The 111,447-nt window shown below is 31.8% G+C and carries 134 protein-coding genes and 4 tRNA genes (1 of these 138 only partly in view); 90 read left to right on the forward strand and 48 right to left on the reverse strand.

Annotated elements, in window-relative coordinates:
* The 18 genes from LW133_RS00005 to gltX all read right to left on the reverse strand — a co-directional run.
* A partial coding sequence (locus tag LW133_RS00005) for a hypothetical protein (RefSeq protein WP_233075347.1) occupies window positions 1-1,568 on the reverse strand: 1,568 nt, incomplete at its 3' end.
* 254 nt (window positions 1,569-1,822) lie between these two features.
* The gene (fliY, locus tag LW133_RS00010; protein ID WP_233075348.1) at window positions 1,823-2,659 is read right to left on the reverse strand and encodes a flagellar motor switch protein FliY; all 837 of its coding nucleotides are present in this window, start codon (window positions 2,657-2,659) and stop codon (window positions 1,823-1,825) included.
* Window positions 2,652-3,728 carry a flagellar motor switch protein FliM gene (fliM, locus tag LW133_RS00015; protein ID WP_233075350.1) on the reverse strand — a complete coding sequence of 359 codons (1,077 nt, stop codon included), beginning with the start codon at window positions 3,726-3,728 and terminating at the stop codon, window positions 2,652-2,654. The genes fliY and fliM overlap by 8 nt, the downstream gene beginning before the upstream one ends.
* The gene (locus LW133_RS00020; protein WP_233075352.1) at window positions 3,721-4,416 is read right to left on the reverse strand and encodes an RNA polymerase sigma factor FliA; all 696 of its coding nucleotides are present in this window, start codon (window positions 4,414-4,416) and stop codon (window positions 3,721-3,723) included. Before LW133_RS00020 ends, fliM begins: the two co-directional genes overlap by 8 nt.
* Window positions 4,413-4,730 carry a hypothetical protein gene (locus tag LW133_RS00025; protein ID WP_233075354.1) on the reverse strand — a complete coding sequence of 106 codons (318 nt, stop codon included), beginning with the start codon at window positions 4,728-4,730 and terminating at the stop codon, window positions 4,413-4,415. Before LW133_RS00025 ends, LW133_RS00020 begins: the two co-directional genes overlap by 4 nt.
* Before the next feature lie 12 nt (window positions 4,731-4,742).
* Complete coding sequence (locus LW133_RS00030; protein WP_233075356.1) at window positions 4,743-5,609, reverse strand: P-loop NTPase; 867 nt, start codon at window positions 5,607-5,609, stop codon at window positions 4,743-4,745.
* Entirely contained in the window at window positions 5,606-6,964 is a 1,359-nt protein-coding gene (flhF, locus tag LW133_RS00035; RefSeq protein WP_233075357.1) for a flagellar biosynthesis protein FlhF, read from the reverse strand. Before flhF ends, LW133_RS00030 begins: the two co-directional genes overlap by 4 nt.
* A gap of 6 nt (window positions 6,965-6,970) precedes the next feature.
* Window positions 6,971-7,450, reverse strand: coding sequence for a 2-amino-4-hydroxy-6-hydroxymethyldihydropteridine diphosphokinase (gene folK / locus LW133_RS00040; RefSeq protein ID WP_233075359.1), 480 nt, complete (start codon window positions 7,448-7,450; stop codon window positions 6,971-6,973).
* Window positions 7,450-8,475 carry a M24 family metallopeptidase gene (locus LW133_RS00045; protein ID WP_233075360.1) on the reverse strand — a complete coding sequence of 342 codons (1,026 nt, stop codon included), beginning with the start codon at window positions 8,473-8,475 and terminating at the stop codon, window positions 7,450-7,452. The genes folK and LW133_RS00045 overlap by 1 nt, the downstream gene beginning before the upstream one ends.
* Window positions 8,468-8,953 carry a type II 3-dehydroquinate dehydratase gene (gene aroQ / locus LW133_RS00050; protein WP_233037080.1) on the reverse strand — a complete coding sequence of 162 codons (486 nt, stop codon included), beginning with the start codon at window positions 8,951-8,953 and terminating at the stop codon, window positions 8,468-8,470. Before aroQ ends, LW133_RS00045 begins: the two co-directional genes overlap by 8 nt.
* Window positions 8,954-9,005: 52 nt before the next feature.
* Window positions 9,006-9,599, reverse strand: a complete 594-nt coding sequence (locus LW133_RS00055; protein ID WP_233075361.1) for a MotE family protein — start codon at window positions 9,597-9,599, stop codon at window positions 9,006-9,008.
* Window positions 9,596-10,018 carry a flagellar export protein FliJ gene (locus LW133_RS00060; protein WP_233075362.1) on the reverse strand — a complete coding sequence of 141 codons (423 nt, stop codon included), beginning with the start codon at window positions 10,016-10,018 and terminating at the stop codon, window positions 9,596-9,598. The genes LW133_RS00055 and LW133_RS00060 overlap by 4 nt, the downstream gene beginning before the upstream one ends.
* Window positions 10,015-11,256: an adenylosuccinate synthase gene (locus LW133_RS00065; protein ID WP_233075367.1), complete on the reverse strand. Its 1,242-nt coding sequence runs from the start codon at window positions 11,254-11,256 to the stop codon at window positions 10,015-10,017. Before LW133_RS00065 ends, LW133_RS00060 begins: the two co-directional genes overlap by 4 nt.
* Entirely contained in the window at window positions 11,249-12,106 is an 858-nt protein-coding gene (locus tag LW133_RS00070) for an ATP phosphoribosyltransferase regulatory subunit (protein ID WP_233075369.1), read from the reverse strand. Before LW133_RS00070 ends, LW133_RS00065 begins: the two co-directional genes overlap by 8 nt.
* Before the next feature lie 8 nt (window positions 12,107-12,114).
* A complete protein-coding gene (locus tag LW133_RS00075; RefSeq protein ID WP_233075371.1) occupies window positions 12,115-13,044 on the reverse strand; it encodes a ribose-phosphate pyrophosphokinase in 930 nt (309 codons plus the stop codon).
* A gap of 49 nt (window positions 13,045-13,093) precedes the next feature.
* Window positions 13,094-14,290 (reverse strand): hypothetical protein, encoded by a 1,197-nt coding sequence (locus tag LW133_RS00080; RefSeq protein ID WP_233075373.1) that lies wholly within the window; start codon window positions 14,288-14,290, stop codon window positions 13,094-13,096.
* Window positions 14,291-14,318: 28 nt separating this feature from the next.
* On the reverse strand, window positions 14,319-14,867 hold the full coding sequence (locus LW133_RS00085; RefSeq protein ID WP_233075375.1) for a YceI family protein: 549 nt from the start codon (window positions 14,865-14,867) through the stop codon (window positions 14,319-14,321).
* Between the two features lie 232 nt (window positions 14,868-15,099).
* Window positions 15,100-16,479, reverse strand: coding sequence for a glutamate--tRNA ligase (gltX, locus tag LW133_RS00090; RefSeq protein WP_233075377.1), 1,380 nt, complete (start codon window positions 16,477-16,479; stop codon window positions 15,100-15,102).
* A gap of 106 nt (window positions 16,480-16,585) precedes the next feature.
* Here gltX and LW133_RS00095 point away from each other — a divergent pair, with 106 nt between their 5' ends.
* From LW133_RS00095 to LW133_RS00180, 18 genes are all read left to right on the forward strand, one after another.
* Window positions 16,586-17,284 (forward strand): hypothetical protein, encoded by a 699-nt coding sequence (locus LW133_RS00095; protein WP_233075379.1) that lies wholly within the window; start codon window positions 16,586-16,588, stop codon window positions 17,282-17,284.
* On the forward strand, window positions 17,268-17,546 hold the full coding sequence (locus LW133_RS00100; protein WP_233075381.1) for a TrbC/VirB2 family protein: 279 nt from the start codon (window positions 17,268-17,270) through the stop codon (window positions 17,544-17,546). The genes LW133_RS00095 and LW133_RS00100 overlap by 17 nt, the downstream gene beginning before the upstream one ends.
* On the forward strand, window positions 17,546-17,824 hold the full coding sequence (locus LW133_RS00105) for a hypothetical protein (RefSeq protein ID WP_233075382.1): 279 nt from the start codon (window positions 17,546-17,548) through the stop codon (window positions 17,822-17,824). The genes LW133_RS00100 and LW133_RS00105 overlap by 1 nt, the downstream gene beginning before the upstream one ends.
* A gap of 11 nt (window positions 17,825-17,835) precedes the next feature.
* Window positions 17,836-20,175: a VirB4 family type IV secretion/conjugal transfer ATPase gene (locus LW133_RS00110; protein WP_233075383.1), complete on the forward strand. Its 2,340-nt coding sequence runs from the start codon at window positions 17,836-17,838 to the stop codon at window positions 20,173-20,175.
* Window positions 20,168-21,349 carry a hypothetical protein gene (locus LW133_RS00115; protein ID WP_233075384.1) on the forward strand — a complete coding sequence of 394 codons (1,182 nt, stop codon included), beginning with the start codon at window positions 20,168-20,170 and terminating at the stop codon, window positions 21,347-21,349. The genes LW133_RS00110 and LW133_RS00115 overlap by 8 nt, the downstream gene beginning before the upstream one ends.
* Before the next feature lie 99 nt (window positions 21,350-21,448).
* The gene (locus LW133_RS00120) at window positions 21,449-22,393 is read left to right on the forward strand and encodes a VirB8/TrbF family protein (RefSeq protein ID WP_233075389.1); all 945 of its coding nucleotides are present in this window, start codon (window positions 21,449-21,451) and stop codon (window positions 22,391-22,393) included.
* Window positions 22,393-23,409 (forward strand): TrbG/VirB9 family P-type conjugative transfer protein, encoded by a 1,017-nt coding sequence (locus LW133_RS00125; RefSeq protein WP_233075390.1) that lies wholly within the window; start codon window positions 22,393-22,395, stop codon window positions 23,407-23,409. The genes LW133_RS00120 and LW133_RS00125 overlap by 1 nt, the downstream gene beginning before the upstream one ends.
* Window positions 23,406-24,755 carry a DNA type IV secretion system protein ComB10 gene (locus LW133_RS00130; protein ID WP_233075393.1) on the forward strand — a complete coding sequence of 450 codons (1,350 nt, stop codon included), beginning with the start codon at window positions 23,406-23,408 and terminating at the stop codon, window positions 24,753-24,755. The genes LW133_RS00125 and LW133_RS00130 overlap by 4 nt, the downstream gene beginning before the upstream one ends.
* Window positions 24,756-24,805: 50 nt before the next feature.
* Window positions 24,806-25,018, forward strand: coding sequence for an aminoacyltransferase (locus tag LW133_RS00135; protein WP_233075395.1), 213 nt, complete (start codon window positions 24,806-24,808; stop codon window positions 25,016-25,018).
* Window positions 25,005-25,940: an ATPase, T2SS/T4P/T4SS family gene (locus LW133_RS00140; protein ID WP_233075397.1), complete on the forward strand. Its 936-nt coding sequence runs from the start codon at window positions 25,005-25,007 to the stop codon at window positions 25,938-25,940. Before LW133_RS00135 ends, LW133_RS00140 begins: the two co-directional genes overlap by 14 nt.
* Entirely contained in the window at window positions 25,924-26,487 is a 564-nt protein-coding gene (locus LW133_RS00145; protein WP_233075399.1) for a ribbon-helix-helix domain-containing protein, read from the forward strand. The genes LW133_RS00140 and LW133_RS00145 overlap by 17 nt, the downstream gene beginning before the upstream one ends.
* A gap of 143 nt (window positions 26,488-26,630) precedes the next feature.
* Complete coding sequence (locus tag LW133_RS00150) at window positions 26,631-28,619, forward strand: type IV secretory system conjugative DNA transfer family protein (RefSeq protein WP_332908886.1); 1,989 nt, start codon at window positions 26,631-26,633, stop codon at window positions 28,617-28,619.
* 9 nt (window positions 28,620-28,628) lie between these two features.
* Window positions 28,629-29,591 (forward strand): tyrosine-type recombinase/integrase, encoded by a 963-nt coding sequence (locus tag LW133_RS00155; RefSeq protein ID WP_233075407.1) that lies wholly within the window; start codon window positions 28,629-28,631, stop codon window positions 29,589-29,591.
* Window positions 29,592-29,602: 11 nt separating this feature from the next.
* Window positions 29,603-30,850: a hypothetical protein gene (locus LW133_RS00160; RefSeq protein ID WP_233075409.1), complete on the forward strand. Its 1,248-nt coding sequence runs from the start codon at window positions 29,603-29,605 to the stop codon at window positions 30,848-30,850.
* A 669-nt stretch (window positions 30,851-31,519) separates the two neighbouring features.
* Window positions 31,520-32,794 carry a hypothetical protein gene (locus LW133_RS00165; RefSeq protein ID WP_233075411.1) on the forward strand — a complete coding sequence of 425 codons (1,275 nt, stop codon included), beginning with the start codon at window positions 31,520-31,522 and terminating at the stop codon, window positions 32,792-32,794.
* Between the two features lies 1 nt (window position 32,795).
* Entirely contained in the window at window positions 32,796-33,986 is a 1,191-nt protein-coding gene (locus tag LW133_RS00170) for a toprim domain-containing protein (protein WP_233075413.1), read from the forward strand.
* A gap of 11 nt (window positions 33,987-33,997) precedes the next feature.
* Window positions 33,998-35,953 carry a hypothetical protein gene (locus tag LW133_RS00175; RefSeq protein ID WP_233075415.1) on the forward strand — a complete coding sequence of 652 codons (1,956 nt, stop codon included), beginning with the start codon at window positions 33,998-34,000 and terminating at the stop codon, window positions 35,951-35,953.
* A gap of 418 nt (window positions 35,954-36,371) precedes the next feature.
* A complete protein-coding gene (locus tag LW133_RS00180) occupies window positions 36,372-37,253 on the forward strand; it encodes an outer membrane beta-barrel protein (protein WP_233075417.1) in 882 nt (293 codons plus the stop codon).
* A 297-nt stretch (window positions 37,254-37,550) separates the two neighbouring features.
* Here LW133_RS00180 and LW133_RS00185 read toward each other — a convergent pair whose 3' ends face one another.
* Window positions 37,551-39,077 (reverse strand): relaxase/mobilization nuclease domain-containing protein, encoded by a 1,527-nt coding sequence (locus LW133_RS00185; RefSeq protein WP_233075419.1) that lies wholly within the window; start codon window positions 39,075-39,077, stop codon window positions 37,551-37,553.
* A gap of 989 nt (window positions 39,078-40,066) precedes the next feature.
* Here LW133_RS00185 and LW133_RS00190 point away from each other — a divergent pair.
* Window positions 40,067-40,702 (forward strand): trimeric intracellular cation channel family protein, encoded by a 636-nt coding sequence (locus tag LW133_RS00190; RefSeq protein WP_233075420.1) that lies wholly within the window; start codon window positions 40,067-40,069, stop codon window positions 40,700-40,702.
* 13 nt (window positions 40,703-40,715) lie between these two features.
* On the opposite strand, the gene uvrC is transcribed toward LW133_RS00190, so the two are convergent.
* Both uvrC and LW133_RS00200 read right to left on the reverse strand, forming a co-directional pair.
* Window positions 40,716-42,503: an excinuclease ABC subunit UvrC gene (gene uvrC / locus LW133_RS00195; protein ID WP_233075423.1), complete on the reverse strand. Its 1,788-nt coding sequence runs from the start codon at window positions 42,501-42,503 to the stop codon at window positions 40,716-40,718.
* Entirely contained in the window at window positions 42,478-42,948 is a 471-nt protein-coding gene (locus LW133_RS00200; protein WP_233075425.1) for a hypothetical protein, read from the reverse strand. The genes uvrC and LW133_RS00200 overlap by 26 nt, the downstream gene beginning before the upstream one ends.
* A 108-nt stretch (window positions 42,949-43,056) precedes the next feature.
* On the opposite strand from LW133_RS00200, the gene LW133_RS00205 reads away from it, so the two are divergent.
* The 4 genes from LW133_RS00205 (at window position 43,057) to trmA (ending at window position 48,842) form a co-directional block, all read left to right on the forward strand.
* Window positions 43,057-45,081 carry an FUSC family protein gene (locus LW133_RS00205; RefSeq protein WP_233075427.1) on the forward strand — a complete coding sequence of 675 codons (2,025 nt, stop codon included), beginning with the start codon at window positions 43,057-43,059 and terminating at the stop codon, window positions 45,079-45,081.
* Complete coding sequence (locus tag LW133_RS00210) at window positions 45,081-45,791, forward strand: NYN domain-containing protein (protein WP_233075429.1); 711 nt, start codon at window positions 45,081-45,083, stop codon at window positions 45,789-45,791. The genes LW133_RS00205 and LW133_RS00210 overlap by 1 nt, the downstream gene beginning before the upstream one ends.
* Before the next feature lie 91 nt (window positions 45,792-45,882).
* Window positions 45,883-47,727 carry an arginine decarboxylase gene (gene speA / locus LW133_RS00215; RefSeq protein WP_233075431.1) on the forward strand — a complete coding sequence of 615 codons (1,845 nt, stop codon included), beginning with the start codon at window positions 45,883-45,885 and terminating at the stop codon, window positions 47,725-47,727.
* Entirely contained in the window at window positions 47,724-48,842 is a 1,119-nt protein-coding gene (gene trmA, locus LW133_RS00220; RefSeq protein ID WP_233075433.1) for a tRNA (uridine(54)-C5)-methyltransferase TrmA, read from the forward strand. Before speA ends, trmA begins: the two co-directional genes overlap by 4 nt.
* Before the next feature lie 205 nt (window positions 48,843-49,047).
* On the opposite strand, the gene LW133_RS00225 is transcribed toward trmA, so the two are convergent.
* The 6 genes from LW133_RS00225 to LW133_RS00250 all read right to left on the reverse strand — a co-directional run bounded on the left by LW133_RS00225 (window position 49,048) and on the right by LW133_RS00250 (window position 54,990).
* Window positions 49,048-50,322, reverse strand: a complete 1,275-nt coding sequence (locus tag LW133_RS00225) for an RNA polymerase factor sigma-54 (protein ID WP_233075435.1) — start codon at window positions 50,320-50,322, stop codon at window positions 49,048-49,050.
* Window position 50,323: 1 nt separating this feature from the next.
* A complete protein-coding gene (gene lptB / locus LW133_RS00230) occupies window positions 50,324-51,046 on the reverse strand; it encodes an LPS export ABC transporter ATP-binding protein (protein WP_233037057.1) in 723 nt (240 codons plus the stop codon).
* A complete protein-coding gene (tsaE, locus tag LW133_RS00235) occupies window positions 51,039-51,455 on the reverse strand; it encodes a tRNA (adenosine(37)-N6)-threonylcarbamoyltransferase complex ATPase subunit type 1 TsaE (protein WP_233075437.1) in 417 nt (138 codons plus the stop codon). The genes lptB and tsaE overlap by 8 nt, the downstream gene beginning before the upstream one ends.
* Window positions 51,448-53,283 (reverse strand): DNA polymerase III subunit gamma/tau, encoded by a 1,836-nt coding sequence (locus tag LW133_RS00240; protein ID WP_233075438.1) that lies wholly within the window; start codon window positions 53,281-53,283, stop codon window positions 51,448-51,450. The genes tsaE and LW133_RS00240 overlap by 8 nt, the downstream gene beginning before the upstream one ends.
* Window positions 53,284-53,356: 73 nt before the next feature.
* Window positions 53,357-53,950 (reverse strand): ribonuclease HII, encoded by a 594-nt coding sequence (locus tag LW133_RS00245; RefSeq protein ID WP_233075439.1) that lies wholly within the window; start codon window positions 53,948-53,950, stop codon window positions 53,357-53,359.
* Window positions 53,947-54,990, reverse strand: coding sequence for an ATP-binding protein (locus LW133_RS00250; RefSeq protein ID WP_233075440.1), 1,044 nt, complete (start codon window positions 54,988-54,990; stop codon window positions 53,947-53,949). The genes LW133_RS00245 and LW133_RS00250 overlap by 4 nt, the downstream gene beginning before the upstream one ends.
* A gap of 197 nt (window positions 54,991-55,187) precedes the next feature.
* Between LW133_RS00250 and rpsJ the strand changes: the two genes are divergently transcribed.
* The 29 genes from rpsJ to rplQ all read left to right on the forward strand — a co-directional run bounded on the left by rpsJ (window position 55,188) and on the right by rplQ (window position 68,916).
* Complete coding sequence (gene rpsJ, locus LW133_RS00255) at window positions 55,188-55,499, forward strand: 30S ribosomal protein S10 (protein ID WP_233037052.1); 312 nt, start codon at window positions 55,188-55,190, stop codon at window positions 55,497-55,499.
* A 9-nt stretch (window positions 55,500-55,508) separates the two neighbouring features.
* Complete coding sequence (rplC, locus tag LW133_RS00260) at window positions 55,509-56,087, forward strand: 50S ribosomal protein L3 (protein ID WP_233075441.1); 579 nt, start codon at window positions 55,509-55,511, stop codon at window positions 56,085-56,087.
* Window positions 56,088-56,097: 10 nt separating this feature from the next.
* Entirely contained in the window at window positions 56,098-56,715 is a 618-nt protein-coding gene (gene rplD, locus LW133_RS00265) for a 50S ribosomal protein L4 (RefSeq protein ID WP_233075442.1), read from the forward strand.
* Window positions 56,716-56,725: 10 nt separating this feature from the next.
* Window positions 56,726-57,007: a 50S ribosomal protein L23 gene (locus LW133_RS00270; RefSeq protein WP_233037048.1), complete on the forward strand. Its 282-nt coding sequence runs from the start codon at window positions 56,726-56,728 to the stop codon at window positions 57,005-57,007.
* Window positions 57,008-57,017: 10 nt separating this feature from the next.
* Entirely contained in the window at window positions 57,018-57,845 is an 828-nt protein-coding gene (gene rplB / locus LW133_RS00275; RefSeq protein ID WP_233075443.1) for a 50S ribosomal protein L2, read from the forward strand.
* Between the two features lie 9 nt (window positions 57,846-57,854).
* Window positions 57,855-58,136: a 30S ribosomal protein S19 gene (gene rpsS / locus LW133_RS00280; protein ID WP_233037044.1), complete on the forward strand. Its 282-nt coding sequence runs from the start codon at window positions 57,855-57,857 to the stop codon at window positions 58,134-58,136.
* A gap of 11 nt (window positions 58,137-58,147) precedes the next feature.
* Window positions 58,148-58,564 (forward strand): 50S ribosomal protein L22, encoded by a 417-nt coding sequence (gene rplV, locus LW133_RS00285; RefSeq protein ID WP_233075444.1) that lies wholly within the window; start codon window positions 58,148-58,150, stop codon window positions 58,562-58,564.
* 2 nt (window positions 58,565-58,566) lie between these two features.
* A complete protein-coding gene (rpsC, locus tag LW133_RS00290; protein WP_233037040.1) occupies window positions 58,567-59,268 on the forward strand; it encodes a 30S ribosomal protein S3 in 702 nt (233 codons plus the stop codon).
* A 2-nt stretch (window positions 59,269-59,270) separates the two neighbouring features.
* Window positions 59,271-59,696 (forward strand): 50S ribosomal protein L16, encoded by a 426-nt coding sequence (gene rplP / locus LW133_RS00295; RefSeq protein WP_233037038.1) that lies wholly within the window; start codon window positions 59,271-59,273, stop codon window positions 59,694-59,696.
* Window positions 59,683-59,871: a 50S ribosomal protein L29 gene (gene rpmC / locus LW133_RS00300; protein WP_233075445.1), complete on the forward strand. Its 189-nt coding sequence runs from the start codon at window positions 59,683-59,685 to the stop codon at window positions 59,869-59,871. The genes rplP and rpmC overlap by 14 nt, the downstream gene beginning before the upstream one ends.
* 15 nt (window positions 59,872-59,886) lie before the next feature.
* A complete protein-coding gene (rpsQ, locus tag LW133_RS00305) occupies window positions 59,887-60,147 on the forward strand; it encodes a 30S ribosomal protein S17 (protein WP_233037034.1) in 261 nt (86 codons plus the stop codon).
* A gap of 1 nt (window position 60,148) precedes the next feature.
* Window positions 60,149-60,517, forward strand: coding sequence for a 50S ribosomal protein L14 (gene rplN, locus LW133_RS00310; protein ID WP_233037032.1), 369 nt, complete (start codon window positions 60,149-60,151; stop codon window positions 60,515-60,517).
* Window positions 60,517-60,750, forward strand: coding sequence for a 50S ribosomal protein L24 (rplX, locus tag LW133_RS00315; RefSeq protein ID WP_233075446.1), 234 nt, complete (start codon window positions 60,517-60,519; stop codon window positions 60,748-60,750). The genes rplN and rplX overlap by 1 nt, the downstream gene beginning before the upstream one ends.
* A 3-nt stretch (window positions 60,751-60,753) precedes the next feature.
* The gene (rplE, locus tag LW133_RS00320; RefSeq protein WP_233037028.1) at window positions 60,754-61,299 is read left to right on the forward strand and encodes a 50S ribosomal protein L5; all 546 of its coding nucleotides are present in this window, start codon (window positions 60,754-60,756) and stop codon (window positions 61,297-61,299) included.
* A 1-nt stretch (window position 61,300) separates the two neighbouring features.
* Entirely contained in the window at window positions 61,301-61,486 is a 186-nt protein-coding gene (locus LW133_RS00325) for a type Z 30S ribosomal protein S14 (RefSeq protein WP_233037026.1), read from the forward strand.
* Window positions 61,487-61,495: 9 nt separating this feature from the next.
* A complete protein-coding gene (gene rpsH / locus LW133_RS00330; protein ID WP_233075447.1) occupies window positions 61,496-61,891 on the forward strand; it encodes a 30S ribosomal protein S8 in 396 nt (131 codons plus the stop codon).
* Between the two features lie 11 nt (window positions 61,892-61,902).
* On the forward strand, window positions 61,903-62,439 hold the full coding sequence (gene rplF / locus LW133_RS00335) for a 50S ribosomal protein L6 (RefSeq protein ID WP_233075448.1): 537 nt from the start codon (window positions 61,903-61,905) through the stop codon (window positions 62,437-62,439).
* A gap of 15 nt (window positions 62,440-62,454) precedes the next feature.
* Entirely contained in the window at window positions 62,455-62,811 is a 357-nt protein-coding gene (gene rplR / locus LW133_RS00340) for a 50S ribosomal protein L18 (protein ID WP_233075449.1), read from the forward strand.
* 9 nt (window positions 62,812-62,820) lie between these two features.
* Window positions 62,821-63,261: a 30S ribosomal protein S5 gene (gene rpsE, locus LW133_RS00345; protein WP_233037018.1), complete on the forward strand. Its 441-nt coding sequence runs from the start codon at window positions 62,821-62,823 to the stop codon at window positions 63,259-63,261.
* Between the two features lie 9 nt (window positions 63,262-63,270).
* A complete protein-coding gene (gene rplO / locus LW133_RS00350; RefSeq protein ID WP_233075450.1) occupies window positions 63,271-63,669 on the forward strand; it encodes a 50S ribosomal protein L15 in 399 nt (132 codons plus the stop codon).
* A gap of 2 nt (window positions 63,670-63,671) precedes the next feature.
* Window positions 63,672-64,937, forward strand: a complete 1,266-nt coding sequence (gene secY / locus LW133_RS00355) for a preprotein translocase subunit SecY (RefSeq protein ID WP_233075451.1) — start codon at window positions 63,672-63,674, stop codon at window positions 64,935-64,937.
* Window positions 64,937-65,695 (forward strand): type I methionyl aminopeptidase, encoded by a 759-nt coding sequence (map, locus tag LW133_RS00360; RefSeq protein WP_233075452.1) that lies wholly within the window; start codon window positions 64,937-64,939, stop codon window positions 65,693-65,695. The genes secY and map overlap by 1 nt, the downstream gene beginning before the upstream one ends.
* Window positions 65,696-65,914: a translation initiation factor IF-1 gene (infA, locus tag LW133_RS00365; protein WP_104697941.1), complete on the forward strand. Its 219-nt coding sequence runs from the start codon at window positions 65,696-65,698 to the stop codon at window positions 65,912-65,914.
* Between the two features lie 99 nt (window positions 65,915-66,013).
* Window positions 66,014-66,127: a 50S ribosomal protein L36 gene (gene rpmJ / locus LW133_RS00370; RefSeq protein ID WP_027326678.1), complete on the forward strand. Its 114-nt coding sequence runs from the start codon at window positions 66,014-66,016 to the stop codon at window positions 66,125-66,127.
* A gap of 3 nt (window positions 66,128-66,130) precedes the next feature.
* Window positions 66,131-66,493: a 30S ribosomal protein S13 gene (gene rpsM / locus LW133_RS00375; protein WP_233037010.1), complete on the forward strand. Its 363-nt coding sequence runs from the start codon at window positions 66,131-66,133 to the stop codon at window positions 66,491-66,493.
* A gap of 11 nt (window positions 66,494-66,504) precedes the next feature.
* Window positions 66,505-66,900, forward strand: coding sequence for a 30S ribosomal protein S11 (gene rpsK / locus LW133_RS00380; protein ID WP_233075453.1), 396 nt, complete (start codon window positions 66,505-66,507; stop codon window positions 66,898-66,900).
* Between the two features lie 9 nt (window positions 66,901-66,909).
* On the forward strand, window positions 66,910-67,536 hold the full coding sequence (rpsD, locus tag LW133_RS00385) for a 30S ribosomal protein S4 (protein WP_233075454.1): 627 nt from the start codon (window positions 66,910-66,912) through the stop codon (window positions 67,534-67,536).
* A 12-nt stretch (window positions 67,537-67,548) separates the two neighbouring features.
* Window positions 67,549-68,556: a DNA-directed RNA polymerase subunit alpha gene (locus LW133_RS00390; protein WP_233075455.1), complete on the forward strand. Its 1,008-nt coding sequence runs from the start codon at window positions 67,549-67,551 to the stop codon at window positions 68,554-68,556.
* Window positions 68,557-68,565: 9 nt separating this feature from the next.
* The gene (rplQ, locus tag LW133_RS00395) at window positions 68,566-68,916 is read left to right on the forward strand and encodes a 50S ribosomal protein L17 (protein ID WP_233075456.1); all 351 of its coding nucleotides are present in this window, start codon (window positions 68,566-68,568) and stop codon (window positions 68,914-68,916) included.
* Between the two features lie 26 nt (window positions 68,917-68,942).
* Here rplQ and LW133_RS00400 read toward each other — a convergent pair whose 3' ends face one another.
* Window positions 68,943-69,203 carry an EscU/YscU/HrcU family type III secretion system export apparatus switch protein gene (locus LW133_RS00400; protein ID WP_233075457.1) on the reverse strand — a complete coding sequence of 87 codons (261 nt, stop codon included), beginning with the start codon at window positions 69,201-69,203 and terminating at the stop codon, window positions 68,943-68,945.
* Complete coding sequence (gene ribE, locus LW133_RS00405) at window positions 69,203-69,811, reverse strand: riboflavin synthase (protein WP_233075458.1); 609 nt, start codon at window positions 69,809-69,811, stop codon at window positions 69,203-69,205. The genes LW133_RS00400 and ribE overlap by 1 nt, the downstream gene beginning before the upstream one ends.
* A gap of 58 nt (window positions 69,812-69,869) precedes the next feature.
* On the opposite strand from ribE, the gene LW133_RS00410 reads away from it, so the two are divergent.
* Genes LW133_RS00410 through mrdA form a run of 11 tightly spaced genes read left to right on the forward strand, consistent with a single transcriptional unit; the run spans window position 69,870 to window position 78,079 of the window.
* Window positions 69,870-70,628, forward strand: a complete 759-nt coding sequence (locus LW133_RS00410) for a TatD family hydrolase (RefSeq protein WP_233075459.1) — start codon at window positions 69,870-69,872, stop codon at window positions 70,626-70,628.
* Between the two features lie 56 nt (window positions 70,629-70,684).
* Window positions 70,685-71,794: a lytic transglycosylase domain-containing protein gene (locus LW133_RS00415; RefSeq protein WP_233075460.1), complete on the forward strand. Its 1,110-nt coding sequence runs from the start codon at window positions 70,685-70,687 to the stop codon at window positions 71,792-71,794.
* Window positions 71,794-72,750: a septal ring lytic transglycosylase RlpA family protein gene (locus tag LW133_RS07350; protein ID WP_269843695.1), complete on the forward strand. Its 957-nt coding sequence runs from the start codon at window positions 71,794-71,796 to the stop codon at window positions 72,748-72,750. The genes LW133_RS00415 and LW133_RS07350 overlap by 1 nt, the downstream gene beginning before the upstream one ends.
* 1 nt (window position 72,751) lies before the next feature.
* Entirely contained in the window at window positions 72,752-73,348 is a 597-nt protein-coding gene (gene hisB, locus LW133_RS00425) for an imidazoleglycerol-phosphate dehydratase HisB (RefSeq protein WP_233075461.1), read from the forward strand.
* A complete protein-coding gene (locus LW133_RS00430; RefSeq protein ID WP_233075462.1) occupies window positions 73,345-73,842 on the forward strand; it encodes a KdsC family phosphatase in 498 nt (165 codons plus the stop codon). The genes hisB and LW133_RS00430 overlap by 4 nt, the downstream gene beginning before the upstream one ends.
* A 43-nt stretch (window positions 73,843-73,885) precedes the next feature.
* A complete protein-coding gene (locus LW133_RS00435; protein WP_233075463.1) occupies window positions 73,886-74,359 on the forward strand; it encodes a hypothetical protein in 474 nt (157 codons plus the stop codon).
* A 3-nt stretch (window positions 74,360-74,362) separates the two neighbouring features.
* Window positions 74,363-74,842: a lipopolysaccharide transport periplasmic protein LptA gene (lptA, locus tag LW133_RS00440; protein ID WP_233075464.1), complete on the forward strand. Its 480-nt coding sequence runs from the start codon at window positions 74,363-74,365 to the stop codon at window positions 74,840-74,842.
* Window positions 74,820-75,431, forward strand: coding sequence for a ribosome biogenesis GTP-binding protein YihA/YsxC (yihA, locus tag LW133_RS00445; protein WP_233075465.1), 612 nt, complete (start codon window positions 74,820-74,822; stop codon window positions 75,429-75,431). Before lptA ends, yihA begins: the two co-directional genes overlap by 23 nt.
* Window positions 75,421-75,882 carry an N-acetyltransferase gene (locus LW133_RS00450; protein WP_233075466.1) on the forward strand — a complete coding sequence of 154 codons (462 nt, stop codon included), beginning with the start codon at window positions 75,421-75,423 and terminating at the stop codon, window positions 75,880-75,882. Before yihA ends, LW133_RS00450 begins: the two co-directional genes overlap by 11 nt.
* Window positions 75,831-76,304 carry a hypothetical protein gene (locus LW133_RS00455; RefSeq protein ID WP_233075467.1) on the forward strand — a complete coding sequence of 158 codons (474 nt, stop codon included), beginning with the start codon at window positions 75,831-75,833 and terminating at the stop codon, window positions 76,302-76,304. The genes LW133_RS00450 and LW133_RS00455 overlap by 52 nt, the downstream gene beginning before the upstream one ends.
* Window positions 76,301-78,079 carry a penicillin-binding protein 2 gene (gene mrdA, locus LW133_RS00460; RefSeq protein WP_233075468.1) on the forward strand — a complete coding sequence of 593 codons (1,779 nt, stop codon included), beginning with the start codon at window positions 76,301-76,303 and terminating at the stop codon, window positions 78,077-78,079. The genes LW133_RS00455 and mrdA overlap by 4 nt, the downstream gene beginning before the upstream one ends.
* A 10-nt stretch (window positions 78,080-78,089) precedes the next feature.
* On the opposite strand, the gene murJ is transcribed toward mrdA, so the two are convergent.
* Window positions 78,090-79,523, reverse strand: coding sequence for a murein biosynthesis integral membrane protein MurJ (murJ, locus tag LW133_RS00465; protein WP_233075469.1), 1,434 nt, complete (start codon window positions 79,521-79,523; stop codon window positions 78,090-78,092).
* Between the two features lie 90 nt (window positions 79,524-79,613).
* On the opposite strand from murJ, the gene LW133_RS00470 reads away from it, so the two are divergent.
* Both LW133_RS00470 and ruvA read left to right on the forward strand, forming a co-directional pair.
* A complete protein-coding gene (locus LW133_RS00470) occupies window positions 79,614-81,416 on the forward strand; it encodes a FapA family protein (RefSeq protein ID WP_233075470.1) in 1,803 nt (600 codons plus the stop codon).
* 7 nt (window positions 81,417-81,423) lie between these two features.
* Window positions 81,424-81,993, forward strand: coding sequence for a Holliday junction branch migration protein RuvA (ruvA, locus tag LW133_RS00475; RefSeq protein ID WP_233075471.1), 570 nt, complete (start codon window positions 81,424-81,426; stop codon window positions 81,991-81,993).
* On the opposite strand, the gene ruvX is transcribed toward ruvA, so the two are convergent.
* The 9 genes from ruvX to LW133_RS00520 are packed head-to-tail and all read right to left on the reverse strand — an operon-like array spanning window position 81,954 to window position 90,327.
* On the reverse strand, window positions 81,954-82,376 hold the full coding sequence (gene ruvX, locus LW133_RS00480; protein ID WP_233075472.1) for a Holliday junction resolvase RuvX: 423 nt from the start codon (window positions 82,374-82,376) through the stop codon (window positions 81,954-81,956). The genes ruvA and ruvX overlap by 40 nt on opposite strands.
* A complete protein-coding gene (locus tag LW133_RS00485) occupies window positions 82,373-83,158 on the reverse strand; it encodes a DNA-processing protein DprA (protein WP_233075473.1) in 786 nt (261 codons plus the stop codon). Before LW133_RS00485 ends, ruvX begins: the two co-directional genes overlap by 4 nt.
* A gap of 3 nt (window positions 83,159-83,161) precedes the next feature.
* Window positions 83,162-83,392: a cell division topological specificity factor MinE gene (minE, locus tag LW133_RS00490; protein ID WP_233036976.1), complete on the reverse strand. Its 231-nt coding sequence runs from the start codon at window positions 83,390-83,392 to the stop codon at window positions 83,162-83,164.
* The gene (gene minD / locus LW133_RS00495; RefSeq protein ID WP_233075474.1) at window positions 83,389-84,183 is read right to left on the reverse strand and encodes a septum site-determining protein MinD; all 795 of its coding nucleotides are present in this window, start codon (window positions 84,181-84,183) and stop codon (window positions 83,389-83,391) included. The genes minE and minD overlap by 4 nt, the downstream gene beginning before the upstream one ends.
* Window positions 84,184-84,198: 15 nt before the next feature.
* A complete protein-coding gene (gene ilvC / locus LW133_RS00500; RefSeq protein WP_233075475.1) occupies window positions 84,199-85,191 on the reverse strand; it encodes a ketol-acid reductoisomerase in 993 nt (330 codons plus the stop codon).
* A gap of 43 nt (window positions 85,192-85,234) precedes the next feature.
* On the reverse strand, window positions 85,235-87,451 hold the full coding sequence (locus LW133_RS00505; protein ID WP_233075476.1) for an endonuclease MutS2: 2,217 nt from the start codon (window positions 87,449-87,451) through the stop codon (window positions 85,235-85,237).
* Window position 87,452: 1 nt separating this feature from the next.
* Window positions 87,453-87,860 carry a hypothetical protein gene (locus LW133_RS00510; protein WP_233075477.1) on the reverse strand — a complete coding sequence of 136 codons (408 nt, stop codon included), beginning with the start codon at window positions 87,858-87,860 and terminating at the stop codon, window positions 87,453-87,455.
* Window positions 87,860-89,185: a UDP-N-acetylmuramate--L-alanine ligase gene (gene murC / locus LW133_RS00515; protein ID WP_233075478.1), complete on the reverse strand. Its 1,326-nt coding sequence runs from the start codon at window positions 89,183-89,185 to the stop codon at window positions 87,860-87,862. The genes LW133_RS00510 and murC overlap by 1 nt, the downstream gene beginning before the upstream one ends.
* Entirely contained in the window at window positions 89,182-90,327 is a 1,146-nt protein-coding gene (locus tag LW133_RS00520) for a succinyldiaminopimelate transaminase (RefSeq protein WP_233075479.1), read from the reverse strand. Before LW133_RS00520 ends, murC begins: the two co-directional genes overlap by 4 nt.
* A gap of 135 nt (window positions 90,328-90,462) precedes the next feature.
* On the opposite strand from LW133_RS00520, the gene LW133_RS00525 reads away from it, so the two are divergent.
* The 11 genes from LW133_RS00525 to LW133_RS00575 all read left to right on the forward strand — a co-directional run bounded on the left by LW133_RS00525 (window position 90,463) and on the right by LW133_RS00575 (window position 94,000).
* Window positions 90,463-90,537: transfer RNA gene (locus tag LW133_RS00525), tRNA-Gly, on the forward strand.
* 38 nt (window positions 90,538-90,575) lie between these two features.
* A tRNA-Leu gene (locus tag LW133_RS00530) sits at window positions 90,576-90,663 on the forward strand.
* A gap of 13 nt (window positions 90,664-90,676) precedes the next feature.
* Window positions 90,677-90,750, forward strand: a tRNA-Cys gene (locus LW133_RS00535).
* A gap of 22 nt (window positions 90,751-90,772) precedes the next feature.
* Window positions 90,773-90,860, forward strand: a tRNA-Ser gene (locus LW133_RS00540).
* A 105-nt stretch (window positions 90,861-90,965) separates the two neighbouring features.
* Window positions 90,966-91,229 carry a S24 family peptidase gene (locus tag LW133_RS00545; RefSeq protein WP_332908887.1) on the forward strand — a complete coding sequence of 88 codons (264 nt, stop codon included), beginning with the start codon at window positions 90,966-90,968 and terminating at the stop codon, window positions 91,227-91,229.
* Window positions 91,230-91,239: 10 nt separating this feature from the next.
* Window positions 91,240-91,398: a hypothetical protein gene (locus tag LW133_RS00550; protein ID WP_233075481.1), complete on the forward strand. Its 159-nt coding sequence runs from the start codon at window positions 91,240-91,242 to the stop codon at window positions 91,396-91,398.
* Between the two features lie 25 nt (window positions 91,399-91,423).
* Window positions 91,424-91,777, forward strand: coding sequence for a dATP/dGTP diphosphohydrolase domain-containing protein (locus tag LW133_RS00555; protein ID WP_233075482.1), 354 nt, complete (start codon window positions 91,424-91,426; stop codon window positions 91,775-91,777).
* Window positions 91,774-92,292, forward strand: a complete 519-nt coding sequence (locus LW133_RS00560) for a hypothetical protein (protein ID WP_233075483.1) — start codon at window positions 91,774-91,776, stop codon at window positions 92,290-92,292. Before LW133_RS00555 ends, LW133_RS00560 begins: the two co-directional genes overlap by 4 nt.
* A gap of 36 nt (window positions 92,293-92,328) precedes the next feature.
* Window positions 92,329-92,586 carry a transcriptional regulator gene (locus LW133_RS00565; protein ID WP_233075484.1) on the forward strand — a complete coding sequence of 86 codons (258 nt, stop codon included), beginning with the start codon at window positions 92,329-92,331 and terminating at the stop codon, window positions 92,584-92,586.
* A 426-nt stretch (window positions 92,587-93,012) separates the two neighbouring features.
* Window positions 93,013-93,729 (forward strand): Rha family transcriptional regulator, encoded by a 717-nt coding sequence (locus LW133_RS00570; RefSeq protein ID WP_233075485.1) that lies wholly within the window; start codon window positions 93,013-93,015, stop codon window positions 93,727-93,729.
* Window positions 93,730-93,739: 10 nt separating this feature from the next.
* Entirely contained in the window at window positions 93,740-94,000 is a 261-nt protein-coding gene (locus LW133_RS00575) for a transcriptional regulator (protein WP_233075486.1), read from the forward strand.
* Between the two features lie 166 nt (window positions 94,001-94,166).
* Here LW133_RS00575 and LW133_RS07355 read toward each other — a convergent pair whose 3' ends face one another.
* Entirely contained in the window at window positions 94,167-94,298 is a 132-nt protein-coding gene (locus LW133_RS07355) for a hypothetical protein (RefSeq protein ID WP_269843696.1), read from the reverse strand.
* Window positions 94,299-94,578: 280 nt separating this feature from the next.
* Here LW133_RS07355 and LW133_RS00580 point away from each other — a divergent pair, with 280 nt between their 5' ends.
* Together LW133_RS00580 and LW133_RS00585 are read left to right on the forward strand one after the other, a co-directional pair.
* Window positions 94,579-95,346 carry a DNA adenine methylase gene (locus tag LW133_RS00580; protein ID WP_233075487.1) on the forward strand — a complete coding sequence of 256 codons (768 nt, stop codon included), beginning with the start codon at window positions 94,579-94,581 and terminating at the stop codon, window positions 95,344-95,346.
* Window positions 95,347-95,412: 66 nt separating this feature from the next.
* Window positions 95,413-97,116, forward strand: a complete 1,704-nt coding sequence (locus LW133_RS00585) for a phage terminase large subunit family protein (protein ID WP_233075488.1) — start codon at window positions 95,413-95,415, stop codon at window positions 97,114-97,116.
* 21 nt (window positions 97,117-97,137) lie between these two features.
* On the opposite strand, the gene LW133_RS00590 is transcribed toward LW133_RS00585, so the two are convergent.
* Window positions 97,138-97,404, reverse strand: coding sequence for an XRE family transcriptional regulator (locus LW133_RS00590; protein WP_233075489.1), 267 nt, complete (start codon window positions 97,402-97,404; stop codon window positions 97,138-97,140).
* Window positions 97,405-97,837: 433 nt separating this feature from the next.
* On the opposite strand from LW133_RS00590, the gene LW133_RS00595 reads away from it, so the two are divergent.
* Window positions 97,838-97,996, forward strand: a complete 159-nt coding sequence (locus LW133_RS00595) for a hypothetical protein (RefSeq protein ID WP_233075490.1) — start codon at window positions 97,838-97,840, stop codon at window positions 97,994-97,996.
* 562 nt (window positions 97,997-98,558) lie between these two features.
* Here LW133_RS00595 and rplS read toward each other — a convergent pair.
* The 6 genes from rplS to ffh form a co-directional block, all read right to left on the reverse strand.
* On the reverse strand, window positions 98,559-98,915 hold the full coding sequence (gene rplS / locus LW133_RS00600) for a 50S ribosomal protein L19 (protein ID WP_233075491.1): 357 nt from the start codon (window positions 98,913-98,915) through the stop codon (window positions 98,559-98,561).
* The gene (gene trmD / locus LW133_RS00605) at window positions 98,912-99,619 is read right to left on the reverse strand and encodes a tRNA (guanosine(37)-N1)-methyltransferase TrmD (protein WP_233075492.1); all 708 of its coding nucleotides are present in this window, start codon (window positions 99,617-99,619) and stop codon (window positions 98,912-98,914) included. The genes rplS and trmD overlap by 4 nt, the downstream gene beginning before the upstream one ends.
* Window positions 99,619-100,191, reverse strand: coding sequence for a ribosome maturation factor RimM (gene rimM / locus LW133_RS00610; RefSeq protein WP_233075493.1), 573 nt, complete (start codon window positions 100,189-100,191; stop codon window positions 99,619-99,621). The genes trmD and rimM overlap by 1 nt, the downstream gene beginning before the upstream one ends.
* Window positions 100,169-100,426, reverse strand: coding sequence for a KH domain-containing protein (locus LW133_RS00615; protein WP_233075494.1), 258 nt, complete (start codon window positions 100,424-100,426; stop codon window positions 100,169-100,171). The genes rimM and LW133_RS00615 overlap by 23 nt, the downstream gene beginning before the upstream one ends.
* A 25-nt stretch (window positions 100,427-100,451) precedes the next feature.
* Window positions 100,452-100,682: a 30S ribosomal protein S16 gene (gene rpsP / locus LW133_RS00620; protein ID WP_233036959.1), complete on the reverse strand. Its 231-nt coding sequence runs from the start codon at window positions 100,680-100,682 to the stop codon at window positions 100,452-100,454.
* Between the two features lie 72 nt (window positions 100,683-100,754).
* Window positions 100,755-102,092, reverse strand: a complete 1,338-nt coding sequence (gene ffh, locus LW133_RS00625) for a signal recognition particle protein (protein ID WP_233075495.1) — start codon at window positions 102,090-102,092, stop codon at window positions 100,755-100,757.
* A 270-nt stretch (window positions 102,093-102,362) separates the two neighbouring features.
* Between ffh and LW133_RS00630 the strand changes: the two genes are divergently transcribed.
* On the forward strand, window positions 102,363-102,767 hold the full coding sequence (locus tag LW133_RS00630) for a Fur family transcriptional regulator (protein ID WP_233075496.1): 405 nt from the start codon (window positions 102,363-102,365) through the stop codon (window positions 102,765-102,767).
* Here the strand turns inward: LW133_RS00630 and LW133_RS00635 are convergent.
* The gene (locus LW133_RS00635; protein WP_269843697.1) at window positions 102,764-103,345 is read right to left on the reverse strand and encodes a phosphatase PAP2 family protein; all 582 of its coding nucleotides are present in this window, start codon (window positions 103,343-103,345) and stop codon (window positions 102,764-102,766) included. The two genes, LW133_RS00630 and LW133_RS00635, sit on opposite strands and share 4 nt — an antisense overlap.
* A gap of 130 nt (window positions 103,346-103,475) precedes the next feature.
* Between LW133_RS00635 and LW133_RS00640 the strand changes: the two genes are divergently transcribed.
* From LW133_RS00640 to LW133_RS00685, 10 genes are all read left to right on the forward strand, one after another.
* A complete protein-coding gene (locus LW133_RS00640; protein ID WP_233075497.1) occupies window positions 103,476-104,492 on the forward strand; it encodes a flagellar basal body P-ring protein FlgI in 1,017 nt (338 codons plus the stop codon).
* 26 nt (window positions 104,493-104,518) lie between these two features.
* A complete protein-coding gene (locus LW133_RS00645) occupies window positions 104,519-104,791 on the forward strand; it encodes a Rod binding protein (protein ID WP_233076163.1) in 273 nt (90 codons plus the stop codon).
* Window positions 104,788-105,813 (forward strand): sensor histidine kinase, encoded by a 1,026-nt coding sequence (locus LW133_RS00650; protein WP_332908881.1) that lies wholly within the window; start codon window positions 104,788-104,790, stop codon window positions 105,811-105,813. The genes LW133_RS00645 and LW133_RS00650 overlap by 4 nt, the downstream gene beginning before the upstream one ends.
* A gap of 70 nt (window positions 105,814-105,883) precedes the next feature.
* Window positions 105,884-107,239, forward strand: coding sequence for an NADP-specific glutamate dehydrogenase (gene gdhA, locus LW133_RS00655; protein WP_233075498.1), 1,356 nt, complete (start codon window positions 105,884-105,886; stop codon window positions 107,237-107,239).
* 4 nt (window positions 107,240-107,243) lie between these two features.
* Complete coding sequence (locus LW133_RS00660) at window positions 107,244-107,894, forward strand: amino acid ABC transporter permease (RefSeq protein ID WP_233075499.1); 651 nt, start codon at window positions 107,244-107,246, stop codon at window positions 107,892-107,894.
* Window positions 107,894-108,550 (forward strand): amino acid ABC transporter permease, encoded by a 657-nt coding sequence (locus LW133_RS00665; RefSeq protein WP_233075500.1) that lies wholly within the window; start codon window positions 107,894-107,896, stop codon window positions 108,548-108,550. Before LW133_RS00660 ends, LW133_RS00665 begins: the two co-directional genes overlap by 1 nt.
* 9 nt (window positions 108,551-108,559) lie before the next feature.
* Window positions 108,560-109,297 (forward strand): amino acid ABC transporter ATP-binding protein, encoded by a 738-nt coding sequence (locus LW133_RS00670; protein ID WP_233075501.1) that lies wholly within the window; start codon window positions 108,560-108,562, stop codon window positions 109,295-109,297.
* Between the two features lie 48 nt (window positions 109,298-109,345).
* Window positions 109,346-110,167, forward strand: a complete 822-nt coding sequence (locus LW133_RS00675) for a cysteine ABC transporter substrate-binding protein (protein ID WP_233075502.1) — start codon at window positions 109,346-109,348, stop codon at window positions 110,165-110,167.
* A gap of 45 nt (window positions 110,168-110,212) precedes the next feature.
* Entirely contained in the window at window positions 110,213-110,698 is a 486-nt protein-coding gene (locus LW133_RS00680) for a hypothetical protein (RefSeq protein ID WP_233075503.1), read from the forward strand.
* Window positions 110,698-111,447 carry the 5' end (the start) of a menaquinone biosynthesis decarboxylase gene (locus tag LW133_RS00685; protein WP_233075504.1) on the forward strand. It continues 1,101 nt past the right edge of the window, so only the first 750 of its 1,851 coding nucleotides appear in the window; it begins with the start codon at window positions 110,698-110,700; its stop codon lies off the right edge, out of view. Before LW133_RS00680 ends, LW133_RS00685 begins: the two co-directional genes overlap by 1 nt.

Here is a 111,447-nt window from a genome sequence, read left to right on the forward strand (position 1 = left end):
CTACTAGTTAAAATATTTTTACCTATGTAATTTCTACCACCAGTGGAAGTGATATTAACGATTCTAAGGGTATTAGGAGTGGTATTACCACCTTCAGACATCATAGACTTAGTAGATTCTAAAGAGATAACATTTCTAGCTTTATCTCTGTTAGTTTCCCCTTCTGCTAAGGCACTAAGGTCTTTGAGATTGATCTCATTAGTCTTGCTTTCTAATTTTAAAAAATTGTGTATATCTGTAGTACTCTTGTCTTTTTTATTGGCAATGATTGAAGTAGTTATTGCTTTGGTTTCATCTGTGATTTCATTATTGCCTATTGTAGTTTTTTCTCCAGAAAAATAAAGATAGTTTATTCCTTGATTTCCATACGAATCAGCAGTAGCAGTAATAATTCCAGCGATGGTATTACTTCCACTCGTAGGGATCATAGAGATTTTATTAATCCCATCATTGGCTGTGATAGATCCTATGATAGTATTAGAAGTCTTTCCTTTGAAAATAATGTTATTTTCTGATACACTACTTACTTTTGCAGCAATACTTCCTTTGATGGTATTAGTTGCAGTTTTTTCACTAAAGGTAATTTCGTTAATACCCTTACGATCATGATTGAGATTTGCTATTGCAAGAATTGCACCTTCGATTGTATTTGTGGAGTTATCCCCTTCAAATTTAAGAATATTTTTTGCATTTTTATTGGGACCTGAATTGGTATGTGCTCGGATTGCTATTCCTTGTGGATTTCCTGTGTTTTTGATTAAATTTGTTGTTCCTTTGAAAGTAAAAGTAGCTTCAGCGACTCCTTTTTTTTCCCATGTTCCTGTACTAATTGCTTCACCAGAAGATTGTATTGTGGCATTTTTTTCAAAGGTAATTGCACTTTTTCCTTGAATTGTTGAGATTTTTTGTGTTTTAAAATCTTCTTTAAAGGTGATGGTATTGTTACTTGCATCTGCAGCATAAATTGTAATATTTCCTTTAAGTTCTTTAGGAGAGTTTTGTGTATTAGCTTCATTTGTTGGAGTGTCTCCAAAAGTAAGAGTAGTATTAGCATTAGAGAGATTTTTATCAGCTCCAATATTGATGTTTCCAGTCATGCCGTGTTTGAAAGTTCCAGTAAATTTTGGAGTTGAACTGCTACTTGTATCATTAATTACTAAATTGGCATTAAAAATTGTATTTTCTGCTAGAAGATTAAAGGTTTTTCCCGAATCTAGGGTCACTGTCATGGTATGATTACCATTATCAGTGAAGATTTTTTTATCCATAAAGGCAGAATCTTTAAAATTCACTGTATCTATTTTTCCTGTGGAGGTGCTATCTCCCGTCCCACTTTTATTAAAAATAATTGTGGTGGTATTATCAGAAGTGCTAGTTTCAAAATTAGCATTATTAGATGTGTCACCCCATTTAATTACGACATCGCCTGTTATAGAATTACAATTATTGTTTGTTCCACAATTTGTCGTAATACTACCTTGTCCATACAAAGAGCCACTAAGTAAAAAAGCTAGTGAACTTGCTATGATAGGATTAAAAAAGTTTTTATTTGTTTTTATTTGTTTCACGATCATTTCTCCTAAAAAAATATATCATTAATTTTTAATAAAAAATATCATTACTTATTTGCGTATATTACAGCATTTAAATAAATATCTAGGAGGAGTATATCTTATAGAAATTTTTACTTTTTTAAAAAATATATTAAAAAGTAACACTGATTTTAAAAACCGGTAGTATTAAAATAATAAAAACTATCTTAATAAAATTACAGGTTGCTAAAAATCTCAAAAATCGCGTAATATGTGTATTTTTGTGACTTTTAGTTGCGGAGTTGCTCTAGTCTTTGGCGTTTTGTACCTATTTCAGTGACTTGGATTCCAAAGTTTCCATCTACAATTACCACCTCACCTTTTGCGATGACTTTATCATCAATAAGAATTTCTAAGGGCTCGTTGGCAAGTTGGTTGAGTTCGATAACGCTACCAATATCCATGGAAATCACATCTTTTAAGAGCATTTTTTTTTGCCCGATTCTTACTTTTACATTAAGTTTTACATCAAGTAACATGCTGATATTTTTCATTTCTTCAGCACTTAGGTTTTGATTTATTTCTTGAGGTGTTTCTTGCATAGCAGGAGATTTTTGTGCTTGGGGGTTAGAAAAATTATTTTCAAATTCTTGCGAGGTGAGTAGGAAAAGTGGTGCATCGATGGTATTTAGTGTAAAGTTGAAATGATAATTTTGTGCATAAGATGTTAGTGGTGTATCATTTGTAATAAAATTGATATCTGTGCAAGAAAAACTAAGCTTTGGTAGGGTCTTTTGTGATCCTAGATTGGTGGAGAGGGCACCAAAAATATTGGAATTGATTTCTTTGATAGCATCTAAATCGTCATCATCCATATTTTCTTTACTATTGCCTTCTCCTCCTACCATAGTATCTGCTAGTGCAGTAGCAAGATTTGCAGGGGTAAGGATGGCTAGTGTAGCTTCAAAATCACCTTTTGCTTGTATAGTGGTGATAGCATAGGGTGCACGAATCTCATTGTTTGGGAGTTTGCTTTGGCTTACAAAATCAAGTGTTGGCGTGGTGCCCATAAGGCCTTCGATAGTGGTGACAAGCTCTTGTGAAAAAAGTTTTATAAAATCATTCATAGTTTTCTTCCTCTTCTGCTTCAATTTCATTGATTTTGTTTTTGCGTTGGATTTCTAGCATTTCTAAAATATCTTTAACTTGATCTTTTTCAGTGCGGATTGTTTCTTTTATTTGAATGGTTTTGCGATAGCGTTGTAATCCTATGTCTGCTAAAAATTTATCCTTACCATTGACTGCAACTACTACAGAATCATCAGCGACTCTATCAAGACGGATAATATCACCATTTTGTAATTCTAGTATTTCTTTTAGAGAGAGGTTTGCATTGCCTAAAAATGCACTGACATTAATTCCTGCACCACCAATTAGGGCTTGGAGTTCTTTGTTGCGACTTTTTTTAGAACTAGTTGTCTCTGAAAGGACAAGATCTCTACTTCCGAGGCGTGAGAGAACAGTCTCAAGTGAGATTACTGGGTAACAAAGATTAAGCATACCACTGCTGTGCCCAATGATGATTTCCATTACTACCATGATAACTACTTCATTTTGTGCGACAATTTGCACAACATTAGGGCTAGATTCTTTGGCATCTACACTTGGAAAAATCTCTGCTACCGGTCCCCAAGCATCTTTTAGTGTTTGCATAATTTGACGCAAGATTGTATCAAGTAGATTAAGTTCAATATCGCTAAATTCTCTTTGATTGTTATAAACTTCACCCTTACCTCCTAAAAGTCTATCAATCATGGAAAATACAATGCTAGGATTAATTTCTAAGACACCAGTGCCATCCATGGGTTTCATAGAAAAAACATTGAAACTTGTTGGACTTGGTAAGCTCATCAAAAATTCCCCATAAGTCATTTGATCGACGCTGTGAAGTTGGATTTCTACAATACTACGCATAATCGCAGAGATTTGGCTGGAGAGATTTCTCGCCATTTTATCGTGAATACCGCGAAATGCGCGTAATTGCTCTTTGCTAACGCGGTTTGGGCGTTTAAAGTCATAGAGTGTTATTTGCTTTTTATATTGAGAATCTTGTTCATTTAGTGAGTTGTCTGTATCGTTATTATCTACGACTTCTAACAACGCATCGATTTCTTCTTGACTTAAAATATCAGCCATTTTTTACTCCTATTGTGCGTCTGATTTTCTTGATTACTTCCTTAGTAATTTGCGATATTCTTGATTCTGTAATTTCTAAAACTTCTTTAATCTCGCTAAGATTCATTTCTTCAAAAAAATACATTTGAATAATGAGCTGTTCTCTTTGACTTAGGGTTTCTAAAACACTTTTAATTTTTTCAATAAGTTCTTCTTTTTCAAGCTTTTCTACAATATTGTCATTTTCAATAGCGTTATATTGCTCATCAATTGGCACAAGAGAATAAATATCAGAAGCAATGCGCGCTTCTTTGATTTTTTCTTGCGTTTCTCCAAGTTTTTTTGCAAGATAAGAATCTGTAGGTTCTTCTTGATGTTCATTGTAATAAAGTGTGATTTCATGATCAATGCTTTTAATAAGCTTTCTATTGGCACGAGAGATAATATCTAAAGAGCGCAGATAATCAAATAATGCTCCATTTACACGAGTTTTTGCATAGCCCCAAAAAGAGTCATTAAGATTACTATCATATTTTCTTGCGAGTTTGATTAATTCTTCAGTACCAATGGAAATGAGATCATTGACATCAACAGAGCTTGGTACCCTTTCTTTGATTCTATAGGCTAGGGCTTTGACTGCAGGGAGATATTGGATTGCCAACTCATCTTGTGAATATTTTAAATTTTGATTATAAATATTTTTTTTCATTTTCCACTACCATTAAAGTCAAAACTTTGTAAATAATGTTTAATGTTTTGCGCTTCTTTTTCCCTGTTGTCAAATTCTTTGTCGAAAAACTCTAAACGTTTTTCAAGATTGTTTTTATCAAAAATTGTATGGTCAAACTCTAAAGACCAAGTGTATATAGAAATAATTAGCATTGCGATGAGGTAAAAGCTTATTGTAGAAACAATTGTCCAAAACAATATTACTTCTGGCTCATCGAATTTGGCGATTGAAAATGCCAAACCTAGAAAAAATCCCATAGCAACAGAAAGATTGAGATAATTTAAGGGCTTCATTTCTCATCCTAATTAAAGATAACTAAGCAACCTTTTGAAAAAACTACCAAGGCTTGCTTTTGGAGAATTAAGCACATTGTGTTCCATTTTTGAAATAAGTTGTCTAGCAATATCTTCCATTGCGATACTAAAAGCGTTATATGGTTCTGTTTTACAGAGAAGTTCGCGGTATTTTGTGGAGTTTTTGACATTGTTGCTATTTGAAAAATGTCCAAGATAAAATAATTTTAAATGTGGCATATTTTTAGATGAAACGCTTTGGATTTTATTGAAAATATTGAGTGCTTCTTGGGAGCGTGTAGCCATATTGATGGCAAGGAGAATTTCATCGCGGTATTTAGAATTGATTTTGATAGTAGCATAGGCATCTGTGATGGCAGATGGATCTGGGGTGGTGATGATTATTACATAATCTGACGCATTTAAAAATGCCTGTGTTGTGGCACTAATTCCTGCACCAGTATCTACGATTACATAATCAAAGGCTTCAAAAATCATACTTTCTGATGCAAAATTCTCAAGAATATTATTTTTTTCTGCATATTTTAAGATTTCTTCACCACTATCTCCTGGGATAAGATAGAGATTTTTTTCCACGGGGTAAATAATATCATCAAAAGTTGCTTCACCTTTAAAAACATGTAAAATGTTTTTTTGCGTTCGCACACCTAGAATCAAATCAAGATTTGCTAGACCAATATCTGCATCAAAGATTCCGATTTTATACCCCATTTTGGCAAGAGTATAGGCAAGGTTTGCGCTGATTGTAGATTTGCCTACACCACCTTTACCGCTTGTAATGGCAATAAATTTTGTGGAATGGAGTTTTTTGTTTCCATCAAGGAGTTGTTCGAGTTTGCTTGCTTGATTTTCGTTCATTGTCTACCTTTGTTTGGATTATAGAAACCATCGAGGAGGCAGTCTGCAAGGTAGTCGTTAGAAGCTACATTGAGATCTGTGGGAACTTCTTGACCGATGGAGAGATAGCTAATAGGTTTTTTGGTTTCATAGGCAAGAGAGAAAAGATTGCCAAGTCCTTTGCTTTCATCGAGTTTGCTAAAAATAAAAGAATCAATGTCTAGCGCATTAAAAGCGTTGTAAATATCTTTGAGATCTTCAAATTTCGTAGTTGCAGAAAGCACCAAAGTAATGTCAATTTTATAATCATTTTGCACAAATCGTTTGAGTTGTGTGATTTTTTGTTTGTCGTGTTGTGAATGTCCAGCGGTATCTACTAAGATAATATCACAATAGCGTAGTGCATCGATAGCTTTTAAAAAATCTTCGGGTTCAATCACGGTTTCAATGCTTAATTTCATTTTTCTAGCATACCACGTTAGCTGCTCAATTGCTGCAATTCTATAAGTATCAAGAGCAATGATTCCTACGCGGTAATGTTTGTCTAAAAGCTTAGAGTATCTTGCGGCAAGTTTTGCAAGAGTGGTGGTTTTGCCAACACCTGTGGGACCTACTAGCATCATGATTTTTTTGGTACTCATGTCAAGATTTTCGTTGCGACAATAAAGCATTTTACGCAAAACCTCACGGAAATATCGTTTAATGGTAACAGAGCTTTCTCGCATTTTTAGAGGCATGAGTTCAAGGCTTAATTTCATGATTTCATCTAAGTGGGCATGGAAGATTCCACTATTTTTGGTGATGCGATAGATTTCTGCAAATTCTTGAGGAATTTGTAAATTATTGGGAGATTTTTCTTCCCAAAACATGTTTTGAATTAGTTTGATTTTGTCATTAATCTTGTCAAGTTCTGTTTTGATGATTTTAAATTCTTTGATTTCAGCTTGTTCTTTTTTAAAGCGTTCTTCCTCTTTTTGGTGGATTTTATTTTCAAAACGCAAATCAAAATTAGTAGGTTTTGATTCTTTTTTAGGAATGGTAGAAGTGGCGAGTGTGTGGTTGATTTCTTTGATTGCATCAGAGAGTTGGAGACTTACAGCATCTTCTTCTTCATGAGATTCTAAGGCAGGGAAATAGGTATTTTGCATCTTTTTGTGATTAATTTCTTCGAGGCGTTTTTGGATACTATTTTTGGGCGTTGGAGGTGTTTGAATCTCATCTTCTACCGCTACGATTATTTCATAAAGCCCTGCCTCTGTGAGTGATTTTTTTCTCACTTCTCTAGTTTTTACAACAAGTGCATCTTCGCCATGTTTTTCTTGTGCGATTTTAAGTGCTTCTGCAGCTGTTTCGCCACCATAGGTATAAAGTTTCATCTACCCTTACTCCTTGTAGTTCAAGTTTTGTAGCAATAGTGGTATTATAACAGATTCGCGTTGATTCCAATAAGGATGTGGGAGTTTTAAATGAGGATATTTAATTTTTTTGTCATTAAAAAATAAAAGATCAATATCTAGGGTGCGTGGTGAGTTTTTGAAAGGTCTTTTTCTGGGGCGTTTGAATTTTCTCTCAAGATAAAAAATAAGATGGAAAACAAAATTAAGACTTTCTTTTGTAGCGATGAGTAATGTGGCATTATAAAAATCAGGTTGCTTTTCAAAACCAAAAGCAGGGTTTTGGTAAATTGGGCTTGTGGAGATGAGCAAAAAGCGAGGATTTTTTTCAAACCATAATACAAGATTTTTGAAAGTGCGGAAACAATCTCCCATATTTCCGCCAATTCCTAGGCAAAAAATATTTTGATGTATTTTTTTTATAGAATGATGTTTGGGAAAATGTGGAGTGAAAAATAATGCGCGCATTAAAGAATAATTGCTTGATTATCTTTAATGACGACGAGATCTTCAATGCGTATCCCAAAAGAATCGGGGAGATAGATTCCTGGCTCAATAGAAAATACCATTCCCTCTTCAATAATCGCTTCGCTTCTTGGTGAAATAAAGGGCAGTTCATGAATATCAAGCCCTATACCATGTCCTGTGCTATGAGTGAAATATTTACCATAACCTGCATCTTCTATAATATTTCTAGCAATTTTATCAACTTCTTTTGCACTCATTCCTACACGGATTTTTTTGATGGTGGTTTCTTGTGCCTTTAAGACAATATCATAAATTTTCTGCCTTTCTTTATCTGGAAAATTTTGTTTTTTATCAAAATTAATTTCTTCATGAAAATATGTTGTTCTAGTTCTATCAGAACAGTAGCGTTCGTATTTTATTCCTGCATCAAAAAGGAGTAGATCTCCTTTTTTTAGTAGTGTATTAGAGGGTAGGGCATGTGGCTTGGCAGCATTGTGATTGATTCCTAAAATAGGATCAAAGCTTAAATCATATTTTCCAAAGTCTTGGAGAAAAATTTTTGACTGAAAATGCAATTGTTTTTCATTTAAATTTTCTTTACAATTGCGTAAAAAATCTGCAAATTTTTCATAAGCTTGTGTATTTAAAGCTTGGGAGTGTTTGATTTTTGTAATTTCATCTTGATTTTTTTTGATGCGTAAATTTTGGTGAAAATTAGGTTTTGGTTCTAAAGTTGTGCGAAGTTGTGAGGAAAGTTTATTAAAAATATCAAGACTAACTTGCAGGGAATCAAAAACAAGTGTGGTGATTGCAAGAGAATTGATAAGATCAATAAGAGATTGTGTAATATTTGAACTTTCAATAATCTGAGTATTTTTATTGGCAAGTTCTTTTGCTTCTAGGGTATATCTAGAATCAGTGATGAAATAGCAATCCTGACTAACTTTTAGTAGCCAGGCATTATCACAGCTATAACCACATTCATAAAATTGTGCATTTTCATTTTGTGTAATAAAATCAAACATTTGCTTTTTGTGCTTTTTCTTGTGCGTCTTTTAGAGCTTTGATTTCGTTAATAATCTGCAAAATAGAGATAAGTGCAAGATGGTATCCCATTGCTCCAAATCCAGAGATTACACCACCACAAACCGCACCTGTGTAGCTTGTTTTCCTAAAATCTTCGCGTGCAAAAAGATTGCTAAGATGCACTTCTACTGCTGGTACTCCTGCGGAAGCTAGGGCGTCAGCAATTGCGATTGAGGTGTGTGAATATGCACCTGGATTAATGATAATTCCTTGATATTCTCCACCAATGCACTCTTGGATTTTATCGATGATTTCACCTTCGAAATTGCTTTGGAAAAAGTCAATTGCAAAGTTGTTTTGCTTTGCAAATTCTTGCATATTTGCATGGATTTGATCTAAAGTCATTGGACCATATATTCTTGGATCTCTGTGGCCTAAAATATTGAGATTTGGTCCTTGGATTACTAAGATTTTCATGGTATTCCTTTTAATTTTTCTCTACTATATAATATTTTCCCTGATTTTTTTATTAAATTAGAGGTTTGTTTTCTTCATTTTGCATATTGCTTTTGTCAAATGGAGGACCTTCTTTGAGAAGTTCTGTGAGTTTTGCAGCTTTTTGTGGATCCATTTTGGCTAAAATTTTTCCTATTTCTTGAGGTTTAAGATGGAACAAAATATTTGCTGCTTGGCTTGGGGTAAGGTCATTTAAAATCATAGCAGCTTTAGAATCTTTCATTTTGGCATAAGTTTGTGCAATTTTATTATCAGATTCATCGCGAATTTGCCTTAAAATCTCTTCATTTTGTTTTAGGATTTTTTTAACTCTTTCTTCTGATTCTTTTTGAGATTGTTGTAAAGCAATTTCTTTTTTTTCAATTTCTTTTTTTGACTCTTCTAGTTTTTGCTCTTGATCTTTTAGTTTTTTTTCTCGTTCGGCAAAAAGTTCATCTCCTGCTTTTTGTAAAGTTTCTAGGGATTGTTTTTTTTCTTCTAGTTCTTGGAGTTGTGCCAAAATCTCATCTTTACGCGCGTTAAAAATGGCATTGCATTGGATAACGTTTGTAGTTTCTTCTTGCGCATAAATGAGGCAAAAGCATAGTAAAAAAAGTATTTTTTTCATGCATTCTCCTTTTTTTTAAATAAAATCGTAGCAACTTCATCAAGATTTTTTTCTTCTTGTTTTTTAATTTTCATAAGATATTTTTTAATTTCTTCATTATGAATATAATTGATTTTTTCATATTCTTTATAAAGTTGTTGGTAGAGATTTTGGGCTTGTTTCCTTTGTGCCTTAAGACTTGAGATTTGTTCATGTAAAAAATCAATTTGAAATAAAAAAGTTGCTCTTTGTTCTTGAAGGATTTTAAAATCTTGAATTGTTCCTGTTTGTGGAGTAAAAAAGCTATGCATTTCAGATTGCAAAAGAGAAATTTCATCAAATTTTTGATGAATTTCTTGATTGATTTTGGAGATAAGTACTTCTTGTTTGTCAAGATCATTTTTTTTGGCTTTCAAGACAGGACTAAGACTTGTTTTCATAAAAATATTACATCATCTCTTTCAGGCGAGGTGGAAATAATTGAGATTTTTACCCCGATGATTTTTTCTAGAGTAGTAATATAGTTTTGCGCTTCTATGGGGAGCTGTTTAAAATCACGGATACCAAATGTATGATTCCAACCTTTAAAACTTTCATAAATTGGAGTGACATTTTCCAAATCACTAGGAATATAATCAATAATTTGACCATGGTATTGGTATTTTGTGCAGATTTTAACCTCAGAGAATCCATCTAATACATCAAGCTTCATAAGCGCTAATTGATTGCAACCATTGATTTTGCAAGCATATTTCAAAGCAATTGCATCAATCCATCCACAGCGTCTTTTTCTACCTGTTGTTGTGCCAAATTCAAAACCTTTTTGTCCGATAAGCTCTCCTGTTTGGTTGTTTTCTTCTGTGGGGAAGGGGCCATTGCCTACTCTAGTGCAATAAGCTTTTGCAATCCCAATAATGTTTTGTAATTCTTTGGGGGCAATTCCTGTTCCGCTACTAGCACCAGCCGCAGTAGTAGTAGAGCTAGTGACAAAAGGATAGGTGCCATGATCAATATCTAACATGCTTCCTTGTGCACCTTCAAGTAGTATTTTTTGTTTAGAATCAAGCGCTTCCCAAAGTAGTCTTGTTGTATCTGTGATAAAAGGCAAGAAATGGGGTTGTAAATTTTTAATATTTGCAAAAATTTCTTGTGGTGTGGGGAAGGTGATGTTGTAAAGAGTTTCTAAGGGCTTTAGCTCTTCATAATAATTTTGTAATTTATTAGAAAATGCATCAAGGTTTTTTAGCTCTCCCATTCTAAACCCCACTCTTGAAATTTTATCACTATAAGCAGGGCCAATGCCTTTTTTTGTGGTACCAATAGCACTTTTAGAATGGTTTTCTTTTAAGGAATCTAAGATTTGATGATAGGGAGTGATAATATGTGCGCGATCACTAATAAAGAGACGTTTTTCTAGATTTGGAAATTGTTGCATTTCCTCATAGAGTGCCTCAAGTGAAATTACAACACCATTGCCAATTATATTTTTGCAATTTGGATAGAGAATGCCAGAAGGCATGAGATGCAAGGCATATTTTTTATTTTCTACAACAATGGTATGACCGGCATTGTGACCACCTTGATAGCGCACTACATATTGATAATTTTTTGCAAGATTATCAACAATTTTTCCCTTGCCTTCATCGCCCCATTGGACTCCTACAATTAAATCAGCCATGATTTTCCTTATTATGTAAAATTATCAAGACATTGTCTGTATAAATTCCAAATCCACATGATGGAGTATTGTGAATGGTGTAATTGCCCCCTAGCATCAATGTAATATTTTGTAAAAATGCTCTAAAGGTGATATCACAATAATAATTTACAGGCACATCTTGAATAATTGAAATGATAATATTATCATATTTAATACTTTTTGCACTCTCTAATAATTTTTGTAACTCATTTTTTAGGAATGCGGGGGCTTTTTCTTGTATGAAATTTTGTAAATCTTGTGGGGTTTGGATTTTTAAAAGTTGAGCTAAAAGTGGGTTTTTTAAGAGATGATCAACTTGGGTATTTAAAATCTCTGTGGGGTTTAAATTGAGCTCTTGTGAGCAAAGTTGCATGATATTTGTATTGGAAAGCTGTATATGAGGTTGAATTCCCCAAATTTTAAAAAGCTGTGTACTTATTTCTAAAAGAAGATTGAAAGATTCTTTTTCTAGGCATTCTGCACCAATTTGATGAATTTCATTGCTAGGATAGCTAAAAACAGGTTGGATATAAAACCACTTTTTAGCTCCTGTACTTCGCATGAGGCGCTTAGTGATGATTCTAATGGTATCAATAGTGTTATCATAGCGTAGGGATATTTGTTGATTATTTTCAGAGCTAAGGCGTAAAATCTCACGATCGCTAAAAAGTTGTTGATGTTGCAAAAAAGAAAAAGAAGGGGTGAGAATCTCTTCAAATCCATTGTTGTAAAAAACTTCACTCGCACTTCTTTCGATATTGCGTTTGAGTTTTGCACTTTTACTGAAATAAAGTTTTCCACCTTGAGGAATTTCGTGTTGCAAGATCATGTTATTCCTTAGATAAAAAGGGAATTTACGCTTTCGTTATAATGGATTCTGCGGATAACTTCTGCAAATAATGGTGCCACACTTAAAACTGTGATTTTAGAACATGGTGTTTTTAGAGGGATAGAGTTACTCACTACAACTTCATCAAGTGCACTATCTTGGATTCTTTGGATGGCAGGACCACTTAAAACAGGATGTGTTCCTAGAGCCATTACGGAGTTTGCTCCTTTTGCTTTTAAAACATCTGCTGCTTTACACATCGTTCCGGCAGTATCAATCATATCATCAACCAAAATTACATCTTTTCCTGTGACATCTCCTATAATATTCATTACTTCACTAACGTTAGCTTTTTCTCTTTTTTTATCTACAATAACAAGATCAAGATGTAATTGATCGGCAAAATATCTAGCTCTTGAAACTCCACCGATATCAGGGCTTGCAATGATAGGATTTTTGAGATTTTTGGAGCGTACATAATCCCTAAAAATAATGGAGCCATAAAGATTGTCTACAGGAATATCAAAAAATCCCTGGATTTGTCCAGCATGTAAATCCATTGTGATAATACGATTAATTCCTGCACTTTGGATGAGATTTGCTACAAGTTTGGCGGTAATGGGTACTCTTGGTGCTGCTTTTCTATCTTGGCGTGCATAGCCAAAATATGGGATAACTGCATTAATGGAGTTTGCTGAGCTTCTTCTAAAGGCATCAGCCATGATAAGTAATTCCATGAGATTATCATTTGTAGGGGCACAGGTAGGTTGGATAATAAAAATATCTTTACCTCTTACAGATTCTGAAATTTGAACGCTAATCTCCCCATCACTAAATCGGCTAATGCTAGCTTTGGAGACGATTCCATCAAGATGCTTTGCTAGATCTTTGCTAAACTCAACATGTGCCGTTCCACTAAAAATTTTAAAACCCTTCATCATTTCTTGTTGTTCCTGAATAATAATTTTTTATCATTTTACCAAAAATTTATTTGCGTAACAATAATCTAAAAAGTTTATGCGTATCAAGGCTAAGGGATAGCATTTGTTGATAAGCAAGAGCATCTTGAGTGAAATGTAAAATAAAACTAAATCTACCTGTTAAATAATCATTTTTGTATTCATAATAAATTTCTGCACGATCAAAGAGTGGAGATTGATAAAAAGGGAGACCAGCATAAAAATCTTCCCCGTAGGTTGAAAAATACTTGTATTGATTTTTACCAAAATAGAGACTATTTTCAAAGCCAAAACCTTTGTATTGAGCTTGAAAATCAAACTGCCAACCAAGGAGATTGCTAAAGGGGTCAAGGCCTGTAGATAATCGTCTTTTTCGCTCAAGTGAAGAGAGATTGCTAAACTTAAAAAGAAGTTTATCCATAGATGGAGTGAGAGATTGGAGATTGGAGCCAATAAAAAGTTCATAATAAAATCGATCTAGCAAATAAGTATCAAAATTTCCACCATCAAGGTTTAAAAATTCATCATTTTTAAAATGATAAAGTAAAAATGAACCACCGAAAAATAATTTTTTATTAAAAAAGGATTTTTTTAAAAAACCTTGTGTTAAAAACTCATCAATTCGTTTTGTGATATCTCCGCCATACCAATCAAAAATAAATTCTGCTTGAAGGTCGTATTTTTGGGAATCATATTGAAATAAAACTCCATTGATTAGAGGATTGTAAAATAAAAAATCTTTGCGATAAAAAAGTTGGGAATATTCACCAATCCATTGTTTTTTGTGAAAAATACCAAAAAAAGCCTTAATATCTTTATATGTAAAATCATAAGAGAAGGTAAGGAGATTTTTTGCAGGATATTTTTCTCCTAAATTTTGAATAAAATGCCCACCTACACGTAAATTTTGATTTTTAAAAGAAATGCCAATCTCTGGAGCAATACTTCCTGTAAATAGTGTTCTAGTAGGCCAATACTTTTGAGATTCTTCGGTATTGTCCAAAAGAAAATCAAAATCAATACCATAGATAAATTTTAGATTTTTAAGATGTAGAGAATCTTGTGGACTTGTAGGTAGAGGTGGAGTTTCTAAGGTATTTTCTTCTGTGTTTTGTAAAAAGATTTGCGTATTTTCCTGTGGAGTCGCAGGAGATGTTGTTTGTGTTGTGGTGTGTATATTATCTTGTGCGACTAGTGGATAAAAAGAGCAAAAAAAACAAGCCAAAGAAGTATAAAAATACTTCTTTATAAAATTATTGTGCATAAACTTCAAGTTGAATGCTAAACTTCACTTCATCGCTTAAAACTACATTTGCAAAGCTAAGGCCAATTTCAAAATCTTTTCTATTAACCTTCCCTTCAATTTCAAGAGCGATAAATTCTTGTTTATTCATAGGATTGATAGCAGGGCCATTAATTTGTGCCTCCCATACTACTTGCTTTGTAATACCACGGAAAGTAAGATCCCCATATATTTTTCCATTTTCAAATTTTGTCATTTTAAATTTTGCTTTTGGGAATTTTGCTACATCAAAAAAATCAGAAGCTTTAAGATGATTATCTCTTTTTTGATCTTTTGTGTCGATAGAAGCAATATCTAAAGTCCCTGCAAAAGAGTTAATAATTTTTGTTTTAGGATCAATATCAATTTTACCTTCAAAATTTGCAAAACTTCCTTTTACTTTTGTAAGTGATAAGTGCTTGATTTCAAAATCTACGCTAGAGTGTGACTTATCTATATTGTAAGGTTTTGCAAAACTAAGCGCAGCGCCAACCATGAAGAGATAGAATAACTTTTTCATATTTTTCCTTTCAAAAATAAAATATCGCGAATGTATTTTTTGTAGATATAAGAGCACTGTATGCCATTCTCCTGAGAGAATTAAATCACAAAAATAACGAAAAAGTATAACTTTTTAGATTAAAAAAATCAAACTGATTGCATAAAAAATAGGAGATATGGAGGCACTGAATTTTAAAAAATAGATAGCAAAAGGGTATAGCAAGGAATGCATTACCCTTTATATGCTTAAGCTAGTGGGTTTTTGTGGTTAATTGTTGGATTCTTTGCAAACTTATTTGCTTGCCCAAGATAAATATACCCTCAGCAATTCCTATTCCACCGGGTTTTCCAAAGAGTGCAAGGCGTAGATTTGGCATTAATGTGCCAGCTTTTATTTGCATTGTTTCACAAAATTCATGTAAAGATTCTTGTATTTGAATGAGAGAAGAAAATTCCCTTTCTTGCAAAAATATTATAAATTTTTCAAGGAGATCTTTAATTTCTGGGGTATATTTTTTGAGCATTTTTTCTTCATAATTTTGTGGATTTGTGAAGATTTCTGTACATTGGTTTTGAAATTCTATAAGTGTTTGGGAGCGATTTTTTAGCTCTTGAAATAAGACTTCTTTTTGTGCATTTTGTAAGGGAGGTAGAATATTTAATAAGGATTCTAATTTTTGTGTAGGAGTTTCTTTGAGATAATGTTGGTTGAGCCAGAGGAATTTTTCTTGATTAAAACAGCTTGGTGAGGTGTTGAGATCTTTAGCATCAAATTTTTCTAACATATCTTTGAGGCTAAAAATCTCATCATTTTGATAGCTCCATCCAAGTCTTACTAAAAAATTTAGTAATGCTTCAGGGAGATAGCCTAATTCTTTGTATTCCATAACACTCATTGCACCATGTCTTTTACTAAGTTTTGCACCATCGCTACCCAAAATCATAGGCACATGATAAAATTTTGGAATTTCAAAACCTAATGCTTGATATACAACAATTTGTTTAGGGGTATTGCTAAGATGATCATCTCCGCGAATAACATCTGTAATGCCCATTAATGCATCATCAATTGCTACTACAAAATTATAAGTTGGGGTGCCATCACTTCTTGCAATAATAAAATCATCTACCTCGCTTGCTTGAAATTGCATAAAGCCTTTTACGCCATCTTCAAAAGTGATTACACCACTTAGTGGGGCTTTGATTCTCACAACAGGTTGCACATTGCTAGGAGGGGTGCCTGTAAAGTCACGATAACGATTGTCATAGCGTGGGGTTTGTTTATTTCTTTCTTGCTCTTGTCTTAGTGCATCTAATTCTTCTTTGCTCATGTAGCAGTAATATGCCTTGCCCTCATTAATGAGTTTTTGGATATATTCTTGGTAAAGTTCTAGACGCTTTGATTGATAAATTACTTCTTTATCATATTGTAATCCTACCCAGTTAAATGCTTGCAAAATTGCTTTTGTCGCGGCTTCGGAATTTCTTGCTTGATCAGTGTCTTCAATACGCAGCCTAAATTCCCCGCCATGTGCTTTAGCATGGAGATAATTAAAAAGTGCGGTTCTCAGACCTCCTATGTGTAAATGTCCAGTAGGGGAAGGTGCAAATCTTGTAATGACTTTTTTCATGATTAACCTTTGTTGTAGATATAGGAATTTTTTTTTAATTTTACTACATTTAAATTGATTTTTTCCTTGGTTTAAAGAAAGCTGAGACATCAAGCAGGGAGCAAGAATGTTATTCAAGGATTTAGAGATTAATGAGATTTTGGCACTTAAAGAATTAGGCTCAAGTATCGTATTATTGGATATTTTACTTAAAAAGGCAAAGCCCATGGATAAGGACAAAAAGAAGTATTTTATTAGCTTGAGTGAGTTTTCTTTACTTTTGGATATCTGTGAGAAAACCCTTAAAAACTGGTTAGAGAACCTAGAAGGCTATGGATTTTTAAAACATTACAGAAAGTGTGGAAAAGTCATTGTTGAACTCCTTTCATTCAGAGAAACAAGGGAATGGAAGATTAAGACACAAGATAAAGAAAAAAGAAATACACAATCTCGTCTATACCGCAATGTGGCGTTGATTTTCAAAACCATTGCAATTGGGTTTAAAAATTACAAACTTCGATTAAAAAACAATGCAAATCTTCTAAGAAAAAATCTCTTAGAAGAGCAGGAATGGGATCTCTTATCACCCATAAAATACGATAAGAAATATAGGATACAAGAACTAAATAGTGCAATGCTAGAGTTTGGAGGTGATAATGAAATTGTTTCATTTAAATATGAAGACTTGACAGGAAGAAGGCTGCCAAAAACAACATGTAAATTCTATAGAGGAATTATTAAAAAAAGAGTTTCAGATTCAATTTTGAATTATTTTGAAATAAAAGAAAAACCAAATAAAGGATATTTTCATGCAAACTATTTTTAAAAGAATAATTATTTGTTTATTAGTGACTTTTAGTACATCTTATGCGGATTTTAAAAGTCTTGTAGATAACATCACAGGTTTTACTAAAACACCGGAATTTATAGGAATTATGGCTATTGTGATTGCGGCATTTGGAATTTATATTTTGAAAAATAGAGATAATCTCGCTCAAATTACTCCTAGCCTAATTATGGTAGTTATCGCATTCTCTGTAATTTTGGGTGCTTCCTCCTTAGCTGGTTGGATTGTAGGGTTCTTTTAATGTTTGTCATCAAAACAAATTCTACAAACTACAGAGACCTATCCAAAAAAAGAAAGTTTTTTGGATTGAGTTTTATGGCGTGGTTTGTAGCACTTTATGGAAATTGGGGCGTTTTTATCCTGATTCAATATAGTGTTTTGATGCTTCTAGTTATCACCCTTATTAGCATCATCACACTTTATATTGCCGAATTTTTTGATGAGGACTTTTTTGAAATTTTGATTGTAAAGACAATTGATTTATTTCCAAAAAGCAATCGCTCTATTTTTTACCCTTGAAAGGAAAATCATTGAATTTTTTAGAAAGTTTGCTTTATAAATTTGCTCCAAAAACCCTATCTATGGCGAATGAAAACAACATATTAGGGCTTTTTAATGAAGATTTTTTGATCACAAAAAAAGAGAATTTAGTTTGTGGCATTGAACTTAATGGAATGAGTTATTCTTTTGCAACAGATGAAATCATCAATGCTTCTTTTGCCGAAAAAATTGTTGCATTTAATTCAATTGGGGACTTAAATTTAAAAATCTTGATTAAAAGACGCAAACATTTCTTAAAGAATGAAGAATTGGAGAATTTAGGCTTTTATGCAAAAAATGTGGTGGATAAATGGAGAGATAACCAAGTCTATTATGAAAATCGCTATTTTTTGATTTTAGAGACTATAAGCTCCATAAAAGGGTCATTAGAAAAGAAAAAGAGGATTTTAACAGAATCAACGCTAAATAATGTAACCTACAACAATAAAGAAGTCGAATTAAAAAATGCAAGAGAAGCATTAATGCAAAATCTTGAAAGATTTCATCCAAGGGCATTGAAGGCTAATGAGGTGCTTTCTATTTTTGCAGAATATATCAATGGTTTTGCAATAAATTTTCCTTTGAGGGCAAAACAAAGCATTTTAACAGATAGCTATATTGCAAGTAGTGTAGAGTTTAATAAAGATTATTTTTTGCAAAAAAATCATGAACAAGAAATCTATAAAAGCATTATTGCTATTAAAAACTATGATACTGATGTAATTGAATCTCTCCCTATTTCAAACCTCCTGCACCAAAACCTTGAATTTGATTTGATTTATACTCTAAAAAATCTTAATAAAGATAAAGCAATCTTAAAGCTTACTAATGCTATTAAGAGTGCTCCAAGCATTGCTAGAGATGAGTTAAGTGAATTAAAAGGGATGGTTTCTGCAGAAAGAGTGGGAATTAATTATGTTTCTTTTAATATCTTACCTATTGCAAGAAGTAAAGAAGCCCTGCAAGAATCTACAAACTTCATCATTACAGATTTAAGAAGATTTGGCTTTGTAGGAGTAAAGGAGACTATTAATTTATTAGCAAGTTATTTATCATTTTTTCCAGAAAATGAGAAGTTTAATGTCAGAAAAAGAATTCAAACTGGTTTTAATTCCGCCTCCTTATTTCTCTTTGAAAAAGAGTTTACCGGCTTTTCATCAAATTCATGGGGGCATTCTCCTATCACTACATTTTACACACAAAGTGGGCAAAATTATTTTTTTAATTTCCATACCAAAAAAAGGGATAGAGAAAACAATAAATCATTGGGTCACACCATGATTATTGGGGCTAGTGGGAGCGGAAAAACCACTCTTATTACTTTCTTGATTATGAATTGCTTGAAGTATGATATTGATATTTTAAGCCTTGATAGGCTTAATGGCATGGGTATTTTTACCAATTTTTTTGATGGGGAGTATAACTCTCCAGATGAAAATAATAACTTTTCTATCAATCCATTTTCTTTGCCTATGAGTGAGGAGAATGCGCAATTTTTAGAAAGCTTTATCCAAATGATGTGTGATGTAGAAGAAGGGATTAAAGATGATTTGCAAGTCATTAGCTACATTAATCAAGCGGTAAAAAGGGCATATTCTATCTTTGCAAAACAAAATATTCCTTTTTCTTTAAAAGAATTTATCAGCGTGATTGAAAATGATTCTAATAGTGTTATTAAAATGCAATTAGAGAAGTATTTGAAGAATCCCCTTTTTAATAGCAAAGAAGATACGCTAAATTTTGATAAAAAGCTTAATGCAATCAATATGGACTTTATTATCAATTCTTCAAAAAATGCTTCTTTGATTGCTTATTATCTCTTCCATAAAATGATTTATAGAGCAAAGGAAAGCGGAAGAGGCTTTTTGATGTTTATTGATGAATTTAAAAGCTATACAGAAAATGAAATTTTTAATGATCGCGTGATGCTTGCTTTGACACAGGCAAGAAAACTCAATGGTGTAATGGTTTTGGCATTACAAACCATCGATCAGCTTTTGGAGGTGAAAAATTCAAAAGAATATATGAAAAACATTGGTCATCTCATGATTTATCCACAAAATCATATCAATTTTGAAAGGATAGAAAAAGAATATGAAATCAATTTTACTGAGATTGAAAGAAATTTTTTAATCAATACGCCTATTCATGAAAGAAAGATTTTAATTAAAAACTTATTAGATAAGACTTCAGTAATTGTGGATGTCAATATGAGCCGTCTAGATAAATATATCAATATTTTTAATTCTGATTCTGATAAGGTGAGAAAGATGAATGAGTTAAAAAACAAGTTTGGATCTAGATGGAAAGAGGGATTTTTAAATGGATGATTTTTTTCAGAAAATCACCTCTTTATTTTTTTCTGTTGGTCAAGACTTCTTATACCAAATTATAGAGAGTTTATTTGACAATGCCATTGCAAAAAGTGTTTTAAATGGGGTTTTAATTATTTTAATCTTTGCTTGGGCAATCTCTACCTTAAAGAAAGAAGAGTTTTTTAATCAGCAAAGTGTTATTAAAATCATCATGTTTATTATCTATCTTGGTTTTTTTAATTGGGCAATCTCAAACCCTAAGGTCTTTTTAGAAACACTACAAAGTGTAATTTTTCTCCCTTCTGACATTATCCTTCAAAAAGTTACAGAAGTCATGGAAGTTTCATTTGCAATGCTTGGCTTTGAAAGCAATGGTGCTGGTGGAATTATTATTTTAATCAATAATGTTTTAAATACTTTAATGCTAATGGGTAATGCCATTATTTCTAATATGAGCTTTTCTTATTTCTTTGGCATTGGATTCTTTCATATTCTCTTGTTTGTGGTTTTAGCAGTGTTGCAAATTTTATTTGTTATTACAATTATGCAAATCATTATAAAAGTGAGCATTGAAGTAATTTTTTGGCTTGGCTTTTCAATTATTTTATTGCCACTAGGATTTTTTAAGGCTACAAGGGGAATGATTATTGTCTTTTTGAAAAAAATTATTAGCCTAACGCTTTTTAAGCCTTGTGTATTTGTTCTTGCATATTTTAATTTTAATATCGTGCATTTGATTATTTCAAAATTGCCAAATAGCGATCAAATCAAAAGTGGAATCTTTGAAAATCTAAAAACTGCCATTGAAACTAATTTTACAAATACTGCAAATGGCGGGACTTTGCTTTTTTATTTTGTTTTACTCATCATCTCCTCTTATATCATCTTTGATCTTTGCAAAAGTGTTCCTGATATGATTAATAGCATTTTTAATACACAAGGGGGAATTGCAGATATTACAGAAATGGGGAAACAATCTGCTAGTGCAATTTCTCAAGGAATTAGCGGAAAGGCACTTGGTGGAATTGCAGCAGCAACTCAACAAGGATTTAAAAGAGGCGTTAGTGGGCAAAATAAAAATATTGTAGATAGTGTTATAGGTGGAGCCCTAAGCATTTCTAGTGGAGGAGCAAGTAATGCAATTTCTAAGGGGATTGGAATGTTGAAAAAAAGAAAAGGTGGTGAGTGATGAAAATTTTAATCCTAGCAATGGTGTTATTTTTTAGTGCTTGTACTAATAAATTTTATGAAATGAAAAAAAGCCCATGTGCGTGCAAAATAGAACATTTTGAGAGAGTTTGAAATGGATTTGCAGGCATTTAAAGAAAAAATCAAACTTCAAGCAGAGCAAGAAGAGAATTTGCAAAAAGAAAAATTAGACATTATTGCAAAAAATGCAAATAAGGGCATTTTTAAGACCAAGCCACGCTTAAATTCTCTTTTTGAAGATGTCAATAATGCAAATTACCTCTTATTAATCAAAGAAAAGATTTTTGATTTTTCTGTATATGGCTTTTTAATTTCAATGGTATTAAACATTCTTTTTGTGTTTATTATTTTTTTTGTCATGCTCCCCTTGAAGACAAAAGAGCCTTATTTGGTTACCTTTGTCAATGATACTAATAATTTTGGCATTGTGCAAAAAGCAGATTCTACAATTTCTGCAAATGAGGCATTAAGAAGAAAATTAATTGGAGCTTATATTTTTAATCGCGAGATTATTAATAAAATTGATGATCATTTCAGAATGGAAGAAGTCAGGCTTCAATCAAGTAATGCAGTTTGGAGACAACTTGAAAACATTGTTGCAGACCAAAAAAGTATTTACACAAACCCAGCCATTACAAGACAGGTAAAAATTGTCAATATCTCATTAAAAAATAATACTTATGCCACTGCGGATGTGGAAATTACGCTTTTTGCGGATTCTAAAATCAAATCCATTAAAAGATATACAATTTCATTAATTTATGAGTTTGAAAAAATTGAGATTGATTTTGCTTCCTTGCCAAAAAATCCCACAGGTTTTATTGTAAAGCGTTATTCTATAACCGAAAGAGAAACCTTAAAAGAGCTTGATGTAGAAAATAGGGTTGAAAGAAAGGAGCTTATCTCTAAAATTAAAAGAGTAACAAAAGATGAGGAGAAGGTGTTAGAAGATGCCTATTTGTATCAGGATGAAAAGCAAAAAGAAAAAGAAGAGGAAAATCTAAATCAAGAAGGGGGAGAATAATGAAAAAAATCGCATTTTTTGTTTTTTCTAGCATTTTTTTATTAGCACAAACTCCAGAAAAAAGCCCATTTATAGATGAAGAAATCAAAGCAGAGCAAAATCCTTTTAAAGAGGAGCAGATGGAGCAAATAGAAGAAAAGATGGAGAATCCATTGATCTTTCTTGATGCAATACAAGGGTCTTTTTTTAATTCTCATGAAAAAATGAAGAATTCTTTATTTATCCAATATAAAAAAGGAGAAATCTATAAAATCCGCACGAGATATGCAATGGTAACAAGCATTAATTTTCAAAATGATTATTTGGTTAAATTTGTTAATGGAGATAGTATTGGTTTTGAAATCAAAGCAATTAAAGATGAATTTGATAATATTAAAACTCTTATTATAAAACCGCAAAAAATCGGCATTGATACAAATTTAATTGCTTTTGGCAAAAGCGGACAGATTTATTCTTTTTATCTTTTTTCTACGCATTTTACAAATTCAAAAAACCCAACACTTGTGGTTTTTGTAGAGAATATGGATAGTAAAAAAATCAATGAAAAACAAAAAAAGCTTGAAATGTTGAAAGAAAAAAATAAGAAGTTAAAGCAAAAAGAAAAAGAAGAAAAAAGCATAGATTATACCGCTTTTGAAAGGGAGGATGAAAATTTTATTAGCATTGGAGATAGTGTCAATAAAATCCATATAGAAAAAAGCAAAATTCAAGAAGGATTTTATCAAAAAGCAAGAAGTTACCGCACTTGGTGGAGTTTTTGGATTTATAAAAAAGAAAGTAAGGAGGCAAAAGCCCTTAAGGCATTGCGTATTTTTAAAGACAAGGATTACACTTATTTTAAATACGATAGAGCAGACAATGCTTCAAAATTTCCAGTAATTTATAAAGTTGTAGATGGCTATGACCATCCTATAAATACTAAAATTGTTGGAAATTACATCATTGCAGAGGATGTGGGTGATAAATTTACCCTAAGGATTGGAAAAGAATATGTTTGTGTGAGGTTTAGAGAATGAAAGCACTTTTTTCTCAACACAAATTTAAGATTTTATTTTTTTCTAGCATTTTTTTTGCTGTGTTTTCGGTTGTATTAATCTTGGGGAGGGATTCTAAGACAGAAGAAGAGGATTTAGAGTTTTTTTCTAAATTTCCTTTGAATGATTATTTATATCAAAATCAAGAAGAGTTAAAAAAAGAGGAGCAAAAAGAAAATGAAGAAAAAGAAGAGAATTCTTTTAAGCAAGTCAGTCAAGATTTAAAAAAGGCTAATGAGCAAATCAATGCTCTAGAAAAAGAGCTAAAAAAGAAAAAACAAGAAGAGCTATTACAAGAAATACAAGCGAATGAAAATTTAAACAAACTATTAAAAGATGAATACTACATTGATGAGAATGGTAATTTAGTGGATTCTCAAGGGAAAATTATTAAAACAAAAGAAGAATTAGAAAGAGAGATTAAAAAGCAAAGAGAGCGAAAAAACCAGCAAATCCTCATATTTCAAAATAATAACAAACAATTTGAATTAAATCATGCCTCTAAGGAGCAACAAAGAAGAATATGGGAGTTAGCCTCCAGAATCCAAACCATTAAAATCCCAAAAGAAGAGGAGAAAGAAGATGGGGAAATAGAGTTTGGAGTAGATAGTTTTAGCAATCTTGATAAAAAAGATGTTGGAAGTAATGAACATAAATTATTGCGAACTATCACCGCAGATAAGATGATTCCAGCAATTTTAATCCGCCCAATTTCTAGTCAAATTTCAGGAGAGGTTACCGCACAAGTAGAAAGCAATATTTATGGAGCGATGGGAAGGGCGGTTTTAATCCCCAAAGGTTCAAAAGTTATAGGTTTTTATCGATCAAATAATAAAATAGGAGACTATCGCTTGCAAGTGATTTGGACAAGAATCATCACCCCACAAGGAATCAATATTATGCTTACAAAAGCAAGGGGAGCAGATATTAAAGGTTATAGCGGATTAATTGGAAAGGTTTATAAACGCCAATGGGAGCGTTATGGTTTGCCTTTATCTTTATCCACGCTATCTAATGGCTTATTAATCGCAATCAATAGTTCTTTAAATGCAAAAGCTAAAAATAATTATTTAAATGCCTATAGCACAACCCAACTGCTTAATCAAAGCAAAAGCGATATTTCAAGCATTATACAAAATATTATTAGGGAGCAAATCCAAATCGCCCCTATTATTATCATTCGTGAAGGGAGTAGAGTTTTTATTTCCCTTACACAAGATATTTTTATTCCAACCCCAAAAAAAGGAGAGACACTTGCAAGATTTTTTAAAGAAGAAAAAGAAAATCAATTACAAAAGAATCAGACAAATGATGAATTTGATGATTAGAACACTGAAAATCCTAAAAAGATTTTCAAAAAAATAATAAGGAAAATAAAATGGAAAATAAAATGGAAAATAAAATGGAAATTAATGTAGATGAAATACTTTCAAAAAATGAAGAGTTACTCATGCAAAATAAAAAACAAATGAAGTTAAAAAACCAACTAATTAAGAAAACTAAAGAGTTTCACAATTCGCAAAATAAGCTAAATCGGCTAATTATGCAAATTGCAACCCTGCAAGAAGAGATTAAAAATGTTAGCAATTGATCTCTTAGTCAAAAAGCTAGAAGAATATATTGGTTTGGAAAATATAAATGAGGTGATTTTTAATAGAGAAAAACAGCTATATTTACAATTTGGAAGTTCTTATAAAGAAGTCATTGATGAGAGTTTAGATTTTGAATTTTTATTTGATTTTTGCAAAGTTTTAGCTATCAAGTTAAATTTAAGATTTGATGAGAAGTATCCACAACTAAATTGTTCTATACCAAACACAAGATATAGAATCAATGCTTTGCATCATAGTGTTACAGCAAATAATCAAATTGCCCTAAATATCAGGATTCCTAATAAAAACACTTTTAGGCTTAGTGATTTTAAAATCAAAGAAAATCTAGAAGAAGTAATACAAAAACAAAGTGATTTAGAATTAAACTATCAAAATTTAAAAACACTTATTACCCAAAAGAAAAACATTTTGATTGTTGGTGGCACCGCTAGTGGCAAAACTTCTTTATTCAATACTCTTATCGAAGAAATTCCTTTGGAAGAAAGAGTTATTTCAATTGAAGATTCTCTAGAACTTGAAATTAAAAATGATAATAAAGTACAAATGCTAGTAAGTAAAAATGAAAATACAGGTTTTACTTATGAAAAGGCGTTAAACTCGGCAATGAGAATGTCTCCTCAAAGGCTTTTGCTTGGGGAAGTGGATACAAGAAATGTAATGTTGTTTTTAAGGCTTTCTAATACCGGACATAGTGGAATGATTAGCACTATTCATGCCAATAGTCCAAAAGAAGCCATTGAAGCAATTTCTATGAATATTAAAATGGCAAGTGGCAATAAAGATATTGACTATTCTGCAGTGGAAAAGTATTTTAAAAGCGGTATTGACTACATTATCCAAATCAAAAAGATTAATCATGACAGAGTGATTTCAGAGGTATTAAATGTCAAAAAAAATTAATGGAAAGAATTTGCATATTGTTTTGGATGAAAATAGTAAAAAAATACTAGAAGAAATGGCAAAACAACAAAATAAATCTTATACAGCTATCATACAAGAATTGATCAAATTCAATAATGAAACAAAAAATTCCTATGTTTTTGTAAAAATGGTAGAGCTTATTTCTTTTAATAAGAAGAAATATAAAGATTTAAATGCCACTTTCAACAATATCAATCAAATTGCCTATCACATCAATTCTTTTAAAAAATCAAGGCATTTTCAAGAAGAAATTTTTAACACCTCTTTTTTTACACATATAAATCAAGAGATTAAAAATTGCAGGGATCTTTTAGAAGACATTAGAATCTTAGTGCTAAAAAACTTAATATTGCTTGAAAACAACTTTGGCAAAAAACAAAAGGGGGTGGAATTTTCAAGGGTTTATAACAAATTCCTTAAAAGATTGATTTTAAAAGAAGGTTATAAAAGAGGGCTATTTTCTAAGGTTTTTGAAAAGCTAGATAGCCAAACATTAAAAAAATTAGCAGAGGAAGATAGGTTTTGAGAATTTTTATTTTTTTATTAATTACTTTAATTTCTATGCCACTTAGCTTTGTTTTATCTCTTTATTTTTTTATGGATTTAAATAGTATTAATGAAGCAATTATTATGGCAAAGATAGTTATCATGAATTTGTTAAATAAAAAAATGAAGGTAATTGTGTATATTTGCTTATTTTATGGCATTTTTCCCTTAATAGTTTTTTTATTTTTTTTCCTTTCTTTCCAAAAGAAAACTCATGGATATGCCGAATTTGCCAAATTAAAAGATTTGGCAAAAATGAAACTAAAAACTAGACATTCTATTAAATCTATTAAAAATGGATTTCTTTTTGGGGCTTTTAAGGGTAAATATATTTTTCATCACAACCCTCTTGCTACTTTAATTGTCGCCCCTCCTGGTACAGGAAAAACTGCCTCAATCATTGTTCCTAATCTCTTAAGTGTTGAAAATTCCGCAATTGTTCTAGATATCAAAGGAGAGCTTTGTTCACTTACTGCAGGCTACAGACAAAAGGTTTTAAAAAATAAAATTTTAATCTTTGATCCTATGAGAAAAAGGGAAGAGGAGATCATTGAAGAAAGCCTTATTGATGAGAATGGAGAGAGTTTTTCTTATAAAAGAAAAGTTGCAATCACAAAAGATACAGATTTATGCTTTAATCCCTTTGATAAAAAACTTATTGAAAAAATGAATTATTATGAAAAAATCAGGCTTGTCAATGAGATTGCAGAAACTATTTTTGTTGATGATAAAAAAGACCATTGGCTAGAACAAGCAAAAAATCTATTTGTGTTTTTTGCACTTTATGACATACTAACACAAGGAGAGAGTAATTTTCATGCACTTTCTCAAGCCACAAAGAGGGATTTTAAAAAATTAATTCATCCTCAAAGTAAATACCATGAAATGCTTTTTGAAGTGGATGAGAATGGCAATACCATAGAAGCCAATTTTGTGGATTGCGAGAGGCTATTTTATCAACAAATTTCAGAATTAAAATACTGCGATATTAATGAACCTAGAAACTATATTGATGAGAGTTTAGAACAAATTAAAATATTTGTTGCAAAAAGTGGCAAAGAAGAATTTCCTGAAACATTAAGAAAATTTGCAAGGCAGTGGGTTTCTATTCCTAGAGATGAATTTGGATCTATAAAATCCACCTATGGGCGTTATATGCAGGTTTTTAGCTATGAGCAAGTAGCAAATGCCACAAAAACAATGAATTTTAATTATGAAGATTTACGAGAGGAAAAAATTACAATTTATATAAGAATTGCACAAACAGATATTGATTTTATTGCCCCCTTAATTAGAATATTTTTAGAAAACATTGCAAAAAATATGCTTTTAAAAGAATCTAAAAAACTTGTGTATTGGTATTTAGATGAATTTGTTAGATTTGGTAAATTAAGCTTTTTAATGGAGATGCCAGCATTATCAAGAAGCTATGGACAAGTCCCTATTTATATTACTCAAAGTGAAAGTTTAATATCAAAGCACTATGGCAAAGAGGATTACAGCATTATTAATGAAATTTGTCATTATAAAGTCATTTTTAAATCCGGCAGTGAAGATTTTGCTAGTAAAATCTCCAAAGAAATTGGAAATTATACAAGGAAGCATATCTCAAAAAGTAAGGGTAAAAAAGTTGATTCTGGCTCTACTTCCATCTCTTTTGAAGGTACGCCACTTGTAACAACACAAGATATTTTAAACCTACCAGATGATGAAGCCCTCCTCCTAGTGACCGGTTTTAAAGCAAGACCCATTAAACTTAAAATAGTCTTTTATTTTAAAAATAAAATTTATAATAAAAGAACCAATCTCATTTTGGAAGAAAAAATTATAAGAGAAAGCCAACAGGATAAAGAGCTAGAAAATGAGTTAGATAAAGAAGAAAACCTTGCAGTCATTGAAGCTACACAAGAATTTGATGAACTTCAGAAACTCTTAACATCTCAAGAGTCTTATATCAAAGAAATCACTCAAGAAAAAGCAATTTTTTTTCTAAATCCTCCAAATAAAAAAAATGTAATTGATACACAGACATTAAATAGCATTTTTGCAGATGAGGATTTTTTAAAGGCAAAGTCTTGTAATAAAAAAATAGAGATTGAGGAAAGTAACTAAGGAGACACCTTGCAAGACAATATATTTTTTTGGATTAATGAATTTGTTAGATTTAAAGTAAAAACGCTTGATAGAAAGAGAAACTATATAGAAAAAGAGCAAATCCTTCAAGAAATAGCTATCACGAATAAAGAAACGCTTAATGCTTGTGTTAAGCTATTTTATAAACAAAAATTTTCCTCTTTAAATTTATATTCTTCTATATTTATCGGCTTGATTGAATTTTTAGAAAAAACAGGCATAGGCTATGATGTGAGGAATTTTAAGAACAATTTGATTGTTGATTATTTATTTTCTAGAAATGATCTTAAAAATTCCTCTAAATTCCTTTATCAAAAACTACTAAAAGAGTTTTTTTTCTTTATGGGAATCAAGAAAAAAGAACTCTTTAATTTTTTTTATCTTAATTTTAGTGTCGATAAGAAAATTGATTTTCTTAATCAAGAAGAGTTAAAAAAAATCCACTCTCACATAAAAAAAATGGATACAAAGAAAAATAATACTAAGCATCTTGAAAAGATTTTAGCATTAAAAATTTTGCTTTTTACAGGAGCTAGGGCTAGTGAGGTGCTTTCTATTAAAACAAAAGAAATTCAATTCTCTAATGATATCGTCATTTTTAAAATTCTAGGAAAGGGGAATAAATTTAGAAACCTCGCCATTGAAATTAACCATATTCAAGAATTGTTTATTTTATTTAATGATCAAAGAGAGTTTTTATTTACAATCAAATACCCAACAATCTACAAGGCTTGTGGAAGGCTTTTGGAATTATGCAATATTTCTAAAAATAAAAAAGGGGCACATCTTTTGCGTCATTCCTTTGCAAGTTTTCTTTATAAAAAAACAAAGGATATTCTCTTAGTACAAAGGGCATTAGGGCATAGCACTATCACAGAAACACAAAAATATATGCATATTGACGAAGAAGAGAGATTTGGAAAAATCATCAATGCTTTCCATCATTTATAAAAGGGGCTAAAATGAAGAAATTTTTGACAATAATTTTATTTTGTTGCTACATGATAGCAATACCTCTAGAAGTGCATGACACGCAAGGAGAAATTCAGCAAACAACCATGATAGGGAAAATGGCAGATTCTATTAAAAAATATGAGGAGATGATTCAAAAGGCAAATGATCAAGTCAATCGTCTCAATCAAATTAATGACATTATGAGTAAAACTAATAATTTTTTAAAATCAAGCACCCTTTCAATTGCAAATCCATTGCAGATTCTAGAAACTCTAAAAAGTTCTTTAAGTGCAATGGAGGATAATTACAAAAGGCTATCAAAAACTTTAAAAGATTGGGATTATCGAGACAAGATTAAAAGTAAGAGATTAGCAAACAAATGCCCTTGGCTAAGAATGGATATTATCTCTCCTCAATCTTTGCAAATCTTTTTTACGCAAACAGGAGAAGAGACTCAACTCATCAAAGATGCTAAAAGATTGATTGAAAGTCTAACAGATAACACCTATCAAAACCTCACAGCAACACTAGGAACACTAAGCGGTAGGGCTTTAGCAGAAAAGCTTTGTGAGCAGGTATATAGAGAAGAAAAGAATAAAGAGCTGAGAAAAATCAATGAAATGCAAAAACAAGCCCTATTAAAGAATGATAAAAAGCTTTTTGAAGAATTAAGAATCAAACAAATGCAAATAGAATTTCATAAGATTTTAAATGATGAAATGGAATTACAAAAGAAATTTGAACCTCTTATTAATCGACAAGAGCAAATGTTGGAGCATTTGGGTGTAAAGGATAAAGTCTATAATGATAAGAAAAATAATATTATATATTGCAAGGAGACGCAAGGAAATAATGAAGAATTTTGCTATCCCTTAATGCTAGATACCCAAAGGCTAAATCATGATTACAACCAATTAAAAGAGGAATTTAATGAAAAGTTGATTGCAGCAGGGAGTAATGAAGAAAGTCAAGCTAAAGTCTATGCAGATATTAATCAAAAAGCCTCATTAATGCTATTAGATTACACCAAAGATCTCTCTAATGGCATTGCTTTTATGAATGAGACACTCTCATTAATTGGTAGCCTTATGGCAGAAGATTTTCAAAGAAAATATCATCGCAATCTAAATACCCAACAACAAGCCCAAGATGAGCTAAAAACTGAAGAAGAAATCAAGGCAATTGTGGATGAAAATCGCTATTCTGAATATGAAATTGAATTTGATCAATTTGGCTTCCCAAAGATTTTTAAATAAAAAATGCTTTGATGTTTCCTCACCATTACGCTAAAGCTTATGATGCATAAGGGAGAAAAACGCAAACAAAAATACTTAAAAATGTCGCAATTATGGGACTTTTGGGGGATTTTTTGGTATAATGTTATCAGAGGTTAGCCCATAAGGGTAACCTTATAGGCTTGACTTCACCAATCTCGCTTTTCTAGCACAAAAGCGGAAAGGAGGAAGCCAATGAATGAAGAGTTGGTAAAACTTTTCTTGGAGTTTATTATAGCCATAATTTGGTTAATAATAACACTTTTAAGAAAAAGTTGATAAATCCTCTGCTTTTTAGCAGGGGCTAAACTCTTCTAACCTCTAAACTAAAGCTAAGTAATTTTTATCTTACTTAGCTTTATCTCCCCGCAGGGCACAAAGCCTCTAACTTGCGATAAATTAAAAAATTTTCATAAAATTTTTGAAAATCTCTTGCATATTTTTAAAAATTTCATTATAATATTACCCGAAGAGCATATGAAAGTATGCTCCCTGCTTGATGTCTCACAAAATTATAAAAAAATAAAATCATATTTCATAAATTTAAAACTTGTTTGTTGCAAAAGCTTTATTTATGCTGTAATAGGCAAGATGAAATTTTTTATTTTTTGATTTTCATAAAATCCTAATCACAACCATTAGGAGAACTTTATGAACCCCAAAATATTCTTACAAACTTTTTTACAAACCTATAATCAACTAAAATTTGATGAGAAGAAAGAATTTTTCAATTCTTTTATGAGTGAAATGCAAGAAAACTCTTCGCAAGAAAGTTTTATTGAAAGCATTCTTAATACTTTAGAAGAATTTAAAAAAGACTTTGATGCTACACAAGATCAAAATATCTTTCAAGATTTTCAAAGTTTTTTAAAAGACTTCAAAGAAGAAGTAAAACAAGAAAATCATCAAGCAGGGGAAGAGTATTTAAATCTTTTAGAAAAAGAGGTAGGGGAAATAAAATATTCTCTCTCCCTTCCTTCTCCTGAAGAAAAAATTGATTACTATACAGCTACAATCCCACTAGATTGGGGAAAATTTAATAAAAACTTAGAAGAATGGAAGAATGAGGAAATCAAAAAACCAATCTATAAGCAAGAAAACATCACGAAAACGATCAATATTGATCAAAATAGCATTAATGTTTTTAATCGTGAAAGTTTTATAGATCATGAACAAATCTTAAAGAGTAAAAACCTTTATGCAAAAAATTTGACAAATCAAGTAAAAAGCAACATAAAAAAAGGAACGATCAATTTTTTAGGATTAGATAAAGAAGAAAAAATACTTTTAGAAACCAATGTCCCTCAAGAAAATCTTTTAAAACAATTTCAAGAAGCACCTCAAAACATCCCCCTTGTCCCTCCAAAAGAAAAAGATATAATCAAAAATCATCAAGCAGGGGAAGAGTTTGTTACAACCTTACAAGAAGAAGTCTTAGAAGTACATCAAGAAAATAACAAGCAACAAAGCAAAGAGCTAGAATCTAAAAAGCAAAACACCCCACAAAGCCAAGTAAAACCTCAAGAAGAAAATGGGGTTAAGATTCCCTGGATTTCGTGGATTGAACAACAAAGAATTGAAAATCATGATTTAAAAATGAGTAAGGCTGATTTTAAAAAAAGATTTTGGCATTATGCAAAAAATGGCATGAATGATGATGAATTAAAAATTTTAATCATTCTTGTAAATAAAGAACCATCCAAACTCACAAAAGAGCACAAGCAAATGATTTCAGAAGGTATTCGCCTCTCACAACATAATACAAAAATTCTCAATCAAGACTTACTTGATATTGCTAAAAAAATCAATTCCAAAGAGAATATAAACATAACAAATATAACTAGTAAAACCCCATTAGATAAGGAATTTAAAAAGTCTTTAGAAAAATTTGCAAATAACCAAGAAAAATCACTAAAAAGGGGCTAAAATGAAGAAAAGACCCCAAAATATTCCTCTACATTTTGTATTAATGCAAATGGGTTATAAGCCTATGAATATGAATGAAAGAGAAGTTTTAAGATCAAGATGGATTCCTCTAAAAAATGAGGATTTGAATGAAAAAATCATGGTGGCAATAAAATTTGATGAGAAATTACAAGAGCCTTATTATCTTTATTACAACATGAATGGAGATGAAAAAGATCGAGGAAATATTATTAATTTTTGTAAAATGCGAAAAATTAATATTAATCATTTTTTAGCACAACATAGCAAGGCAGATTTTACAGATCTTGATGTAGAGTATTTAAAAAAAATGCAAATTCCAAAAAGTAGTAAAAAACTTAAGGAAGAATTTGATGAGCTAAACAATGTTGATTTATGCAATGGCTTTTTAGAAAATAGACAAATCCACCAAAACCTAATAAAAGAATATCAAGACCAAATTAAAACTGATTCCTATCAAAATGTTATTTTTCCTAACTATGTTTTAAATGAAATAAAAGCCATGGGAATTAATTATAGATTTGTCAATCTTTGTGGCTTTACAAAAAGGCTAAAAACCCCTTTATTTAAAGATAGTGAGGGAAATTTAAGAAAAAAACCATTAAAAAACATTCAGGTTGGTAGCAAGGGTTTTGAAATATTAAAGCCAAAAGGAGAGATTAAAAATTTTATCATCACTGAAAGCATTTTAGATTCCCTCTCCCTTTTGGATTTAAAAAAACTAGATCCACATCATACTTTATTGTGTAGTACAAGTGGAAACTTTGATATAAAGAAAGCAGAAAAGCTTTTAAAATATTTTGTAGATCTAAAAATACTTTCTCATGAAAGTAATATCTTTTTAGCATTTGACAATGATGAAAATGGCAGAGAATTTTACAAAAAAGTTGAAAAGTATTTTCAAGAATTAAATATCACTCCTAAACTTTACATTCCCTTTACAAAGGACTGCAATGATGATTTAAGACTATCAAAAATCATTAGCAATATTCCCACAGCACAATCTTTGCAAGATTTTTTAGAAAAAAGCCTAAAAGACTATCAAGAATCTAAAACCAGACGCAATATTATCTTGCAAAAAATCAGACAGATTGATAAATACAAGCCTTTAAAAGAGAGTTTTAAAGAGCAATTTAACAATATCGAAAAACACAAAGCTATAAAAAAACTATAAGGAGATTTCTCATGAAAACATTGTTATTTTTAATTCCTCTATTTTTATTCAATACCGCAAACGCTATTACAATCATCACAAGCAAAAAATTTGACATAAGCAAAAAAAGTGGAAAGATTTATGGGAATATTTTTTTAAATGGAAAAAAACAGGATGCAAAGGGAGTAGGCGTATATACTTGGAATAAATCACGCACACAAGTTTATATTGAACTGCAAAAAATTTATAAATATGGTATACCCTATGATCTTTCTAGCTTCCCTAGCGTGATTTTAAATCACAAATTCCCATGGATCAATAAAAACAAAAAAATCACCCTTGCAGGGGAAGTGGATACAGAAATTGCAAAAATTTTAGAAGTTGATTCTAAAGAATATAAAAAATCTAAAAAAAGCCCCAATAGCTCTAGTAATTCTTCTTCTAGTAGTAGTGGCAGTTCTTCTAGTAGCTCTCCTTCCTTATCTAGCAATACAGGTGGAATTACTACCCCCACACATGGAAATCAAGGAAGTAATGGGGATTTTTATGAAGGAAATACAAACTTTGGCAATGGATATTTTCCTAGTCTAGGAGGATCTAATAATCAAGGAACAAATTATTTGCCCCCAGTAATTACTGAAAGCGGAAAGGAAGACTCCTCTTCTAACAATGAACAGCCTCCTGCTTCTTATAGCTCTCAATATTGTAAATCTCCTTATAGAGAGGAAAATGATTTAATCTTAAGCATTATTGATAAAGGTGGGAATTGTTATGAAATTCCAGCCCTTAGGGATGACACGTTGTGTGGATATCGTTATGATTTTAATAAATCCATTGCTATTAAGCAAACACAATTTTATTATATAGATAAAGAAAACCAACAACAAAATGTCGGTGGTTGTGTAGATTTATTTGGCAATGAATATAAATTTAAAATGTTTAAAGATGATTCAAAATGCAAACTCCAAAACACATCCAATAAAGGTTATGGTGGAGATTTTACAGAGACCTTTCAAACTCAAATTTTATTTAGAGGTATTGATGGCACAATCAAAATCGCACAAGATTGTAGTGATTTTCAAAACATCAAAGAAGAATTAATTAATTATGAACAAGAAGGTAATAAAATCAAACGCTTTGTAAAAAAATACTACATTGATCCAAATACAGGAGAAAAAGTCTATATTAGTAATGGAGTAATATCAAAATATACATTAGAATTAAAAGAATATTCTTGTGGAGATTGGGAATATAATGATGAAAAACTAGAAGCTTATAGAGCTACACAGCTAAAAGCATTTGATGAATTGCAAGGAGCTTATTATAATGCTACAGCTTGTGATTATAGTACTGATAAAGGCAAAAGTGGAAAAATTACTATGCCTTATACAAAAATAAGCGATAGGAATTTGGCAGGAAAAACAGAAAAGGGTGATCTTAATGGGACTTATACTTTTGAGATTAAAGAAAGAGAACTGACAGGAAAAGAAGAAAGTAGATATCAGGATTGCGGTTGGGGTCGAAGTAAAAGGAGATATTACACACACTGGAGTAATGGTAATTTTATCACAAAGGCAAAATGGAGGGTGACTTATAAAACTACAAATTATGGTAATGAAATTATCTACCAACGCCCAAAACAAGATAATGAAGAAAAACCTACACTTTTATATCTAAGCAAAGCCATTAAAAAAATTGAAAGAAGTGAACCTTTAATAGATATTAATGAAATAGGTTTGGATAATAATTACATGAAATTTTATGAGGCAAATGAAGGTTATTATAAAGATGAAACCTACAGAACAAGCAAAGATTTTAATGATCTGCAAAAAAAATATTACAGAAAAGGCAAAGGAAGTTATTGTCAAGTTTATAATTTTTGGAGTTCAAAAATAGCTGAAGGTAGCCTTAATTGTCGTTCGGTTTTTGGAGTAGATAATAATTATTATTGTCCAACCTACAATAATTATCTCATTCCTAACAAATAATTTATATCCCTTATAATAACCTATTTTACGAGATTTTTCTCACCATAAAGCAAAACTTTATGGTGCATAAGGGAGAAAAACGCAAACAAAAATACTTAAAAATGTCGTAATTATGGGACTTTTGGGGGATTTTTTGGTATAATGTTATCAGAGGTTAGCCCATAAGGGTAACCTTATAGGCTTGACTTCACCAATCTCGCTTTTGTAACAGAAAAGCGGAAAGGAGGAAGCTATGAAAAGGTTGACCGAACTTTTTCTAGAGCTTATTATAGCCATAATTTGGTTAATAATAACACTTTTAAGAAAAAGTTGATAAATCCCTGCTTTTTAGCAGGGCAACCTTTCCTAACCTCTAAACCAAGACTTAGTAAAATAGCTAAGTCTTAATTCTACAAATATTTTTTACAGGGAGCAGATTATGAAAAAAATAGCAATATCAATGGTATTTTTAGGATTAGGAAGTGTTTTTGCAGAAAGTATAGATGAAGAAATCGAGCGTCTAGAAAAAGAAAATAAACTTTTAGAATTAAAGCAAAAACAGCAAGTCTTGCAAAAAGATCTAGAACAAGGAAGAATTACTAATTCTAACAATACCATTGAAAAACATCTCCCTAAAGACTACACAAAGCAAAAAGAAAAAAATGGATTTTTCTTAGGAGTAGAAGCAGAATTAGGAAGTATGGATTATTTAAGATATACAACTAACTCAGAAATCCCTAGCGATGCTTTCAATTATAATGATACTAATATTACTTTTAATGGTGGCTTGCTTTTAGGGTATCAACATTACTTCGATGCAAATGCTAAGCACGGAATCAAAGTTTCTAGTCATCTTTATAGTGGTATAGGGTATGAAATAAATAATTTTATTCAAAAAATTGACTCAAATCAAAGTAAAACCATAGAAACAACCCATTCTTTTATCCCTATTAAATTTGGAGTAGATGTAAAATATCTTTATGATTTTTTAAATAGAGATAATCATAGTTTAGGATTAAATGCAGGCTTAGGTTATGAAGTGGATTATTATTTAGAAAATTTTTTAACAAATAATGCAGGGTTTAGTTATTCCAATAATAATATTTTGGTACAAGGCGTTTATTTTACAATCGGTTTGCACTATCTTTTCAAAAAACACCATCTTTTTGAAATGAATTATCGTCTTGGTGGTATTTTTGGTTTAATCAATCATCAAAATATAGAACAAATAAATAATGAAAATAATCTTAAATCACAAATCGGGGTTTATGATCTTCATACTCAAAGCTATCTTACAATTAGCTATGCTTATAAATTCTAATCTTTCACCACTAAAAGTGGTGCATAAGGGAGAAAAACGCAAACAAAAATACTTAAAAATGTCGTAATTATGGGACTTTCAGGGGGATTTTTGGTATAATGTTATCAGAGGTTGCCTTAAGAGGTTGCAGCCTCTTAAGGTTGCCTACTTCATGAAAGGAGGCGAACTTATGAAAGAGTTTATCCAATTGCTCTTAAGACTTATTATAGTCATAATTTGGTTAATAATAACACTTAAAAAGTTGATAAATCCCTGCTTTTTAGCAGGGGCTAAACTCTTCTAACCTCTAAACTAAGACTAAGTAATTTTTATCTTACTTAGTTTTAGATTTTCTTTTTGTTTATGGCTTATAGTTTTATCAGTAGCAATCAAAGAATCTGATTTTTCTAAATATTCTAATTCCTTTTGCAGTTGCAAAAGCTTTTTTTGTTTTTTCTTTTGCAATTCCTCTATTTGTGCCAATTTTGCATAGTTTTGAATCATTTGCATAATTTCTTTTTTACGCTCTTGCATTTCCAGCATTAAGGTATCTTTGCGTTGTTTTATCTCTTCATTACTCTCAATCTTTGCCATTTTGTCTAAAATAAAAAGTTCTTTTTTGATTTGATAGGCATTTTTATGATTTTGATAAATTCTCTCATCAAAGGACTTAATAAGCTTTTTACCCTCGATATTTAAGGCGTTTTTCAGCAATTCCCTCTCATCTTCTAGTAGTTTAAGATTTTTAATTGATTTTTTATCCAAAAACCTTCTATCGACTTTTTTTAAAAAGTTGATGACAAAGCCTTTTTTTTCCACCTCCCTTCGGCTACTTGCTAATTTTTCAAATTGATTTTCAAACTCCAAAAATTTTTCAAATTCACTTTTTGTCTTAGATAAAGCCCATTGATTTTTGATAACTTTTTGCCTTAAATCCTCCATCTTTTGCATTTCATTGATTTTTCTTAGCTCCTGAGGATGCTTTTTATTAAATTCTAAAATATCTTGATTGAGATGCTTGATTTTATTTTCAAGCAATCTGATTTTTTTGGAAAGATTGTTATAAATAGGCAATAGGAAGGACTTATGGTTAAAATTATCAAAATCCTTTTTTGCGATGTTTGTGAGGTAGTTTCTAGGCTCATTACTATAATCAAGCCTTGTGCCTGAAAACAAATAAAGATTATTTTTAAAATCCTCTCTTAGCTGATGAAAAAAATCTCTAAACTCATTTCTATTTGCAAAATGTAGCTTTCTGCCAGTATAGATATGGGTTTTATTAATAAAGCAATGAATATGTGGATTATTCTGATGAGAATGCGGAACTAAAATAAAGTTATAGTCTAAAAGATTGCTTTTTAAGGTATTGAACACGCTTAGTTTTAAAACCTCCATGTTTTCATGGTTGTTTGCTTCTTGGATACTAAAAATTAAGTGCATTCCTTCATTTTGGGGTTTTTGCTTATTAAAATCTTTTTCCCATTCTTTTAAAACAAATTGCAGGTTTTGCATTTCAAAATCCTGATTTAAAACACTCTCTCCCCTGTCTTCAATATTTTGTATGGCATAATTAAGGGCATTGTATAGATGTTTGATTTTCATATTTCCAATATTTTTTATAACAACTTGTTTTTTTTCTATTTTAGGATGGAAGGAATGACTAGCTTCTTTATTTTCTATGGTTAAATGAAAATGGGCAAAATAATCTTTTATGCTTTGTTTAGTGGCTTTGGCTCTTTTAATCGGCACCCACTCAAATAAATCATCATCAACCTCAATTTTAGAAATCTTTTGGTTTTTAAACTTAAAATCATTCTTTTTGATTTTAGTATCTGATAATTTCAAAATGTTAAAATACAAATTGCTCATCACAAAATTATAACACACCTAAGTTTTAAATATTTCTCTATCATGCCAAAAATCATTCTAAGGCACTTTATTCTGTTGAAAAACAAAAATCAAAGTCCAAAATACTCTAAGACATTAAAACCTTTTATTTTTACTTCTAGCATAGCTTAAAACAAATTTTAAACTTTTACTAAAAACAAAAAACCTAAAAACCTCAAACTCTTTAAACCCTCTAATTCTTATATTTTTCTTTTTCTTGAAAACAAGCCAAAATAATAAATAATCAACTTTAATCAATTCTTTCACTTGGGGGAATGCACTTATAAACTTTTCTTAAAATTCCAAATCTTTTAAAACTTAACAATTTCTTTTTTTTCTTTTTTCTTTAAAACTTAGAATCTTTATTAAATATTAAAACTCTATATCTAATTACTATAAATACAAGAATCTATATTAAGAGTAAAAACATATAAATACACTCTACTCTTTTCTTCCCTTATTAAGATTTTCAATTGAGTGGAAAAATTTTTCCAATTCTCTTAAAGTTCCTTAAAGCTTTTGTTTCATGGGTTTTGCTATAATGGGTTTTTGTAGAAATTTAGAGGCAGAATTACTTAAAAAACTGCCTGTAAAAACTTTCTCCCCTTTTTATTTTTTCTAACTTATAATTTTAAAAAATTTTCAATTTTTTAAAATTGTGCAGGATATCCCTATTTATGTACATAAATAGTTATGAAGGATCGTAAAATAGGGAATTTCATGCGTAAAAAAACGCATTTTTCCCTGTTTTACTCAAACATTAAAAATTTTCCTCATTTTTTTCTCTTGATTTTTTTGCAAAAAAGTTTTAGAATGTCAAACAAGAAAATTTAGCAGATAATTTTCTGATTTTATGAAAATTTTTTATTCAATAACTTTTAAACCTACAGCGAAAAAATTACATTTTACTAAAATAAAAAGTATAAATTTTTAAAAATGGATATTTTATGGAACATGGGGTTTTGATATCTGTGTTATTTATCATTGGTATTGTGGTGGAATCTATGACAGGAGCTTTGGCTGCTGGTAGGTGTAAAATGGATTTGATGGGAGTAATTTTTATTGCTTTAGTTACTGCAATTGGTGGAGGATCTGTAAGGGATATTTTATTTAATCATCATCCATTAACTTGGATTAAGACTCCAGAATATATTCTTGTTATTGTGATTGCTGCTCTTTTTGCTACGCGTATTCCTAAGATTATTACGCGTTTTGAGCGTGTATTTTTGCTTTTAGATGCTATCGGGCTTGTAGTTTTTAGTATTGTGGGGACGGCTGTGGTGATGGCAAAATATGATTCTGTGATTTTAGCGATTTGTGGGGGAGTGATTACAGGGGTTTTTGGTGGAATTTTGCGAGATACTTTATGCAATCAAATTCCCTTAATTTTTCAAAAAGAGATTTATGCAAGTGTGTCACTTTTGGCATCGGCATTATATTATATGCTTTTGACAATTTGTGGCATTGGTGCGGAGATTGCTAGTGTGATTACAATTATTTGTGGGAGCTTACTTAGAATTTTTGCAATTTATTACAAAATTGGGTTGCCAGTGTTTAATTTTGAAGAATCTTCTAAAAAATAATTTGTAAGAATTTTTAATTTTTATCTCTTGAAGATAGGATTTTTTTTATGAGCTCTTGTGGAGCATTTTGTAGGGTGGTAAAATCTCCAAAATATTGTAAAAGTTTTTTTTGCTGTGCAAGTGTATAGGGTAGATTTTTGGAGATGTCTTTGGTTTTTTTGTGTCTGTGGAAACTGATAGCAAAGCGATGTACCTCATCACGAAGTTTTTGTATAAATTGTAGTTTTTTGTCTTGTGTATCAAGTTTATAACTATATTGTAAGGAATGAATTGTGTCTTTTGCATTTCCTTTAGCTCTATGGGCTTTAAAATCAATTTTTTCTTTTGAAATAGCAAGGATATCAATGTCTACTCCTGCACTTTCAAGTAGTTCATGAGCTATATTTAGCTGTCCTTTTCCTCCATCGATTATCCAAAGATTGGGTGGGGGATTTTTACTAAAACTTTTGATTCTATGCGTAAGAAGTTCTTGCATCTGGGAATATTCATCTTTTGAAGTAAGATTATAATGCCGGTATGATGGTTTATTAAAAGCATTATTTTCATAAGTTACCATTGCTCCTACATTGAAAGTAAAACTATGATGACTAGTGTCAAAAATCTCGATTCTAAATGGGGTTTGGGAGAGATTAAAACCTTGTTTAATTAAGTATAAAATTTCTTCATCTTTGTTTTTTAGAATGATTTTTTGACGCAAAAGTTCTTGGGCATTTTTTTCTGCAATTTGTATTAAAGTTTTTTTGTATCCAGTTTTTGGGAATTGTATGGGAAGTTTTTTGTCTTGTGTATTGTAGATAAAATCTTGTAGTTCTTGTGTGTTTATTAGGGGTTGAGAAAATAAAATTGATTCTGGCAGAATGGGCAATTTTTCTTTGTAGTGATTAAGAATATGTTGTGTAAAAACTGCAGAATCATCAATTTCATAATCTGATTTAATAAGTTCATAATCTGATGCAATAATCTTCCCTTCTCGCATAAAAAGTTTGATTAAAATCGCGATATGTTCCTTATTTTGGGTTTGTTTTGCAATGCTGATGATATCAAGATTATAGGGCTTGTGGTAAGAAATTTCAGAAAAGTTAGAAATAGATGCAATTTTTTCAATGCGATTTTTATAGAGATTTGCTTCTTCAAAAAGAAGTTTTTCTGCAAGATTTTGCATTTTTTCTCGCATTTTTGTTAAAAGTTTTTCTTTATGCAATAGGAGGTGGAGCGCCTCTTGTGTAGTGGTAGCATAGGCTTCTTTGGTGATTTTTTGTTCGCATGGAGCAGGGCATTTGTTGATTTGATGGAATAAACAGGCTTTTTTGCTTTTTATGCAGGATTTTTTTTGCACTAAGGGAAGGAGGTCATAAAGACTATCTAGAATATCTCTTGCACCTGTGGGGTAGGGGCCAAAATATTGGATATTTTTTTTTGAGATGACTTTTCTTGTGATTTCAAAAAAAGGAAAAGGAGTGTTTAAATCCACCATGATATAGGGGTAAGTTTTATCATCTCGCAATAAAATATTGTATTTTGGTTTTAGTTGTTTAATGAGTGAATTTTCAAGCAATAGTGCATCTTGTTCATTAGAAACAATAATGGTGTTGATATGATAGGCCTGTGCGATCATGATTTGTATGCGTTGAGAATTTTTGGGATTGGGGATAAGGTGATTTTCTTGAAATTTAAAATAGCTTTTAACACGCTTTTTGATATTTTTAGCTTTGCCTACATAAAGTAATTTTCCTTGAGAATCAAAATATTGATAAATACCAAAAGTGGTAGGGAGATTATTTAGAGTTTGTGGAGTGATCATTTTTGTAGTTTTTTATGATAGCTTCTCTGATATTTTCAAAAATTTGCGATAAAGTTGGATCGACTAAATAATTAGTGAACTTTCCTTCTGATGGTTCTTTGAAGCATAAGACTTGAGGGAGGGGTTGTGATTCTTTAGTATAGCGAGGGATATAGCCTCTTATCGTAAAATTTTCGGGCAAAAAAGGAAAGAATTCTTTATTTTCTTTTATAGTTTCTACAAGTTTTTTGGTATGATACTTATTGAATTCCCAAAGGACAGCTTCGTTATTAAAAGCCACAAGAATTTGGTTTTGTTTTAAGACAAAAAAACGGATAGCGTTTTTGATATGTAAGGGGAGAAAAATATTGATTCTTCTAAGGTTTTGTGAAGAATGGATTTTTTCTGCAAGGGTTTTTGGTAATTGACAAATAACATTGGAGATAAGAGTTTGAGAATCTTTCATGGAATTATTGTAGCATATTTACTGATTATTGTTCAAGGTTGTGGATATAAGGCTAATCCTGTTTATGGATTCTTAGAAAATTGTGCTAGGTTTTGTGGAATTGTCTAAATGGCATTCTTAACAAAAATCAAAAAAGATTTTTTGCATTTTATTTCACTTTATGATGCAGGATATATTAGCTTTGTTTATTCATTAAAAGCACTTTTTGCTGCTGTGCTTAGCGCAGTTATTGTATGTGTAATTTTTGATTTTGATCTTGTGATTTGGGCAGCATCTATCCCTATCCATTTATATTTTTTAAATGTTGTATTGGTAGAGCAAAAACAAACTATTTGGTATTTTGTTGGATTTATTTTACTAACAGCTTTGATTGTCTTTTTGTTTTGCACAATATTGCCTTATGCGTTTTATTTTGCTTTGCTTTTAATGTGTATAGGCTTTATAGCAGGGATTATTGGTAGTTATCAAATGGATTTGCAACGTGTGATAAATATGAGCTTGATTGATGGCTTGATTGCGTGTATTTATATAAAATCTGGTGCTGATGTAACACTATTTGAGTTAATTGTGGCAGTTTTTATTAGTGGAGCCATAGGAATTTTTACACATTTTTTTATGTCATTAAAAAAATATGGAAAAGTAACAAGGAAATATTTTCCTGATTTATTGCTTAATCTTGCATTGATGGCAAATAATTTACATCGCAATAGTGACTTTATTAAGATTCGCTATCGGATACTCAATCAAATGGAATTTATCAAAAAAATTCTGAATTCAAAAGCTGCAAATATGAAAGATTCTCACACAATTAAAAATACTAAGCGTGCATTATTTTATCTCTATCGTATTGAAGAAATCTACCAGTGTTTAAATGCTATTCATAATGACACAAAAATAAAAGAAAAAAATTTTAATCCCATTAGAAAAGAGATTGTGGCAAATATTAGGGAGTTAAAAAAAATTTTCGATGGTTCTTTGGCACATTTAAAACATAGGGCAATAGATAGGATGGATAGCGAGGATTTTGGGCATTCTTTAGTAAATATTGTTAAGATTATTTATAATAAAATGCATTCTTTTCGCAGGGGCGGAGAGGAGAAAGATTACTTTGTTGAAGCAAGAAATAAGAAGACTTTGAAGGTAGTTTTTCAGGCAATAAAAAATAGAGATCATTTTTTTTATTATGGCGTAAAATATGCATTTGTGTTGGGGATTGCAATTCTTATTGCAGATGTTTTTAATATGAGCCATGGGGCATGGATTGCTATGGCATGTGTGGCAATTATGAGACCAAATTTGGGTGGTGTAAAGCATGTGGGTAAGGAATATATTTTAGGTGTTTTGGCCGGGTTAGTTGGTGGATTATTATTAGTATTTTTGACACAAGGAAGCCTATTTTTTTATTTCTTTTTCGTATTGGTTGTTTTTGGTTTTATTTATTTTCGTGCTTTTCCTTATGGGTTGTGGGCAAGTTTTATGATGATGGCCTTTATTATGATGTTTTCATTGGTGTATGGAAATTCGTATCTATTGGTTTTGGATAGATTTATTGATATTGCATTGGCATTTTTGATTGTATTTTTTGCATTCTTGATTTTTTGGCCAAAATATAGTACAGATGAAATTTTCCCTAATATTCAAGAGGGGTTGGTGTATTTTGATAGTTTTTATGCAAAGATGCTTGAAAATTTTGATTCTTTGGGCGACTTGCATCAAAAAATAAGTATCAAACAAAAAGAGTTTTTATCTATTTACAACATATTAGAGACTAACATTATTGAAGCAAAAAAAGAAAAAAATCACATGCAAAAAGATATGCAATTATTGCGAAATTCTTTGCGGTATTTGGAGTTTTTAAACCAAAATACCTTGAAGCTTTATTATTTGCTTGTAGAGAGATGGCAGGAAAATCTTAAACAAGAAAAAGAATTATATATGAATGATTTGCAATTATTGAAGACGCGTTATGAGATGATGAATCGTGCGATGCAGGATAATACTTTTTATTTCAAAGAGCAGCAAGATGGGCGTTTTATGGTAAATGAAGTTGTATTTAAAGAGATCGTAATACAAATTTTTAATGCACAAAATGGTTTATTTAAGATTTTAGAATCAATTAAAAAGGATAGATGATGAAGCAAAAAAAAATTGCATTATTTATTGATTGTGAAAATATTGCAGCAAGATGGGTGGATGAGGTAATTGAGCGTTTGCAGAATGTGGGAGATTTATGTATTAAAAAAGCTTATGGAGATTGGCGTAGCGATTCATTAAAATCATGGAATGCGGTATTAATACACCATGCAATAGAGCCTGTGCATGTTATCACGGGGAATCATAATAAAAAAAATCAAAGTGGGGGCAAAAATAGCTGTGATATTAAAATGAGTATTGATGTAATGAATTGCCTTTATGATGGGGTGGCAGATTGTATTGCACTTGCTAGCAGCGATAGTGACTTTGCTTCATTGGCACAAGAAATACGATCTAAAGGATTGCAGGCTATAGGTTTTGGGGAAATTAAATCAAGGGAGGAGTATAGAAATTCTTTTACAAGCTTTGAGATCTTGCAAAAAGAAGAAGGGAAAAAAGAGCAGGATAAAATTACTAATAATCATCATTTAATTAATATATTAAAAAAAGCAATTGATGAGACTTCAGATAATAGTGGTGTGTCAAATGTTAGCGTTGTAGGTAATTGGATGCGTAATAATTATTCTCAAACCGCAAGAAGTTATGGTAAGAAAAGTTGGGGAGATGTGTTTAAGGAATTGCATAATGAGTTTCAAATTATTTATGATAAAAGTAAAAATACAATGAAAGTAAAATATTTATATTGGTAGTTTTGGTATAAAAAATTTAGTCTGAATTGTGGAAAATCAAAGAATTTTTATATAATTTAAGCAATAAAATGTTGAGGATTTAGGGGTAAAAATGGAAGATTATGGAATTTCGTATTGGTCAAGCAATGATTTTTTTATTGATGAGGGTGTAGTTAAGATTAATAGCGGATCAAAACCTGCCTTGATTAAGATTGTTAAAGATGCAAGAGAGAAAGGATATAAAGGACCTTTACTTTTGCGTTTTCCACATCTTATTGCCAAACAAGTAGATAAGCTTTTTTATTCTTTTGAAAAATCTATGCAAGAATATAAATATGAAGGAAAATTTCATGCGGTTTTTCCCCTTAAAGTCAATCAAATGCCACATTTTGTACTCCCTTTGATGGAATCTTCTACGCATAAAAGTTATGGACTTGAGGCGGGGAGTAAATCAGAGTTAATTGTTGCGATGGCTTATACAAACAAAAATGCACCTATTACTGTAAACGGTTTTAAAGATAAAGAGATGATACATTTAGGTTTTATTGCCGCAAATATGGGACATTCTATTACTTTGACAATTGAGGGTTTAAATGAATTAGAGACAATTATTGCGGTGGCAAAAGAGATGGGCAAGCCTTATCCTAATATTGGACTTAGAATTAGGTTGCATTCTACAGGTACAGGAGTTTGGGCAAAGAGCGGAGGGATTAATTCTAAATTTGGACTTACAAGTACGGAACTTTTAGAGGCTATTTCATTGTTAGAAAAATCAAAACTATTGCATAAATTTACTATGATTCATTTTCATATTGGTAGCCAAATTAGTGATATTTCTCCACTTAAAAAAGCAATTAGGGAGGTGGGAAATATTTATGCAGAATTGAGAAAAATGGGGGCAAAAAATCTCACTTCAGTAAATATTGGTGGAGGTTTGGCTGTGGAATATACTCAGCATCAAGGTAATAATAATTGCAATTATACTTTGAGTGAATTTAGTGGAGATGTGGTTTTTTCTCTCAAAGAAATTGCAAAAAATAAAAAAGAAAAAGAACCTGATATTTTTATAGAATCTGGGCGTTTTATTTCCGCAAATCATGCAGTATTAGTTGCTCCTGTTTTGGAACTTTTTTCTCAAGAATATGATGAAAAAGCCCTAAAACTTAAAGAAAACAATCCTCCATTGATTGCAGAAATGTTTGATTTATATCAAACTGTGAGTGAAAAAAATGCAATTGAATATTTGCATGATAGTTTAGATCATATGGAATCTTTATTGACATTATTTGATTTGGGGTATATTGATTTGCAAGATCGTAGTAATACTGAGGTATTAGTGCATTTGATTATCAAAAAAGTAATCAAGCTTTTAAAACATAAAAATCATAATGAAATTATTAGAATTCAAGAGCAAGTGCAAGAGCGTTATTTATTAAATTGCTCCTTTTTCCAGAGTTTACCAGATTATTGGGGATTAGGGCAAAATTTTCCTGTGATGCCATTAGATCGCTTAAATAAAAAACCAACAAGAAGTGCGAGTTTGTGGGATATTACTTGTGATAGTGATGGGGAGATTGCTTTTGATTCTACAAAACCTTTGTATTTGCATGATGTTGATGTCACAAAAGAAGAATATTTTTTGGGATTTTTCTTGGTCGGTGCATATCAGGAAGTGCTTGGAATGCGACATAATCTTTTTACACATCCTACAGAATTTAGTGTTGTTTTAAATGATAAGGGTTATGAGATTGTTAATTTGCTTGAAGCGCAAAATGTATTAGATGTACTTGATGATTTAGATTATGACACCAAAGAAATTGAGCGAAGATTGAAACATAGAATTGATGATTCTGCACTTTTAGATGAAGATAGAAAAAAAGAAATTTTAGGACAACTTTATATTATGATGAGTGAAAATGGCTATTTAAGAACAATTAGAAATGGTGAGAAAGAGTGAATTGTGAGCATTTTGAGATTTGCGGAGGCTGTCAAGTCAAAGAGGACTATATAACACAATTACAGCAAAAATCACAAAAATTTAAAGAACTTTTTGGCTTTTTTCCTGATGAGGTTTTTAGCTCTCCAGAGACGGGATTTCGTGCGCGTGCAGAATTTAGATTACATAGAGAAAAATTATCCAATGGAGAATTTGGAGGTAAAATAAGCCTTTCTATGAATACTTTTGGGAAAAATGAGCGTATCGCTATACAAAATTGCCCTAATTTATTGCCTAATGTGCAAAAAGTTATTGCAAAACTTCCTTTATATCTTGAAGAAAAGATTTTGAGTCATAAACTTTATGCGGTAAATTTTTTAGGTGGGGAAGAAGTGATTATGACAATGATTTATCATAAAAATCTTGATTCTCTTTGGCAAGATCAAGCCAAAAAATTAGCCCAGATTCTTAAAATTTCTATTATTGGAAGATCAAGGAATCAAAAAATTATTATTGGCACAGATCTTTTGTCTACAAAAATAAATATTTATCAAAAAGAGCTTTTTTATTTGCATCAAGAAGGGAGTTTTTCTCAGCCTAATCCCTTTATCAATCGCAAAATGCTTAATTTTGTAATTCAAGCAATTTTACCACATCACAAAAAAGATCTTTTAGAGATGTATTGTGGGAGTGGAAATTTTACTATTGCTTTGGCGCCATATTTTGATAAAGTATTTGCTACAGAGGTTGTAAAATCTGCATTACCACTATTGGAGATAAATGCTAAAAATAACGGGGTGAAAAATCTTTATAGTGCAAGATTGAGTGGCATGGAGAGTATTGAAGCATTGAGCTTTAAGCGAGATTTTTTTAGACTGAAACATGTTGATTTAAAACAATTTAATTTTTCACATATTTTAATAGATCCTCCACGAAGTGGTATAGGTGATGTAAAAATGCTTGAATTTATACAAAATTTTAGTGTGATAGTTTATATTTCTTGTAATCCCTTTAGTTTAAAAAAAGATTTAGAAGTTTTGTTGCAAAGTCATAGGATTACAAAAAGTGCTATTTTTGATCAATTCCCTTACACATATCATATGGAATGTGCCTTAATTTTAGAAAAAAGATTCTAATCCTCACCTTCTCCTTATTTTTAAAACTAAGATGATGGAAATTGTTATGGTAGCACAAAGAAAACCTCTTAGCTTTCAATCTTTGCTTTTTAACAAACCAAAAAAATATTCATTACAGATTTTAGAATAAGTATAATGGGCTGGGTGCTTGACAACAAGGAATGCTACATTTTTCATTAGGGGTTTTAGTATAAGTAGAGTGGGGTTAAATGCTAATAGCGTAGTTTTTCTTTCTTTCACTAGAACTGCCTATGTTAAGTTGTTTGCGGTATTTTGTGATTGTGCGTCTTACCATTTTAATAGAGAATTTTTCCTCTATAAGTTCAAGGATTTTTAGATCGCTAAGGGGTTTTTGCTTATTTTCATTTTTGATAAGATTGTGAATAAAATCTTTGATAGAAGCATTGCTCGTATCCCCATCAATTGCGGTAGTAAAGAAATTTTTGATAGGAAAGATTCCGCGATTGCATTCTAGATACTTATTAGAAATGGCTCGTGAGATAGTGCTTGGAGAATGTCCAAATTCATCGGCTAAATCTTTGAGTTTCATCGGCCTAATTTCGCCACCCATGAAAAAATCATATTGATATTCCACAATCATTAATCCGATTTTTCGTAGCGTTTGTTTTCTCATATCAAGTGCATCTACTAAATCCCTAGCATCTCTTAATTTATTTTTCAAATATTGATCATTTTCTTTGACTTTTATAATATCAATATGTACTTGAGGATAGTAGTCATCATTAAGTGATACAGAAATCTCTCCATCTTCTTCTAAGACAAGAATATCAGGAATCACACAAGGATCAGAATCGATAAATGCTAGTGCTGGAGGGGTTTGGAAGGTTTTGATAAGATTTAAGGCTTGATTGTAAAGAGGGTGAGAATTTAGCTTTGTATGATTCTCAAGATTCTTAATAATTTTACTTGCAAGATCATAGATTTCATCAGAAATATTTTCTGCATCTTGTAGATGGAACAAAAAACATTCTTTAATATCTTTAGATCCAATACCCTTTGGCTCCAAAAAAGAAAATCTTTGGCGGATTTTTTCATATTCTTCAGGGCTTATTTGCATTTCTTTTGCACACTCTAAAAGATCTCTGTCAAAATATCCCTCTTCATTAATGTTGTCAATAATATGCATCGCAATTTTTTGAGAAATTTCTGTGGGAAAAAGTGGCGGCATGATTTGTTCTTCTAGAATCTGATAAAGTCCTTTAGTTTGGATGCTAAGTGCTTCAATTTTATCACCTATAGAGTTTTTGATTGGGGAACTTGGATGAGGTTTTTTGAGTTTGGAACTAAAATCTTGCGTGATGGAACTTTGTATATGGATATAGGGATTTTCAAGAGCATACTCATTAATGGTTTCTTCAATTTCCAAAATATTACTTTGTAAGATAGGGAGCCAGTTTTTTAGGGTAGCAGAAAGTTTACCTTTGATTTGGAGATTCTGGCGGAGTTTTGGAGCGGCCATTTTATACCTTGAAATTTTCGCCTAAGTAGTATTTTAAAACAAGCGGATTGGTATAGATTTCCGCACTTGTTCCATTTGCTAAAAGCTCTCCACTTTTAATTACATAAGCACGATTGCAAACTGAGAGTGTTTCTCTTACATTGTGATCAGTGATAAGTACACCAATACCTAAAGTAACAAGTTTTTGAATGATTTTTTGGATATCGATAACAGCGATAGGATCCACTCCTGCAAAGGGTTCATCAAGTAAAATAAATTTTGGATTTTTTACAAGAGCACGCGCAATTTCCACTCTTCTTCTCTCTCCACCACTAAGGCTAATGCCCTTGCGGTGTCTGATGGGTTCAATATTAAATGCTTCTAGCATTTGTTCGATTTTTTGCCATGCTTCTTTTTTATCTTTGAAGGTGGTTTCAGCAGAAATATATAAATTTTCTTCTACGCTAAGATCTTTAAATATACTTGATTCTTGAGGAAGGTAGCCAATACCTATATTAGAGCGTTTGTGCAAGGGGAAGGAGGAAATATTTTCATCATTTAAAAAAATTTGCCCATTTGTAGGTTTGAGTAATCCACAAATCATATAAAAAGTTGTTGTTTTTCCCGCACCATTTGGCCCTAATAATCCAACAACTTCTCCGCTATTTACTTCGATGGATACATCTTTAACAATAAGGGTTTTTTTTATTTGCTTATTGAGATTTTGCGCAACTAGCTTATCCATCTATGATCCTATATATCCTTTTGTTATCATGTTTGCTAATTTTTATAATGTGATAATTATACCTACTATTTTTTAGAATATTTGCTAATTTTTCATCACCCCATTCTATAAAATGTACCCCTTGATTTTGTAGATAATCTAATAAACCAAGTTCAAGAGCTTTTTGTAATCCGTGATGATAAAGATCGTAATGAAAATATCCATTATATTCATGCACAAGACTAAAAGTAGGAGAAGTAACTATGCAGGAGGGGATTTTTGAGGAAATATATTTTTGAATAAGGCTTGTTTTTCCGCTAGCTAAATCCCCTTCTAGTAAAAAAATATGATGATTTTTATTAATGATAAGATCAATATATTCAAGTAGAGGATGCAATTTTTCATAAGCTAGTAAGAATTCTTTAGTCATTTTTAAATTTCCTGATATCTTTTATTGGTATAGCACGCATCATATAATCTATAAGTTCTTGATTACGCACATAAAAGTCTTGTTTGAAGGAGTTTTGTGCATCCATTGTATTTTGTTTTGTAGATTGTGGTGCAATATCCTCTTGCTGCGTATTAATCTCTTGATTAATAGTGGTGGGATTTTTTAGTTGTGTCAAAGATATTGTATCCTCTTGTTGTGCATTTAAAATGACTTCTTGTTGTGTGATGGGAAGTTCCTGGGTAATGGGAGAATTTTGCAGGTTGGTATTTTGTTTTTGAGTATCTATTTGCAGAGATTTTGTAGTGTAGGAATCTTGTGTATTGATTTTTGTAAGAGTATCTTTTGGTTGTTGTGTTGTAGAAGTAGTATTTTGTTGTATATCTAGAGTTTGCAGAGATGAGGATATTTTTTGCTCTTGAGATAGGGCTTGTTTTTCTGGTTTTTTATTATCAATGAGGGTTTGGACAATTTTGGTGTGGATTCCAAAAACATCTTGAATTATATGTTTGATGACGGAGTAATGTGCCCTTAAAATTTCTTTGTCTTGACCGGTAGCTTGAGATGTCCAAGTAAGCGTATTGTTTTCAAAACTTACAAAATTGATATTGTTTTTAAATACATTTCCTAGATTCATATCGCGATCAAAAATTTTGTCAAGCAATGTTTGAAAGAGAGGGGTAGGAGTTTGAGAATCTGTGGGTGCTGAGGCTGTATTTTTTTGTATAGGGATTGTTGGCATGGGTTGGGTTTTTAGAGATTCTTCAAGCTTTAAAATTTCTTCATTGATAGTGCTTAGTTTTTGTGCTTCTTGCATTTTTAGGCTTGTTAATAATAAAATAAAGCCTCCATCACAGTTGAAATTGAGGAGGTTTTTACTTTCTGCCAAAATTTTTAGATAGCGTTCTAAAATAAGAAGGGAAAAATTAGGATTGCTGTGGAAATTTTCCTTGAGATAAAGAATCATTTCATCTAAAATCATTTCAGTTTCATATTCTTCGAAAATTTCTAAAATATTTTTTATTTTTGCATTATCTTTTTCTTCTACGGCATTGAAAAAATTTTGCAAAATTTGTGGATCTACGACCCCTAGCATTTCTGTAATTTTACTGCTTGTGATATTGGCGTTGCAATAAGAAATAGCCTGGTCTGTAAGAGTGAGAGTATCTCTTAAACTTCCATTACCACTCCTTGCAATAATCTCTAATGCTTCTTTTTGATAGGTGATATTTTCTTGCATAAGAATATTTTCAAGATGATTTATGATTAATTTGTGAGGGATTTTTTTAAATCTAAAATGTTGTGTTCGGCTTAAAATTGTGGCGGGAAGCTTTAAAGGATCTGTAGTTGCTAAGATAAATTTTACCGCACTTGGTGGTTCTTCTAAGGTTTTTAATAATGCGTTAAAAGCTTCTTTTGTTAGCATATGCACTTCGTCAATAATAAAAATTTTATATTTTCCATAACTTGGTGCATATTTAGTTTGTTCAATAAGGTTTCTAATGTCGTCAATTTTTCTACTTGATGCCGCATCCATTTCAATGATATCAAGGTGACGATTTTCTAAGGATTGTAGGCAGTTAGAGCATTGATTGCAAGGATCATTAATTGGAGCTTTTTCACATTGTAGTGCTCTTGCAAAGATTCTTGCTGAGCTTGTTTTTCCGCTACCTCTAAGTCCGCTAAATAAATAAGCATGAGCAATACGATTTTTTTCGAGCGCTAGAGAAAGGGTTTTGGCAACACTTTCTTGTCCAATGAGATCAGCAAATGTAGTGGGACGATATTTGAGTGCTAGAGCTAAAGCCATTATGATAAACCTAAAATTTTTTACTTAATTGTATAGATTTTTATTTTAAAAATGCATTAAGTGGTCATTAAGATCAAAAATTAAAATCAAGTAATGATTTTTTGATGATAAAACTTTTGCGATGGTAGGGGGTATAGCCAAGGGTTTTGATTTTTTCTAAATGTTTTTTTGTTCCATAGCCTGAATGTTGGATAAAGTGATAATCTGGATATAAAACATGAAGTTTTTGCATTTCTAAGTCTTTGAAATATTTGGCAAGTATAGATGCAGCGGCAATTTGTGTGATTTTATTATCACCTTTTATAATGCATTGTAGACTACTATTTTTTGGTGGAATAGAATGAAAAGTAGTATTGCCATCAAGGAGAAAATTTTTGCTATATGGTGTTAATTTTATGCATATTTCTTGAATAGATTCTTTGAGACAAGCACTAAGGGATTTTTGATCAATTTGGTTTGAAGTTTTTTCGACGACATGAAAAAATATTCCTTTGGTGTTTGTAATGAGAGCGAAGAGTTTTTGGCGTTGAGATTTTGTGGTAGTTTTACTATCTCTAACACCATGATTTTTTAAAAAAAGAGCATTTTTATCATTGCATACTACTCCTGCTACAAATAAGCTTCCACATAAGCATCCACGCCCTGCTTCGTCGATTCCACAAATCATTTTTCCTCCAAGTATTCTCCTAGGGCGAAACTCACAAAATCAATAATGTGGCATTGTGAATGCTCTAGAGGATTGATTGTAATGATAAATATTTCTTTATTTTTATTTTTTTCTAAGATTCTATCAATATCTTTTTGATTTGGAAAGGGGATAGCAAAAAAAGCCTTTTCTTTTATGAGAAAATGACATTCCTTAGAGGTTGTAATTTGGCCTTTGTATTGATTTTTGAGTTCTAAAAAAACAAGATTTTCAAAGATGGATTGAAAATTTGGTTGACTTAAAAATGCGTATGGAAGAGAAAAGTCATAAAAATAAATTTTTTTTGCTTTTTTTTGTGCGTTTTGTTCAGCAATAAAGAAGATGAATTTTTGATTTTCTAAGTCTTGTAGGATTTGATAAGTTTTGTCTTTAGAGATTTTGAGATATTTTTTTAGGTAGGTATAAAATTGATTAGTTGTTATTTTTTGGGATTGGAAGCTGAGAAGATGGAGAAAAAAGTCATAATTTTCTTTGAAAAAAAGTTGCATACTTTCCTGCTTTCTTTGATTTTTTTGATAATCAGATAGGGAAATGTTCATAGGAGAGTTACCATATTTTAAAAAGGTGTTAAAAAGTTGGTTTAGTGATGATGTGCTAGAAGAAAAGCTGATATATTCTTCAAAAATTAGAGAGAGGATGGATTTTTTGTGAAAATCTTTGAAAGAAAAAAGTGGCGTGGGAGTAATAAGAATGATATTGGTAATATTTGGCAGGGTAGGCATAAAAGATTTTTGAAAGTTGTCAAGTATTAAGAGTTCTAATTTTTTTTCTAAAAATGCTTTGAGAATTTGTGAAGTGAATGTTTGAGTATTATTTCTAGGATCATTACAATCAATATATATAGCGTATTTGTATGTTTTTGCCACATCTAGTGCTAAACTTGTTTTTCCACTTTTTGGTGGCCCATAGAGATTGATTTTTCCGGATTTGATGCTATAGCGTCTAGGAAGTATGTTAAATCCTTGGATTTTTTCCTCAATAAAGCTTGCTAGATCTTTCATTATTTGCCTTTACTGTAAAAATTTTATATCATTATTGTATTATTTTTCCTTTTAATAAGGAAATATTTTTTATATTTTTACCCAAAAATCCTTATGTAAATATTGATTTAATTGTTAATTTTTAGTAGAATAACATCTCCATTTTTGGTAGTACATCACTATTTAAATGATGAGTTCTTTTATAAGGAAAATTTAATATGGAAAAAATTAGACTTAAGTTGAAAGCTTATGATCATAGAGTTTTAGATAGATCTGTCGCTTCTATTATTGAAGCTGTTAAAAGAACAGGTTCAGATATTAAAGGGCCTATTCCTTTGCCAACAAGAAATAGAAGATATACGGTTTTACGGTCTCCACACGTCAATAAAGATTCTAGAGAGCAATTTGAAATTAGAGTGCATAGCAGAATCATAGATATTATGTCCGCTACTCCTGATACAGTAGATAGCTTAATGAAGCTTGATTTAGCTCCAGAAGTTGATGTTGAAGTAACACAAATGGGTAAGTAAGGAGTGGATATGGAATTTTTAGTAGAAAAAATTGGAATGAGTAGAACGATTGATACGCAGAGTGTCGCGGTAACTTTATTGAAAGTTATTGATGCAAAAGTATGTGAGATTTATGAGAATAATAAAGCTTTGGTTGCATATGCAAAAGGCAAAGCAAACAATAAAGCAATCCTAGGACAGCAAAAAAAATACAATCTCAGTAAGGAATTCAATCGCTTTGCAACTTTGAAGGTAAATAATACTGAAGCTGGTGATTTGGATATGAGCGTTTTAGAGAATGCAAAAAGATTAAAAGTTACTTTTAAAACAAAAGGTCGTGGTTTTAGTGGTGCAATGAAACGCTGGAATTTTCAAGGTGGTCCAGCTGCTCACGGAAGTAGGTTTCATAGACGCGTAGGATCTATCGGTAACAGAGAATGGCCAGGTAGAGTGCAACCAGGTAAAAAAATGGCTGGGCATTATGGTAATGAAACTGTTACAGCACAAAATGAAGTTATTTCTTTTGATAAAGAGAGCAATGTTTTAGTATTGAAAGGTTCTGTAGCAGGTTTCTCTGGAGCTTATGGAAAAATACAAATTATAAAATAAGGTGAGAGTAATGAGTAAGGCAATAATTTTAGATAAACAATTGAAGAAGAGTAGCGAGATTGATTTGCCACAAAGCTACAGTGAGATTAAAGAACACAATCTTTATCTTTATGTAAAATCTTATCTTGCTTCTTTACGCAACAATAGTGCAAAAGCAAAAAATCGTGGTGAAGTAAGCGGTGGAGGTAAGAAGCCTTGGAGTCAAAAAGGTGGTGGTAGAGCAAGAGCAGGTAGCATTACTTCACCAGTATTTGTAGGTGGTGGTGTGGCTCATGGTCCTAGCAATAATAGAAACTATAGCCTTAAGATTAACAAAAAACAAAAGAGACTCGCTTTGGAATTTGCTTTACAGCAAAAAGCAGAAATGGGCAAACTTTATGTGGTGGATTCTATTGAGATTGAAAGTGGAAAAACAAAAGATGCTTTTAATATGTTTAAAACACTTAATGAAAGAAGCACACTTTTTGTTACTCAACTTAGCAATGAGAATACATTTTTGGCATTTAGAAATTTAAAAGATTGTTATTTGGCAGATGCAAATGAGTTAAATGCTTACTTAGTCGCTGCATTTAGATCCGTTGTGATTGAAAAAGCAGTTTTTGATGAAATTGTTCAGGTAGCAAAATAAAGGAGTTAAAATGGCAGATATAACAGATATAAAATCAATCCTTTATACTGAAAAATCTTTGGCTCTTCAAGAAAGTGGAGTAGTTGTAGTGCAAACTTCTAGTAAGGTGACAAAAAATCAACTTAAGCAAGTTTTTAAGGAATATTTTGGTTTTACACCTCTTAGAATTAATTCACTCAAACAAGAAGGTAAAGTAAAGAGATTTAGAGGTAGAATCGGACAAAGAAGTTCATTCAAGAAATTTTATGTGAAATTCCCAGAGGGTGCGAAGATTGATTCGCTTGCAGTTTAAGGAGTAAAAAATGGCAATTAAAACATATAAACCTTATACGCCTAGTAGAAGATTTATGTCTGGACTTAGTTCAAGTGATATTACAGCAAAGCCCAGCGTAAGAAAATTGTTAATCAAACTTCCTGTAACAGCAGGTAGAAATAACAATGGTCGCATTACAAGTCGTCATAAAGAAGGTGGAGCAAAGAAGCTTTATAGAATCATTGATTTTAAACGTAATAAATATAATATTGAAGGGAAAGTGCTTGCAATAGAGTATGATCCATATAGAAATTGTAGAATTGCGTTAGTTGGTTATCCTGATGGGGATAAAAGATATATTATTCAGCCCAGCGGATTGAAAGTGGGTGACATTGTGATTGCCGCTGAAGCAGGACTTGATGTCAAAACAGGTTATGCAATGAAGATGAAAAATATTCCTGTTGGTACAATCGTGCATAATATTGAAATGCACCCAGGTGCTGGTGGACAACTTGCAAGAAGTGCAGGTGCTAGTGCGCAAATTATGGGTAGAGAAGGTAAATATATTATTATTAGAATGCCAAGTGGTGAGATGAGATATATTCTTGGTGAATGTATGGCTACAATTGGCGTTGTAGGCAATGAGGATTTTATTAATATCAATATTGGTAAGGCTGGTAGAAATAGACATAGAGGAATTCGACCTCAAACTAGAGGTAGTGCGATGAACCCTGTAGATCACCCGCATGGCGGTGGTGAAGGTAAAACAGGTTCTAGTGGGCATCCGGTTTCACCTTGGGGAACTCCAGCTAAAGGCTATAAAACTAGAAAGAAAAAAGCTAGTGATAAATTGATTATCTCAAGAAAGAAAAAATAAGGAAATAAGATGGCAAGATCAATAAAAAAAGGTCCTTTTATAGATGATTATTTAGCAAAAAAAGTACTCAAGGCCAAAGAAGCTAAAGATAATAAGCCTATTAAAACTTGGTCAAGAAGAAGTACTATTTTGCCTGATATGATTGGACTAACATTTAACGTTCATAATGGAAGAGTTTTTGTTCCTGTATATATTACAGAGAATCATGTAGGCTATAAGTTGGGTGAATTTGCTCCGACTAGAACTTTTAAGGGACATAAAGGTAGTGTCCAGAAAAAGATTGGTAAATAAGGAGTGATAAAATGAGTAAAGCATTATTAAGATATATTAGACTTTCTCCAACAAAGGCAAGATTGGTGGCAAGAGAAGTTCAAGGAATGAATGCAGAACTTGCTATTGCAAGTTTAGAATTTACTCCGAATAAAGCAGCAAAAGTGATTGCAAAAGTGATTGCATCAGCAGTTGCAAATGGTGGTTTTGATGCACAAAATGTAGTTGTGAAATCTTGTCGTGTTGATGCGGGTCCAGTATTAAGAAGATTTATGCCTAGGGCAAGAGGTAGAGCCACTCCTATTAGAAAACCAACTTCTCATGTGTTTGTAGAGGTTGCGCCAAAATCTTTAGAAAATTCTAAAAAGAATAGAAAAGACAATCAAGCAACAAAAGAAGCGACAATAGAGAAAGTAGCAAAAAAATCTACAAAAGGCGAGGATAAATAAGTATGGGACAAAAAGTTAATCCGATAGGTTTGAGATTAGGGATAAATAGAAATTGGACTTCAAGATGGTTTCCAAGCACACAAAGTGCTCCTGCTAACATTGCAGAGGATCATAAAATTAGAAAATTTTTGAAGAAAGAACTTTACTATGCTGGTGTAAGTGAGATTATTATTGAACGCGCAGCTAAAAAAATCAGAGTAACTGTGGTTGCTGCAAGACCTGGTTTGATTATCGGCAAAAAAGGTGCAGATATTGAAAAAGTAAAAGATTCTTTAAAGGCAATTATTCATAAAGAAGTGGCAATTAATATTAAAGAAGTTAAAAGACCACAAGCAAATGCACAATTAGCAGCAGAAAATGTTGCAATTCAATTGGAAAAAAGGGTTGCTTTTAGACGCGCTATGAAAAAAGTAATGCAAAGTGCAATGAAATCTGGTGCAAAAGGTATTAAAGTTAAGGTATCTGGGAGATTGGCAGGTGCTGAAATGGCAAGAACTGAGTGGTATATGGAAGGAAGAGTTCCGCTACATACTTTGCGTGCTAAGATTGATTATGGTTTTGCAGAAGCAATGACTACCTATGGAATCATTGGTGTAAAAGTTTGGATTTTTAGAGGAGAAGTTCTTCAAAAGGGTATTCAACCTGAAAGAAGAGAAGAAGCTCAAGATAGAGAACCTAAAAAAACTAGAAGAGGGAGACAATAATTATGTTGATGCCTAAAAGAACGAAATATAGAAAGCAAATGAAAGGCAGAAATAGAGGAAAGTCTTTCAGGGGTGCTCAGTTAGCTTTTGGTGATATTGGTATTAAAGCGATAGAGCATGGTAGAATTGATTCTAGACAAATTGAATCAGCAAGAATTGCCTTAACTCGTCATATTAAAAGAGCAGGAAAAGTTTGGATTAGAGTGTTTCCAGATAAACCATTGACTGCAAAACCTTTGGCTACGAGAATGGGTAAAGGTAGAGGTGCTGTTGAAAAATGGGTAATGAATATTAAGCCTGGTAGAATTATTTATGAAATTATCGGAATTGATGAAGCGACAGCAAGAGAGGCTTTAGCTTTAGCTCAAAGCAAATTACCTTTTAAAACAAAAATTGTAACGAGTGAGAGTGAAAATGAAATTTATTGAATTAAAAGATAAAGATCTTGATGAATTAAAGAAAATGTTAAAAGAGAAAAAGGCAGAGCTTTTTGAAATGAGAATAAAGCTTAAAACGATGCAATTAACAAATCCTAGTCAAATTGCAGCATTAAGAAAGGATATTGCGCGTATCAATACAGCAATATCTGCTAAGAATGATTAGTAGAAGGGATAAGAAATGAGTGAAAAACAAGCACATAAAAGAATTATCCAGGGCGAAGTTGTAAGTAAAGCTGGTGATAAGAGTGTAACGATTTTAGTAGAGAGAAAAGTTGTGCACCCAAAATATAGAAAAATTGTTAAAAGATTTAAGAAATACACTATTCATGATGAGAATAATAGTGCAAAAGTAGGAGATGTGGTTGCAGCAATTGAATGTTCACCAATTTCTAAAAACAAAGCATTTAAGCTTAAAGATATAGTTTCAGTAGGAGTGTAAGATGATTCAAAGTTTTACAAGATTAAATGTTGCTGATAATAGTGGTGCAAAGGAAATTATGTGTATCAAAGTTTTAGGCGGAAGTCATAAAAGATATGCAAGTGTAGGTGATGTTATTGTTGCTTCTGTAAAAAAGGCTATTCCTAATGGAAGAGTTAAAAAAGGTCAAGTAATTAAAGCAGTTATAGTGAGAACAAAAAAAGAAGTTCATAGGGATAATGGATCTTTAATTCGATTTGATGATAATGCAGCAGTAATTTTGGATGCAAAAAGAGAGCCTATAGGAACAAGGATTTTTGGACCTGTGAGTAGGGAAGTGCGATATGCAAATTTTATGAAAATAGTATCGTTAGCTCCGGAGGTATTGTAATGACAAAAATAAAAATTAAAAAGGGCGATATGGTTAAGGTTATCGCTGGTGATGATAAAGGAAAAGTTGCTAAAGTTTTAGGCGTTTTTCCTAAAACTTCTTGCGTAATTGTTGAGGGTTGCAAGGTTGTAAAAAAAGCAATTAAGCCAAGTGATAATAACCCTAAGGGCGGCTTTATTTCCAAAGAAATGCCTATGGATATTTCTAATGTAAAGAAAGTTGAGGAGAAGTAAAAAATGTACGCATTGAAAACAAAATATAATGAAGAGATTAAAAAGCAGTTAGCTGTAGAATTGGATATTAAAAATCCTATGCTTCTTCCTAAGCTTGAAAAAATTGTGATTAGTGTTGGTGCGGGTGATTATGCAAAAGATACAAAGATTATACAAAATATGGCAGATACTATTTCTTTGATCGCTGGTCAGAAGGCTGTAATTACGGTAGCTAAAAAATCAGTTGCTGGTTTTAAGATGAGAGAAGGTATGCCTATGGGTGTAAAAGTAACTTTACGCGGTAATCAAATGTATAATTTCCTAGAAAAATTAATTGTAGTTTCTTTGCCTAGAGTAAAAGATTTTAGAGGTGTCCCAAGAAATGGGTTTGATGGTAGAGGAAATTATAGCTTTGGTCTTAATGAGCAATTAATGTTCCCTGAAGTTGTATATGATGATATTATGGTAAGTCATGGTATGAATATTACAATGGTAACTTCTACAGATAATGATAAAAATGCATTCAAGTTATTAGAATTGCTTGGTATGCCATTTGCAAAAGGAAAATAATATGGCAAAAAAATCAATGATTGCAAAAACAAATAGAAAGGCAAAATTTAGTTCGAGAGCTTATACTAGATGTCAAGTTTGTGGGAGACCACATTCTGTTTATAGAGATTTTGGACTTTGTAGAGTATGTTTAAGAAAAATGGGTAACGAAGGTTTAATTCCTGGTCTTCGTAAGGCAAGTTGGTAAGGAGCAAAAATGGTAAATGATATAATTGCAGATTCTTTAACACGTATTAGAAATGCATCTATGAGAAGATTAGATACAACTACGCTTTATTATGCAAAAATTGTTGTATCAATTTTAGAGATTTTTAAATCAAAGGGTTTTATTAAAGATTTTGATGTGAATGACAAAGATGGTAAGCAAAGTATTTCTGTACAGCTTGCTTACGATGATAGAGGTTATTCTGTGATTAATGAAGTTAAAAGAATTAGTAAGCCTGGAAGAAGAGTTTATAAAAGTCATACAGAATTAAAAAGGTTTAAAAATGGTTATGGTACTATTGTAGTTAGTACTAACAAAGGCGTGATTGGTAATGAGGAGGCTTATAAAGCTAATGTTGGCGGTGAAGCGCTTTGTAGTATATGGTAGGAGAATAAAATATGTCAAGAGTTGGAAAAAGACCTATTAGCATTCCAAGTGGCATTGAGGTTAATGTCGAAGGAAGCAAAATTGTGTTTAAAAGCAGTAAAGTGCAAAAAGAGTTAGAAACATATGGAAGAGTTGAAGTTAGCTATGCTAACAATGAACTTAGTTTTAAATCCATAGATCAAGAACCACAATCTCGCGCATATTGGGGAACTTATAGAGCATTGGCTAATAATATAGTTTTGGGGATGACTACGGGTTTTACAAAAGTTTTAGAAGTAAATGGTGTGGGATATAAGGTTGCAGTTTCTGGAAAAACATTAGAGTTGGCTCTAGGATTTTCTCACCCTGTAAAATATCCTATCCCTGATGGAATTGAAATGACTGTAGATAAAAATACCATTACTATTAAAGGTAGTGATAAACAACAAGTTGGGCAAATAGCAGCTGAGATTAGAGAGTTTCGTCCACCAGAACCTTATAAAGGTAAGGGGATTAAGTATAGCGATGAAGTTATTATTCGCAAAGCTGGTAAAACTGCTAAGAAATGATAAAAGGTTGGTAGTATGACAAATAAGATTTTAGCAAGAAAAAAGAGTTTAAGAAATAAAAGAAAGCTCAGAATTAGAAACTCTATTTTTGGAATAGCACAAAAACCAAGAGTTAGTATTTTTAGATCTAATAAATATCTTTATGCTCAAGCAATTGATGACCAAAATCAAGTAACTTTAGCTTGTGTTGATGGTAAAAAATTACAACTTGGAAATAATAAAGAAAATGCAAAAGAAATTGCAAAAGTATTCGCACAAAGTCTTAAGGATAAGGGGATTAGTTCCGTTGTATTTGATAGAAATGGTTATTTGTATCATGGCGTTATTGCTGCTTTTGCAGATTCGCTTAGAGAAAATGGTATTATGCTGTAAAGGAAAAAAATGGAAATTAATAGAGAAGAATTTAGCGAAGTAGTTGTAAATATTGGTAGAGTTACAAAAGTTGTTAAGGGTGGTAGAAGATTCCGCTTTAATGCTCTTGTGGTAGTAGGTAATAAAAATGGTCTTGTAGGTTTTGGTTTAGGGAAAGCAAAAGAAGTTCCCGATGCAATTAAGAAAGCTGTAGATGATGCTTTTAAAAATATTATTCAAGTTAATATTAAGGGGACAACTATTGCACATGATATCGAGCATAAGTATAATGCAAGTAGAATTTTACTAAAACCAGCGAGTGAAGGAACGGGTGTAATTGCAGGTGGTTCTGCAAGACCTGTAATAGAGTTAGCAGGCATTAAGGATATTTTGACAAAATCTTTAGGTTCAAATAATCCTTATAATGTTGTTCGTGCAACAGTTGATGCGCTAGCAAGAATTAAGGCTTAAGGAGATATAATGGCATTAGAGAACATTAAACCCGCACAAGGTAGCGTTCGTGATATTAAGCGTGTAGGTAGAGGTCAAGGTAGTGGTATGGGTAAGACTTCTACAAGAGGTGGAAAAGGACAGACTGCAAGATCTGGATATAAGGCAAAAAGAGGTTTTGAGGGAGGGCAACAACCCCTTCAGAGAAGATTGCCAAAAGTTGGTTTTAGGGTACAAAACTTAAAACCTTATGTAATCAACACAGATCGTATTCTCGTGCTTTCTGAATTATCAGAATTGACTTTTGAAAGTATTAGGAGTGTTCATAAATTTCCAAAATATATTGAAAAAATCAAATTGATTGGAACAAATGTAAAAAATTTAACTTCCAAAGTTAAAGATGAGCGTATTGTTTTTAGTGGAAAATAATAATGAATAAAACGATAGTAAATAAAATACTTATCACTTTAATGTTTTTATTTGCCTATAGAATATTGGCTTATATCCCCATTCCAGGTGTGGATTTGGCAGTTATTAAAGATTTTTTTAATACTGCTGGTAATTCACAAAATGCTCTAGGTTTATTTAATATGTTTAGTGGTAATGCTGTTGAAAGATTAAGCATAATTTCTTTGGGGATTATGCCTTATATTACCGCTTCCATTGTAATGGAGCTATTGGCAGCGACATTCTCAAATTTAGCTAAAATGAAAAAAGAGCGCGATGGTATGCAAAAGTATATGCAAATTGTTCGTTACCTTACTATAGCCGTTACGATAGTTCAGGCTGTAAGTGTTGCCTTTTTACTTCGCAATATGGGTAATAGTGCTAATGGTGCAGTGATGATCGATATGCAAAGTTTTGTTGTGTTGGCAGTAGTTTCTATGCTAACTGGTACCATGCTTTTAATGTGGATTGGTGAGCAAATTACGCAAAGAGGCATTGGTAATGGTATTAGTTTGATTATTTTTTCTGGAATTGTATCTAGTATCCCTTCTGCAATTGCAGGAACGTTTAAGCTTGTAAATACAGGAGAGATTAATTTTCTTGTCTTGATAGTTATGTTGGTAATTATCATTTTTACGGTGTTTGCTATTATTTATGTTGAACTTGCAGAGAGAAGAATCCCTATTTCTTATGCTCGTAAAGTGGTAATGCAAAATCAAAACAAAAGGATCATGAACTATATTCCAATTAAAATTAATTTAAGTGGTGTGATACCTCCTATATTTGCATCTGCAATCTTGGTGTTTCCTTCAACATTATTACAGGCTTCATCAAATAATTTTTTAAAATCTATAGCAGATATTTTAGGACCTGATAAATATCTTTATAATATTTTAATGTTTATTTTTGTTATATTTTTTGCTTATTTTTATGCTTCTATTGCATTTAATTCAAAAGATATTGCTGATAATTTAAAGAGACAGGGAGGATATGTTCCTGGTATGCGCCCTGGTGAGGGTACTGTACAGTTTTTAAACACTGTTGCTAGTAGATTGACTTTTTTTGGTTCTTTGTATTTGGCTTTAATATCTACATTACCCTGGATACTTGTAAAAAGCATGGGTGTCCCATTTTATTTTGGTGGTACTGCTGTATTGATTGTTGTGCAAGTAGCAATTGATACGATGCGAAAAATTGAAGCCCAGATTTATATGAATAAATATAAAACTTTAAGTGCTGTTGGTTTCTAATGTCAATTATTATTCGCAATAAAAAAGAAATCGACTCTTTACGTCGTCCTAATGCCTTAGTTGGGGCGACATTAAAATATATTCAAGATTTTATTAAACCCGGCATTAGTCTTAAAGATATTGATAGCTTGATTGAGGATTTTATACTTTCTCATAATGCTAAACCTTCATTTAAAGGTTTGTATGGGTTTCCTAGTTCTGCCTGTCTTTCGGTTAATGAAGTGATTATTCATGGTATTCCTACAGATTATATTCTTAAAGAGGGTGATATAATTGGCATTGATGTTGGAACGCAGATAGATGGATGGTATGGAGATGGTGCAATTACAATGGGTGTAGGAAAGATCGCTTTACAAGATCAAAAACTTATAGATTGTGCTAAGGAAACATTATTGAATTCAATCAGTGAGATTAAAGTAGGGATGTATTTTAAAGAGTTAAGTAAGATTCTGGAAGAAAATATTCGCAAAAAAGGCTTTGTTCCATTAAAGGATTATTGTGGGCATGGTATAGGTAGAAAGCCTCATGATGAGCCTAGTATCCCAAATTATTTAGAAAGTAGCAACTATAAACAAGGGCCAAAAATAAAAAATGGAATGGTGTTTTGTATAGAACCTATGGTATGTGTAGAAAGTGGAGAACCTAAAGTATTGCAGGATAAATGGAGTGTTGTATCTAGTGATGGTTTTAGAGGAAGTCATTATGAGCATACTGTGGCTATAATTGATGGTGTTGCAGAAATTTTAACGGAGGCTTAAATGGCAAAAGATGATGTGATAGAAATTGATGGAAAAGTAGTAGAAGCTTTACCTAACGCCACTTTTAGGGTGGAATTAGATAATGGACATATTGTTTTGTGTCATATTTCTGGAAAAATGCGTATGCATTATATTAAAATTCTTCCTGGTGATAAGGTAAAAATAGAATTAACACCTTATAGTCTCGATAAGGGAAGAATCACTTTTAGGTATAAATAAGTTTTATTAAAGTTTTTTATAGTATAATAGGCACTTTTATTATGTTTAGAAGAGTAATAAAAGAGATTTGTATTTATTGCAAATATTAAGGAGTTTGAAATGAAAGTAAGACCGTCGGTCAAAAAGATGTGTGACAAATGTAAGGTCATTAAGAGAAAGGGAGTTATTCGTGTGATTTGTGTAACTCCAAAACATAAACAAAGACAAGGATAAAATATGGCTAGAATTGCTGGTGTAGATTTGCCAAAAAAGAAAAGAGTAGAGTATGCTCTTACTTATATCTATGGTATAGGATTAAAGACATCAAGAGATATCCTTAATGCTGTAAATATTTCTTTTGATAAGCGAGTTAATGATCTCAGCGAAGATGAAGTTTCTGCGATATCAAAAAAAATTCAAGAAGATTATAGGGTTGAGGGTGATTTAAGAAAAAAGATTCAGATGGATATTAAGGCTTTGATGGATTTGGGTAATTATCGAGGTCTTAGACATAGAAAAGGATTGCCTGTGCGTGGTCAGACAACAAAAAATAATGCTCGCACAAGAAAAGGCAAGAAAAAAACTGTTGGTAGCAAGTAAGGAGGCGAAATATGGCTAAAAGAAATACAGCAACCAAAAAAAGAGTTGTAAAGAAGAATATTGCAAAAGGAATAGTGTGTATTTCCGCTTCTTTTAACAATACAAATGTAACAGTAACAGATGAAATGGGTAATGTTATTTGTTGGGCTACAGCAGGTGGACTTGGCTTTAAGGGGTCTAAAAAATCTACTCCTTATGCAGCACAACAGGCGGTTGAAAGTGCAATGATGAAAGCTAAAGAACATGGCATTAAGGAAGTTGGTATTAAAGTTCAGGGGCCTGGTAGTGGTAGAGAAACTGCTATTAAGAGTGTAGGAGTGATCGAGGGAATTAAAGTGTTGTGGATTAAGGATGTAACACCTTTACCTCATAATGGTTGTAGACCACCAAAAAGAAGAAGAGTATAAGGGGTAGATATGGCAAGATATAGAGGACCTGTTGAAAAACTAGAAAGAAGATTTGGAGTTTCTCTCGCGCTTAAGGGTGAGAGAAGATTGGCTGGAAAAAGTGCTTTAGATAAAAGACCTTATGGACCAGGGCAGCATGGACAAAAAAGAGGAAAGATCTCAGAATACGGATTGCAGCTTCGTGAAAAACAAAAAGCAAAAGTTATGTATGGTGTTTCTGAGAAACAATTTAGAGCAATTTTTGCCGAAGCAAATCGTTTAGATGGAAATACCGGAGAAAATCTTATTCGTTTGATTGAAAGAAGGTTGGATAATGTTGTATATAGAATGGGATTTGCTACAACAAGGAGATTTGCTAGACAACTTGTTACACATGGTCATATTTTAGTAGATGGTAAAAAAGTAAATATTCCTTCTTATTTTGTGAAACAAGGACAAAAAATAGAAGTAGTGGAAAAAACAAAAAATAATCCTCAGGTGACAAGATCTGTTGAGTTAACTTCACAAACAGGTATTTCTCCTTGGGTTGATGTGGATAAGGATAAAAGATTTGGTATTTTTACACGCTATCCAGAGAGAGAAGAGGTTGTAATTCCTATTGAGGAAAGACTTATAGTAGAGTTGTATTCTAAGTAATAGGAGCGGATAATGAAGATTATTAAGACTATACCCTACATCCCTACAAATGTAGAAGTGGAGAATTTGGGTCCAAATAAAGTTAGGGTAATAGCTTATCCTTTTGAGGCAGGGTATGCTATTACTTTGGCTCATCCATTAAGAAGATTATTATTGTCTAGTTCTGTTGGATTGGCTCCTATAGCTTTGAAAATAGAAAATGTAACTCATGAATTTGACTCGATACGCGGAATTGTGGAAGACGTGTCACCTTTTATAGTAAATTTAAAGAATATAAGATTTTTAGAAAAAAATGCTTTAAAGGCGGATGAAAAAATCTTTTTGGAATATTCATTTCAAGGTCCTTTAATATTAACTGGTGCTCATTTGGTTAATGAACAAATTGATGTTGTAAATAAAGAAGCTGTGTTGGCAACAATCAATGAGGATGCAACTTTGAAGTTTTCTGTTATTGTTCAGAGGGGCATTGGTTATGTTCCAAGTGAAGATATTCGTGTATTAATACCTGAGGATTATATTCCTTTGGATGCTTATTTTACACCGGTAAGAAAAGCTGTTTACGAAATAGAAAATGTGCTTGTTGAAGATAATCCAACATATGAAAAAATTATTTTTGATATAGAAACAGATGGACAGATAAACCCTCATAAGGCTTTTCAACAGGCAATTGCTATTATGCATTCTCAAATGAGTATTTTTGATGCAGATATGAGCTCTATACCAACTGCACAAAAACAAGCATCAGAAGATAATTATGACTTTAAAGACTTATTAATTAAGATTGATAGTTTGAGTTTAACAGCTAGATGCTTTAATTGCTTAGATAGAATCGGGATACGCTATATTGGCGAACTTGTTATGATGAGTGAAAATGATTTGAAAAATATTAAGAATATGGGTAAAAAATCTTACGATGAAATTGCTGATAAATTACAAGAATTAGGTTACCCTGTAGGCACAGAATTAGAAGAAGATAAAAAAACAGCATTGGGTAAAAAAATTGCTAAATTAAAATCTTAAGGATAGAAAATGAGACATGGTAAAGATTATAGAAAGCTAGGAAGAACTTCTTCTCATAGAAAAGCTCTTCTTAAAAACTTGTCAATTGCTTTGATTGAGCATGGTAAAATTGAAACTAGTGTATTTAAAGCTAAAGAATTGCAATCCTATATTGAGAGATTGATTACAACTGCAAGAGTAGGTGATTTTAATTCTCATAGAGCAGTATTTGCTCTTTTGCAACATAAGGCAGCTACTAAAAAGCTTATTACAGAAATTGCGCCTAAATATAAAGAGAGAAATGGCGGGTATACTCGTATTCAAAGAACTAGAATTAGAAGAGGTGATGCTTCTGTAATGGCTATTATAGAGCTTGTTTGATCTTAGATTTTTCTAAGATCAAAATTTTAGCTAATTTGTGCTTTTTTCTCACATTGGTCTAACCATACAAAAACCTCGACAACTCCATTATAAAGCTCCACAGGTATTTCAGAATTAATATCTATATTTATTAAAGATTCTACTAAAGCAGCATTGCTAAATAAAGGCAAATTATATTCTTTTGCTTTTTGTATAATTTGTTGTGCTATAGCTCCTTTGCCAGATGCTATTACTCTAGGTGCACTATCTTGCAGTGTGTTGTAAGCTAGAGCTGCTGCTTTTTTCATTAAAAACTCATAAGGATATCATCAAAATTTACCCAAGATTTTTGATCTTTTTTAGATAAGAGTGCGTCTATACTTCTTACTAGCATATCAGTTTCAATATTTACCCTTCTTTGTTTTTGATATGTTTTAAACAAAGTATTTTCAAAAGTATGTGGAATGATTATAAGTTTGAAGCCTTCGTGAGAAATTTCAGCTAAAGTTAGGCTGATGCCATCAATTGTGATGGAGCCATGTGGTATACAAAGACGCAAAATATTTTGGGGTGCTTTGATAAAAAACTCCATTTGATTTTTGTTTTTTTGGATATTTTGAATAATGCCAATACCATCTATATGTCCTTGTACAAGATGACCATCTAAACGCGAAATCATTTGGAGCGCAGGTTCTATATGTACATTTTCATGGTAATTTTCTAGTGCAATTTTTTCTTGCGTATGTTTACTAATTTCTAAGCTAAAGGTGTTATTTTTTTTGGAAATAACAGTAAGACAAACGCCATTTACGGCAATACTATCACCAATTTCTGGTTCATAAGATGCTTCGAGTTCCAAAATATTATTTTTCATTTTTTTGACTTTTGCAATTTCTCGTATTAATCCACTAAACATTTTACTCTTTTATTTTGCTAGAATCTAAAGTATTATTCTAACAAAAATAAGGAAAAATATGTTTATTGATACACATTGCCATCTTAATGATGTGCAGTTTTGTGAAGATATAGAGAAAGTAATACAAGAAGCTTTGGTAAACAAGGTGGAAAAAATGATTATTCCAGGTGCAGATCCCAGAGAGTTGCACCAAGCAGTATTGTTGGCAGAAAAATATTCTAGTGTGTATTTTGCGGTAGGAATTCATCCGTATGATATTGATCATGGTTTATTAAAAGATTCTTTAAGCATGATAGAACATCCAAAATGTGTGGCAATTGGTGAGTGTGGTTTGGATTATTTTCGACTTCCTCAAATTAATCAAGAATGCTATAAGAAAGCACAAAAAGATCTTTTTATCGAACATATTCAAATTGCTTTGCAGCATGATAAACCATTGATCTTACATATTCGTGAAGCCAGTAGGGATGCCTATGAAATTTTACAGCAATATCCTAAAGCTAGAGGGGTGTTACATTGCTATAATGCTGATGAGATTTTATTGGATCTTAGCAATCGCTTTTATTATGGCATTGGAGGCGTATGTACTTTTAAAAATGCAAAAAGAATTGTAGAGATATTACCAAAAATTCCTCTTGATAAAATTTTGTTAGAAACAGATGCGCCTTATTTGACACCAACACCTTATAGAGGAGAGCGCAATAAACCCGCTTATATTCCAATTATTGCACAAAAAGTTGCAGAAATTTTAGAAAAAAGTTGGGAGGAAATTGGGGAATTGAGTACGCAAAATGGAAAAAAGATTTTTGGATTTTGATTTATATTTGATTAAAAAACGATAAAATGGTAACTTTTATTAGCGCAAGGAGTTTTATGCTAAAGGTTTTAAAAGGCTTTTTCTTTTTGACATTTGCAGTAAAAATAGTATTTGCAGATTTTAATCGCTTGAGCTACGATCGCTATAATGAAGGAGTTTTAAACTCTTTTGGTATAAGTGGTTCTTTTTTAGCAAAGTTGCAAGAAAAAAATATTACAAATCCAAATCGTTTGCATACAAAATGGGATTTTTTCTTAGAACAATTTGATAATGGTTATGAATTTATACCAGTTTTGCGATCTATTATGGTGGAAGCAGGGATACCACAGGAGTTTTTGTTTTTAGCGATGGCAGAATCTGGTTTTTCGGTGCGTGCATATAGCCCTAAGAAAGCTGCGGGAATTTGGCAAATTATGCCAAAAACTGCAAAAAGTTTAGGACTAAAAATTAATGAGTATATTGATGAGCGTAGAGATCCGATAAAAAGTACACAAGCAGCAGCAAGGTATCTGCGTTATCTTTACAAACAGACAGGTGAATGGTATTTGGCAGCGATGGCGTATAATTATGGGATAGGGAATTTACGGAAAGCGATACAAAAAGCAGGGAGTAGTGATATTGAAACTCTTGTGAATGAGGAAAAAAAATATCTTCCTAAAGAAACGCGAGAGTATATAAGAATGATTCTAGAAATGTCTTTGGCATTTAATAATTATGAAAAATTACAAGATAGTGATAAAAAATATCTTTTAAATCGTGGTGCTGCAGATAGTATTGTTGGAGTACAAGTTAAATCAGGGACAATGTTGGAATATATTGCACAGCAACTTGATATGTCTTTGGTGGAGTTAAAAAAATATAATAGACAGTTTCGATATAATTTTTTACCACCAGGGGGTGGGGATTATACCGTTTATATTCCTTATGAAAAGCTTTCTTATTTTAAACAGGCTTATGTGCCAGATGAGAATCCTAATCGTGTTTTTGTATTGCACAAAATTAAAAAAGGTGATACTTTAATAGGTCTTTCTAGAAAATATAAAGTGAGTATTCAGGAAATAAAATTAGCCAATCAGATGGAAAAAATTTTCTTAAAAGTTAATCAAAAAATCATTATTCCAGTTATTAGAGAAGAATATAAAAAATTAGCCAATAAGGGAATTTAATGAGGCAATTTTCATCTTTTGTATGCGTGGTTGCTTTTTTTTTGGGTTGTGCACCTCAGAGTTCTTATAAAGGTGGTGTTGGAGCCTTTAAAGAATATGAAGGTTATAAGGAGTGGAAAAAGAGAGGATATACTGCAAATTATGCCAATCAGTCTTTTAGCGACTATAAGGCAAGTTTTGAAGGGGGTAATATTCCTACGGATTTGTTTAATAAAGATTCTTCGATGATGGTGGGCATGCGAGAATCTGCAGCTATCCAAAGAGCAACAATGCGTCCCTACAAAATTGCTGGCAAGTGGTATTATCCCAGTAGGGTAGATATTGGTGATATTTTTGATGGTATTGCTAGCTGGTATGGTCCTAATTTTCACGATAAAAAAACCTCAAATGGTGAAATTTATAACATGCATGCACATACTGCAGCAAGCAAAACTCTTCCAATGAATACGATTGTAAAAGTACAAAATAAAGAAAATGGAAAAATTACCATTGTGCGTATTAATGATAGAGGGCCTTTTGTGGATGGTAGAATTATTGACCTTTCTAATGTTGCTGCACATGATATTGATATGGTGGATAAGGGAACTGCACAAGTAAGGTTGGAAGTAATTGGGTTTGGTGGCATGGTTGCACAAAATTATGAGAAAAAATTTCAAAAAGATCTACAAAAATCTTCAAGCCAACTTAGCAATGAATTTAAGGTTGGAGCAAGTGAAGAAGTGTTTGAGGGAGGAGATTTTGCATTGCAAGTAGGTGTGTTTAAAAAAGAGGGGGGTGCCAAAGAGATACAAGAGCGTTATAGTGAAGATTTAAAAAATTCTCCTAATTATAAAGCAGAAATTCAAAAAGATGGGGATTTTTATCGTGTTTTTGTTCGAGGTTTTAAGAGTGAAGATGAAGCCAGTGACTTTGGTATAAATAAAGGATTGGAACATCCAATTATTATAAGGGAATGAAATGATTTATTTAGAGCGCAAGACACGAGAGACGCAAATTCAAATGGGACTCAGAATCTATGGAAGTGGGCAAGCTAAGGTTGCTACATCTATTTCTTTTTTTGATCACATGCTTGAAGCATTTGCTAAGCATTCTTTGATGGATTTAGAGCTTGTGTGTAAGGGTGATATAGAAGTGGATTATCATCATAGCATTGAGGATTGTGGGATTGTGATGGGGCAATTGTTAAAAAAAAGGATTTATCCACTTCATGGGGTAGAGCGTTTTGGTAATGCAAGTGTGGTGATGGATGAGGCTTGTGTGGAATGTGATATAGATTTAAGTAATCGTGCTTTTTTGTTTTTTGATTTAGCAAGAAAAGAGATAGATGAGAGTATTTTGCAAGGACAGATAAGGGATTTTAATGTTGAGTTGATTGAGGAATGGTTTAGGGCTGTTGTTATGCAAGGTAATATGAGTGTGCATTTAGCAATCAAAAGAGGAAGAAACTTGCATCATATTATCGAAGCTGCTTTTAAGGCTTTTGGTGTAGCGTTACGACGTGCATTGAGTAAAAATGATTCGATGGCAATTCCTAGTACAAAAGGAGTCTTATGATTGAGTTGATTTGTTTAGATGTTGATGGGACTTTGACAGATGGCAAGCTTTATTATTCTGATTTAGGTATGGAAATGAAAGCATTTAATGTGCATGATGGACTCGGAATTGCTTGTTGGTTAAAATTAGGTAAAAAGATAGCTTTAATTTCTGGACGTGATGCAAAAAATGTGCAGACTAGAGCGCAAGAGTTGGGAATTACAGAATGTTTCTTGGGGATTAGAGATAAAAAGCAAGTAGTATTAAAATTGATGGAGAAGTATCAATTGCAATCCCATCAAATTGCATGTATTGGTGATGATTTAAATGACTTACCGATGTTTGCAATATGTGGAATGTCTTTTACACCAGCAAATGCTGCAAAAATTATGCATAATTATGCAAAATACATACTTACTGCTAATGGTGGGGAAGGTGCAGTAAGGGAAATGATAGACTTTTTGATTGTGCAAGAAAAACTAGAAGGTAAAGTACTTGAGTTTTTTACGAAATAAAATCATTTTTTTATTTTTTTTATTGATATTAAGCTTAATAATATTGGCGTTGTTGTTTTTTAAGCCTCGTGGAGAGGTGTTTATTGATACTGATAATATTGATATTGCCAAAATTGAGGTGAAGGGTTTTAAAATGTATCAAATTAAAGAAAATGTGACAGATGCAATTATTGTTGGTAATCAGGCTATTCAATATAGAGATCATGAAATTTTTAATAATATTTTAATTAGCCGATTCTTAGAAAATGGGCAATTTGAAGATGTTAGAGCAAGTCGTGTTTATCGTAAGCAAGATATCTATCGCTTTACTAATGGTGTGGATTATAAAAAAAGTGATGGAATAAGTTTTGTATCTCAAACAGGTGTGTTAAATTTAAAAACGGAAGTTTTTAATGGCAAGGGGGAATTTGAATTAAAAAATTCTCAAGGTGTTGTAAATGGGATTGATGTTGTTTATGATAAAAAAAAAGAGATTGTGAAAGCAAAAAAAATTAAGTCGAAAATTAGATTGGATTAAGTAATGAAAATTTTATTTTTATTGTTGTTTTTAAATGTTGCATTTGGAGAGTTTTTGGAAATAGTGGCCGAAAAATTTACAGGAGATAATCTTAAGGGGGTAAGTGTAATTGAGGGGAATGTTGATATTAAAAAAGGTGAAGATCGACTAAGGGCTGATAAGGTGACAATTTATACAAAAGAAAATAAATTGCAGGAGGTTTATGCAGAGGGGAATGTTGATTTTATAATTACAACCCCTGATTCTAGAAAAATTAAAGGAAAATCAAAAAGCTTACGATATGATGCATTGCAAACACAATATCATCTTTTAGGGGATGTGCATGCTCAAGAAGAAGGAAAGGAAAATAGTCTTAATGGTGATGAGGTAATTGTTAATAAAGAAACAGGTTATATGAATGTCGTAGGAAACAAAAATAAACCTGCACGATTAATTTTTAATATTGATGAAGTGAAAAAAGATGGTCAAGGTTCAACAAAGTAAGTTTATTACTTCAGCAAAGAAGCTTGCACAATGTCCTCCAGAAGATATTGCAGAAATTGCATTTTTGGGGCGAAGCAATGTGGGAAAAAGCACTTTTATCAATCTTTTAAGTAATCATTTTAAACTTGCTAAAAGTTCATCGACACCGGGAAAAACACAACTGATTAATTTTTTTGAAAGTATTTGGATTTTTAAAGAAGAGCAGTATAAAATGCGTTTTGTGGATTTACCAGGTTTTGGATATGCGAAGGTTGCAAAGACCTTAAAAGAAGAGTGGAAAAAAGACTTATGGGAGTTTTTAAATTGTCGAAGCACGATTAAATTATTTGTTCATTTAGTTGATAGTAGACATACGCAGTTAGAAATTGACTTACAAGTCTCTCAAATGCTAGAAAAATTATGTAGAGGTGATCAAAGTGTATTGAAAATCTATACTAAATGTGACAAACTTAATTCTAATCAAAGAGCACTTTTGTCAAAGCAAGGGTTGTTGCTTAGCACGAATCAAAATCTTATTAAAAGTCAACACGGAGGAGTGGAAACTATACGATTGGAAATTTTAAAAAAGGTGTTTGGATATGAAGGTTGAGTATAAAAAACCTATATTGAGTCATATACAAGAAATGCAAAATCTTGTATATGAAGAAGTGCAACAAGGGTTAATTTTGCCACGCACAATGGAAGATATGGCAAGAAATATACGTTCTTATTATATTGCGGTTTTTGAGGGTAAGATTATTGGGTTTTGTGCTTTGCATATTTATACTCCAAAACTTGCAGAAATTCGAAGTTTGGTTGTAGATGTAAAATATCGCAACCAAGGGATTGCTCAAGAATTAGTGAATTGCAACCTTTTAGAAGGAAAAAATTTGGGCATTAAGGAGTTTTTAGTTTTAACTTATCGCCCCAATTTATTTAAAAGATTGGGGTTTAATGAAATACAAAAAGAAAAAATACCACATCAAAAAATATGGGCAGATTGTGTAGCATGCAAACATTTTCCAGTGTGTCACGAAATAGCATTATTAAAAACCTGTTAATTAATTTTGTATTTTTGGTTTTTTATATTTTTTATGTTGCATTAAGTAGTGTTTATATTATTTTGCCTCCACTTTTAGGCATTTTATTTGCAAAATATATTAGAGATGTCAAACATAAAAGACTAAGCGGGGTTTTTTGTATTTTTATTTGTTGTGTGTTTTTTGAAGTGGAGCGATCTAATACTGTGGGGGTTTTATTTTTATTGTTTATTTTTCTTTCATTTTTGGTTAATAAAACATTGACTTTATTTAGAGAAAAAGGCTATCTTTTTGGTCTTATTTATGTATTTTTACCGTATATCTTTTATTTTCTTTTCCTGCAAACTTTTATGGTTTTTAGTGGGCAACCACCTATTGAGGTTGATTTTTATTTATTGTGGTATCTTTTTATTGAAGGTGTGATTGTGCTATGGAGAAGATGAATTTTCGCATTAAGCTTATAGCAATTTTTTTTATTGCTATTTGGATTGTTTTGTTGGTGCGTATTTTTGCTATTAGTATCCAATCTAATCAATATTATATGCAATTAGCACAAAAAAATATTACGCGCAAGGATATTGACATTCCTTTTAGAGGGTTGATAAAAGATAGAAATGGCAGTTTGGTTGCAATTAATAAGTTGGGCTTCTCTATTGCTTTGGATCCGCATTTAAATCAAAAACAATTAGATGCGCAGATTGATTTTTTGTTGCAATATCTTCCACATCTTAATGCACAAGATATTTTAAAAAGCTATGATCGGGAAAAATCCCCCTATAATCACACACCTATTAAAGTGGTAAAATTTGTCGATTACGATTTAATGCAAAAAAAATATGCCTATCTTATTCAAAATAATAAAATATTTGTAGAACCTGCTTCAAGACGCTTTTATCCTTATAAGACAAGTGCTTCACATGTAATTGGTTATGTAGGGGCAAGTGATGAAAAAGATATTATCAAAAATGTGGTAAGTAAATATACAGGGGTTGTGGGAAAAACAGGGTTAGAGCGTCAATATAATGTATTTTTACAAGGGCAAATTAGTGAGAAGATTATCACTGTAGATTCTCATAATCGCATTGTCTCTGTACGCTATGAAAAAGATAGTGTGAATAGAAATGATCTTACAATATCTTTGGATATGAGATTGCAAAAAATTGCAGATGAAGCCTTTGATGGTAAAAATGGTGCGGTCCTTGTGATGGATATAGAAAATGGTGAGTTGCTTGTAGCAGGAAGCTATCCTGAATATGATTTGAATGATTTTGTTGGAGGGGTGAGCTATGCAAAATGGAATGCTCTGCAAGAAGATTTATCCAACCCCTTGCTGAATAAATTAGTCAATGGTTTGTATGCCCCTGGTTCAGTAATTAAAATGGGAATGGCATTAGCACTTTTAGAATATGCGGGGATAAATGAGCACACTTTAGTAGATACTCCTGGATTTATTGAGCTTGGAGGAAGACGATTTAGGGATTGGAAGCCAGGAGGACATGGAAAGACTGATGTGGTAAAGGCATTGCGAGAATCTGTAGATGTATATTTTTATAAACTTTCACAACAAGCAGGTATGACAAATCTTGCAGGTGTATTAGGTGAAATGGGATTTGGAGCAAAAACGGGGGTGGATTTGCCTAATGAATTTGTGGGAATATTACCAAGTCCGGAGTGGAAAATGTCTAAGGGGCAACAATGGTATTTGGGGGATACCGTGGTAACTTCTATCGGACAAGGATCATTTTTGGTAACCCCGATGCAAATTGTGCGTTATACGGGTTTAATGGCTAGTGGGGAATTATCTACACCACACTTTGCAAAAATTTTTCAAGAAAAAGAAAGTGATTTTAAAAACAAGGATATTTTAAATGATTTTCAAAAATCTAAACTTAAATTTATTCAAGAAGGGATGTATCAAGCTTGTAGTTCTCAAGGTGGGACAGCAAGAAGAGCGACAAAAAGTTCTTTGGTACCTTTAGCTTGTAAAACAGGGACAACACAGGTAATTTCAATTCCACAAAATATTAAAGTAAGAATCAAAGAAAGTGATTTGCCATATTATCATAGATCGCATGCATGGATTACAGGTTATGCGCCTTATAAGAATCCAAAATATGCGATTACGGTTTTTATCGAGCATGGAGAGAGTGGTGGGAAGGCAGGACCAATACTCGCAAGAATGGCAAACGCATTAAAGGAGTATGGTTATATTAAATAAGATTTTAAAATCAAATATGTATAAAAGTTAAAAAAGTTTGTAGAATAAGAAGTTCTAAAATTAAGAGTGCGATGAGTAATAAAAAATATTTTTTTGAAGCAATGAGCCAGAAGAAATTTTTGATACCAAAATGTTTAATTGTGAGAATAAATAAAATAAAGCCGCTAATGCTTGAAGCAAGTGCTAAACCATAAACTTTTAGAAAATGCATAGAGATTACAGAGCAAATTAGGCCAACTCCTAAAGAAATAGTAGAAATTAATGCAGCCTTTCCTTGTTTTTTGTGTGCATAAAGCCAAAGGGAAAAGATCTTTGCCAGACCAAAAGGGATGAGACCAAGTAGATAGATGGCAAATACATTGGCCGTAATTAAAGTGTGTTCGCGTAAAAAATTTCCATGCTCATAAAGCAAAAAAATAATCTCATTTTTTAATAAGATTCCTCCTAGAGTGCAAAGAGTTAATAAAATCATTAAAAACCAAAAAGATTTTTTTAAAAGATTTTTGGCTTTTTCTTCTTCTTGATTTTTGATTGCTCGTGCAATAGTAGGAAATAATGCGGTAGAAATAGCAATTGCAAAGATTGCTAGCGGGAGCTGGAAAATACGATTAGCATAGTAGAGGTAAGAAATGCTTCCAGTTGCAAGAAATGACGCAAGAATAGTATCTATAAATGCTGCAATTTGTGCGGTTGAGCTACCTATCATGGCAGGAAAAAATTGTTTAAAAAAACTTTTGATGCTTTCTTGGTAGAATTTTTTTGCATGATTTTTAGATTTTTTTGTGATGAATAAAAAAATATCTTTACATCCTACAAGAAAAATTTTTAGATATTTTGCTTGATAGAGTGGATAAAAATGCAAAAGAATTTGTGCTGTTCCTCCGCATAAAACTCCATAACTTAATAAATAGACAATTTGCATACCTTCATAGCTTTTTGCGATGAGTAGTGAGAGAATCATAAAAATATTTAAAAGTACGGTGTTGTAGGCATTTACCCAAAAAATATTTTTATATTGCAATAATGCGCTTAAAAATGTGGTAATGAAAACAAGTTCAAGATACCAAAAATTGATCACTACAATAGGGCGTGCAAGGAAAATTTTTTCTTCACTAAATCCATAAGCTAAAATTTTTGTAAAAAAGCCTGAAAAAAACCACACAAAGAGGCTTAATAAAAAAATACTGCAAGCAAAAATAAGGAAAGTGCTAACGATAAAAGAGCTTTTGCGTTTTGCACCAATAAGACTAGGTAGGAAACTTTGTGCAAATGCACCTTCGCCAAATATTCTTCTAAAAAGATTGGGAAATTTGAAGGCTGCAAAAAAAATATCGCTCAAAATTCCTGCACCCAAAATATTCGCTGTTAATAAATCGCGTATAAAACCAAAAATTCGAGAAAACAAGATTCCACTACTATTTGTAAAGAAAGCTTTTTTAAGCAAAAAAATCCCTTGAATTTTAATTGTTTACTTTGTTATTAGAGAGAATTATACTAAAATTATAGGAGACTTTAATTTTTGGGGTTTATTTTAATGTTGGATATAAATTTTGTTCCACAAGTTATCAAGCAATGCTTTAATGTGGCAGAAGAATTAAAAAAATTCTCCTTAACTTTTAAAATCGACCCTAATCTTATTGATTTTAAAATTTTGAATATTTATACTTTTTTGGTGCATTTGGATGGAAAAAAAGAATTGTTAAATACACATACCATGCATTATCTTGAAGAGGATCAATATTATAATAGTGGTGATTTTCATTTTATTCAGAATTTTGATATAAAAATTTTTCCAAAAAATGAGCATTTTGATGTTGCATTAAAGATTTCTGAAAATTGCGATGAAGCACGATTATTTTTTTATCAAGATGATATTTTGCATGATGATGAGGAGTTTTTTGAAAAGGTTTTGCATTTGGTTGAGAATCACTTGGTATTACATCGTGTGATTTTGAGAAAAAACACAAAAAGAAATGCGCAAATTATTGAGCAAATTAAGCAAAAAATTCATCATAAAACTCCTTATCCTTTAAGTATTGTTGTGGAGAGAGCAAGTTTTACTCCTTCTATACAACCTTATTTTGTGTTTGTTCCAAAAGAAGAATATAAAGATTATAAACAAGAGTTTAAGCACGCATATTTTGCGGTTAATATCGATGATACGATTTTAAAATATTATCAAGGTGTAGAAAGTAAGTCAGGTCGCGATGTTTTTGGGAAATTTGTTGAAGGTGAAAGAGGAGATATTAAAGATTTGGATATGCCGGATTTTAATAAAGAAGATGCGGTATTAGAGCAGCAAGAAGGTTGTGTTGTGATAAAATCTTTGGTTGATGCATATGTTTCTTATAGGGAAAATAAGATTTTGTTTTTTAAAGAAAAGATTTTAGATAATGTCAAAACTTATAATATTCCTATGCTTTTAGGAGGTGTGGATAAGCAAATATCTTTAGAGATTATGGCATCAGATCCTTCTAAAGATGCTATCGCTTCAGGTGTGGTTTTGGAGGCAAATGCAATTAATATTAAAGGGAGCATCGGATCTAATGTTGTTTTAAGAGCAAAAAATATAGATATTGAGGGGCAGACACATCAAAATACAAAAATTTTTGCGCATAAAGCAAAGATTTTGTTGCATAAAGGATATTTAGTTGCAGATTTTGCGGAAGTAGGGAGCGTAGATTCTGGAAGTATAGAATCAGAAAAAATCTTTGTGAGTTATTGTAATGGTGGGCGTTTATTTGGCAATGAAATTAAGATTGCAGAGTTAGAAAATAATAATAAGATTACTTTTAATTCTAAAATACATTTGCAAAATATTTCTGGCGAGTATAATGAAATTGTGTTTTATTCTTTTATTAATGAAAAAACAAAAGAACTTGCGGAGGTATTGAAGCATAAAAAAGAACAGCTTGCAGAAAAGGGAAAAGTACTTTTTGCTAAATACCAAAAGATGACAAATTTTACGATTAAATATCAAAGAACAATTGATCAAATAAAAAGTGCAGATGATAAAATGCAAGCGCAAATGTTGCAAAATAAGGGAATTAGAGATATTTTTTATCGATATAATCTTGCGCTAAAAGAATCTAAGCGACTTAAAAAAGAATTACTAGAATTTGAATCTCTATTAAAAAATACTTCTATTAGTATGATGCAATTAGATGATGAGGTGCTGGGTGCACAGGTATTTTGTGATGGATCATGGGGGGTAGAAACTCAGCTTTGCTATCAGAGAGAATATCCCAAAAATATGACAAAAAATTTGATTGTAGAGAAGGGATTCAAGGGTAATTATCAGCTTGATAAAAAAACAAGAGATTTTATAGTATTTTAGGATAACAATGATTTTTGGATTAAAGGGCAAGGTTTTTAGATTAGAAAATACACGAGTTTTGCTTGATGTTGGGGGCGTGATTTATGAAGTTAATATTTCTTTGCATAGTGCACGGTTTTTGGAAAATAAAGAAGAAATTTTTCTTTTTGCAACACAGATTGTACGTGAAGATGCGCATTTGTTGTTTGGATTTGTTGAAGAGATTGAAAAACAAACTTTTGATCGCTTGATAAAAATTAATGGCGTGGGACCTAAGGTTGCTTTAGCAATTTTGTCTACTTATAGTGCACAAGAATTTATAGAAATCATCCAAACAAAAAATATTGCGGCATTGCAAAAAGTCCCTGGAATCGGTGGGAAGAGTGCAGGGAAGATTATGGTGGATATTTCAGGATTTTATGTAGATTTGATAGCACAAGAAGGCGTAAAAGATTCAAAAAGTTTAGCGTATCAAGAAGTGAAAATGGCATTAGAAAGCTTGGGATTCAAGGCAAATGCTATTGATAAGGTTTTAAAACAAGTGCAAAAAAATAGCGTTCAAGACATGATTAAGGAGGCTTTAGGATTGCTTAAATAACGCTCCAATATTTTACATGCTGCTAGGGAATCTATTATGCCATTTTTTTGAGCTTCTTGGCGTTTTTCTTTTTTGAGATATGTGAGATTGCTTTGTGCTTCGAAGCTTGTGAGATCTTCATCTATGAAAACAATTTTTGCTTGTGTTTTTAAAAGACTTATAAAAAAAATAATACGTTTTTTGGTTTCTTGTGCACTTGTACTTTGAGAATTTGGGATTCCTACAATCAGCGTTGTAATTTGGCGATTCTTAAGGAGTTGTGATAATTCATTAGATGCTTGGTTGCGATTTTTTCGTAGTATGGGCTCTAGGGGCAAAATAATTTGATTAAGATAGATAGCAAGACCAATGCGTTTTAATCCTATATCACAAGCTAGAATCATGAAGTTATAATCACTTTACCATTTGTGCGTTTGATTTTTCCTTCTAATTCATATTCTAAGATACGGTCACCAAATTTTTCAAAGGCTTCATCAAAACTAGGGGCTAGGGTGCAAAATTCTAAGATAGGATCACTGGGGGGATATGTAATATTTAGTATGGATAAAAAGGCGTTAATATCATAAATTGCATGGGCTAGATTATTTTGCAAAAGCCAGTTAGTACCAAGACTTTCATTAATTCTGTGTGGGAGTACATAAATAGGTTTTTTTTGTTTTATGGCAATATTTGCACTTTGCATTGTCCCGCTTTTGAGATCTGCTTGAGGAATAATGACAAGGTCGCTTAGACCAATTACTATGCGATTTCTTTGTATGAATGAATAAGATTTTGGCATATAGTTTTTTTCATATTCGCTAAGAATTAGGCTTTTTTTTGCAATTTCTTTGATGACATGTTGATTACTTGTGGGGTAGATGCAATCAAGGCTATTTGGTGCTACCATAATAGTGTTTGGGAGTGCGGCTGTATGCGCGAGAATATCTGTGCCAAGTGCCCCACCACTAATGATTATTGCACCTGCTTGTGTGAGTTTTTTTACTAAAGGGTTGATAAAATTTTTTGTATAAGTGTTAGGCTTTCTAGTGCCGACAATAGCAATCTTTAGAGGACGATTGATAAGATTAAAATCCCCTGTAAAAAAAAGTTTTTTTACAGGAGGATAAATTTCTAAAAGAGATTGAGGTATTGTGGGTGCTGGATTGATGACAAAAGAGCTTTGCACGACTTACCCTAAAACAACCTCAACTTCAAGAGTATTAATGTTTTGATTAGAATCTGTTTTAATGTGTACTTGAGAACTTTTGGTGTATTTTTTTACTACTTCTAGAATTTCTCTTTGCATATCTTCCATATAAGGAATATTAACACTTCTTTCGTGAGCCAACATTAAGCTTAGACGATTTTTTGCAGTACTGGCAGATTTATTGTTGCCAAATAATTTTGAAAATATACTCATTTAAACAACCTTTGAAAGAATCCTTTTTTCTCAAGATTTTGGAATGGCACTTCCTTGCCTAGGATTCTTTGTGTGATATTTTTGTAGCTGATTGCACTAGGGCTATTTGTATAAATTACAGGTTCTCCAGTATTTGTTGCAGAAACTACGCGGCTATCTTCTGGTACTAGTCCGATAAGAGGAAGTGCCAAAATATTTAATACATCATCAGTATTTAACATTTCTCCCTTAGCAACAAGCTCTGGTTTGATGCGATTGATAATAATGTGTTTTTGTACTTCTTGACCATTTTTTGCTTTGTCAGATTTTGCATCCATGATTCCAATTACGCGGTCACTATCTCTTACAGAACTTACTTCAGGTGTGACAACAACTAGTGCTCTGTCTGCCCAAAAAATTGCATGTTCAAAACCACTTTCAATTCCTGCTGGAGAATCTAGCAAAATATAATCAAAATCTTTTTTTAATTCTTCGATAAGATGTTTTACTTTGTCTTTGTCTAAAATATTTTTGTCTTTGCTTTGTGAGGCGGGAAGAAAAAATAGATTTTTAGCTTTTTTATCGTTGATGAGTGCTTGTTTGAGGTTGCATCTACCCTCCATAACATCTACAACATCATAAACAATACGATTTTCAAGTCCCAAAATCATGTCTAAATTTCTTAACCCAATATCAAAGTCTACTGCCACAACTTTTTTTCCTTCTTGAGCCAATCCTACCGCAATATTTGCCGTACAAGTAGATTTTCCTACTCCACCTTTTCCTGATGTAATTGTAATAACTTCTGCCATTTTTATTCCTAATTTTTAAGATTTGTTTTTAAAGATTTTTTGACGCAAATCCCTACCGATTTGTTCAATAGGGTGATCATGTATATTTTTGCGTTCCGCTTGCATGCGCAGATACCCACTTTGTTTTTCTAAAACAAAATCTTTTGCAAAACTCCCATTTTGGATTTGTTTTAGAAGTTCTTGCATTGCTTGTTTTGTTGTTTGGGGTACGATATGATCTTGACTAATGATCATGCCATATTCTGCAGTGTTGGAGATATTTTTATGTAGACTTTCAAGACCTCCTTGATAAAGAAGATCTACAACAAGTTTAAGTTCATGCAAGCATTCAAAATATGCCAATTCTTTTGGAAATCCCGATTCTACCAATACTTCAAAAGCATTTTTTACAAGAGCCTTTAGTCCACCACATAATACTGCTTGTTCTCCAAAAAGATCGCTTTCAGCCTCAAGTTTAAAAGTCGTTTCCATAATAAAACTTTTGTCTGCTTTGATGGCTGCAGCATAGCTAAGGGCGAGATCTTTGGCATTGTTTTCTTGGTTTTCCTGATGTACTGCAATTAAAGCAGGCACACCATTATCTTTTAAGAATCCGTCTCTAACTCCTTTGCCTTGAGCTTTTGGAGCAACCATGATTACACCTATATTTTCAGGGGGTAAGACAAGTTTAAAGTGTACACTAAAACCATGGCAAAAAACCAAAGTATGGTGAGATTGTAAAAAAGGTTTAATATCTCTTTCAAAAATTTCTTGATGTAATTCATCAGGCATCATCATTACAATAAGATCACTTTTTTGTACACATTGACTTACACTATAAACTTCAAAGCCTAAAGATTTTGCAATAGGAATGCTTTTACTTTCAGGATATAAGCCAATGATCACCTCTATGCCATTATCTTTGAGATTTTGAGCATGGGCACTTCCTTGTGATCCAAAACCAATCACAGCAACTTTTTTTTGCTGTATTAAAGCGAGATTGCAATCTTTTTGATAGTAAAAATTCATCACCTTATTTCCATAAAAATTATCGCCATTATAACTAAAAAAACTAGAGTTTGATAATTTTAGCGCCAAAGCCACCCATTTGTGGTGGTGCATCTTCAAAGCTCACAACTTTTGGATGAGTACTTAAAAATTCTCTTACAACGCGTGATAGGATTCCAGTGCCAATACCATGATAGACCAATACTTCATCAAATCCTGATAAAAGGCTATCAGAGAGGAATTTATCTAGCTTTTCTAATGCCTCTTCAGCGCGTAATCCATGTAAATCCAAATGTACATGTGAGGTTTTTGGCATGGGAATATGAATTCTTTTTTTTGGAGTAGTGGCTTCCTTTCCAATGGGTTTGAGTTGGTAAGGAGGGACTTTTAGGCGCATGCCTTCATCAAGCTCAATAAGGACCTGTTTTTGGGAAATAGAAAGGATTGTAGCTTTGCTTGTTTTATATTTTACGCGTTGGCCTATGGATAGTTCTCTGGGCTTAGTTTCTTGTGTAGTTTGGATTTTTAGGGAGTTTAGAATTTTATTTGCATGGTTGATATTACGATGAATATCGCTAGTTTGTTTATCTTTGAGCTCTAGTTTTAGGGCTTTTAGAGCTTGATTGTAGGTATTTTGCAGAGTATTTTTTTCTTTAGTAAAATCATTAATATATTGCTGTTTTAAATCTTGCAAAGCTTCTTGTTTTTTATTATAAAGGGCAATTTTTTCCTCATATTCTTTAATTTTTTGTTGTAAATTAATTTCTAGTTGTGCGGATTTTTCGATTAGTACATTGAGTTTTTCTTTGTCTTGCCCATAGTTTTTCCTTGCTTCTTCGATAATATTTAGCGGAATTTTGTAGCGTTTTGCAGTTTCAAATGCATAGCTTTTACCAATACTCCCATAAAGAAAATTAAAAGTAGGTTTTTGTTTTTCTTCATCATAAATTGCAGCACAAAGTTGGATTCTAGAATCATTTGCCATTAATGCAGCTAATCTTTTATGATGTGTAGTAATGATAATTTTTGCATTTTTTGTGAGTAAATTTTCTAAAATCACTTTATAAAGACTTGCAGCTTCATCAGCATCAGTTCCTAGTTCGATCTCATCTACTCCAAGTAACATTTCTTTTTCTTGTAAAATATGGGAGAAATCTAGCATTCTTCCTGCAAAAGTGGAAATATCGTTTTTGCTATTTTGTGGATCAGAAATGATTGCAAAAATATTTTTAAAATGCGGAATTTGAGAATAATGAGGGTTGATTTTAAAGGGTATAAGATGTTTGGATAAAAAAACCGCACTAAGTAAGGATTTTAATAACATTGTTTTACCACCCGCATTTACCCCTGTGATAAGTAAAAGTTGCTTGTTGAAATCTATGGAAATGGGTTTGGGATTTGCCAAAACTGGATGGGAAAAATCTTTTAAGACAATGTGGGTGTTTTTATATTGTGGTAATATGAAATTTAAATTAAATTCCTTGGCAAAAAAGATTCTTGCTTGTATATGATCAATTTTATCAAATTCTTTATTAATGAACTGCAAGAATAATATATGTTTATTGAAAACTAGGGAAATTTGTTTACAGATTGTAAAAAGGGTTTCTTCAATAAGATTTTCTATTTCTTGAATTTTTTGATAGATGCTTTTAATTTCTTCGGGGAGGAGATAAAAAAAACCATTGTGAGAGCGTTGCAAAACTACACCAGTAATCACACTTTGATAACCGGGTTTTACAAGCAGGGTTTGAGTTTGATCGATAAAATGGATTTGAGAATCTACTAAATATGGAGCTAGTTTGGAAGAGTGCAAAAGAAGTTCCAAGGCTTGCTGCATATTTGTTTTTTGTCTTTTTAAGGAGAGCTCCAGGCTATCTAGCTCTTCAAAAATTCCATTTTTAATCTTCCCATCTTTTTCAAAATATTTGCTAATCTCAAGAAGAGAATCAGGAAGCTGGATTTTTTGTAGATAATTATTTAGGTATTGTGTTTTTTGTATCTCTGTATGTTTTTTAAGATAGATGAAGTAGCGGATAATTTTGATAAATTCAAAGATTTCTTGTAATTTGAGTATGCCAAATTTTTTAATAATTTGTAAAGAAGAATCAAGGTTTTCAATCCTTGGAGGAGGTGTAAAATTAATAGAATCTAACTCTTTGATATAATGAAAAAATTGATTTTTATCTCCCTCTAATGTGAAGTCTTTTTGCCTTGCAAAAAGCATGGTGAATTTTTGAATGAAGTCTTGTAAATCAAGTTGTGTAATAAGATGATTTTGCATATTATTCTTTTTCTAATTGTTCTTGGAGTTCTTGATTTTCATATTGCTTAGATTCTTTGTTTGGTGCACGTTTGCAATCTTGTAGGGAAAAAATAAGATTTTTTGCAGGAGTTTTTTCTTTACCAATTAGTGTAAGTGTGCCTGTGACAAGGTTAAAGTCTTTAGCATTTACTATGGTATTTTCGCAAATAATATCCTCGCCTCTTAAAAAATTCATTTGTAAAAGATAGGCTTTTTGATCTAACTGACTTTTGTTGTAAGCATAATACCCGATAAAAACACCAAAAATTGAAAGCGTGATACCGCTAAGAATCTTTTGTTTTTTATTGATCATGCCAAAATCTTTGAGAATGAAAAACAATAAAAAAATAGCGGTAAAAATTACAATTACAATAGGTAGTAGAGCCATTATTTTTCTCCCCTGAGTTGATAGGTAATATCTCCAGCACCTAGTCCTATTACAAGGTCGTTATCAAGAGTTTTTATAAGTTTTTTGTGATGATAGATTAGAATTTTTTGCTCTTGCTTCTTAATGTGTGTGGCCATAATGGGGTGATATTTTGCAAAGAGTTGTGGCATATCAAAAAATATTTCTTCCTCACCTGCACACCAAGTTGGTAGGATAATTAGTGTATCGCAAAGTTCAAAAGATTCTTGAAAGGCTTCTAGATTATCTCTTAGTCTTGAGAATTTATGCGGCTGCCAAATCGCTGTGATTTTTTTATAGGATTTAAGGTTTGCATAAATTTTAGCAGCTTTAAGTGTAGCAATAATTTCTGTAGGGTGATGCGCATAATCATCAATAATACAAGGATTATCTTTTTGGATGATATCAAAGCGTTTTTTGATTCCACGATAATTTTTGAGATTTTTTCTAATTGTTTCTATATCCATCTCTTGAAGTGCAATAAGGATTGCTTGGGCAGCATTACTTGCGGTATGTTCACCAAATCCCCATACTTCAAAAATACCTAAATCTTTTAGATTAAAACGACAATAAGGTTCATCATCATGAAGGAAAAACTCTATATCTTTGATATCATTTTTAGGGGAGAAGGTAAGGTATTTTTCTTGTGGTAAGGTAGATAAAAAAGGATCATCACTATTAATGCAGGATATTTTTGCAGAGTTTAAAAAGTTTTCATAGGATTGATAAAAAAGATTGAGATCATAATTATAGCTTTGCATATGTTCTGGTTCTGCATTGGTAACGATGGCATAATAAGGATTGGAATTCAAAAAACTTCTATCAGATTCATCAGCCTCAAAGACAATACCTTCACTTTTTGTATCTCTAACATTAGAATTAAATTCTTTGCTAATTGCCCCGATAATTGCACCATAGTGATTAAAAACACTACAAAGCATTGCACTTGTAGTACTTTTGCCATGTGCCCCACAAACACTAACTACTTTTTTTTGCCCCAAGATAAGTTGTAATGCATCTTTTCTTGAAACAATAGGGATTTTTTTTTCTCTTGCTCTTAGGATTTCTATATTGTCTTCTTGGATGATTGCAGAATGGATAATAAGGTCTTGATTGGTGATGGCATCAGGATTGTGAGGAATAGTGATTTGTATTCCTTGATCTTTGAGGTCTTGGATTAGCTTGTTTTCTGCAATATCACTGCCACTAATAATGGCTCCTTGTGCCTTAAGATATCTTGCAATCCCTGAAATTCCAATACCGCCAATGCCAATGAGATGAATTTTTAGATTCTTAATCAGTTTCAATATTGTCCTTTATCTAAAAAATTTTTTAAAGTCTTTAAAGCAGGTTGTAAAATTTGTGATTCATAAACAAGTGCAATTCTAACATATCCCGCTCCTATATTTTCTTTTTTGTTATTTTCCCTACCCAAAAAACTCCCTGGTAATACTAAAATCCCTTCTTTTTCATAAAGTTTTTTGCAAAACTCTAAATCATTGCCTACTTCTAACCAAAGATAAAAAGTGTAGGGGGATATTTCTAAATTAGGAAAAATTTCTTGAGCAATTTTTAGATTTTGTGCATATTTTTTTCGAATCTTTTCTGCTTCATTGTGGGCTTGCCATGCGATACTTGCCGCCTTTTGTAGAGGGGTGGGGATTGCACAACCCAAATAGGTGCGATAAGTGGCATAGGATTGCAAGATCTTTGCATCTCCCGCGATATAACCACTTCTTAGTCCTGGAGCAGAAAGGCGTTTTGAGATTGAATTAATACTAAGAATATTTTTAAATTTTTTATTGCCCATCAAATAGGAGGCTTCTAGGATCCCAGCAGGCGGGGTATTTTGATAGATTTCACTATAGCATTCATCATTGAGTAATACAAAATCGTATTCTAAAGCATATTCTATCCATTGTTGCAATTCTTTAAGTTCTAATGTACTTCCTGTGGGGTTATTTGGTGAATTTAAAATAACAAGATGAGCTTGTTGCATTTCTTGTGGGGTTAGTTTGGGTTTGAAGTAATTTTTTGCTTCAAGATGCATCAAGATTGTTTTTGCTTTACTGGCAATACTTGCTCCTTCATAAATTTGATAGAAAGGATTGGGATATGCCATGATTGGATTTTGAAATTGAGAGAGAAAAAATTGTGGAAAATTAAATAAAACCTCTCTCGTGCCAAATGTGGGAATCAGATTCGTGGAATCTAAAAAAATATTGTAGCGGTGTGAGATAAAATTTTTGATTGCAGTGTGGAGAAACTCCTCTCCCTTGCTTTTGGGGTAGTAGCGTAGATCTTGGGTATTTTGTTTGAGGGCGTCTTGAATAGTTTGAGGGGTTTCAAATTGTGGTTCGCCAATTGTGAGTTTAACAACTGGCTTTTTGGGCACGATAGGAGAGATGAGTTGTTGAATTTTTTCAAAAGGGTAAGGTTGAAATTCCAAAATATTACTCCTTAATTTATGTTATTTTGTTTATTATAAATAATTTTTCAATTTTTTTTTGTTTTTTTCTTGATTTTTTTACAATGCATTGCTAAAATTACACTCTACAATAAAAAAATTTGATAGTTATAAGTCGCGGGAATAGCTCAGTGGTAGAGCACAACCTTGCCAAGGTTGGGGCCGCGGGTTCGATCCCCGTTTCCCGCTCCATTTTATTTTCAAGTTTTTACTCTGATAAAGTTATTTTTGCCCGGGTGGTGGAATTGGTAGACACAAGGGACTTAAAATCCCTCGGATATTGCTTCCGTGCCGGTTCAAGTCCGGCCCCGGGCACCACTTATAATAGGATGGCGACATAGCCAAGTGGTAAGGCATGGGCCTGCAAAGCCTCGATCCTCGGTTCAAGTCCGAGTGTCGCCTCCATAATTCATGTATTACGAAATTTCGGGAGATGGCTGAGCGGTTGAAAGCGGCGGTCTTGAAAACCGTTGAGGGTCACACCTCCGGGGGTTCGAATCCCTCTCTCCCGGCCATTAATATTACTTCAAACTCACAAAAAAACCATAAAACTATCATAAATCGCCTAAATGAGTATATTCTAAAGATATTTTATTTATTTTATTTTTTTCAATGAATATATAGGTGATAGCATGGACCCATTAATTAATAATGAAAGCATAGTATTTTGTGATAAAATGGAAAAAAGTATAAAAAATGGAAAAGTTTATGCCATTAATACTATTGATGGAGTTTTTGTAAAAGAATGTTTTTTACAGGGAGAATTATTAAAACTAGAATCTATCAATAAAGAATATCCACCATTATTCTTTAATCTCAAAGATATTTTTAAAGTATCACAAGAAGAACTACCCATTATTGATGTAGATTCCATGCCATTTTAAAAGAGCTTTGATGGTTAAAAAAATACAAATTATAGAAAATATCTATAAGATAGAAAAACAAGATAATAAGAATAAAGATAAAAATAAAGCAAATGCCCTTCATTACAAAGCAAAAAACAAAAGCATAAGCTTTAAAAAAATCATAGAAAAACAAATGAAAATAAAATAATCCAAATCACCTAAGGAAGCAAACAATGAATAAAGATTTTGAAGAGTTTTTTAAAGATGCACCAACTATGGAACAAAAAGAAGAGCTATTAAAAAATAATAATTTTATGAAGTTAGATCATGAAAAATTAAAATATCACTTATTGCCCCCCTTAGCATTAAAAAAAGTTGTTGGAGTTTTAACTTATGGAGCAAATAAATATGCTGAAGAAAATTGGAGGAATTCTAAAAAAGAAGATTATAAAAGAATGCTGAGTGCAACTTATAGACACATAGAAGCTTATAGAAGTGGTGAATACTTTGATAATGAAAGTAAATATCCACACCTAGCCCATGCAATATGTAATCTTTTATTTTTATTAGAGCTTGAAAAAGTATGATTTTTACTACCAAAGAACTAGGGGAACTTCTAAGCCTTACAGAAAGGCACATTTATAATTTAGAGAAACAAGGAATATTAAAAAAAGAAAACAAAAATGAGTGGGATGCACCAAAGAATATCAAAGCTTATATTGAATATAAATTAGAAAATGAAGGTAAAACTAGCGATTATGGAAAAATAAAAGCAAGAAGAGAATTAGCCGATGCTAAGCTCAAAGAACTTACACTAAAAGAAAAGCAAGGAGAATTAATCCACATTACTACCATTGCAAAAGAATTAGAAGATATTGCTGTGACAATATCAAATAAACTCTATGCCCTTCCTCACACAATAAAATCCCAAACAAAAATCACAAAAGAAACAGAGAAGCTCCTTAATATTGAAGTAGAAAAGATTTTAAACGAACTTAAAGACCCTAGGGAGTATGAAATAAAGGCTAATTTATTTTTAGAAAAACAAGCACTAGAAAAAGAAGGGATAGAGGATGATAAAGAAATTAAAGAAGAGGATTAAAAAAGAGACTTAGGGATTTTAGATAAAATAATAATAGTGAAACAAAGGAGCAAAGAAGTGACAGCACAAGAGATAAAAGACTTTTGCAAGGAGCAAGGACTAACTTATAAGCAATTGGGTGATCTGATAGGGTATAGTGAGAGTTCTTTAAAAAGTATATTAACAACAGGGAAAATTAGCGAAAATTTAGAAAAATCCATAAAGCTACTTATAGATAATAGAGATTTGAAGTTAAAATTAAAAGAAATGGATAATCTTAAAAACACACTAAAAACGCTACTAGACTTAAAATAATTTAACGAGCCAATTTTTTGGCTGGTTGTTTTCTTCAACTTTTTTTATAAAATATTTTAAAATAATAAGCTTTTTTATTGACTTTAGGTTTAAATTTTGTTATAATTTTAACATCAAAGGTTGATAGCTTCAACTTTTGAAATAAAAATAGAAAGGAGAGTTAAACAATGGAATTAGCAGAGAACCTTATCAACTTGCTAACAGCCATAATTTGCTTGATAACGGCAATTATCACAGCAAAAAACAAAGGGTAAGCTAAGGGGGCAGGTTGCCCCACCTTTTGTATATTGTTTAACTCGTCCTTTAATTATACCATAAGGGAGCTATTGTGTTACAAAGTATTTTAACCCTAATTTTAGCGGTATTGGTTTTAGGTTTGACATTAAAAGTTAATAAATTACATAAGGAAATTAAGGAGCTTAAAAAATGAATACCTTAATCTCTATAAACAATGTAAATGTATCTTTTGAAGTTGTTGGTGATGAGATTTTTGCCAACTCTTTACAAATAGCTGAAGTTTTTGAAAAACGACACGATATTATTTTAAGAGCCATTAAAAATTTACCAAAAGATAATTTTAACCACCACAATTTTGTGGCGGTTAAAATTAAAGACAAAAAAGGAGAGTTAAGACCTTGCTATAATCTTACCCGCGATGGTTTTTCTTTGCTTGTAATGGGATTTACAGGAGAGAAGGCTTATAAATTTAAAATAGAGTTTATCAAAGCCTTTAATGAGATGGAAAAACGCTTAAAAATTTTAGAGCAAGAAAACATCAAGAAACTAGCATTGCATCAAAGTTTAGGTTACAAATCCCAACTAGCACAACAAAAAGAAAAATATCAAAATAAAATCAAAGCATTACAATATGATTTAGATAGAGTGAAGAATACACAAGGGCTTAAAAGAAAGCTAAGCAATAAAGAACTAAGAGAACTTAAAAAAATCCTAGCAAAAGATTACGACATAATTTGTTTTGATAAAACTGATTGTCTACTATTTGCTGAAAAAGCTTCAGAAGAACATGATATAGAAAATCGCCACTCTATTTATAAAGGAATAAAAAACAAGTTTGAACGCAAATTAATATACTGGCAAAATTATGAAAAAATGGAAAAAAGATTCAAGGCTATTTTTAGATAAAATAATAATAGTGAAACAAAGGAGTAAAGAAGTGACAGCACAAGAGATAAAAGACTTTTGCAAGGAGCAAGGACTAACTTATAAGCAATTGGGTGAGCTGATAGGAATGACTGAACCTAGCATAAAAACAGCCTTAAGTATTGATAAAATTAGCAACCAAATTGAAGCTAGTATCAATTTGCTTAAAAAAGTTAAAGAGCAAGAACAAGAATTAAAAGAATTTAGAGCATTAAAAGAAATCTTAATTAATCTTACAAGACAGGATAAATAAGCACTTCTGCCGATGCCTTACCTTTATTAAGGCGTAGATATTTTAGCTAACCTTTTTTATATAATAATTTATTTTAAATAACATTTACTTGATTTTTAGTCGTTTTTATTATATAATTGTATTATCAAAAGTTAATCAAAATAACTTTTGAAATAAAAGAAAGGAGTTAAAAGATGGAGTTTTTAACCGCCATCATCGGTTTAGCCTCTGCTTTGATACAGCTTTTCATAATTTTACGAGAAGCTAAGAAAAAATCAAAGTAAGCAAAGGGGCAAAGGGGGAGAGTTCCCCCGCTCATCTCTTAACCTTTTTAAATTATACCAAAGGAGAGTGAAAATGGTAGATTTAGTCCAAAATATTTTAATATTTGTTTTGATTTTACAAGTTGTTTTTTTAACTATAAGGAGCAAAAAACAATAAAATAAAGCAAACAAATAAGACTAACCCCCCCCCAAGCCAAAGAATAGCATTAATGCCTTAGAGCTTTTATATTAGAATAAAAAAAGCAAAGAGGCAGGGTGCAAAAAAACTTAGAAAAATTATCAGACAATTAAGCAAAAAAAGATGGAGTAAGAGATTTGACCCCTACAACATTAAGAGCACCATTTGGCTGGGTTGGTGGAAAAAGTGCATTAGCAAAAAAGATAGTGGAATTAATGCCAGAGCATAAAATGTATATTGAAGTATTTGGAGGAGCATTAAATGTGCTTTATAGAAAGCCAATAGCTAAAAGAGAAATTATTAATGATATAAATGGGGATTTAATTAATTTGCATCAAGTGATTAAAAATCACCCAGAAACCTTGAGAGAAAAACTAAAAATGGAGCTAAAAAGCCGAGAAATTTTCAATCGCATAAAAAGAGGCGAATATGAAATAAGAGGTGATATTGATAGAGCCATGCAGTTTTATTATAGGATAAAAAATACCTTTGGCTGTAACCAGACCACATTTGCAGAAACATGTGTGAGGAATTTAGCAAAAGATTTTAAAAAGTATAGTGAAAGATTAAGAAGAGTAACTATTGAAAATAAAAGCTTTGATGAAATCATTAAACAATATGATAGAGATTATAGTTTATTTTATTTAGACCCGCCTTATGTTGGAACAGAGAAATATTATGACACTGGCTTTGGAATAAAAGAACATAAAGAATTAGCAGAATTATTAAAAAACATTAAAGGGAGGTTTATGCTAAGCTATGAGGATAATGAAATGATAAGAGAGCTTTATAAGGATTATTATTTTAAAACAATCACCATAGACAGAACATTAAGCAATAACACAGGGAAAAGAAAGAGAGCTATTGAATTAATCATTAGTAATTTTAAATTACAGGAAGAATAAAGCTAGAAGAAATAATTGCCTTTTTACTATATTAAAATAAAACAGCAAAGAGGCAGGAACAAGGCTATGGAATTAATACAAATATTTTGCAATAGTATTTTTATCAAACCGCGTTTAAATTTATTAGAGTGGAGTGAGAAATATAGAATTCTTAGCCAAGAAAGCTCTGCACATTTTGGAAGGTTTAAAGCATTGCCTTATCAAAAAGAAGTGATGGAAGAAATAAGCAATGAAGAAAATCAAGAGATTGTTTTAATGTGGGCATCACAACTTGGCAAAAGTGAAATATTAAATAACACATTAGGTTACTTTATCCATCAAGACCCCGCCACCATTCTTTTTTTATTGCCCACAGAAGATATTGCAGAAGATTATTCTAAAAGACGATTAGCACCTATGTTTAGAGATATTAAAGAATTAAGGGAGTTAATTTACAACAAGGATTCTAACAATACGATTTTATTAAAAAATTTTAAAGGTGGCAACCTTGCATTAGTAGGAAGCAATAGCCCTAGCAAATTGGCAAGTAAGCCCATACGCGTTTTAATCGTTGATGAGGTGGATAGATGTGAAATAACCAAAGAAGGTCATAGTATTGATCTAGCACAAAAAAGAACCAACACTTTTTATAATAGAAAAATCATTAAAGTTAGCACCCCCACAATTACAGGAAGTAGTGTCATTGAAAAAGAGTTTGAAGGAAGTGATAAAAGGCGTTATTATGTGCCCTGCCCTTATTGTAAATTCTATCAAACCTTAATCTTTAGTCAAATTAAATGGGAGAAAGATACTAAAGGAGAGCATTTGATTGATACTGCAAGATATATGTGCATTGAATGTGAGAAGTTATGGAGTGAAGAAGAAAAAAATAAAGCAGTAAGTAAAGGAAGGTGGGAGAGGGAAAAAGAGAGTAAAAAAGTAGGATTTTTTCTTAATGCTATCTACTCACCATTTTTTAAAATGAGTGAGATTGTAAAAGACTTTTTAGAAAGCAAAGACAATATCAATAAAATGCAAGTATTTAAAAACACTATTTTGGCTGAGAGCTTTGAGCCACCAAGCATTAAGCTTGAAGATGTAGAGCTTTATAAAAGAAGAGAAGATTATAAACCCACAGAACTGCCAGATGATATTATATTTATTACTGCGGGAGTAGATATACAAGGCGATAGAATTGAAATTGAATTTAAAGGCTTTGGACTAGGATATGAGAACTGGGGAGTGGAGCATGTAAGATTAATGGGCAATACTGATGAGAGTGCTGTGTGGGAGAGATGCTATAGAGAGCTTAAAAAACCTTTTTATACAAAGACTGGAAGAAAGATGATTTCCTCTGTTTGTTTAATTGATAGTGGGGATAAAGCCCAGAGGGTGTATAGTTTTGTAAAACTTGATAAACGATTTTTTGCAACTAAAGGTGCTAGTGAGAGTGAAAAGAAAAAAGATTTTGTAAATAAACCAAAGGAAATACAAAAAGGAGTGAAACTTTATTCCATAGGAACTTATGCAGGAAAAAGTGAGCTTTTAAGATTACTTAGAATTAAAGATATAGGAGCGGGATATTGTCATTATCCTATGAGCTATGACATGGATTATTTTCAAGAGCTAACCGCAGAAAAACTTACAAAAATCAAAACAAAAAGCGGGTATTATACTTATTCTTTTCAAAAGGTAAGAGAGAGAAATGAAGCACTAGATTTATCCGTGCTTTGTCTTGCAGGAGCTAAGATATTAAAGCTTGATAGCTTAATCATTAAAAAGGGGTCTTAAGAGAGGAAGTATTCTCATCTCCTAAGATTTTTCATTTTGCTCCTTCAAAAAAAGCATTAACTCATCATATTTTTTAGCTTTTATGATGATTTCATCATCAATATTACAAGCTTTAGTTTTAATGTAGTTTTCCAGCATGAACCTAACAAAAATTGGGTAAGGTGTGCGATAACCCCAATTATTAATTGTTGCATAAGGGATTCCACTAATTTCAGCCAATTGCTTTTTATTCAAGTTGGCTAATTTTAAAAGTTTTAAAAATTCATCTTTATTAATATAATCTTGCATTTTATTCCTTTGCATTTTATTCCTTTAATAAAAAGAATATTATAGCATAATGCTAAGAAAAAAATAAAGATTGATTAAATATCTATATTTTTTAAGCTTATTTTAAGTAGCAAAATGATATTATTACTACATAAGTTAGCAAATAACTAACTTATGAAATTATAAAAGGAGGTAAAAGATGAAAAAGTTAAGATTGATCGCGACAATCTTGCAAATCGCCTTTTACATAATGGCAATAGTCAAACTCTTAGTAAGTTAGACAAAGCCCTAGAGATAGGGCTTACTTTTTCATCTTTAGTTTATTTTATCAAAAAAAAGGAGTAATATGAGCTTAGATTTTATTTTAATCATAATTCTAGCAGGTTGGCTTAGTGTAAATGAACTTCGTTTAAGAAAACTAGAAAAAGAATTAAAGAATAAGAAAGGATAAGAAATGGGATTTTTCAGCTTTAAAACAAAAGACACAGATAAGGTTATTTACAATGTTTTTAGCAAACACTATAATAATGACGATGGTGCTCAGGTCGTTTATATGGTCAATCCATTAACACAAGAGACTTTTAAAGAAGAACATTATGAGGGCTATGTATAAAAAGCTTTCATTATTAAAGCTGGCACATTTTCTAGACTATATTTTTTTTGTATTTATTAGACAATTATTACATCTTAAATAGTTTTAAAGATTTTTAAATTTACCTTACTTGATAGGGTATTTTTGTAGATGAAATAGAGTTTATTATTAATGTAAAATGTATTGATGTGATGTGGTTTTTGTTTTTGGCTATGTAATAAAAATAATCATGCTTTGTGAGTATATTTCAAATACAAAGTATGTAGGGATGTATGAATTTGATAATTAAATATCTTTGCATAACATAAAACTATTAATAAAAAAATCTATAAAAATTAAAATAAGTTAAAGAGGAATTTATTTTATTGTTATTTTTTTTGAGTTTAAATTCTGCAACAATTTTTTCTTTAATCATCTAAAATATTAAAGATAGTATTTATTGATAAATTAGTGCTTTATTGTGGATTTAAGTTGATAAATCTCCTGATTGTCTCAATTTAGTTGGTATTATGACTATATTTTTTAGATTGTAAAAATACAAAATACATTCACCAGAATTGATGAATGTATGGAAAGGAGATAATTATTTTCTAAGCTCTCTAATTCTAGCAGCTTTACCTTTTCGATCTCTTAGATAATAGAGTTTTGCTCTTCTTACTCTACCGATTCTTAAAACCTGAATACTATCTAAGCTGGCACTGTATAACGGGAAGGTTTTTTCAACACCAATATTGTTAGCACCCATTTTTCTAACTGTAAAAGTTCTATCTACACCATTTCCACGAACAGCAATGCATAAACCTTCAAAATTCTGAATACGAGTTTTTTCACCTTCTTTGATTTGAATACCTAGCTTTAAGGTATCGCCCGCTTTGAATTGAGGAGCTTTTTTCTCACCGATTTGAGTTCTTTCAAAACTCTCGATATATCTATTTTTCATCTTTCACCCTTGTTGTAAAATTTCTGTAATTGAAATAAGTCTGGTCTAAAATACTTAGTTTTTGCCAGAGATAAATCCAGCTTTAAACCTTGCATTATACTATGATTTCCCTTTGAATACTCTGAAGGAGTATAAAAAAATTTATTTTTTTGTAATTTTATCTTAGTTTTTGAAAAAACCGGTGCTTCAAGAAGATTTTTTTCAAAACTTTCCCCAGATAATGATTCTTGATTTCCTAAAACACGGGGAATTTGTCTTGCAATACTATCGCAAAGACAAAGTGCCGCAAGTTCTCCTCCTGTGAGGATAAAATCCCCGATACACAATACTTCATCCGCATACATTTCAATAGCCCTTTCATCAAAGCCCTCATAACGACCGCAAACAAAAGCAATATTTTTTTTCTGACTGAGGCGTTTGGCATCGTGGTTATTAAAGAGTTTTCCACATGGGGTTAAAAAAATAATATGATGCGTGTTTTGAATAGGAGAGAGAGCGTTATGTAGGATTTCAAAATCTATAACTTGTCCAGCGCCTCCACCAATTTGTGTGTTATCTACTTTAAGATAGGGGTTTGTAGAAAAATTTCTGAGATTTGTTACTTTTATATGGATAAGGTCATTTTCTCTTGCTTTTTTAAGAATAGATTCTTCAAAATAGGGAGTAATGAGATTGGGAAATAGGGTAAAAAAATGAAAATGCATTAGCTTTCTTCTAAAATGGCTTTTGCATTTTGTGTTTGTATGGTTTTATTTGTGATGTCTGTTGTTAAAATAAATTGATTAATATAGGGGATTAAAAAGGTTTTTGTATATTGTTTACAGAGTTTTTCATCAGTTTGAATAATTAAAAAATCTGTATTTGTGATTCGTTGGATATCTGTAACCTTTCCTAATTTTTCATTATTTTCTAAAACCATACACCCTATGATATCAAACCAAAAAAACTCATCTTTATTAAGATGGCAATATTTTTTTGTGTCTTCAATGGAGCAGCTTAGCATACAATTGGTAAGAGTTTTTGCAGATTCTGGTGTCGTGATTTCATGGAATATAATAAGCTGTTTTTTTGAATCAAAACTTTTTAGGGTTAAAGATGTGGTATTTTTGTGAAATGAGGACATGGAAGTGGCAAAGAAAGTAGTGTTGGTTTGAAAAATCTCTGGAAAATCTGTAAGAATATGGCATTTCATTGCACCATGTAGACCAACACTTTTTCCAAGCCTTGCAACTTCTATAAGCGTGTTTTGAATATTATTTTGAATATTGCTCTTCATGGATTGCTTTAGCCATTACCTTGTAATTCAAACCATTTTTTGCCTTGCATCCTGATATAAAAGCTTTGATAGAGGCAATCATCTTGCCATCTTTACCAACAATTTTTCCTATATCTTCCGTGGCAGCAAAAATAACAAAGTCGTATCCGTCGGTTGTTTTTTCTTTGGATACACGTACACGCTCTGGGTTTTTGACAATCTTTTTTGTGTATTCGGTAAGAAAGTCTTCAATCATAAAAGGTATAAGATAGTAGAGATTCTTACTTGCTTGTAAGTTTTTCTACGCGTTCACTCATTTTGGCGCCTACGCTTTTCCAGTAGTTTAAACGTTCTTCATTAACTTTTACAGATGTATTTTCTAATAAAGGGTTGTAAAAACCAATAGATTCAATCCAGCCACCATCACGTCTTTTTCTAGAATCTGTAACTACGATGCGATAAAAAGGTTTTTTCTTTCTTCCCATTCTTGTCAATCTAATTACTGTAGCCATTAAAAACTCCTGTATTTTTGAAAATTAAAATTATCTGATGCGTTATTATACACAAAAACATTGTGTTTTAGATTATCTTTTAAAGTTTTGCATTTGCCCCATCATACTCATTAATTCTTGCATGCTTGCCTTGTTAGAAAATTTTTTTGCCATTTTTGCAGCATTGTCAAACTGTTTAATGAGGCGATTGATATCACTAACTTCAAGACCCGAACCTTGTGCAATGCGTTTTCTTCTACTTCCATTAAGCAAGTCAGGATTCTCTCTTTCTTTTGGGGTCATAGAATTTACCATAGCTTTGATATTTTTAATTTCTATGGAATTATCAAGATCTACATTTTTGAGCGCCCCTGCCATTCCACCAAGCCCTGGAATCATTGAGATAATTGAACTCATTGAGCCAAGTTTTTTGATATTTTCAATTTGAGCAATAAAATCCATAAAAGTAAATTGCCCTTTTTTAATTTTTTTGGTGAGTGTTTTAGCTTCTTTTTGATCAATAATGCTAGCTGTTTTTTCTGCAAGAGAAGCAATGTCTCCTGCTCCCATTAATCTTGAAACAATACGATCGGGAATAAAAATATCAAAATCAGGAATCTTTTCCCCCGTTCCAATGAAACGCAAAGGAATACCAATTTGATAAGCAATGGAAAGTGCTATACCCCCCTTGCTATCACTATCGAATTTACTTAGAATTACCCCACTTAGATCTAACTTTTCATTAAAACTTGCTGCAGTCCTTACTCCATCTTGACCACTTAAAGAATCTGCAACATAAAAAATTTCATCAGGAATAATTGCCTCTTTGATTTGTTGTAGTTCTTGCATAAGGTCTTCATCAATTGCTAAACGTCCAGCAGTATCGATAATTAGTACATCAAAATGTGATTCAATGGCTTTTTGCTTGGCGAGTTTTGCGATAGAGATAGGATCGTGGTTTTCTTCAATGCTAAAAACTTCTACTTCAATTTGTTCGCCAAGTTGTTTGAGTTGTTTGATAGCTGCAAGTCTTTGTAAATCACAGGCTGCAAGTAAAACTTTTTTGTTTTTTATTTTGAGATAATTTGCAAGTTTTGCGCTAGTTGTAGTTTTTCCACTTCCTTGAAGTCCTGCCATAAGAATTGTAGTGGGAGGTTTATTTGCAAAAACAAAGCCATAGGATTTACTAGTTTGTAAGATAGATAGAATTGCATTTTGCAAAGAATCTAAAAAGTTTTGTCTACCAATACCCTTTGCTTTTGTCTGACTTTCTACTTGTTGAATAATTTCTTTAGTCACTTTATGATGAACATCATTTTTTAATAAAGATTTTTTTAACTCGTCCAATGCTCTAGAAAGAGATTTTTCATCATCGTTAAAACGTATTTTTCCTACAACATTTCTAAAAGTACTTCCTAATGTATCAAACATTATTCTTCCTTAATCTTTTTTTTGATTTTTTTGGTAATTAAAATTTAATAATATTTATATATTTCATAGAACTCAAAGTATGCATTGAAAACAGATAAAATGTCCAATAATTTAGATTCTAACATAAAAAAATATAAAAAATTACAAAAAAAATGATAAAATCACGCACCTGTTTTTGATGGCAGGTATATAAGAGAGTTGTTAAGTTTCGTTAAAGTTTTATTCTTTAGTTCTGTAAGTATTTTTAAATTTAGCACATAAGGAAATCATATGAATTTCGAGACGCAATTGAAAGCAAAAAAACTTAAAGTAACTCCACAGAGAATGGCCATATTGAGTACGATTTATCAAAGTGGACATATTGGAATTGAAGAAATTTATGAAAAAATTAAAAAAGATTATCCATCAATTTCTTTAGCGACAATTTATAAAAACATCGCTTCGTTACATGAGGCAAATATTTTAAGGGAGGTAAAAGTTCCTTCTCAAAAACAAAAATATGAATTAGCATGCGAAAAACATCTTCATGTAGCTTGTGAAAAATGTGGTAAGCTTGAGGATGTGTATTTTGATGTTGAAAGTGTACTTAATGAATGCAGTAATGCTACAGATTATAAAATTCATGATATGAATGCAATGTTTATTGGTGTTTGCGCAAAATGTGCAAATAGTTAAAAACTATATTTGATTGTGGCGCTGTACTCTGTACCGCCCAATTTGTCTACTCCTATACTAGGTAAAAACACGAGATTTTTATTTTTAGGTTTATATTTTGAGGTAAAAAGCCATCCAAAACTCCATGCAATTGCTCCTCCTGTAATAACTTGCCATATTGTATGTTTTCTTGCATGTACTCTTGAAGCTGCAGTTGTGATTGCAAGAAGAGTGATGGGGATAGCAGGTTTCCAGCCGTAGCGATAGTAAACAAAAGCTGCAGCACTAAAAGCGCCTCCAGAATGTCCACTAGGCATCCCCTTATAATCTTCGCAACAAGGACGTTTGGAGAAAGAAACATCATAACCTTTTTTGTGTGCATATTCAAAACTTCTTTTGATAATTTCAATACTAGCTTGTGTGCTGATTGCTCCAAGCATTAGTTCTCCAAATCCGCGATAATCTTCTATTCCTAGTGAAACTACACCGACAAAAATTGGCATAAGTGTCAAAACATCTCCGATTTTTTCAAAAGCATCATTGCGTTGCGCGTAATTAAATTGTATGATACAAAGTAGGATAAAAAATATTTTTTTCAAAAATTCATCCTGATAAAAAATTTAGTGCACCATTATATCTAAAAATTGTTGTGCAAAAAATGGAAATTAAAAGTATGATGGAATAAAAATTGCTTGGTAATACCAAAGATAAATTCTCAAGGATGGAGAAATGAAAAAAATAATCTTAATGGTTTTATCTATTTTTTGTCTTTTTGGTGAAAAAATAGGAGATATTGCCAATATTGTAGGCGTGCGAGACAATCGTTTGATCGGGTATGGTCTTGTAATTGGCTTAAATGGCACAGGGGATAAAACAAGCTCAAAATTTACAATGCAGTCTGTGGCAAATATGCTAGAGAGTATGAACATTAAAGTCTCTCCTGAGGATATTAAATCTAAAAATGTTGCTGCTGTAATGATTACTGCAACATTACCTCCTTTTGCAAGACAAGGAGATAAGCTTGATATACAAATTGCTTCAATTGGTGATGCAAAGTCTATTGAAGGGGGAACTTTGGTGCTTACTCCTTTAAGTGCGGTAGATGGGAATATTTATGCAGTTGCACAGGGTAATGTGACTTTAGGAAGTTCAGAAAATATGTTAAGTGGTGTGATTAGTAATGGTGCTACAGTGGAAAAGGAAGTAGTTTTTGATCTTTATAATAAAAATGGTTTAACCTTGAGTTTAAAGCAAACAAATTTTCAAAATGCTATCAAGGTACAAAATATCTTAAATAAAACTTTTGGCGAGGGGTTAGCAAAGGCAATTGATCCTAGAACTATTAAAGTTTTAAAGCCAGGAGGAATGTCAATTATTGAATTTTTAGCATTGGTGCAAGAAATTAATATTGATTATACAAATCGTGAAAAAATTATCATCGATGAAAAATCTGGAACAATTGTTGCAGGAGTGGATATTATTGTACATCCAGTGGTGGTAAGTAGTGGTGATTTGACAATTAAAGTAACAAAAGAATATTTAGATGAAAAAGATTCTCAAAAAATTGACAATGACACATTGTTGAATCCAAATTATAATTTGATTAGTGCAAATGGAAAACCTACAACGATTTCAAGCGTGGTGCGCGCATTGCAAAAAATGGGAGTAAAACCAAAAACGATGATTTCAATCTTAGGTGCAATGAAACAAAGTGGTGCAATTAGTGCAGAAATTGAGGTGCTTTAATGCGTGTTGATGTGTCTTCTAGTTTGATGGCAAGTGTGGTAAATAAAAATCTAAAACCAAATCTGAATGCAAGTGATGAAAAATTAAAAGAACAAACAGATGCTTTTGAATCTTTGATTTTAAAAACCTTGCTAGATACCGCTTTAAAACTTGAAAATCCGCTTTATCCAAAAGAAGCAGGCAATGAGATTTATCAAAGTATGTATAAAGATACTTTGGCTAATAATTTAAGTGGAAGTTTTGGCTATAGTCAATTGCTTTTTGATTTCTTGAAAGAACAGCAGGCGGGAAAAAGATGAAGCAAAAAATTGGCGAGGAAGAAAGTGTCATTAGTAATGAATTATTAAATAGTTTTGATGCAAAAGATAAGCAAGAACTTTTGGATTTACTTAATGAATTTATTTTACAAAGTTATAGAATAGAAAAAGAGTTTAAAGATTACAAGTCTTTGTATGAAGGGGTTATTGAGATTATGCCCCAAGCAATTTGGGTGTTTAATGATAATGGCAGTATTTTTTATCGTAATACACAAGCTAAACAACTTCAAGAGATTTTGGCAAATCTTTCAGATTTTCCTCAAGAAATTGATTATAAAAAAAAGACTTATTTGGTACAAGGTAATGTGTTAGAAAATAAGCAAATTATTACAGCCACAGACATTACTGTGCAAAAGCGTCAAGAAAGATTGGCAGCTATGGGACAGATTTCTGCGCATCTAGCCCATGAAATACGAAATCCTATTGGATCAATTTCTCTGCTTGCCGCGACACTTTTAAAAAAGGTGGATACTGCTACAAAACCTATTATTTTTGAATTACAAAAATCGCTTTATCGTGTAGAGCGGCAAATCAAGGCTACTTTACTATTTTCCAGAGGTTTAAATATTACACGGGAGAATTATTATTTAATGGATTTGCAACAAGAGCTTATGATGATTGTTGATCAATATACTTACACCAAAGAAATTTTTGTGCGTTATGATTTTATAGATTCTATGGTGAATTTTGATTTTGATTTGATGGGCATTGTTTTGCAAAATTTTATTTATAACGCTATTGATGCAATTGAGGATGGGGATTGTGAAAGTGGGAAGATAAAAATTTGGACAGAAAAAAAGAAAGATGAGCTATATTTTTTTATACAAGATAATGGAAGGGCTATTGAGAATAAAAATGTTTTATTTGAGCCATTTGAAACGACGAAATTTAAGGGAAATGGCTTAGGGTTAGCATTAAGCTTACAGATTGTTGAAGCGCATGGAGGGTATATTGAGCTATTTGATGAAGAAAAAAAGATTTTTAAGATTATGATTAAACAATAAGGCTTTTTATTATAAATACTTAAAAATCTGTTAGAATCAAAAACATTTAAACGAATTTGAGGAGTAGCTGATGAGTGATTATATAAAGTCTATTATCGAAAGAGTAAAAAGAGAAAATCCTAATGAGCTAGAGTTTCATCAAGCGGTACAAGAAGTTGTCACATCCTTAAGACCCATATTAGAGAAAGAAAAAAAATATAAAGATTATGCAATTTTAGAGCGTTTGATTGTGCCAGATCGAGAAATTGGATTTCGTGTGACCTGGGTGGATGATCAAGGAAGAGTACAGGTAAATCGGGGCTATAGAGTTGAATTTAATAATGCAATTGGACCTTATAAGGGGGGGTTAAGATTTCATTCTAGCGTAAAACAGGGGATTGTAAAATTTCTAGGCTTTGAACAAGTATTTAAAAATTCTTTAACAACGCTTGCTATGGGAGGTGGAAAAGGTGGAAGCGATTTTGATCCTAAGGGAAAAAGCGATGGAGAAATTATGCGATTTTGTCAATCTTTTATGAATGAGCTTTATAGGCATATTGGTGCACATACAGATGTTCCTGCAGGAGATATTGGTGTTGGGGGTAGAGAAATTGGGTTTTTGTTTGGACAATATAGAAAACTTACCAATCGTTTTGATGGTGTATTTACAGGAAAAGGGTTAGATTGGGGCGGAAGTTTGGTAAGGCCTGAGGCAACAGGTTATGGTGCAGTATATTTTGCAGAAGAAATGCTAAAGGCTAGGGGTGAGGGCTTAGAAGGTAAAATATGTGCAGTTTCGGGAAGTGGAAATGTGGCAATTTATACGATAGAAAAACTTTATCATTTAGGGGCTAAACCTGTTACTGCGAGTGATTCTAGAGGTATGGTTTATGATTCTGAGGGGATTGATTTAGAACTTCTTAAGGAGATAAAAGAACAAAAGCGCATGAGTTTAGAGGAATATAAGAGAGTAAAACAAAGTGTACAATATATCCCTGTAGAAGAATATAAGCAAGGCACGCATGCAGTTTGGAGTTTTCCGTGCTTTGCAGCTTTTCCAAGCGCTACAGAAAATGAGTTAAATTTAGAAGATGCAAAAATGTTGCTTGCAAATGGTTGTAAATGTGTGAGCGAAGGGGCAAATATGCCATCAACATTAGAAGCAATGGATTTATTTTTGCGTTCTAAAATTTGCTATGGACCTGGCAAGGCAGCAAATGCAGGGGGTGTTGCAGTGAGTGGTTTGGAAATGTCACAAAATGCAAGTATGCATAGATGGGATTTTCAAAAAGTGGATCAAAAACTTCGCAGTATTATGGAAAATATCTTTATAAATTCTTCAAAAACTGCAGAGGAGTTTGGTGACCCTACAAATTTGGTGATGGGAGCAAATATAGCAGGATTTAGAAAAGTTGCTAATGCAATGATTGATCAAGGTGTGATTTAAAAAAATGGATTTTTCATTTATTGTTACGCATGTTCCATTATTTTTGAAAGCATTGTTGCTTACATTAAAGATTTCTTTTTTTGGAATTTTAGGGGCAATTATGCTTGGATTACTGGTTAGTTTTATAGTTTTTTATAGGGTGAAATATTTTTATGGTCTTGCAAAATTTTACATTGAGCTTTCGCGAAACACTCCATTACTAATTCATCTCTTTTTTTTGTACTACGGATTGGCACAGGTAGGTATTAAAATCGAAGCTTATTATTGTGCGATTATTGGATTGATTTTTTTGGGTGGCAGTTATATGGCAGAAAGTTTTAGAATTGGTTTGGAAGCCGTATCTAAAATACAAATAGAAAGTGCTAAAGCATTGGGGTTAAGTACAAGGCAGATTCTAACTTTTGTTATTTTTCCTCAATCCTTGCTTTATACGTTACCATCTTTGGGGGCTAATGTGATTTTTTTGTTGAAAGAGACTTCTGTGGTGAGCGCAATTGCATTGGCAGATATTGTTTTTGTGACAAAGGATTTGATTGGTACTTATTATAAAACTACAGAGACATTGCTAGTTTTAATTATTATTTATTTAGTGGTCTTATTGCCACTTTCTTTATTGTTTTTTTGGTTTGAAAAAAGATATAAAAGGATTTTATAGTGGAGGTTTTGTGGGATTTTAATGTGTGGCTTCGCCTTTTTGAGGGGGTGAAAAATACACTATATATTTCATTTATTGCAATTTTTATTTCTATTGTTGGAGGTTTTTTACTTGGTTTGTTTATGCAGAGTAAATGGGTATTGATAAGAGGGGTTTGTCGTTTATATCTAGAAGCTATTAGAATCATACCTCTTATTGCATGGCTATTTGTTGTGTATTTTGGTCTTGCACAATATTTTAGTTTAGGGGCATTGCAATCAAGTATTTTGGTTTTTAGTTTGTGGGGGATTGCAGAAGCAGGGGACCTGGTAAGAGGTGCAATGAGTGCAGTTCCAGTACATCAGACAGAGAGTGCTAGGGCATTGGGATTAGATGCAATGCAGATAAAAATTTTTATTGTGATTCCACAGGCAGTTTTGCAGCTGTTGCCCTCAAGTCTTAATCTTTTTACACGTATGATTAAAACTACAGCATTGGTGTCTTTAATTGGTGTAGTGGATTTGTTGAAAGTAGGGCAGCAGATTATTGAGACAAAAAGTTTAGAATCCCCTATGATAAGTTTTTGGATTTATGGATTAATTTTTGTGATTTATTTTTTATTGTGCTATTGCCTTTCTTTTTTAGGTGAGCAATTAGAAAAACGAATAAAAAATTAGGATGGAAATATGTCAATAATTTTGGAGACAAGAAATTTAAAAAAAGTTTATGCAAATCATAATGTTGTGTTAGATGGCATTAATGTACAGGTAAAAAAAGGTGAAGTAGTTGTTATTTTGGGACCTAGCGGATGTGGGAAAAGTACTTTTTTGAGATGTCTGAACGGGCTTGAAGATATTCAAGGTGGTGAAATTTTGCTAAATCAAAAAGTTTTGAATTTACAAAAAGATTGGCATGATGTGCGTCAAAAGGTTGGTATGGTTTTTCAAAATTATGAGCTTTTTCCTCATATGAATGTTTTGGAAAATATTTTATTGGCCCCCTTAAAGGTGCAAAAAAGAAAACGAAGTGAGGTTCAGGAAAAGGCTGTGGAAATCTTAGCACGCATGGGACTAAAAGATAGGCTTTATGCTATGCCAAAACAATTGAGTGGTGGGCAAAAACAAAGAGTAGCGATAGCTAGAGCGTTGTGTACAAATCCAGAAATTTTGCTTTTAGATGAGATTACAGCATCTTTGGATCCTGAGATGGTAAAAGAAGTGTTAGATATAGTTTTAGAGCTTGCAAAAGAGGGAATGACAATGATTATCGTGACACATGAAATTAAATTTGCAAGTTTGATTGCGGATAGAATCTTATTTTTTGAAGGGGGGAGGGTGTTGGCAGATATGGCGCCAGATGATTTTTTTTCGCAAAAAGAAAATGAACGCATTAAGAGATTTTTAAATATTTTTGATTTTCAATAATTTGTGTAAAATTTGATTTTTGTTATTAAAATTAATAAAGGATATATAATGAAAAAGATTAATATAATAATAGCAATTTTTGCAAGTATGTTTTTTTGGGGTTGCTCAAATGGGGATCATCAAGAAAATGGAATGCTAGAAAATATAAAAAAAAGAGGAGTGCTTAAAGTAGGGGTTTTTAGTGATAAACCACCTTTTGGGTATGTGAATGAGCAAGGGGAATTTGATGGTTTTGATGTATATATTTCTAAAAAGATTGCAAAAGATCTTTTGGGTGAAAAAGGAAAGGTGGAATTCATTCCCGTGGAAGCAGCAGCTAGGGTGGAGTTTTTAAAATCAAATAAAGTAGATTTGATTATGGCAAATTTTACAAAAACAAAAGAGAGAGAGGCGGTTGTAGATTTTGCAAAACCTTATATGAAAGTATCTCTAGGAGTGGTATCTAAAGAAGGAAAAATCAAAGATATTTCGCAATTAAAGGGGCAAAAACTTATTGTTGATAAGGGGACTACAGCAGATTTTTACTTTACAAAAAATCATCCTGAAATTGAGTTATTAAAATACGATCAAAACACAGAGGCATTTTTGGCATTAAAATCTCATAGAGGTGTGGCATTGGCCCATGATAATACTCTACTTTTTGCATGGGCAAGGTTAAATACACCTTTTATGGTGGGGATTGATGTTTTGGGAGATGAAGAGGTAATTGCACCTGCGATAAAAAAGGGCAATAAAGATTTTTTGGATTGGTTGGATCAAGAGATAGATAAACTTACTAAAGATGGTTTTATGCAAGAAGCATATGATGTGACATTAAAACCTATGTATGGTGTTGATATTAAGTCAGAATCTGTGATTTTTGAAAAATAAGAAAAAATAGATATAATTAGCTCTAACACCCAATAAAGGATAAAAATGAAAAAGATTATACTTGGTTTTACATTATTTGCAAGTAGTGTTTTTGGTGTGCATTTGGGGAATTTTCAAATCACTCCTGAAATTGGTGGAAATATTGGTTATGAGGATACTTCACATACAAAATTTACTTATGGTGGTTATACAAGAATTTGGCTTGGAGTTTCTAGATTTGTAATTGCCCCTCAAGTAAAATATGATGTAATGTATCAAACAAAGAGTGTTTTTAAGAATTTACAAGTTGGTGGCTTGCTTGGTTTTGAAGTACCTGTGATTCCTATTACTCCTTACATTGGTGCAAGTTGGTCAACATTTTACAATATAGGATTAGGGGATACTGCGGCATTGAATTATGGTATCAAGCTCGATGTTCCATTGATTCCATTTCTTACAATTGGTATAGATGGTGTGTATCAGGCACCAAAAGCTGGTGGTAGTCGTTTTAGTATGAATCGTATTGGCGTGACACTTGGTCTTGCATTTTAATGCTACAAGATTTTTTAGATCTATTTCATAAAAATGATCAGTTAAGGGTTATTGATTATCCCTTAGATGTTTATCTTGAAATTCCTCATCTGGCGTATTTAGAAGCAAAAAAGCCAGATGGAGGAAAAGCACTTTTGTTTACAAATCCTATTAATAAAAAAGAAAATAAAAAATTTGATATTCCAGTTTTGATGAATCTATTTGGTTCTCCAAAGAGAGTAGAATTGATTTTTAAGCAAACAGGTGAAGAGATCGCAAAAGATATTAACGCACTCTTGGAGTTTCGTCCCCCAAAAAATTTAAAAGAGTTTTTTGGTAAATTTAATCAAATGGCAAATTTGCGACATATTTTTCCTAAAAAAAGAAGATTTTTTAAACCAGATTTTCAGGAGATAATTTATCAAGGACAAGATGTTGATCTTTATAAATTACCTATTTTGACAACTTGGGAAAATGATGCTGCTCCTTTTATTACAATGGGACAGATTTATACACAAAGTCTTGATGGAACAAAAAAAAATTTAGGTATGTATCGCTTGCAAATTTATGATAAAAATCATTTAGGTTTGCATTGGCAAATTCATAAAGATGGACAACATTTTTTTAATGAATATAAAATGGCGGGCAAAAAAATGCCTGTAAGTATTGCTTTAGGTGGTGATCCACTTTATACTTGGTGTGGGCAAGCACCACTGCCTTATGGGATGTATGAGTTGATGCTTTATGGATTTATTAGAAAAAAGAGTGCG

Source organism: Helicobacter anatolicus, assembly GCF_021300615.1.
GTDB classification, from domain to species: domain Bacteria; phylum Campylobacterota; class Campylobacteria; order Campylobacterales; family Helicobacteraceae; genus Helicobacter_H; species Helicobacter_H anatolicus.

What these genes read in the sequence shown, in the direction of transcription:
- fliY (WP_233075348.1), bottom strand. Translation starts at nt 2,659, where the DNA reads ATGAATGATTTTATAAAACTTTTTTCACAAGAGCTTGTCACCACTATC.
- fliM (WP_233075350.1), bottom strand. Translation starts at nt 3,728, where the DNA reads ATGGCTGATATTTTAAGTCAAGAAGAAATCGATGCGTTGTTAGAAGTC.
- LW133_RS00020 (WP_233075352.1), bottom strand. Translation starts at nt 4,416, where the DNA reads ATGAAAAAAAATATTTATAATCAAAATTTAAAATATTCACAAGATGAG.
- LW133_RS00025 (WP_233075354.1), bottom strand. Translation starts at nt 4,730, where the DNA reads ATGAAGCCCTTAAATTATCTCAATCTTTCTGTTGCTATGGGATTTTTT.
- LW133_RS00030 (WP_233075356.1), bottom strand. Translation starts at nt 5,609, where the DNA reads ATGAACGAAAATCAAGCAAGCAAACTCGAACAACTCCTTGATGGAAAC.
- flhF (WP_233075357.1), bottom strand. Translation starts at nt 6,964, where the DNA reads ATGAAACTTTATACCTATGGTGGCGAAACAGCTGCAGAAGCACTTAAA.
- folK (WP_233075359.1), bottom strand. Translation starts at nt 7,450, where the DNA reads ATGCGCGCATTATTTTTCACTCCACATTTTCCCAAACATCATTCTATA.
- LW133_RS00045 (WP_233075360.1), bottom strand. Translation starts at nt 8,475, where the DNA reads ATGTTTGATTTTATTACACAAAATGAAAATGCACAATTTTATGAATGT.
- aroQ (WP_233037080.1), bottom strand. Translation starts at nt 8,953, where the DNA reads ATGAAAATCTTAGTAATCCAAGGACCAAATCTCAATATTTTAGGCCAC.
- LW133_RS00055 (WP_233075361.1), bottom strand. Translation starts at nt 9,599, where the DNA reads ATGAAAAAAATACTTTTTTTACTATGCTTTTGCCTCATTTATGCGCAA.
- LW133_RS00060 (WP_233075362.1), bottom strand. Translation starts at nt 10,018, where the DNA reads ATGAAAACAAGTCTTAGTCCTGTCTTGAAAGCCAAAAAAAATGATCTT.
- LW133_RS00065 (WP_233075367.1), bottom strand. Translation starts at nt 11,256, where the DNA reads ATGGCTGATTTAATTGTAGGAGTCCAATGGGGCGATGAAGGCAAGGGA.
- LW133_RS00070 (WP_233075369.1), bottom strand. Translation starts at nt 12,106, where the DNA reads ATGATCTTGCAACACGAAATTCCTCAAGGTGGAAAACTTTATTTCAGT.
- LW133_RS00075 (WP_233075371.1), bottom strand. Translation starts at nt 13,044, where the DNA reads ATGAAGGGTTTTAAAATTTTTAGTGGAACGGCACATGTTGAGTTTAGC.
- LW133_RS00085 (WP_233075375.1), bottom strand. Translation starts at nt 14,867, where the DNA reads ATGAAAAAGTTATTCTATCTCTTCATGGTTGGCGCTGCGCTTAGTTTT.
- gltX (WP_233075377.1), bottom strand. Translation starts at nt 16,479, where the DNA reads ATGAAAAAAGTCATTACAAGATTTGCACCTTCCCCTACTGGACATTTA.
- LW133_RS00095 (WP_233075379.1), top strand. Translation starts at nt 16,586, where the DNA reads ATGTTATTCAAGGATTTAGAGATTAATGAGATTTTGGCACTTAAAGAA.
- LW133_RS00100 (WP_233075381.1), top strand. Translation starts at nt 17,268, where the DNA reads ATGCAAACTATTTTTAAAAGAATAATTATTTGTTTATTAGTGACTTTT.
- LW133_RS00105 (WP_233075382.1), top strand. Translation starts at nt 17,546, where the DNA reads ATGTTTGTCATCAAAACAAATTCTACAAACTACAGAGACCTATCCAAA.
- LW133_RS00115 (WP_233075384.1), top strand. Translation starts at nt 20,168, where the DNA reads ATGGATGATTTTTTTCAGAAAATCACCTCTTTATTTTTTTCTGTTGGT.
- LW133_RS00125 (WP_233075390.1), top strand. Translation starts at nt 22,393, where the DNA reads ATGAAAAAAATCGCATTTTTTGTTTTTTCTAGCATTTTTTTATTAGCA.
- LW133_RS00130 (WP_233075393.1), top strand. Translation starts at nt 23,406, where the DNA reads ATGAAAGCACTTTTTTCTCAACACAAATTTAAGATTTTATTTTTTTCT.
- LW133_RS00135 (WP_233075395.1), top strand. Translation starts at nt 24,806, where the DNA reads ATGGAAAATAAAATGGAAAATAAAATGGAAATTAATGTAGATGAAATA.
- LW133_RS00140 (WP_233075397.1), top strand. Translation starts at nt 25,005, where the DNA reads ATGTTAGCAATTGATCTCTTAGTCAAAAAGCTAGAAGAATATATTGGT.
- LW133_RS00145 (WP_233075399.1), top strand. Translation starts at nt 25,924, where the DNA reads ATGTCAAAAAAAATTAATGGAAAGAATTTGCATATTGTTTTGGATGAA.
- LW133_RS00150 (WP_332908886.1), top strand. Translation starts at nt 26,631, where the DNA reads ATGAAGGTAATTGTGTATATTTGCTTATTTTATGGCATTTTTCCCTTA.
- LW133_RS00160 (WP_233075409.1), top strand. Translation starts at nt 29,603, where the DNA reads ATGAAGAAATTTTTGACAATAATTTTATTTTGTTGCTACATGATAGCA.
- LW133_RS00165 (WP_233075411.1), top strand. Translation starts at nt 31,520, where the DNA reads ATGAACCCCAAAATATTCTTACAAACTTTTTTACAAACCTATAATCAA.
- LW133_RS00170 (WP_233075413.1), top strand. Translation starts at nt 32,796, where the DNA reads ATGAAGAAAAGACCCCAAAATATTCCTCTACATTTTGTATTAATGCAA.
- LW133_RS00175 (WP_233075415.1), top strand. Translation starts at nt 33,998, where the DNA reads ATGAAAACATTGTTATTTTTAATTCCTCTATTTTTATTCAATACCGCA.
- LW133_RS00180 (WP_233075417.1), top strand. Translation starts at nt 36,372, where the DNA reads ATGAAAAAAATAGCAATATCAATGGTATTTTTAGGATTAGGAAGTGTT.
- LW133_RS00190 (WP_233075420.1), top strand. Translation starts at nt 40,067, where the DNA reads ATGGAACATGGGGTTTTGATATCTGTGTTATTTATCATTGGTATTGTG.
- uvrC (WP_233075423.1), bottom strand. Translation starts at nt 42,503, where the DNA reads ATGATCACTCCACAAACTCTAAATAATCTCCCTACCACTTTTGGTATT.
- LW133_RS00200 (WP_233075425.1), bottom strand. Translation starts at nt 42,948, where the DNA reads ATGAAAGATTCTCAAACTCTTATCTCCAATGTTATTTGTCAATTACCA.
- LW133_RS00205 (WP_233075427.1), top strand. Translation starts at nt 43,057, where the DNA reads ATGGCATTCTTAACAAAAATCAAAAAAGATTTTTTGCATTTTATTTCA.
- LW133_RS00210 (WP_233075429.1), top strand. Translation starts at nt 45,081, where the DNA reads ATGAAGCAAAAAAAAATTGCATTATTTATTGATTGTGAAAATATTGCA.
- speA (WP_233075431.1), top strand. Translation starts at nt 45,883, where the DNA reads ATGGAAGATTATGGAATTTCGTATTGGTCAAGCAATGATTTTTTTATT.
- LW133_RS00225 (WP_233075435.1), bottom strand. Translation starts at nt 50,322, where the DNA reads ATGGCCGCTCCAAAACTCCGCCAGAATCTCCAAATCAAAGGTAAACTT.
- lptB (WP_233037057.1), bottom strand. Translation starts at nt 51,046, where the DNA reads ATGGATAAGCTAGTTGCGCAAAATCTCAATAAGCAAATAAAAAAAACC.
- tsaE (WP_233075437.1), bottom strand. Translation starts at nt 51,455, where the DNA reads ATGACTAAAGAATTCTTACTAGCTTATGAAAAATTGCATCCTCTACTT.
- LW133_RS00240 (WP_233075438.1), bottom strand. Translation starts at nt 53,283, where the DNA reads ATGGCTTTAGCTCTAGCACTCAAATATCGTCCCACTACATTTGCTGAT.
- LW133_RS00245 (WP_233075439.1), bottom strand. Translation starts at nt 53,950, where the DNA reads ATGATTTGTGGAATCGACGAAGCAGGGCGTGGATGCTTATGTGGAAGC.
- LW133_RS00250 (WP_233075440.1), bottom strand. Translation starts at nt 54,990, where the DNA reads ATGAAAGATCTAGCAAGCTTTATTGAGGAAAAAATCCAAGGATTTAAC.
- rpsJ (WP_233037052.1), top strand. Translation starts at nt 55,188, where the DNA reads ATGGAAAAAATTAGACTTAAGTTGAAAGCTTATGATCATAGAGTTTTA.
- rplC (WP_233075441.1), top strand. Translation starts at nt 55,509, where the DNA reads ATGGAATTTTTAGTAGAAAAAATTGGAATGAGTAGAACGATTGATACG.
- rplD (WP_233075442.1), top strand. Translation starts at nt 56,098, where the DNA reads ATGAGTAAGGCAATAATTTTAGATAAACAATTGAAGAAGAGTAGCGAG.
- LW133_RS00270 (WP_233037048.1), top strand. Translation starts at nt 56,726, where the DNA reads ATGGCAGATATAACAGATATAAAATCAATCCTTTATACTGAAAAATCT.
- rplB (WP_233075443.1), top strand. Translation starts at nt 57,018, where the DNA reads ATGGCAATTAAAACATATAAACCTTATACGCCTAGTAGAAGATTTATG.
- rpsS (WP_233037044.1), top strand. Translation starts at nt 57,855, where the DNA reads ATGGCAAGATCAATAAAAAAAGGTCCTTTTATAGATGATTATTTAGCA.
- rplV (WP_233075444.1), top strand. Translation starts at nt 58,148, where the DNA reads ATGAGTAAAGCATTATTAAGATATATTAGACTTTCTCCAACAAAGGCA.
- rpsC (WP_233037040.1), top strand. Translation starts at nt 58,567, where the DNA reads ATGGGACAAAAAGTTAATCCGATAGGTTTGAGATTAGGGATAAATAGA.
- rplP (WP_233037038.1), top strand. Translation starts at nt 59,271, where the DNA reads ATGTTGATGCCTAAAAGAACGAAATATAGAAAGCAAATGAAAGGCAGA.
- rpmC (WP_233075445.1), top strand. Translation starts at nt 59,683, where the DNA reads ATGAAATTTATTGAATTAAAAGATAAAGATCTTGATGAATTAAAGAAA.
- rpsQ (WP_233037034.1), top strand. Translation starts at nt 59,887, where the DNA reads ATGAGTGAAAAACAAGCACATAAAAGAATTATCCAGGGCGAAGTTGTA.
- rplN (WP_233037032.1), top strand. Translation starts at nt 60,149, where the DNA reads ATGATTCAAAGTTTTACAAGATTAAATGTTGCTGATAATAGTGGTGCA.
- rplX (WP_233075446.1), top strand. Translation starts at nt 60,517, where the DNA reads ATGACAAAAATAAAAATTAAAAAGGGCGATATGGTTAAGGTTATCGCT.
- rplE (WP_233037028.1), top strand. Translation starts at nt 60,754, where the DNA reads ATGTACGCATTGAAAACAAAATATAATGAAGAGATTAAAAAGCAGTTA.
- LW133_RS00325 (WP_233037026.1), top strand. Translation starts at nt 61,301, where the DNA reads ATGGCAAAAAAATCAATGATTGCAAAAACAAATAGAAAGGCAAAATTT.
- rpsH (WP_233075447.1), top strand. Translation starts at nt 61,496, where the DNA reads ATGGTAAATGATATAATTGCAGATTCTTTAACACGTATTAGAAATGCA.
- rplF (WP_233075448.1), top strand. Translation starts at nt 61,903, where the DNA reads ATGTCAAGAGTTGGAAAAAGACCTATTAGCATTCCAAGTGGCATTGAG.
- rplR (WP_233075449.1), top strand. Translation starts at nt 62,455, where the DNA reads ATGACAAATAAGATTTTAGCAAGAAAAAAGAGTTTAAGAAATAAAAGA.
- rpsE (WP_233037018.1), top strand. Translation starts at nt 62,821, where the DNA reads ATGGAAATTAATAGAGAAGAATTTAGCGAAGTAGTTGTAAATATTGGT.
- rplO (WP_233075450.1), top strand. Translation starts at nt 63,271, where the DNA reads ATGGCATTAGAGAACATTAAACCCGCACAAGGTAGCGTTCGTGATATT.
- secY (WP_233075451.1), top strand. Translation starts at nt 63,672, where the DNA reads ATGAATAAAACGATAGTAAATAAAATACTTATCACTTTAATGTTTTTA.
- map (WP_233075452.1), top strand. Translation starts at nt 64,937, where the DNA reads ATGTCAATTATTATTCGCAATAAAAAAGAAATCGACTCTTTACGTCGT.
- infA (WP_104697941.1), top strand. Translation starts at nt 65,696, where the DNA reads ATGGCAAAAGATGATGTGATAGAAATTGATGGAAAAGTAGTAGAAGCT.
- rpmJ (WP_027326678.1), top strand. Translation starts at nt 66,014, where the DNA reads ATGAAAGTAAGACCGTCGGTCAAAAAGATGTGTGACAAATGTAAGGTC.
- rpsM (WP_233037010.1), top strand. Translation starts at nt 66,131, where the DNA reads ATGGCTAGAATTGCTGGTGTAGATTTGCCAAAAAAGAAAAGAGTAGAG.
- rpsK (WP_233075453.1), top strand. Translation starts at nt 66,505, where the DNA reads ATGGCTAAAAGAAATACAGCAACCAAAAAAAGAGTTGTAAAGAAGAAT.
- rpsD (WP_233075454.1), top strand. Translation starts at nt 66,910, where the DNA reads ATGGCAAGATATAGAGGACCTGTTGAAAAACTAGAAAGAAGATTTGGA.
- LW133_RS00390 (WP_233075455.1), top strand. Translation starts at nt 67,549, where the DNA reads ATGAAGATTATTAAGACTATACCCTACATCCCTACAAATGTAGAAGTG.
- rplQ (WP_233075456.1), top strand. Translation starts at nt 68,566, where the DNA reads ATGAGACATGGTAAAGATTATAGAAAGCTAGGAAGAACTTCTTCTCAT.
- LW133_RS00400 (WP_233075457.1), bottom strand. Translation starts at nt 69,203, where the DNA reads ATGAAAAAAGCAGCAGCTCTAGCTTACAACACACTGCAAGATAGTGCA.
- ribE (WP_233075458.1), bottom strand. Translation starts at nt 69,811, where the DNA reads ATGTTTAGTGGATTAATACGAGAAATTGCAAAAGTCAAAAAAATGAAA.
- LW133_RS00410 (WP_233075459.1), top strand. Translation starts at nt 69,870, where the DNA reads ATGTTTATTGATACACATTGCCATCTTAATGATGTGCAGTTTTGTGAA.
- LW133_RS00415 (WP_233075460.1), top strand. Translation starts at nt 70,685, where the DNA reads ATGCTAAAGGTTTTAAAAGGCTTTTTCTTTTTGACATTTGCAGTAAAA.
- LW133_RS07350 (WP_269843695.1), top strand. Translation starts at nt 71,794, where the DNA reads ATGAGGCAATTTTCATCTTTTGTATGCGTGGTTGCTTTTTTTTTGGGT.
- hisB (WP_233075461.1), top strand. Translation starts at nt 72,752, where the DNA reads ATGATTTATTTAGAGCGCAAGACACGAGAGACGCAAATTCAAATGGGA.
- LW133_RS00430 (WP_233075462.1), top strand. Translation starts at nt 73,345, where the DNA reads ATGATTGAGTTGATTTGTTTAGATGTTGATGGGACTTTGACAGATGGC.
- lptA (WP_233075464.1), top strand. Translation starts at nt 74,363, where the DNA reads ATGAAAATTTTATTTTTATTGTTGTTTTTAAATGTTGCATTTGGAGAG.
- yihA (WP_233075465.1), top strand. Translation starts at nt 74,820, where the DNA reads ATGGTCAAGGTTCAACAAAGTAAGTTTATTACTTCAGCAAAGAAGCTT.
- LW133_RS00450 (WP_233075466.1), top strand. Translation starts at nt 75,421, where the DNA reads ATGAAGGTTGAGTATAAAAAACCTATATTGAGTCATATACAAGAAATG.
- LW133_RS00455 (WP_233075467.1), top strand. Translation starts at nt 75,831, where the DNA reads ATGCAAACATTTTCCAGTGTGTCACGAAATAGCATTATTAAAAACCTG.
- mrdA (WP_233075468.1), top strand. Translation starts at nt 76,301, where the DNA reads ATGAATTTTCGCATTAAGCTTATAGCAATTTTTTTTATTGCTATTTGG.
- LW133_RS00470 (WP_233075470.1), top strand. Translation starts at nt 79,614, where the DNA reads ATGTTGGATATAAATTTTGTTCCACAAGTTATCAAGCAATGCTTTAAT.
- ruvA (WP_233075471.1), top strand. Translation starts at nt 81,424, where the DNA reads ATGATTTTTGGATTAAAGGGCAAGGTTTTTAGATTAGAAAATACACGA.
- ruvX (WP_233075472.1), bottom strand. Translation starts at nt 82,376, where the DNA reads ATGATTCTAGCTTGTGATATAGGATTAAAACGCATTGGTCTTGCTATC.
- minE (WP_233036976.1), bottom strand. Translation starts at nt 83,392, where the DNA reads ATGAGTATATTTTCAAAATTATTTGGCAACAATAAATCTGCCAGTACT.
- minD (WP_233075474.1), bottom strand. Translation starts at nt 84,183, where the DNA reads ATGGCAGAAGTTATTACAATTACATCAGGAAAAGGTGGAGTAGGAAAA.
- ilvC (WP_233075475.1), bottom strand. Translation starts at nt 85,191, where the DNA reads ATGAATTTTTACTATCAAAAAGATTGCAATCTCGCTTTAATACAGCAA.
- LW133_RS00505 (WP_233075476.1), bottom strand. Translation starts at nt 87,451, where the DNA reads ATGCAAAATCATCTTATTACACAACTTGATTTACAAGACTTCATTCAA.
- LW133_RS00510 (WP_233075477.1), bottom strand. Translation starts at nt 87,860, where the DNA reads ATGGCTCTACTACCTATTGTAATTGTAATTTTTACCGCTATTTTTTTA.
- LW133_RS00550 (WP_233075481.1), top strand. Translation starts at nt 91,240, where the DNA reads ATGGTTAAAAAAATACAAATTATAGAAAATATCTATAAGATAGAAAAA.
- LW133_RS00555 (WP_233075482.1), top strand. Translation starts at nt 91,424, where the DNA reads ATGAATAAAGATTTTGAAGAGTTTTTTAAAGATGCACCAACTATGGAA.
- LW133_RS00560 (WP_233075483.1), top strand. Translation starts at nt 91,774, where the DNA reads ATGATTTTTACTACCAAAGAACTAGGGGAACTTCTAAGCCTTACAGAA.
- LW133_RS00570 (WP_233075485.1), top strand. Translation starts at nt 93,013, where the DNA reads ATGAATACCTTAATCTCTATAAACAATGTAAATGTATCTTTTGAAGTT.
- LW133_RS07355 (WP_269843696.1), bottom strand. Translation starts at nt 94,298, where the DNA reads ATGAGCGGGGGAACTCTCCCCCTTTGCCCCTTTGCTTACTTTGATTTT.
- LW133_RS00585 (WP_233075488.1), top strand. Translation starts at nt 95,413, where the DNA reads ATGGAATTAATACAAATATTTTGCAATAGTATTTTTATCAAACCGCGT.
- LW133_RS00590 (WP_233075489.1), bottom strand. Translation starts at nt 97,404, where the DNA reads ATGCAAGATTATATTAATAAAGATGAATTTTTAAAACTTTTAAAATTA.
- LW133_RS00595 (WP_233075490.1), top strand. Translation starts at nt 97,838, where the DNA reads ATGGGATTTTTCAGCTTTAAAACAAAAGACACAGATAAGGTTATTTAC.
- rplS (WP_233075491.1), bottom strand. Translation starts at nt 98,915, where the DNA reads ATGAAAAATAGATATATCGAGAGTTTTGAAAGAACTCAAATCGGTGAG.
- trmD (WP_233075492.1), bottom strand. Translation starts at nt 99,619, where the DNA reads ATGCATTTTCATTTTTTTACCCTATTTCCCAATCTCATTACTCCCTAT.
- rimM (WP_233075493.1), bottom strand. Translation starts at nt 100,191, where the DNA reads ATGAAGAGCAATATTCAAAATAATATTCAAAACACGCTTATAGAAGTT.
- LW133_RS00615 (WP_233075494.1), bottom strand. Translation starts at nt 100,426, where the DNA reads ATGATTGAAGACTTTCTTACCGAATACACAAAAAAGATTGTCAAAAAC.
- rpsP (WP_233036959.1), bottom strand. Translation starts at nt 100,682, where the DNA reads ATGGCTACAGTAATTAGATTGACAAGAATGGGAAGAAAGAAAAAACCT.
- ffh (WP_233075495.1), bottom strand. Translation starts at nt 102,092, where the DNA reads ATGTTTGATACATTAGGAAGTACTTTTAGAAATGTTGTAGGAAAAATA.
- LW133_RS00630 (WP_233075496.1), top strand. Translation starts at nt 102,363, where the DNA reads ATGAATTTCGAGACGCAATTGAAAGCAAAAAAACTTAAAGTAACTCCA.
- LW133_RS00640 (WP_233075497.1), top strand. Translation starts at nt 103,476, where the DNA reads ATGAAAAAAATAATCTTAATGGTTTTATCTATTTTTTGTCTTTTTGGT.
- LW133_RS00645 (WP_233076163.1), top strand. Translation starts at nt 104,519, where the DNA reads ATGGCAAGTGTGGTAAATAAAAATCTAAAACCAAATCTGAATGCAAGT.
- LW133_RS00650 (WP_332908881.1), top strand. Translation starts at nt 104,788, where the DNA reads ATGAAGCAAAAAATTGGCGAGGAAGAAAGTGTCATTAGTAATGAATTA.
- gdhA (WP_233075498.1), top strand. Translation starts at nt 105,884, where the DNA reads ATGAGTGATTATATAAAGTCTATTATCGAAAGAGTAAAAAGAGAAAAT.
- LW133_RS00660 (WP_233075499.1), top strand. Translation starts at nt 107,244, where the DNA reads ATGGATTTTTCATTTATTGTTACGCATGTTCCATTATTTTTGAAAGCA.
- LW133_RS00670 (WP_233075501.1), top strand. Translation starts at nt 108,560, where the DNA reads ATGTCAATAATTTTGGAGACAAGAAATTTAAAAAAAGTTTATGCAAAT.
- LW133_RS00675 (WP_233075502.1), top strand. Translation starts at nt 109,346, where the DNA reads ATGAAAAAGATTAATATAATAATAGCAATTTTTGCAAGTATGTTTTTT.
- LW133_RS00680 (WP_233075503.1), top strand. Translation starts at nt 110,213, where the DNA reads ATGAAAAAGATTATACTTGGTTTTACATTATTTGCAAGTAGTGTTTTT.